We start from the raw sequence: 112,990 nt of genomic DNA, 5'->3' as shown, positions 1-112,990 counted from the left end.
GTTCTCGCTGATGCGGGTGACCGCCCAGCCGCACTCCTCCGGGACTGTCGAGGTGTCGAGGTGAGCCTGGATCCACGCCTGCTTGAGACCTTCACGCGCGCGCAACGCCAGGACCGATACCGCTGCGGGGCTGATCTGCATGATCTCCCCGATCTGGGACGCGGGAAGGTCCTCTACCTCTTGGAGCCACAGGACTTCACGCCAACGAGCACCGATCGTCCGGAACGCTCGGATCAGGAGATCGGCGTCCCCCACTCGGTCAGTCTCGTCGTCCACCGCGACTGCTGCCAAGAGGTCTTCGGAGTCAGTGGGCGGGTTCTGGCGGCTGCGCCGGTAGGTCGCAGACCGGATGGCTTGGTAGATATAGGGACGGAAGGCGTCGCGGGGACCGTGCCCGCGGACGATCGCCTGGTACGTCTGGGTAAAGGCCTCCTGGACGACGTCGTCCGCGTCGGAAGGCGGGGCGAGCCGTCGAGCATACCGTCGAGCCTCTGCCTCGTACCTGTGCCAGAGCACTGTGAAGCCCGACTGAGCACCAGCCCGCGTCACGTCGAGGAGCTCGACGTCTGAGAGGGAGTCGATGGAGATGTCTTCGGTCATTCCGGGAACCTCGGGTAGTTCGACGACGGGCCCGCCCCCTGATGCCACAGAGTGCAGGTCGTGCATGTGGGAGACGGCATGGCTGCAGGCGGGAGTGCTCCGATAGATGGAGCACACCCGCCTGCAGCCACTGGACGTCAGTCAGCGTTGCTGACTGAGTCCTTGCCTGCGTCGCCTGAACAGGTGGATTCCTGTCCCAACCAACCCGAGCGCGACAGCGATCGAGACGAGAGCAAGAGCATCAGCTCCAGTGGTCGGCAAGAATCCACCAGGCGCTGAGGGGCTCGTCGGAACCGGTGTCGGTGTGGGCGTCGGTGCCGGTGTCGGAGCAGCAGGGATAGGCCCAGTGGGTGTCACGACGGTGTCGGTCGGCGGGACGATCGGGTCGACACCGGGCGGCGTGGCGCCACCCCCTGTTGCGGTGTTGGTGATCTTGCCCGCCAAGACATCGGCTGCGGTCACCGTGTAGGACGTATCCGCTGCACATTCCACCGACTGACCTGGAACCAGGATCGTCATAGTGCACGTGACGGAGCCAACCATGGGATCGTCCACCCCGACGTCGGTCAAGGTGAGATTGCCGGTGTTGGTCAAGATGAAGGTGTAGTCGATCGTCTCGCCGGCATCTGCCAGACCGTTGCCGTTGGTGTCGTTGAGGTGATCAACCTTCACCAAGCTCAAACCGCCCAGAGCCGGCGGTGTGGGCGTGGTCTCGGTGTCGGTGGGGGGCACGATCGGATCCACCCCTGGCGGCGTCGTGGCGCTGCTTGTAGCGACGTTGACCACGCCACCGTCGATGACGTCCTGCTCAGTGACCGTGTACGCGTTATCGGCCGTGCACGTCACCGACTCACCCGGAGCCAACGTCGTCGGGTCACACGTGACCGGACCAGCCTTCGGGTCATCCACCGACACATCCGACAGAGACACGTTGCCCGTGTTGGTCAGCACGAAGCTGTAGTCGATCGTCTCCCCCGCATCAGCCAGGCCGTTGGAGTTCGCGTCATTGAGCGAGGCGACCTTGTCCAGGGAGAGACCAGCACCAACAACCGGCGTCGGCGTGGTCTCGGTGTCGGTCGGCGGGACGATCGGGTCCACATCAGGAGGCGTCGTCGCGTTGCCAGTAGCGACGTTGACCACGCCACCGTCGATCACGTCCTGCTCGGTCACCGTGTAAGGAGAATCGGCCGTGCACGTCACCGACTCACCCGGAGCCAAAGTGGTCGGGCCACACGTGACCGGACCAGCCTTCGGATCCTCGACGGAAACGTCAGCGAGGGTGACGTTGCCGGTGTTGGTCAGCACGAACGAGTAGTCGATCGTCTCACCAGCATCAGCCACACCGTTGGAGTTCGCGTCATTGAGCGAAGCGACCTTGTCGATCGAGAGACCAGCACCAGCAACAGGGGTCGGCGTCGTCTCGGTGTCGGTCGGCGGCACGATCGGGTCCACATCAGGAGGCGTCGTAGCGTTGCCAGTAGCCACGTTCACCACGCCACCGTCGATGACATCCTGCTCAGTGACCGTGTACGGAGCATCGGCCGTGCAAGTCACCGACTGACCAGGCTCGAGGGTGGTCGGGGCGCACGTGACCGGACCAGCCTTCGGGTCATCCACAGAAACATCGGTGAGATCGATGTTGCCGTTGTTGAGCAGCACGAAGCTGTAGTCAATCGTCTCACCGACATCAGCCAGGCCGTTGGAGTTGGTGTCGTTGAGCGAGGCGACCTTGTCCAGAGCCATGCTCGGTCCGGCCACGGGTGTGGGGGTCGTCTCGGTGTCCGTCGGCGGGTCGATCGGGTCCACACCGGCAGGGGTGATCGCAGATGCAGTGGCCACGTTCACCACACCACCATCGATGACGTCCTGCTCAGTGACCGTGTAAGGAGCATCGGCCGTGCACGTCACCGACTCACCCGGAGCCAAAGTGGTCGGGGCACACGTGACCGGACCGGCCTTCGGGTCATCCACCGAGACACCCGTCAGGGTGACGTTGCCCGTGTTGGTCAGCACGAAGCTGTAGTCGATCGTCTCGCCCTCGTCTGCGAGTCCGTTGCTGTTGGTGTCGTTGAGCGAGGCGATCTTGTCCAGAGCCAGGCCAGCGGCGACTGCCGGTGTTGGTGTCGTCTCGGTGTCCGTGGGCGGGATGATCGGGTCGACATCAGGAGGCGTCGTCGCATTACCGGTAGCCACGTTCACCACACCACCATCGATGACATCCTGCTCGGTCACCGTGTACGGAGTATCGGCCGTGCACGTCACCGACTCACCCGGTGCCAACGTGGTCGGGTCACACGTGACCGGACCGGCCTTCGGGTCATCCACCGAGACACCCGTGAGGGTGACGTTGCCGGTGTTGGTCAGCACGAAGCTGTAGTCGATCGTCTCACCAGCATCAGCCAGGCCGTTGGAGTTCGTGTCATTGAGCGAAGCGACCTTGTCCAGGGAAAGACCAGCACCAGCAACAGGCGTCGGCGTGGTCTCGGTGTCGGTCGGCGGGACGATCGGGTCGACCCCGGGCGGGGTCGTGGCGTTGCCAGTGGCGACGTTGACCACACCGCCGTCGATGACATCCTGCTCGGTCACCGTGTACGGAGTATCGGCCGTGCACGTCACCGACTCACCAGGCGCCAACGCGGTCGGGTCACACGTGACCGGACCAGCCTTCGGGTCATCCACCGACACATCCGACAGAGACACGTTGCCCGTGTTGGTCAGCACGAACGAGTAGTCGATCGTCTCACCAGCATCAGCCACACCGTTGGAGTTCGCGTCATTGAGCGAAGCGACCTTGTCGATCGAGAGACCAGCACCAGCAACAGGGGTCGGCGTCGTCTCGGTGTCGGTCGGCGGCACGATCGGGTCCACATCAGGAGGCGTCGTAGCGTTGCCAGTAGCCACGTTCACCACGCCACCGTCGATGACATCCTGCTCAGTGACCGTGTACGGAGCATCGGCCGTGCAAGTCACCGACTGACCAGGCTCGAGGGTGGTCGGGGCGCACGTGACCGGACCAGCCTTCGGGTCATCCACCGACACATCCGTGAGGGTGACGTTGCCGGTGTTGGTCAGCACGAACGAGTAGTCGATCGTCTCACCAGCATCAGCCACACCGTTGGAGTTCGCGTCATTGAGCGAAGCGACCTTGTCCAGGCTCATCGCCGGTGCAGGAGCCTCGAGTGGAACGGTGACCTCTGAGCTGTCAGTGAGTGTGGTCCCTACGGAGTCGAGGGCGGTCACAGTCGCGGTGTTGAGCAACGTGGCGTTCTGAGCCTGCAAGCCGGTGACAACGAGCGAGCCGTCGCAGACCATCGAGGCGTCTGGGCCACCAGCGGCACCGAGGATGGCTGCAGGGCAAACGATGTTCGAGATGAGCGGGTCAGTCACCTCGATATCGGTGATCGCCTCGTCGCCGGTGTTCGTCACGACGAACTGGTAAGGAACTGTGTCGCCTACCCGGTAGGCAGCCGGCTGGGGAGTGGTGTTGTCCACCTGCTTGATGAGCGAGATCTCCCCCAAGGAATCGACGCTTGTCACCGCAACGGTGCGCACGAGGTGCACATCTCGGTCGCCTCCCGTTGAGGCGGAGAATCCGAACTTGTAGGTAGCAGGCGCCTGATCAGTCATCACGTAGGACAGGACGGTCTGGTAAGCGGTCTTGGTCCCCGTGAAATCGATCTCGACAGTCACTGTCGGGAAGTCCCCCGGGCTCACGGTCACGCGGACGTTCCGCGCAGCGGCGTCAGCATCGGCAGGGTTTGCCACCCGCAATGAGCCAGGAAGGGTTGACGGTCCTGACGGGTTGACGCGTGTCGTTGCCAAGAAGCAGTACCCCTCAAACCCGTCGCCGGGGCCTCGCAGCGTGACGGTGTTGGGGACTCGGGAGGACGGTGACGGTGTGGTGCACCCGCTGCCCAGACCGCCCGGAAAGTCGACTGCGAAGTTCCCCCAGCTGTCGAGGCCGAGCCCGAGATATCCGCCGCTGACCCCTGGGGGCCCGCCAAGCGCCTGCTCGCCCTGTCCGTAACCAAGAGCGCCGCCATCCGATCCAGTCTCGGTGAGCTCACGGGAGCCGTCTGAGAGGAAGAAGCCGATGCCGTCGGCGCCGCTGCCTCCGTACTGGGCTTGGTCGAACTCGACGATGAGTCCTGCGCTCGAGGGGAGAGCGCGGTTGAACACCATGCCGCCAGTGCGGTTGTTGGCGGCGTCCGTCAGCTGCAGCCAGCCTGGGGCCACACCGGGGGTGGGTGATCCTGTCGTGTGGCCAGCGCAGTCGCTGAGGTTCGACGCACCGGCAGGCGGCGTCGAACCCAGCACGGACGCGGTCAGGCAAGCATCGTTGAGCCCGATCGCCCGAGAGTCGAGCACTTCAGCGCCTGAGAACGTCTCGTTGAGCAGGAGGGTTCCGTCGGCGGCCTGGGCCGAGGGAGCAACAAGCGCAGCGCCGAGGCCGAACAGGGCTGTGGTAACTGCCATGAGAGATGCGCCGAAGCGCTGCCCCCTGAGTCTTCGTGCGCGGACGCGTGCCGTCATCTGAGTGCCCTTCATGAGTGCGATCCAAGTTTCGTAAGACAGAGGTCTTCCTCTTGCTAGAAGACCGGACGCGAGGCAGCACAACGACGTTCGTGCATCAGTATGGCGTGATCCGCATCACACGTCTATCATCTGCGGCGCGTAGCGGGCACTCCGCCGCCCCGCCTGCTAAATGGCTTGGACCTCCCGACGCCCAGTCGACGAGGTCGCCCTCGGCGACATCCGGGACACATCCGGCCTTAGCGCCGCTCGGTTCCTCGAGCGATCCTTGCCGACGTCAGCAGCCAGGCCCTTGCGACATCCCTCATCCCGGGGAAGACGGCCACGCCGCAAGAGTGGACCACCTGGCCGCGAGCATGACTTCGATCAGCCGCGCGCTCGCCTGAGGTGACACCTCACCGCATCAACTCGAAGCGGCTGCCTCCAGCAGGGCGCCCGCACCCTGCCCCAGGGAAAACACAGCATCACCACCGCGTCTCACGAGGGGGACGTCGACCGTCACCCATCTCACGTGCGCGGTCACGTTGTCGCCGGGCGGTTCTGGTCTTCTACCAGGTGAAGAGCACAGTCGACCTTCCGAGCTGCGCCCACGCCTCCGACCTCGGAGGACCCGTGGATGCAGCAAGCCGCCAACCAAGCGCGAGGGCGCCACCATGAAAGCGAAGTCAGTGAGCCGTGAACCCATCTCGGACGACGCGCTCACCACGCAGGCTCGGCACGGGCACCGAGCGTCGTTCACCATCCTCATGAACCGCCATCGCCTTGCTGCGACGGCGTTTGCGCGAGAGGTGATGCAGAGTCGTGTCCCGAGCGAGCTGGTCGAAACCGCGTACGACATCCTGTGGCACTCGATCGTCTCGACCTCAAGACACTCGTGGATCTTCCGTCGCCAGCTCTTCCAGACGATCCGGACCCTGGCGATCTCCCAGAACGATGCCTCCACATCGGCAAGGCAGCCTCACCGGACGAGTCCCACTGCACAACGGCTACAAGAGACGACATCAGCCGTGCGCGCCTTCCGCAGGCTCCCCCTCCCCTGGCAGGAAGCGCTCTGGTACCTCGACGTCGAGCGCATCAGCGCCACCGATGCCGCCACGTACCTCGGACTAGCCCGCAGCACCACCCGCGCGCTGCGGACCATCGCCCTCGACCAACTCAAGCAGGAATGGATCGAGATCTACTGCACGACGCCGCTGCCACTGTCGTGCGACAAGGCTGTGCAAATCATGAGAACAGAGATATTCGCATCAAGAAGATCGACGGCCCGGAGCAGTGCATTCACTCACATCAACGGCTGCCTGCGGTGCACGATCGTCCACACCCAGATCGACAACCTGATGGCCGTCATCCGCCCAGCCCTACGAAGACCGCTGTTCATACCCCTACGACACGACTAGAACCTGGCCGGCATCGGGCAAAGATCGCACGACTCTGACCGCCCCGGCCTGGCACCGAGATCTGCGAAGTCGAGGCCAGCCGCCGCGAGCAGAGGGTCGACCGGGGTGCACAGTACGGATAACAGCCCAAGCGAGTTTCCACAACCTGCACCAGCCGTCACGGTGGATTACTCAGGGAGTCGCCGTGCCCCGGCCGCCCAAGTCGACTCGTCACCGAAAATCCAACTGCAATTCTCTGAAGCTTGACGCAAGAACTTGGCAAACACTCATGCAACAAGATGCCGGCGAAGGACAGATTGATCATGCTAGAGATGCACTCCGATGAGGTCTTGGTCGAAGAAGTAAGAGTCGGCACGCGAGACGCGGCACTCGTACTGTGGCGACGCCACGCCAGAAGGAGCCGCGACGTGATATCCGAGATTTTCAAAGAAGCTCCCTCCGACCAGATCGTGCACCAAGGATTCACCAGGGTCCTTCATGAGATTGTCGAGGGGGTCGATCCGCTCGCTCCGTTCGACCTGTACCTGCGTACGACCTTGCTCTTGGATGCACACCTCGCCAGCTCGGGCACCGCACCCGTCATTCCTATCGTCCGCGCATTCTGGCTACTAGACCGACACGACCAGGCTGTACTTTGGCGATCGCTTGTCAACCCATGCTCGATGGACGGCGTCGCCATGGAGTGGGCCGAGCTCGCTCCTCGAGGTAGAGACCGCGCCGACCTCGCCGAAGGTCGCCTCTTAGAGTGTTGGCTGGGCATCCTCGGCCGCCGGTCATGGGAGGCCCTCAACTACAGAGAGGCGAACTTGGGCCTCACGCCGACCTGCCTGCAGAAATTCGATCGCCGACGGGTCGCGCGCCTCGGAGAGAATTCCCTGACGGACCCCGATCAACCCTCTCTCATGACAGATTACCGACGCTTCCCGATGAACCTGACCGAGGCGCTTTCCTCACGGACCGGAAGACCCATCGACAGATCCCCTGGAACATCTGTGGCGGACAACAGTCCTCGAGCGGGTTCGGATAGGATAGCGCCCCCTGCGTAGCGGCGCCCGGACCATGGCCTCCACGTGCTGGCCGGGCACGTCGCGCCCACACGACCGGAATGGTACGTAAACGCCGTCCTCGCTGCGTCGAGACCTGCGAACCCAAGTCACGCGATGCCCGGGGCACCTTCGCGCGATCTCCAAAATGGCCGCAAGAGCACGGCTCATCTCGTCGCCCAGGTGGTCTAGGTCTGCATGAATATGTTTCCGAGAGGGCTCGAGGCAGATCGCAGTGAACCATACTGGCTGCCCCCGTCACCGGCGGACCTGCTCATCAGTGGATCGGAACGATGAGGCTCGGGCAGGCTGGCCTTCCATCGAGTCAAACCTGTGGTCAACGCAGACCGTGGTGGTCGTGGGCGATTCTCAGTGGTCGATGGCGCGACGCTGCTCAGCGCACACATCACCCCAGCGACAGCGTCGAGCCCTTCCACGTCCTGCGGAACCATCGGTCGTGCGACGCCACGACGATCGTCCCCAACGCCGTCTTCACGGCCTCCCCGAGCTCTTCGGCGAGGCCGAGAGAGATGTGGTTGGTCGGCTCGTCGAGCAGCAGCACCTCGGGCGCCTGGGCCACGAGCATCCCGAGGACCACCCGGCGCCGCTGGCCTGTGCTGAGCTCGCGCAGCGGCCTGTCGAGGTCGTGGCGTCCGACGAGGCCGAAGTCTGCGAGGGCCTCAGACGCGCCGAGCAGCGTGAAGAGCTCCCGCGGCGACCTGACGTCGTCCTGCAGGTAGATGTCCTGCTCGAGCAGGCCCACCCCGACACCAGGCGCCTGGGTGACGGTGCCGCTCGCGGGCACGACGTCCCCCGCGAGCACGGAGAGCAGCGTCGACTTGCCGGAGCCGTTCGGCCCGGTGACCAGCAGCTTTGTTCCCGCTGTGAGGTCGAGCGACGCGATCTCGAGCCGTCCGGGAACCACTACATCGCGCAGCGACATCACGACGCCACGCCCTCCCTCGGCCGCCATGCCGTAGCTGCTGGGGCTGAAGACGAGCGGGCGGGGCGGGCGGCGGACCTGGGCGGCGCTCAGCGTGTCGATGCGCTGCTGGACGTTCCGCACGCGCCGTGACACCTGCGACTGCACACGGTCACCGCGTCGGCCGTAGGCCATCTTGTTGTTGTCGGTCGCGTCGCGTGAGTGCGAGACCTTCCGGGCCGTCGTCCCGATCGACTCGCGCAGGTCGGCGAGCTCCTCCTGCTCCTGCGCGTACTGGCGCTCCCACGCGGCACGCTCGTCACGCTTGGCCTTGCGGTACTCGCTGTACGCACCGCCGTAGAGCGTGCCGCTCGTGCCCTCTGCGGTCGGGTCGAGGTCGAAGATCTCCGTGCAGACCTCGTCGAGGAAGTCGCGGTCGTGGCTCGCGAGCACCACGGCACCCGGGATCGCCGCGACGGCCGAGGCGAGGAACCTGGCTGCGTCGTCGTCGAGGTGGTTGGTCGGCTCGTCGAGCAGCAGCGCGGCGGGCTGACGGATGAGCAGGGCCGCGAGGCCGAGCCGTGTCCGCTCGCCACCGGACATCTGTGCGACGGTCCGCCCGCGGACGTGCTCGATGCCCAGGCCGGCGAGGGTGATCTCGGCGCGGCGGTCGGCGTCCCAGACCTCGGCGGCGTCGCTGCGCGCGAGAGCCGTCGCGTAGGCGGCCTCGGCCTGCTCGCGCGCCTCCCGGGCGAGGGTGCGGGCCTCGGCGTCGGTGGTGCTGGCAGTGCCGTCGGTGCTCTCGGTGCTGGCCGTGTCACCGGCGCCGTCGATGCCGGCTGCGCTGTCCGAGTCACCAGTGTCGTCAGTGCTGATCTCCGCATCGACAGATGGCAGGGCCGCGAGCGCAGCGGCGGCCGACGCGAGGTCCGCCTCGACCGCTCGGACCTCGGCGAGGGCGTCGGCGACGACCTGCTCGACCGTCGCGGTCAGCGGGTACGGGGTCTCCTGGTGGAGGAAGCCGAGGTCGTCGGGGCGCACGACCGAGCCACGGTCGGGCTCCTGCTGCCCGGCGAGGAGGCGGAGCAGCGTCGACTTGCCGACGCCGTTCTCGCCGACGAGCCCGACCCTGTGGCCGGGTGGGACGTCGAGGTCGACGCCGTCGAGGACCGTGCGGTCGCCGTAGGCGAAGGTCACGTCGAGGGCGCGCAGCGCGACGGCGCCGGGCTCACCCTCGGAGAGGGCTGCCGCGTCGGCTGCGGCGATGAGGTCGTGCTGAGGACTCGGGGTGCTGTGCTGGTGGGTCATGGAGCTCCTACCCGCTGCGCGGTGCTCGTCCGTGCTCGTCTGTCCTCGTCGGGCGCTCGTCGACCAAGGTCGGGAGGCTCAGCAGGGGTCGGCACGTGTCGGCACTGCGGTCGGGTGCGTCGGTCGGACTGGTCCGGGGCGGCTCACATCCACATGCGACCAGTCTGCCCTGCCGGGCGGGCGGTCCGCGACGTGATTGATCGCCGGTGCGCGGTCCCCGACCGGTCTCGCGAGCGCGCGCACGGGTCGTCAGCAGAGCAGGACCGAAGGCGGAGCGGGGACCGAGCAGAACGGGAGGGGACCCGGTGTGGTCGGTCGCAGAGACACAGATCACCCGAGATTCAATCGGATTCAACTAACGCTCGGCCTCGCGCGTCCCGATGAACCTCGTGGACGGGCGCCCGGACCGCGGCCCCTGCTCTCCCCCAACACCTCGCAAGGACGTTCATCGTGACCACAGTTGACCAGACCCTCCAGGCCGCCCTCGGGATCGACGGCGCGCTCGCCACAGCACTCGTCGACTACGAGAGCGGCATGTCCCTCGGCCAGGCCGGCTCGGGCATCGACCTCGACATCGCCGCGGCCGGCAACACCGACGTCGTGCGCGCCAAGATCCGCACCATGCAGCACCTCGGGCTCAGCGGGAAGATCGAGGACATCCTCATCACCCTCGACACCCAGATCCACCTCATCCGCCTGCTGCAGAGCCAGTCGGGCAGCGGCCTGTTCCTCTACCTGGTGCTCGACAAGTCGCGCTCCAACCTGGCGATGGCCCGCCGCCAGCTGCTCAACCTCGAGCGCGACCTCGACATCTGACGCGTCGTCGACCCACGCCCCACCCCGGGACGGGCCGGCCCACGGCCGGCAACCTCCCGCTCCCCCGACGGACCGAGGACCTGACGTGACCGCGAGCGCCCCGACCAAGATCGTCGTCACCGGACCCTTCGGTGCCGGCAAGACGACCTTCGTGTCGACCCTGTCCCAGGACCCGGTGGTCTCGACCGAGCGGGCCGTGAGCGACGCGACGGTCGCGGTCAAGACGTCGACGACTGTCGCGATGGACCACGGTGGTCTGCACGTGACGCCGCCGCCGGGGGCCTCGTGGGGCGCGCACCGCGTGGGGCTCTTCGGCACGCCTGGTCAGCAGCGCTTCTCCTTCATGTGGACGATGCTGGCCCGCGACATGGACGGGTACGTCGTCCTCGTCGACGCGAGCCGCAGCGAGAGCGTCGCCCAGGCACGGGACATCGTCGCGGCCTTCGCGGACCTCGCCCCCTACGTCCCGCGCCTCGTGCTGGTGAGCCGCTGGGCCGACCCCGCGGGGACGCGAGCCGAGCTGGCCGCAGCGCTCGGCACGCCGGTCCAGTCCCTCATGCCCTGCGACCCACGCGACCTCGCCGACGCGACAGCCGCACTCCACGTGCTCCTCGACGGGGTGCAGACCCTCTCCGGACGAAAGAAGCAGCAGACCCCATGATCGTCAGACAGCACGCGCTCGGCGTCGCCGCCACGCTCCGCAGCGAGATCCCCGGCATCCGCCGTGTCCTCGTGGCGCGGACCGACGGCCTGCCCTTCTACGACGACGGTGATCCCGCGCTGCACGACAGCTCGGCCGCCGTGGTCGCGACGGTCCTCGGCATCGCCCAGCAGTCCGGCATGGCCTTCGGGCTCGAGGGGCTGGAGATGACCACGGTGCGCGGGCCTGCGGGGTCGATGGTCGTGTACGCGGTCGACGACCACCACCTGCTCGCCGTCGTGACCGAGCCGAAGGTCAACCTCGTGCTGCTCGACAGGGTGGTGCTCCGGCTCATCGCGGGGATGGTCGGCGCGGGGCCGCAGGGGGCTGGGTCTGTGGGTGCTGGGACTCAGAGGGCTGAGACTCAGGGTGCCGTCCTCCCGCGGCAGGCGGCGCACGCGCTCTGACACTGCCGTCCGGTCTCTGAGCCCCAGGCACTGCACCCGGCGCACCGAGCGTGCGGTGACCGGCAGGTCTGGAGCGCTCGCCCTACCCTCCGAGCGGGACGTTCGCCGAACCCTCACCGACTGCCGACCGGTCGTCCCCCGACCGGGGTCACGTGTCGGTCACACTTGAGCCATGCTCCGATTCAAGCGCCCCACCCGTGCAGCCGTCGCAGCCCTCGGGCTGACCACAGCGCTGACCCTGTCTGCGTGCTCCGACCTCCCCGAGGTCAACATCACGACGGAGCAGCTCACGCAGTTCGTCCAGGATGCCAAGGCGCAGGTGCAGACCATCGCGGCCGACGCGCAGACCATCGGCGCCAGCATCGGCGACCTGCCCGAGTCGGTCCGATCGACCGCCCAGGACGCCATCACCTCCGCGCAGTCTGCCGCCGGGAAGGCCACGGGCGCCCTCGAAGACGCCCAGGCCGAGGGCAGCGACGCGCGCCAGAAGCTCGACGAGGCGAAGACAGCCCTCGACGACGCGACCACCAAGCTCACCGAGCTCAAGGACGCCGCGGGCGAGAACATCACGCCCGAGGTCCAGTCGGCGATCGACGGTCTGCAGACCGAGGTCGACAGCCTCAAGGAGAAGGTCGCCGACGCGACGAGCTGACCCGAGAGCGGTCAGGCGGGGTCGGTGACGTCGGCGACCTGGGCGCCGAGGGCCTCGGCGGCGGCGCGGCCGTCGACGGTGATGCCGACGCCGTGCGTCCCTGACCCGAGCGACACCGGGCCGACGACGCGCTCGTCGGCGACGACGGGCCAGGGGTGCGTCGACCCGAAAGGTGTGATGGTCCCGCGCTCGTAGCCGGTGACGGCCTTGGCGACCGAGGCGTCGGGCATGGACATCCGCTGGACGCCGAGCAGCGCACGGAGCTTGGGCCACGAGATGGTGCGGTCGCCGGGGACCAGCACGAAGAGGTAGTCGTCCTCGGCCCGTCGGACCACGAGGGTCTTGACGATCCCGGCCGGTTCGACGCCGAGCGCCGCGGCGGCCTCGACGAGCGAGGACACCTTCCCGATCGTGCGGACGGTGTGCTCCAGCCCAGCAGCCTCGAGGGCCGCGACAGCGCGCTCAGCAGTCATCTCTCCACCCTACGACCCCGGGCACGACCCGGTGCGTCGTCCTAGCATCAGAGGACCAGCCCGACCCGTGGCTGGTCCCTCGACCCCTCGGACCGCCGTGCTCACCCTCGTCTCGTCCACGCCGGACGCACCGTGAACCGTCACAACTCCCCCGTGCCGCCCCTGCCAGCCCGCACCGAGGCCCACCTGCGTGCCGCGCAGATCACCGCACCACCCGAGCTCGCCGTCGACGCCATCCCTCCGGCCGGGTTCCGGCGCTTCTCGCACGTGGTCACCCTCGACCGCCGCGACCTCGATGCCGCCGCAGCCGAGCTGTTCTCCTGGCAGGTGCAGCGCCGTGCGGGGCTGCGCGTGCAGTCGTCCGACGCCGTGCTCGTCGTCGGGGCCGTCGTCCTCCTGCACCTGGGGGTCGGCAGGGCTGCGGTCCGGATCCCGTGCCGCGTGGTCGAGGTCGTCGACGAGCCAGGTCTGAAGAGCTTCACCTACGCGACGCTGCCCGGGCACCCGGAACGCGGTCTGGAGAAGTTCGCGCTGTCGACCGCCGACGACGGTCGGGTCAGGTTCGCGGTCTCAGCCGTCTCGCAGCCCGCGACCCGCCTGGCGAAGATCGGCGGTCCGCTCACCCGAGCCGCTCAAGACCTCATGACCCGCCGCTACCTCGCAGCGCTCAGCACCTGACCTTCGTCGGGGTCGCTCTGATCCCTCAGAACGGCACGCCGCAGCGCAGCGCGACGTTGGCCCAGGGTGTCGCCTCACCCGTGCGGACGACGAGCGCGGCGCCGGGCAAGAGAGCCTTGAGGTCCTCGTGCGGGACGAGCTGCGGGTTCAGGCCGCGCTCCTCCAACCAGTCGGTCACGACAGTCCCGGTCGACTCGCTCGCCGCGACGGACCCCTCGACGACGATCTCGTCGAGCACGGCGTCGAGCACCTGCACGAAGCTCGGCACCCCGGCGACGACAGTGACGTCGACGACCCGCGCACCCGGCGGGATCGGCGTCCCGCAGTCGACGACGAGCACGAGGTGCCCGTGGCCGAGGCGCGCGACACCAGCGGCGAGGTCGGGGTTCAGCAGCCCGGTGCGCTTCACCGTCGGTCGTCCTTCGGCTCGTGGTGGTCGGCTCCCGCGCGGGTCGCACCCACGGCTGCCTGCGCCGCGGAGGTCGCGGCGGACGCTGCACGGGCTGCGCACTGCGCGATGGTCTCGGGCAACGGGTCGCCGGCCCAGGGGTAGGACGGCTGCGCACCGCTCCCCCGGACGGCGTACGCGCCGACGCGGGCAGCGAGCCGGGCAGCCTCGACGAGGCCGTCGCCCTCGGAGAGCCTGTAGGCGAGCGCACCGACAAAGGCGTCTCCTGCGCCGGTCGTGTCGACTGCCTCGACGCGCGGAGACGGGACGAGGGTGGTCCCCGACCCGTCCGCGACGAGCGCGCCACGAGCCCCGACAGTCAGGACGACCGACGGCACGCCATGGGCGAGCAGCGCGTCGACGACACGCTGCTCGTCGTCCGCCGTGCCACGGTCGGTCTCGACCGCGGTGTCCTCAGGCTCGGTCTCCTCGGGCGCGCTGCCCGTGGTCGCGTCGTCTGTGGTCGCGTCACCTCTGGCCACGCTGTCCGGGACCTCTGCCCCAGACGACGTCACCCCCGAGGAAGCCGCCTCACCCCGACCGGAGGACGCGTCGAGCATCGCGAGCACCAGAGCCGCCTCGTGCTCGTTGACGACGAGCGGGTCGGCTGCCAGGAGCACCTCGCGGTCCACGTCGACGACGGGGGCGAGGTTCACGACGAGACGCCCCTGGGTGTGCCGGGCTGCGGCCTCGATGCCCGTCCGCGGGATCTCCCCCTGGACGACCACGACGGCCGCCCCGCCGACGAGCTCGGCGTAGGCGTCGACGACCACGTCGTCCACGGACGCGTTGGCACCCGGGATCACGACGATGGCGTTCTCCCCGTCTGCCGAGACTGTCACCTGCGCGACGCCTGTGGACCCCTCGACCGCTGTCACGGCCCCGAGGTCGACCCCGGCGGCCTGCAGGCCGGCCAGCGCCGGCTCGGCGAACTGGTCGGAGCCGACGGCCCCGACGAGGGCGGTCTGGGCTCCCAGCTGAGCGGCTGCGACAGCCTGGTTGGCGCCCTTGCCGCCGGGCAGCACGTCGAGGGTGCGCCCGAGGACGGTCTCGCCGGGGCGCGGGTGCTGGTCGACCGTGGTGAGCAGGTCGGCGTTGACCGACCCGACGACCACCACACCGGTCCGGCCGTGCGCTGCGGGTGGTCCCCCGGCCACCTCGGGCCGGGGGACGGTGCGGGTGTGCTGGTTCACGACTGGTAGTCCCCCACGTTGTCCTTCGTCACGGTCTCGACGGCCACGGGGACCTCGCTGTCGACAGTCTCCCCTGCGAGGACGTCGGCCATGAGCTCGACGGACTGGCGACCGAGCTCGCGGGGCTGCTGCGCGATCGTCGCCTCGAGGGTCCCGGACTCGACGGCTGCGAGGCCGTCGTCGGTGCCGTCGAAGCCGACCACGTGGACGTCGTCGCCGGCGCGTGCGCCGAGCGCCTGGATGGCACCGAGGGCCATCTCGTCGTTCTCGGCGAAGATGCCGACCACGTCGGGGTTGGCCTGGAGCAGGTTGGTCGCGACGTCGAGGGCCTGCGCCCTGTCGAAGTTCGCGGTCTGCATGGCGACGACCTCGATGCCCGGGTAGGCAGCGATGCCCTCGGTGAAGCCGGCGCCGCGGTCGCGGCTGGCGGAGGTGCCCGGCTGGCCCTGGAGCACGATGACCTTGCCCTGCTCGCCGATGGCCTTGGCCAGGGCGTCGGCGGCCTGGCTACCGCCGGCGACGTTGTCGCTCGAGACGAGCGAGGTGATCTCGGCACCGTTGACCGTCCTGTCGACACCGATCACGGGCAGGTCGCCCGACAGTGCCGGGGCGACGGCAGCTGCCGCGGCGTCGGAGTCGACGGCGTTGATGAGCAGCCCCTCGGTGCCTGAGGACACCGCCGAGGCGATCTGGTCGGTCTGCGCTGTCGAGTCGTTCTGGGCGTCGACGACAGTGAGGTCGATGCCGAGCTCGTCGGCCGCCTCCTGGGCGCCGTCGCGGACGTCGACGAAGAACGGGTTGTTGAGGGTCGACAGCGACAGGGTCACGGACTTCCCGGACCCTTCGTCAGAGCCGCCGCCGTCGGTGTCGCCGCGGCCGCAGGCAGCGGTGCCGGCGAGGACGAGGGAGGTGGTCAGGACTACGGCGGCGAGGCGGCCGCGGGTGGTGAACGTCATCGTTCGCTCCTTGAGGTGGGGGTGGGGAACTGCGGAGGGATGTGGGAACTGGAGAGATGGGTGGCGGCAGAGGGCGCGGAGGCGCCCCGGCCCGAGGCCCGGACGGTCAGCTGCGGGTGCCGCGGCGGCGCAGCACGTCGACGAAGACGGCGAGCGCGATGACCAGTCCGATGACGACCTGCTGCCAGAAGGACGAGACGCCCAGGACGTTGAGGCCGTTGCGGATGACGGCGAGGATCAGGGCCCCGACGAGGGTCCCTGAGGCCCGCCCGACACCGCCGGAGAGCGACGCCCCGCCGATGACGACAGCGGCGATCGCGTCGAGCTCGTAGCCCGAGGCGGCCTGCGGCTGCGCGGAGTCGAGGCGCCCGGCGATGAGCATCCCGGCGAGGGCCGCGAACAGCCCGGACAGGGCGAAGACGGTGACCAGGACGCGCTTGACCGGGATGCCGGACAGGCGCGCGGCCTCTTCGTTGCCGCCGACCGCGTACATCGAGCGACCGATGACGGTCCTGTTGAGGATCACGGCCGTGACGATGCCCGCGACGGCCAGCACGATGATCGGCACCGGGACGCCCAGGACGTCGCTGCCGAGCCAGGAGACGGCGGGCGAGGTGCGGATGGGGCGCCCGTCCGAGATCACGAGGGTGAGACCCCGGGCCACCGACAGCATGGCGAGGGTCGCGATGAAGGCCGGGAGCCTGCCGTAGGCGACGGCGAAGCCAGAGACCGCACCGGCCACCAGACCCGTGAGCAGCCCGCCGACGAGGGCGAGCCAGCCGGGGAGGTCGGCAGTGGCGAACATCCACGCCGACAGCATCCCGGAGAGCGCGGCGACCGAGCCGACCGACAGGTCGATGCCCCCGGCCACGATGACGAAGGTCATGCCGAAGGCCATCACCGCGATGGTCGAGGCCTGCACGCCGACGTTGAGGAGGTTGCCGTAGGTGAGGAAGTTCGGCGTGAGGATGAACAGGACGAGGCACAGGACGAGCAGCCCGATGAAGGGTAGGAGCGTCGTGGCCAGCTGGCCGGAGAGGCCGGGCAGCCGCAGCCGCCGCTCCTGGGTCGAGGGCTTGGTGGGGGCGATGGTGCTCGAGCCGCTCATGAGGGGCTCCCTTCGGGTCCGTGGGAGGGGGCGACGTGGTCGTCGTCGTCCGCGTGCTTGACGGCCAGGGCCATCACCTGGTCCTGGGTGGCGGTCGAGGCGGGCAGCTCGCCGGTGAGCCGGCCACCGCTCATCACCAGGACCCTGTCGCTGACGCCGAGCACCTCGGGGAGGTCGCTCGACACCAGCAGGACGGCGCCGCCCGCAGCGGCGACGGCGTTGATGAGCTCGTAGATCTCGACGCGGGCGCCGACGTCCACGCCGCGGGTGGGCTCGTCGAGCAGCAGCACGCGCGAGCCGGCGAGCACCCAGCGGCCGAAGACGATCTTCTGCTGGTTGCCGCCGGACAGGTCACGGGCGGCCTGGTCGACGTCCCGCATGCGGATCCGCAGTCGGGTGGCGACCTCCTGCGCGCGGCTGCGCTGGCCGCTGCGGTCGGCAAACCCTGCGCGGGAGGTCGCGGCGAGCGTCGCGTAGCCGAGGTTCTCGGCGACCGAGGCGTCGAGCACGAGGCCCTGGCCCTTGCGGTCTTCGGGGACGTGGCCGATGCCCGCCGCGACGGCGCTGCCGACGGAGCGCGGCGCGAGACGCTGGCCGTCGACGTGCACGGTCCCGGAGTCGTAGGGGTCTGCGCCGGCGATCGCGCGCAGCAGCTCGGTGCGGCCTGCGCCCACCAGCCCGGCGACGCCGACGACCTCGCCGGCACGGACCTGGACGTCGATGCCGTGGAGCACGCCCGTCCGGGTCAGGCCGCGGACGTCGAGCAGCACCTCCTCGCCCGGGGTGTGGGTGCGGCGCGGGTACTGCTCGGTGATGTCCCGGCCGACCATGAGGCGGACGAGCTCGTCCTCGGGCGTCGAGGCGGGGACCTCGGCGACGAGGGCGCCGTCGCGCAGCACGCTCACCTCGTCGCCGATCGCGGCGATCTCCTCGAGGTGGTGGCTGATGAACACCATCGCGACGTCGTCGCGCCGGAGCTCTTCGACGACGCCGAACAGCACCTCGGTCTCGCTCCCGGTGAGCGCGGCCGTCGGCTCGTCGAGGATGAGCACACGCGCGTTGAGGCTGAGCGCCTTGGCGATCTCGACGAGCTGCTGGCGGGCGATGCCGAGCTGGCCGACGGGGGTGTCGAGGTCGACGTCGAGGCGGACCCTGTCGAGGGCCTCGCGGGCGAGCCGCCGGGTGGTCCGCCGCGACACAAACCCACCGCGCGAGGGCAGACGGCCCATGAGCACGTTCTCGGCCACGGTCATGCTGGGGACGAGGTTGAGCTCTTGGTGGATGGTCGCGATGCCCAGACGCTCGGCGTCGCGGACGCTGCCCAGGTGCACGGCCTTGCCGTCGACGACCACGCGGCCACCGTCGGGCTGGTAGATCCCGGACATCATCTTGATGAGCGTGGACTTGCCGGCGCCGTTCTCACCGAGCAGCACCTGCACGCGCCCGGGGCGGACGTGGACGGTGATGTCCTTGAGGACGTCGACAGGCCCGAAGGACTTCGAGACGGAGTCCAGGGTGAGCACGGGTGCGGGGGCCGGGACGGAGGTGCGGCTGCGCGACGGCTCGCTCGCGGGGACGGGGGCTGCGGCGGTCATGCGCTCCTCCTGGCGGGTCCGGTCGAGGCGCGCTCGACGAGGTTCGAGGCCAGCACGGCCGAGGTGACGGGCTCACCGGCGAGCAGATCGCGGATCATGGCGACGGCGAGGGCCCCCATGCGTGCGGGGTCGTGCGCGATCACCGTGACCGGCGGGTTGACGAGTCTGAAGGAGTCGATGTCGTCGTAGCCGATCACCGAGACCTCGTCGCCGATGCGCACACCGCGGTCCTGGCACTCCTGGAGCACCCCGAAGGTCATGAGCGAGTCGGCCGCCACGAGGGCTGTCGGGGCGTCGTCGAGGTCGAGCAGGGCACGCGCCCCGGCGACGCCCGAGGCGACGCGGAAGTCACCCTGGTAGACGAGGGCCGGGTCCGTGTCGAGGCCCGCCGCGGCGATCGCCTCGCGGTAGGCGACGAGGCGCTCGCGCCCCGTCGAGGTCTCCTGCGGTCCGGCGACAAAACCGATCCTGCGGTGACCGAGGGCCGCGAGGTGCTCGACGGCGGCTGTCACGCCCGACCGGTTGTCGGAGGTGACGCTCGGGACGTCGACCCCGTCGATCACGCGGTCGACGAAGACCACCGGGAGACCGAGCTTGAGCACGTCGCGCAGCGACCCGGAGCCGTCGCCCTGCGGCGTGACGATGATGCCGTCCACGCGCTGGGACACGAGGAGGTCGAGGGCGTGGTCCTGCTGCTCGGTCGACTCGTCGGCGTTGCACAGCAGGGTCGCGATGTCCGAGGCCAGGGCGGTCTGGGCGACGGTGTGCGCGATCTCGGCGAAGAAGGGGTTGCGGACGTCGGAGAGCAGGACACCGATGGTGTCGGTGCGGGTGCGGCGCAGGGAGCGCGCCTGGGCGTTGGGGCGGAAGCCCATCTCGGCAGCGGCGGCGAAGACCTTCTCGCGGGACGAGGCGGAGGTGCGGGGATCCTCGGAGAGGACGCGCGAGACTGTGGCCACCGAGACCCCTGCTCGGGCGGCGACATCGCGGATCGTCGGCGTCGACATGCGGACTCCTCGGTGAGCTCGGTCGTCTGGCGCTGCGGTGCGCCAGCCGTGTAATCGTTTCCATGGAACCGATTACATGGAGAGTAGGGGCGATCGTCGGAGAGGTCAAGACCGTCGCGGAGCCCGGGGTGGCCCTCGACGACGCAGCCCGAGGTGAGAGACGATGAGACCTGCAGGTCAGCGCGGTGACGAGGCGTTCGGGGGCAGCGTGCGAGGACGTAGAGCGGTCAGCAGAGCGGTCCTGGGTGCCGTCGGCACGGTCGTCGTGATCCTCGGCCTCGTCGTGGTGGTGCCCCTCGTGCTCGTGGAGATCGACGAGTCTGCGGTCCCGTCGGCCGACCAGGTCGACCTTCCCGACGGGGTGGTCGTGGACGAGAGCAGCGTCTGGTGCGCGTCGGGCGGCTGCTGGCTCGAGGTCCACCTCGATACCTCCGACCAGCCTGAGGCCGTCCTCGACGAGCTGCGCGCGATGGATGGCACGTGCCCTGCCGTCGGTGGGCTCGACAGGCGTCGCGTGTGCATCGACAGCCTCGGCGGCGGCGTCACCTCCTTCGCGCTCTCGTACAAGAAGACGCTGGGCCTCTGACCAGACCCTGGCTCGCCAGCCGGCCTGGCCGGACCATGACCGCTGCTGTCAGACCATGACCCCTGACAGGACGTCACATCCTGCTACCGTTGCCAGCAGAATCTCAGTCTTGGAGGACCCCCATGCGTGGCATCACCTTCGTCGTCACCCTCGCCCTGTTCCTGCTGGGCATGTACCTGATGGCGCTCGCCTTCACGACGCCCGACCTCGAGTTCCTGCTCTTCGGCGGCGGCCTCCTCGCGGTGAGCCTGGCGTTCTTCGCGCCGCTCCAGCTCAGCCGGGACTGACCCCGACCCGCACCAGGTCGCACCCGCTGCACCCAGGTCGTACAGACACGCCAGAACACCGACCTCCGGGTCGAGTTCTGGCGTGTCTGTACGACCTCGCGGTCCGGCGGGGGTGGGTCGTGCCACATGGACGGGACCTCTCGGGGGCTGTCCACCGCTCCTGGACGAAAAGAGTTGGCGGCGCCTGGGAGGATGGTGGGTTGTGAGCACGGCACCGAACTCCCCAGACCCGCAGGACGCTCCCTCCGGTGCGCCCGCGCGCCGCGACGGCGGTCGACGCCGGCGTGGTGGACGCGGTCGAGGGACCTCGTCGACACCTCACGACGAGACGTCTGCCAGCCCGACCGGTCGCGGCGAACCGGCACAGGGCGCGATCGCACAGGGCACGAAGGCACAGGGCGCGCGGGCACAGAGCGCGAAGGAGGGTCGCGGCAAGGGCTCCGGTCGCCGCGGCAGCACGCCGCGCGTCGACCACGGCAAGCTCGCCCGCGCCGCCGCCGCCCGCACGGCTGTCGAGCTTCCCCCGATCACCTTCCCCGAGCAGCTGCCCGTCTCGGCGCGCCGGGAAGACATCGCCGCGGCGATCCGCGACAACCAGGTGGTCATCGTCGCGGGTGAGACCGGGTCGGGCAAGACCACCCAGCTGCCGAAGATCGCCCTCGAGCTCGGCCGCGGCCGCGCTGGGCAGATCGGCCACACCCAGCCTCGTCGTATCGCGGCGCGCACTGTCGCCGAGCGCATCGCCGAGGAGATCGGGACGCCCCTGGGCGAGATCGTCGGCTACCAGGTGCGGTTCACCGACACGTCGTCGGAGAACACCCTCGTCAAGGTCATGACCGACGGCATCCTGCTCGCGCAGATCCAGCGCGACCCGCAGCTGCTCGCCTACGACACGCTCATCATCGACGAGGCGCACGAGCGCTCCCTCAACATCGACTTCATCCTCGGGTACCTCACGCAGCTGCTGCCGCAGCGCCCGGACCTCAAGGTCATCATCACGTCGGCGACGATCGACTCCGACAGGTTCGCCCGGCACTTCGCGCCGCGCGACGCCGCGGGTGCGCCGGCTGCCGTCAGCGCCTCGGAGGCCTCTGGCTCGACGGCTCCGCCGGCCTCGCAGCAGTCAGCCGACGAGACCGCCGACGACGTCCCCATGGCCCCCGTCGTCTCGGTCACCGGCCGCACCTTCCCCGTCGAGATCCGCTACCGCCCGCTGACGCCCGAGGACTCCGCGGCCAAGAAGGGTGCGGAGCGCGACCTCATGACGGGCATCTGCGAGGCCGTCGACGAGCTGTGCGCGGCCGGCCCGGGCGACATCCTCGTGTTCCTCTCGGGCGAGCGAGAGATCCTCGACGCCCAGGACGCCCTGTCGAGCCACCTGGGTCCGCGCGTCAACGACGCCCGACGCCCCGACCACGTCGAGATCATGCCGCTCTACGCCCGCCTCTCGGCCGCCGAGCAGCACCGTGTGTTCCAGGCGCACCCGGGCCGGCGCGTCGTGCTCTCGACCAACGTCGCCGAGACCTCGCTGACGGTCCCGGGCATCCGGTACGTCGTCGACCCGGGCACAGCCCGCATCTCGCGCTACTCCAAGGCGACCAAGGTGCAGCGCCTGCCGATCGAGCCGATCGCGCAGGCCTCGGCCAACCAGCGATCGGGCCGCTGTGGCCGTGTCGCCGACGGCATCGCGATCCGCCTCTACTCCGAGGACGACTTCCTCTCGCGCCCGGAGTTCACCGAGCCCGAGATCCTGCGCACGTCCCTCGCCTCGGTGCTGCTGCAGATGATCTCCGTCGGCGTGGTCCGCACGCCCGACGACGTCGCGAAGTTCCCCTTCGTCGAGCCTCCCGACACCCGGGCCATCCGCGACGGCGTCCAGCTGCTCACCGAGCTCGGTGCGCTCGAGACCCGCAAGCCCGAGAGGCGTGGAACCCGGTCCGAGGCGGGCCAGACACAGACCGCCGACCCCTCCTCCGAGGGCACCGATACCCTCACCGGTGCTGACGGCTCGTCGAGCACGCCCTCGACCGAGCAGCCGTCACGATCAGACCGTGACGCCCTCGGTGCCGGTGGCGGCACGCGTCTCACGGAGACCGGCCGGGCCATCGCCCAGCTGCCGATGGACCCGCGCCTGGCCCGGATGATCGTCGAGGGTGGGCGCCGCGGCGCGGCCCGCGAGGTGATGATCATCGCGGCGGCGCTGTCGATCCAGGACCCCCGCGAGCGTCCGACCGAGCAGCGCGCTCAGGCCGACCAGCAGCACGCCCGCTTCACCGACCCGACGTCTGACTTCCTCACGTACCTCAACCTCTGGGAGTACGTGCGGGGTCAGCAGCGTGACCTGTCGTCGTCGGCCTTCCGCAGGCTGTGCCGGGCGGAGTTCCTCAACTTCCTGCGGATCCGGGAGTGGCAGGACGTCGTCGGTCAGCTGCGCGAGATGTCCAAGCCGCTCGGCATCGTCATGAATGCACCCGGCCGCCGCTCGGGCGGAGCCGGCGGGACCGTCGGACCCGATGCGCAGGGCAGCACCGTCGCGTCCCGGGTCGATGACGGGGTGTCCGAGCTCGACCTGCGCCAGACCTGGGACGGCGACACGATCCACCAGTCGTTGCTCGCCGGGCTGCTCTCGCAGATCGGCATGCAGGAGGCCACCGAGGTCAAGGCCTCGGCCGTCAAGGGCCGGGAGACCGCGGCCGACCGCCGGGCCAAGAAGTTCGCGCGGAACGAGTATCTCGGGGCGCGCGGTGCCCGCTTCGCGATCTTCCCCGGATCGGGCCTCGCCAAGAAGCCGCCGGTCTGGGTGATGGCAGGCGAGCTCGTCGAGACCTCGCGCCTGTGGGGCCGCGACGTCGCGAAGATCCAGCCCGAGTGGGCCGAAGAGCTCGCCGCGCACCTGGTCAAGCGCACGTACTCCGAGCCGCACTGGTCGAGCAAGCAGGGTGCTGCGCAGGCGATCGAGAAGGTGCTGCTCTACGGCGTGCCGATCGTCGCCGACCGCAAGGTGCTGTTCTCCAAGGTCGACCCCGAGCAGGCCCGCGAGCTGTTCATCCGCCACGCCCTCGTGCAAGGCGAGTGGACCACCCACCACACCTTCTACGCCGACAACCGCCGCCTGCTCGACGAGGCCGCCGAGCTCGAGGCCCGCTCGCGCCAGCGTGGTCTCGTGGTCGACGACGACGCGCTCTTCGCCTTCTACGACGAGCGCGTGCCCGCCTCGGTCGTCTCCGCACGGCACTTCGACCAGTGGTGGAAGTCCGCGCGCCGCGACGACCCCGAGCTGCTGACCTTCACCCTCGACCTGCTCGTCCCCGAGGGAGTCGAGGTCTCGGCCGAGGACTTCCCGCAGGAGTGGGTCCAGGGCGATTTGACCCTTCCGCTGACGTACCAGTTCCAGCCTGGGACAGATGCCGACGGCGTCACCGTGCACATCCCGATCTCGGTGCTCAACCGCGTGGTGCCCGACGGTTTCGACTGGATGGTCCCCGGTCTGCTCGACGAGCTGACGACCGCGACCATCCGTGCGCTGCCCAAGCCTGTCCGCGTCCAGCTGGTCCCTGCGCCCGACGTCGCCCGCGGTGTCGTCGCGTGGATCCGGGCGAACACCCCCTCGTGGGGAGACATCACGCGTGCCGGTGACATGGCCGAGTCCTACGAGCAGGCCTTCACCCGGGCGGTCAAGGCGCTGCGCGACGTCGACGTGCCCGACGACGCCTGGGACCGCGAGAAGCTCCCCGGCCATCTGCGGATGACCTTCCGGGTGTTCGAAGAGCGCGGCAGCGGCTCCGGACCGCGCGGGCAGGTGGTGCTCGACGAGTCCAAGGACCTCGTCGCGCTCCAGCGCCGGCTCGCCGCGCAGTCGCAGGCTGCTGTCCGCTCGGCGGTCAAGAGTGCCGTCGGCACAGCGCTGCGCGAGGCGCAGCAGGAGGCGGCTGCGGCCGCGAAGGGTGCGAGTGCCGGGGGCGTCCCCGGCGGGACAGGGACTCCCGCACCTGCGGCAGCGCCGCGGACCACGACGCCCGACGCCCCGACAGGTGTCACCGTCGCCGAGGTCGCCTCTCTCGCCACCTGGCCGTCGGCCCTGCCCGACGGGGTGCTCCCGTCCCAGGTCGACACACCGGGCCCGGGCGGCATGGTCGTGCGCGGGTACCCCGCCCTCGTCGAAGAGCGCTCGGGGGCGACCACCACCGTCGCCCTGCGGGTGCTCGCCGACGCGTCGCGCCAGCAGGCCGAGCACACGCGCGGCGTCCGCAGGCTGATCCTCGGCGAGACAGCCCTCCAGCAGTCGCGGGTGACGTCGCGGTGGTCGGGGACCCAGTCGCTGACCCTCGCCGCGAGCCCGTACAAGAACACGGGCGCGCTCGTCGCCGACCTCCAGCTCGCCGCTGTCCAGCACCTCACGCCAGAGGCTGGTCAGATCCGAGACCTCGCGACGTACACGGCGACCCGCGCAGCCGTGAAGAAGGCGCTCGAAGAGGAGATCTACACGGTCGTCGGGCACGTCGTCGCGGCGCTCACAGCGGCGCGGACCGTCGACGGCGAGATCAGGTCGTCGAGCTCGCTCGCGCTGCTCAACACCCTCGCCGACGTCCGCGACCACGTGGCCGGGCTCGTCTACGACGGTTTTGTGGCTGCGACCCCGCCGGACCGTCTGCCGCACCTCGCCAGGTATCTGCGGGCGGCGTCGTACAGGCTCGAGAAGGCGACGAGCAACCCGAACCGCGACGCCGAGCTCGCGTGGAAGGTGCACGACGTCGAAGAGGCCTACGACGCGGCCCGGGCCGCCTACGCAGCAGGGCGCCCGGACCCGGCCCGAGCTGCCGAGCTGAGCCAGGCTCGCTGGATGATCGAAGAGCTGCGCGTCTCGCTCTTCGCCCAGCAGCTCGGCACGGACGGACCCGTCAGCGAGAAGCGCATCCGGAAGCTGCTCGCCGGGTCGGCGTGAGGCGAGGCTGGGGCGAGAAGCGCATCAGGAAGCTGCTCGTCCGGTCGGCGTGACGCGGAGCCGGGCGGGATAGCCCACGCGGTGAGGCTCGTCCGCGCCTACGAGCGGGCGGTGTGCGGCGAGACGCGATCCGCGGAGGGCTCAGAGGCCGTCGGTCTCGCGGTCCTTCCGCGCCTTCCGGTTCTTGTAGAGCATCCGCATGCCGATGATGCGCCCGACCGACCCGACGATCAGCAGGACGAAGGCCGCCGCCGCCAACCAGGCATAGCCGCCAGACAGCTCGGCGCCGCCGTCAGAGGTCGAGGCGAGCGCCTCAGCAGCCTGGGCGTGCGGGGCCAGGAGGATGCTCGCGCACAGCACGAGGGCGACTGCTGCGGCGGAGAGCGTGGCGCGCCACGACACGGGGACGGTCGACGGGCGAGGGTCAGAAGTCACAGGACCAGCCTAGGCGGCTTGAGTCCTTCGCCCTGCGCAACGAGCGTGAAGGTGCTGATCAGCTGGTCGCCCGTGTCGTAGACGGCGAGGTTGCCGCTCTCCGTAAGCACCGATCCCCTAACCTTCTAGATCTCAGGCACCGATCCGGCGTCTCGCCGACATTCCGAGACTCAGCATGTGCTCGATCTTCACTCTCGCCAGAGTTCGAGCGTCTCCCACCCCTGCGGTACGCCGATCGACTGGATCGAGAGTGCGTGCGACGTCGGAAAGGTGCGGAGCAGCCCGGCCAGGCGTAGCGCCCAGGATCGCTCCGCTTCGATTGATCGCAGCATGTGGGCGATGATCGCCAAGGCGTTATAGGTGCCGAAATCCTCCTTGGGGGCACCTGGCGCACGGAGGTGGTCGAGGAGCGGAACGCTCCCCGCCGCTGGCCGCGAAGGTGCGTTCTGGAGCTTCCGGTTGAAGAGTCGAGCATGGTGCGCCGCGGCATTCCGCACGTAGTTCAGGCTGGCGAGCCAGCTGATCATCATCTTCTTCTTCGGGACGCCGAAGGCCAGAGCGACTTCCTCGGCATCCTTCTGGAGCATCCCTCGATAGAGGTTGGACAGGTGTCCCAGCTCGAGCAGTTCGGTCAGCGCCCACACCGGCATGTGATCGTCGTACTTCTCGCGGAAGTGGACGACGAACTGCTCGTCGGAGCTTTCCCGACGCGCCTTGACCCGCTCGAGCCACGCCACCTGCTTGCTGGGCTGCGGATCGCGACTGTCAGTGTTCGCCCTGGTGAACGAGTCGTCAAAGCAAGCGGGGTCCTCGTGCGCGAACGCCGAGGCTCGCCCCAGTACGTAACCGGTGCGCATCCGCACCGCCACCTCAATCCGCTCCACGCCGTCCATGACCAGCAAGCGCAGCTGCCGATCGAAGTCGATGATCGACTCAGCGTGGTGCAGCTCGGTGCCCGGCCGGTACTTGTCCAGCACGCGGGTCTTCGTGTGGCCCTCGTCGTCGACATACTCGTCGGACTCGAGGAACGGGTACAGGTAGCCGGTCACACGGTAGTAGCCGATCGACTGCAGCAGCCCGACCGCACGCGCCGGGTCATCAACTTCCAAGCCGCGCTGCGCCAACCGCTCCACCTGCGCTTCGAGGGGCAGCCACCTCTTCGTGTACTCCACGGTGCGCTTCTCCTGCAGAAAGAAAATCAGCCCGCGCCTTGCGGCAACGGGCTGATCGTGATGTCCGAGACGGTAGCACGGGTGGCCGACAGGCGTCTAGCCTCGACCTTTCACCCTGTTCCTGCGTCCGGCGGCTTGCCACGAAAGCCCGAGGCTAGCCCTGCGGGACGAGGGTGAAGGTGCTGCTCAGCTGGTCGCCGGTGTCGTAGACGGCGAGGTTGCCGCTCTCGGTGTCGACGCCGAGGTACCCGGCGGCGGTGGTCAGCGCCACCTGCTCGGGGCTGTCGAGCGGCGAGACCACGAAGACCTGGTCGGGGTCCTGCTCGTCACAGCTCGCGAGCGACGGGTCGGCGTCCATCGCGACAGCGAGGCAGCTGGGCTCACCGTCGGTCTCCGCGACAGTGACGATCTGGTAGCCCGTGCCGCCCGACGGGAGCGGCGTGACGACCCACTGCGCGGGCACCTCGTTGGCCGCGGGGTCCGGCACGAGGGCGACGCCGCCCTCGACCGTGGGCGCGAGATAGGTCCCGGCGTAGGACTGGATGTCCACGGGCTGGTTGCCGTCCATGAGTGCACCGTCGTCGGTGCTCTCGGCGGGGTCGGTGGTCGCCGTCTCCGAGGCGGCAGGCTCTGAGGTCTCGGCCGAGGTGGTGGCCGGCTCGGAGGCTGGCGAGGCCGTCGTCGCGGTGCCTCCGTCCGAGTCGGACGAGCACCCGGCGAGGACGAGGCCTGTGCCCAGGACGGCGATGGACAGGACAGTGCGTGGTGTCGTGTTCATCCTCTGAGTCCACCACACCCCTCCGGGCGGTGCAGGTCGGGGAGACTTGGTCCGTGCACAGAGACGACCTCCTCGACCAGTCCCTCCACCTGTGGTTGTCCGCCAACCGGCCCGACGGACCTCCCCACACGACCCCTGTCTGGTTCGTCCACGTCCAGGGCGACCTCTGGCTGTCCATCACGACGGGATCCCGCAAGGCGAGCCTGCTGCGCAGGGACCCGCGGGTCAGCGTCGCGATCGCCGGGACCGAGCCCGACGGCGGGCTGGTCGGACAGGGGACGGCCGAGCTCGTCGACGTCGGCGCCCGGCCAGACGTCGTGGCGTCGCTCGCCGCGAAGTACGGGTGGGACGCCGCCGACCCGGCGACCGACGGTGCCAGGGTGCTGGTCCGCGTGACCGTGGACAGGTGGCTGCTCGAGCCTCGCTGACATCGCCCTGGGCGCGTCGCGCCGAAGACGTCGGAGTTCTCCGCCCGCAGGTGGCACCCTCGCAGGCATGTCGTCTCGCACCCGCCTCGTCACCCCCGAAGATGCCACCGTGATCGCCGAGCTCCAGACGCGCAACCGTGCCTTCCTGGCACCCTGGGAACCTGTCCGCGAGGACACGTACTTCACGGTGGTCGGCCAGCGCGCAGACATCACGACGGCCCTCGAGCGGCACGAGCGCGGCGAGTCCCTCCCCTTGGTCGTGCTCGACCACGACGGTGAGGTCGCCGGTCGCCTGACCCTCAGCGGGATCGTCCGCGGGCCGTTCCTCTCGTGCAGCATGGGGTACTGGCTCTCCGAAGACAGAACAGGCCAGGGGCTCGCCACCGAGGCCGTCGAGGCCGCCGTCCACATCGCCTTCGACGAGATGGGCCTGCACAGGGTGGAGGCGGGCACGCTGCGCTCGAACTCCGCCTCGCAGGGGGTGCTCGGGCGGGCTGGCTTCAAGCAGTACGGCCTCGCGCCGGGCTACCTCAAGATCGCGGGGCGCTGGGAGGACCACGTGCTGTTCCAGCGGCTCAACCCGCTCGTCTGAGGGAGCCGCGCTCGGCCGGTCCGCTCGCGCACGTAGGCGCGAGGCCCGGTCAGCAGCGTGCGCCGCGCCCAGCCGCGCTGCGAGGATGGTCTGATGGACATCTCCTGGGACCAGCGGGTCGACGAGTACTGGGCAGCGGCGGACGACGAGCACCCCGAGCAGGCGCTCGACGCCATGCGCGAGCTGGTCGCCGAGCGCGGCGCAGAAGACCCCGACGCCCTCTACGAGTGGGCGTCCGTGCACGACTTCCTCGGTCTCGAGACCGAGGCCGTCCCGCTCTACAGGGCAGCGCTCGACCGTGGGCTGAGCGGCGACCGTGCCCCGCGCGCCGTGGTGCAGCTCGCAAGCTCGTTGCGCAACGTCGGCGAGCCCGAGGCCGCGGTCGACCTCTTGCGCACGGTCGACGAACCGAGCCTGGGCGCAGCACCGCAGGCCTTCCTCGCGCTCGCGCTGCGCGACGCCGGACGACCCGACGAGGCTCTCCGGGTGGCGCTGCTCGCCCTCGCACCGACGCTCCCCGAGTACGGGCGGTCGGTCACGGCCTACGCCGAAGAGCTCACCGCACCACCGCGCGACTGAGCCGCCCAGCGACGGCATCAGCCTCGTCTGCGAGAGCAGCCGGTCCGACGACACGGAAGGGCGCGTCGAAGCGAAGGAGGTCGGCGAGCAGCCCGTGCCACGACCACGACCCTGCGGTGACCCGGCACGCCTGCGCGGAGAGGGGCTCAACCTGCCAGTCCCGCGCCCACGGCAGCACCTCGGCTGCTGGCAGGTCGATCTCGACGTGCCCGACGCACGGCCACAGGTCAGCCTCAGTCGCACCCTTGGCGCGGGCGGCGAGGAAGGTGACAGGGTCGCCGGTCGGGATGGGGCGCGGGGTGAAGACCGCCCCGGCTGGGGTGCGGGGTGCCAGCCTGTCGAGGCGGAAGATCCGCCAGTCGTCGCGGTCGAGGTCGTAGGCCACGAGGTACCAGAGGCCGGTGCGGGCGACGAGGCCGTGGGGTTCTACGCGGCGCGCCGGGGCTGGGGTTGTCTGGCTCACCGCATCCGTCCCGGTCACGGCGCCGGCCCCGGTCACAGCGCCGGTCTGACTCACGGGACCGGGCTCGGTCCCGGCCCCTGGATCGCCCGCTGCACGGGTCTCGTAGTCGAAGCGCAGCACCCTGCGCAGCCGGACCGCCTCGCTCACGGCCTCGAGCACACCGGGGTCGACCAGCACGCGGCTCCCGGCCCCGGAGAACTGGACCCCGTCGACCCGGTGCCGCAGCCGTGAGGGCATGACCTGCCGGACCGTCGCGAGCGCCCGGGCCGCAGCCTCGTCGATGTCGACGCCGCTCGACGGCGAGTGCTGGAGCGCGACAGCCAGGGCGACAGCCTGCTCGTCGTCGAACAGCAACGGGGGCAGCTCGGAGCCCGCCGCGAGCCTGTAGCCACCGTCAGGGCCCTTCACGGCGCTGATCTGGTAGCCGAGCTCACGGAGCCTGTCGACGTCGCGCCGGACCGTGCGGGTGGTCACCCCGAGCCGCCCGGCCAGTGCGCCCCCAGGCCAGTCGCGGCGGGCCTGGAGCAGGGACAGCAGCGTGAGCATGCGGGAGGACGGTCCGGTCATAGGTCTCATCCTCCCGCAGGCAGCGGACACGATCTGTCCTCTACCCCGAGCAGGATCTCTCCCGTGCGGCGCTCCGCCCGCTCTCCAGGCTCGAACCAGAGGACACCCGATGACCTTCACGACCACGACCCACCTCAACTTCCCCGGCACGGCACGCGCGGCGCTGGACTTCTACCAGTCGGTGTTCGGGGGCCAGGTGCAGACGACCACCTACGGCGACCTCGGGATGCCCGCCGGTCTGCCCGACACCGGCAAGGTCGTCTTCGGCCAGCTCCGCTCGGACGACGGCTTCAGCGTGATGGCCTACGACGTCCCGGGCCAGACCGAGGCCGTCGCGAGCACGACCCGGCGTGAGAATGGCACGACCGTGACCGACAGCCCCTTCTTCCTGTCCGTGCGCGGCACATCCTTCGACGAGACCGCCCGCCGCTGGGAGGCCCTCTCCGACGGCGCCAAGGTCGTCGAGCCCTTCGCGGCGTCGGCCTGGAGCGCGGGATTCGGCATGCTAACCGACAGGTTCGGCGTGACCTGGGTCGTGGACGTCGAGAGCACCGACGCCGCCTGACCGGTCTCAGCGCTCCCGGGAGTCGCGGGAGCCCTGGGCCGTCGTCCGGCGCCCTGCCCCGCCCCCCACGAGGCCGGGGCGGGGCAGGGCGGGGAGCGATGTCATCGCGCGAGGGGTTGACGCCTTCGGCTAACGCCATTAGCCTCAGGCTAGGAGCATTAGCCACTGTCCGGAGGACGTCATGACCCAGCACCTGAGCATCGGCACCAGCACCCTCGCCTACGACCTCGTGGGCGAGGGACCGCTCGTCGTCCTCGCCCACGGGATGGGCGACACCCGGCGGTCCTACAGGTTCCTCGTCCCCGGGCTGGTCGCCGCCGGCTACAGGGTCGCGAACGTCGACATCCGCGGCTGCGGCGAGTCGAGCGTCGAGTGGGACGGCTTCAGCCGCACCGACATCGCCGGCGACCTCGTCGCGCTGGTCCGCCACCTCGGCAGGCCCGCCGTGGTCGTCGGCCAGTCGATCAGCGGCGGGGCGGCGACCATCGCCGCCGCGACAGCACCCGAGCTCGTCGTCGGCGTGGTCGAGCTCGCGCCCTTCACGCGCAAGCAGCCGATGCTCGACGTCTCCGGCCTCCTGCGCTCCCCCCGCTACCGCAAGGGCTTCACCCGGCTCGCCCAGGTGCTCGCGACAGGCAGCCTGCCCGCCTGGACCCGGTACCTCGACCTCGCCGTGCCGACCAAGCCCGCCGACTGGGACGCCGAGCTGGCGCGGACCGTCGCGACGATGAGCGAGGCTGGTCGCATGAAGGTGCTCCAGAAGATGTGCCAGACCTCCCCCGCCGACGCCGGCGCACAGCTCGCAGACGTCCGCTGCCCGGTGCTCGTGGTCGAGGGCAGCGCCGACCCCGACTGGACCGACCCGCGCGCCGAGGGCGAGCGCATCCTCGCCGACCTGCCCGAGGGCCTCGGCGAGCTCGCCGTGATCGAGGGCGCCGGCCACTACCCCCACACCGAGACCCCCGACGAGGTCCTCGCGCTCACCCTCCCGTTCCTCGCCAAGACGCTGACCCGTGGCTAGGGCGCCCCTGACCCCGGCCTCGGTGACCGAGGCTGGCGCCGTGCTCGCCGACGAGGTGGGCCTCGCCGGGCTCAGCATGGGTCTGCTCGCCGAGCGGCTCGGCGTCAAGACGCCGTCGCTCTACAAGCACGTGAGCGGCCAGGCCGACCTGCTCCACAGGATCGCCGTCCTCGGCGCAGACGAGGTGGCCGACGCCGTCCGTGACGCGACCCAGGGCCGCTCGGGTACCGAGGCCCTCGCCGCGGCAGCGAACGCCATGAGGACCTTCGCCCGCGAGCATCCCGGGCGCTACGACGCCGCCAACAGCGCCCGGTCGACCGACCCCGAGGACCCCTTCGTGGCGGCCAGCACCCGGTTGCTCGCCTCCCTCGCCGCCGTGCTCCACGGCTACGAGATCGACCCCGCGCAGGAGATCCACGCGCTGCGCCTGCTGCGCAGCGTCCTGCACGGCTTCGCGGACATCGAGGGCTCGGGCGGCTTCCAGCTGGACACCGACGTCGACGAGAGCTTCGCGTGGATGGTCTCCCTCGTCGACCGCGGGCTCGCGAGCCTGGCACGGCAGACGACCTGAGGACGCCGTCCGCTCGTCAGGACGGACGACGAGAGGGCAGGTGCGCACGGCACCTGCCCTCTCGTGATCCTGCGTCAGCGACGTCAGCGACGTCAGCGCTGTCAGTGCCCCGTCGGGACCATGACCTTCTCCTCGGCGGCCACGGCTGCGCGGTCGTGCTGGGGCAGCGCGACGAGCGCGATGATCCCGCCCACGAGCATGAGCAGCGCGCTGCCGAGGAACACCGCGCCGTAGCCGTCGACCATCGCGTCGATGGTCATGGCGCTGCCGGTCGCACCGGCGGCGACGGTCGTCCAGACGGCCAGGCCGACAGACCCGCCGATCTGCATCGACGCCGTCGAGAGCGCACCGGCGACACCTGCGTCCTGCGGGCTGACGCCGCGCAGCGCGACGTTCTGCAGCGGCAGGAACACCATGCCCATGCCGATACCCGTGAGGGCCAGACCCGGCAGGACGTGCGTGGCGTAGCTGCCGCCCGCGGTGATGAAGGACAGCCAGAACAGACCAGCCGCGGTGAGGACCGGGCCGAGCACGAGGAAGGGCTTGGGACCGATGGCCTCGAGGTACCGCGAGCCGACTCCGGCGACGACCATGATGAGCACGGTCTGCGGCAGGGTCGCCAGACCCGCCTCGAAGGGCTTCATGCCCAGCACGATCTGCAGGTGCAGCGTGAGGTAGAGCATCGAGCCGATCATCACGGCACCGGCGATCGCCTGGATCGCGAAGGCCGTGCCGCGCACGCGGTGCGTGACGACGCGCAGCGGCAGCAGCGGGTGGGCACGACGGGCCTGGGTGACGACGAAGGCCGCGACGAGGAGCACGCCGAGGACCAGCGAGACGATCACCTGGGGCGAGGTCCAGCTCTTCTCGGCCTCGGTCAGACCGAAGACGACAGCCCCGAGGCCCAGGACGACGAGCAGCGCACCCCAGCCGTCGATGGGGTTCTCGCGGTCCGGCGGGGAGTGGCGCAGCGAGGTCGAGCCGGCCACGACGATCACCACGGCGATCGGCACGTTGATGAGCAGGCACCAGCGCCACGTCGCGTACTCGGTCAGCAGGCCGCCGAGCAGCAGGCCGACTGCGGCACCGACACCCGCGACGGTCCCGAAGACCGCGAAGGCGATGTTGCGCTCACGTCCCGAGGTGAAGGTGATCGTGAGGATCGCGAGGGCAGCCGGTGCGAGGAGCGCCGCGAAGACACCCTGGAGACCACGGGCGATGATCAGCTCGGTGCCGTTCTGCACGACGCCGCCGAAGCCGGAGGCGATCGCGAAGCCGACGATCCCGATCATGAAGGCCTTCTTGAGGCCGAGGTAGTTGACCAGGCGCCCGCCGAGCAGCAGCAGACCGCCGAAGGCGAGGGCGTAGGCCGTCACGACCCACGAGCGCTCGCCGTCCGAGAGGCCGAGGTCCGTCTGGGCCTGGGGCAGGGCGATGGTGACGATGGTGCCGTCGAGGACGACGACGAGCTGGACGAGCGCCACGATGGCGAGCACGATCCAGTCTCTGCGAGGGGTGTGCGAAGACATGTGTTCCGTTCGGGTGGGCGCACGGCACGCAGCGCTCGGCTGCGGTCGCGACGTCGCGGAGGGTGGAGACGAAGGGCCGTCGACGTCAGAGCGACGGATGAGCAGAGGGTGCGCCGTAGTCCGGCTCGCGGTGCGAGCGGTGGCACAGTCCGAAGGACCGGCACAGGGCAGCCCTGAGAACTTATCCGCTCCCGCGCCCCGGAGCACCCCCACGAGGGCGTGGGGATGATCATGCTCGCGACCGCTGGACTTTCAGGCGCGCGTCCTACCTCTCAGTAGGTGCGTGAGCCAGGTCACGAAAGGCCCGCCGCGCGGCTCCCCGTTACGGTGAGGTGATGGCGCAGATCCGGGTCTTCACCGTCGGGCACTCGACGCACCCCCTCGACGAGCTGGTCGAGATCCTGCGGTCGCACGGCGTCGACCAGGTGGTCGACATCCGCAAGATGGCGGGCTCTCGGAAGAACCCGCAGTTCGGCGAAGACGCCCTCACGGCCAGCCTCCCAGAGCACGGGATCGCCTACAGGCGCCTCGAGGCGCTCGGCGGGCTCCGCCGGACGAGGACGTCGGAGGCGACGGTGAACGGCGCGTGGCGCAACGCCAGCTTCCGCAGCTACGCCGACTACATGCAGACCGACGACTTCACACGAGGCGTGGACGAGCTGCTCGAGCTCGCGAGACGTCGCCAGGTCGCGATCATGTGCGCCGAGGCAGTGCCGTGGCGCTGCCACAGGTCGCTGGTCGGCGACGCGCTCGTGGCCCGCGGTGTGGGGGTCCTCGACATCATGAGCCAGACCTCGGCGAAGCCGCACACTCTCACGAGCTTCGCGGAGGTCGACGGAGCCCGTGTCTGGTACCCGGCGACGGCGGAGAACCCCGGCCCAGGCGCACTCGGGTGAGTCGTAGCCCCTCCGTCCCTGACAGGGCCAGAGGGGTCTCGACCACGGAGCGCCTGGAGCACGGCCGGTCTGACGCACGGTGAGGCAGTGACGCGGCGGCCGCCCGGCGATACAGTCGGCAGACCGACGCCCAGCCCGCGCGGGCACGCAGGGCACCTGCGCACCTGCGCCCGCCTGCGGACGTCTGACCGTCGACCTGGAGGCAGCATGTCCCTCGTCCGAGTCCACAACTTCACGGTGTCCCTCGACGGCTTCGGCACGGGCGAGGGGCAGTCGCTCGACACGCCGTTCGGGCACGCCGGCTCGAGGTTGATGGGGTGGGCCTTCCCCACCCGGACCTTCCGGCGGATGGGCCTGCACGGCGACGGCGCGGGGTCGGTCGGGGTCGACGAGGCCTTCGCGAGCCGGTGGGCCGACGGGATCGGCGTCGAGATCATGGGCCGCAACAAGTTCGAGCCCCTCGAGGGCGCACCGAGCGACGAGGAGTGGCGGGGCTGGTGGGGCGAGAACCCGCCCTTCCACACCCCTGTCCTCGTCCTGACCCACCGACCGCGCCCGCCGCTCGAGATGGAGGGCGGGACGACGTTCTACTTCGTCGACGCCGAGCCCGCCGAGGCCCTCGCGCAGGCCCGGGACCTCGCGGGGGACCTCGACGTCAGGCTCGGCGGCGGTGCCACGACGATCCGGCAGTTCCTCGCGGCCGACCTGGTCGACGAGATGCACGTGGTCGTCGCACCTGTCGTCCTCGGCCGGGGCGAACGGCTCTGGGACGGGCTCGAAGGGCTCGAGGAGCGCTTCGACATCGAGGCGACGCCGTCCCAGAGCGGCGTGGTGCACCTGACCTTCGTCCGGAGGAGCACCGCGGACTAGGGGCGGAAGGCGCGGGACCGCTCAGATCTCGCGGACCACCCGGGCCGGGTTGCCGGCGACGACCACGTTCGCCGGGACGTCCTTGGTCACCACAGACCCGGCGCCGACGACGGAGTTCTCGCCGATCGTCACGCCCGGGCAGACGATGACGCCGCCGCCGAGCCACACGTTGTCGTGGATCGTGATGGGCTTGGCGGCCTCCCACTTGTCACGGCGCAGGCCGGGCTCGACGGGGTGCGTCGGCGTGAGGAGCTGGACGTTCGGGCCGATGAGCACGTCGTCCCCGATGGTGATCGGGGCGACGTCGAGGGCTGTGAGGTTGAAGTTGGTGAAGCACCGAGCGCCGACGGTGATGTTCTTTCCGAGGTCGACGTAGATCGGCGGACGGAACTCGGTGTCCGCGCCGACGGAGCCGAGCAGGTCGTCGAGGATCAGCGTGCGCAGCGGCCCCTGACGAGCCGTCGTCGCGTTGTAGGCCTGCTGGAGGTCCTGCGTCTTCGCGACGCTCTCGCCGATCTGCGGGTCGTCCGCGATGTAGAGGTCGCCGTCCAGCATGCGCTGGTACATGGTGCGGTCGTCGCCGGGTTCGATGATGCTCATAGGTACGATCGTACGCTCCGCTGCGGAGCGGTTCGCCGCTGGACCGCGACCCAGGTCAGCGCAGGAGCCGCTCGACATACTCGTCGACGACGGCCTCGATCGACAGGCTCTCGTCCATGGGAGCCGTCAGACGGTCGAGCATGAGCCCGTCGATGGCGTAGTGGAACAGCGCGAGCTCGACCCGTCCTGCGGGCAGTCCCGCACTCGCACTGAAGGCGACGTCGGCCTCGAAGTCGCGCCGCCTCCACGCGCCGAGCGATGCGGCCACGCTCGGCCGCCTCGCCGCCTCGAGCCGGAGCTCGAACAGGGCGAGGGCGAGGTGCGGCGTCGCGCTGAGCCGCCGGACGAGGTCACGCAGGTGCTCGGCGAAGGCCGCTCGGTCGATCGTGCCCTCCTTGAGGCGAGCGACGGCGTCGGGGTCGGGGGCGAGCCGTTCTTCGATGCGGTCGACCAGAGCCGCGACGAGGTCGTCGCGCGTCGGGAAGAAGTTGGAGGCCGTCCCCCGCGGGACCCCGGCCGCCGCGTCGACAGCGCGGTGGGTGAGCCCACGGCCCCCCTCGTCTGCCAGGACACGGATCCCCGCGTCGGCAAGGGCAGAGCGTCGTCCGTCGTTGCGTGCCATGCAGACGATGGTAGACGAACCACGGCACCTGTCGTAGATTGACCACGACACCTGTCGTTGTTCGACAACCCGCGAGACGAGGACGCCTGATGAGCACGATCCTGCACGGCTGCTTGCCCGACACCACCTACTTCGAGATCACGGCACGGTCCGGCAACCAGTACGGCGTCTGGGTGACCACCCCGCCCGGCTACGCCGAGTCCGCAGAGCCGCTGCCGCTGGTCTACGTGGTGGACGGCAACTGGAGCGTCGGGCTCACGGCGCCTCTGATCGTCACGCAGGCGGACCCGTTCTTGACGGTCGAGCCGTACGTCCAGGTGACCGTGGGTTTTGCCGGCGACGAGGCGGCGGACTGGGCGCAGCTCCGCAACCGCGACCTGGTGCCGCCCGGAGAGCCCGTGAGCGAGGAGATGGTTGCCGCCGTCACTTCGGCCCGGGAGACGGGGGCGATGACTGCCGAGCACGCGGACGCCTATCTGGCGATGCTGGCAGACACCCACGCAGACGTCTTCCTCGACTTCCTGACCGAGGAGCTCCACCCTCGGCTGCAGTCGGAGCTCCGGGTGAGCGAGTCGGGGCACGGGCTCTTCGGCTACTCCTACGGCGGCCTCTTCGCGCTGTACGCCTGGTTGCGGGGCGGGACCCCCTTCGCGACCTTCGGGGCGGGGACCCCCGGTGTCGCGAGCACGGACAGCGAGGTGTTCACGATGCTGGACGCCCTCCCCGACCGCAGCCCGGGCTCCACGGTCCCCCGGCTGCACGTCACGCTCAACGAGGTCGAGATCTTCGGGCACCTGCCGATCTACCGACGGCTCGCGCGCACGGTCCTCTCGGTCCTCGACCAGCTGCACGGCAAGGGTCTGGCTGACGCCGTCTCGAGCGAGGTGCTGCGCGAGACGCACGTGACAGGCCTGCAGGCGTCGTTCCTGAGCTACCTCAAGGCCTGCCGCTCCAGCTGACGACCGACACCTGAGAGCCCTGAGCGGCCGCGGACGACGGCTGCGGTGCCAGCTCCCGATCAGCCCCGGCTGGGAGCCAGGGCTCCGTGCGGTCGGTTCGGACGGACCGATCGGCGGCGCAGACGCGCGTCAGAGCTCTTCCGGAGCCTCGACGACGCGCGCGACCTGCACGGGCATCCCTGTCGCTCGGATCCGCTCGGCGTACTCCTCGAGCCAGACGTCCGCGGCGGGCACAGGGTCGCCGTCGTGCTCGACGAGCGCCCAGAGCGCCATCCCCTCCGACGTCGGCGTGTACACGGCCTCGCCGACCGCGACGTCGCGCCACTGCTCGGCGAGCACCTCGGCTCCGGGGAGGACGTCCAGCTCGGCCTGGACGAGCGCGTGCGCCTCGTCGTAGGACAGGTCCGCCGGGCCGACCTCGGCGCGGATGAGGGAGTCGTCGGCGACCAGCCGCACCCGCAGGCTCGTCCAGCGCGCGCCTCCAGACGCCCGGCCGTCCGCCTGGGTGTCCTGCGTGCTGTCGTCGGGCTGAGTGCTGTGCGTCATCGAACCGTCCTCGCTCTCGTCCTGGCCGCGCGTCGGTCACCGCGACGGCCAGCATCAGTCTTGCAGCGCCGGGCGGCGCGCGGCCAGCGCTCGGGCGTCAGGAGGGCCGGTGTTCGCCGCGGGCCGAGGAACCGGCGGTCAGCTGCGCGTACATGTACATGTCTCGCGGCTCGCCGCCGACCCGCTCCCAGGCGCGGAGCAGCCCCTCGCGCTCGTAGCCCGCGGACTCGGCGGCACGCCACGACCCCTCGTTCCACGGCTCGACGTACAGCTCGAGCCTGTCGAGGTCGGGAAGGTCCCGCGCCCACGCCGTGAGGACCTCGACGGCCTCGGCCGCGTACCCGCGCCGCCGCTGCGACGGGCAGGTCCAGTAGCCGATGCTGCCGCGCGCACCCTCCGCGCCCCGGAGCTGCAGGATGATGAAGCCGACGGCGCGGTCGTCCGCGTCGGCGACGGCGAAGGGATAGCCCACCCGCTCGCGGAGACGGCCCTGCTGCCGCTCGACGAAGGCGAGCGCCTCCTCCTCGCTGTCGACCGTGGGCACCGAGGTGATGACCGGGATGAGCGGGTCGTAGGACGCCTCGCGGACCGCGTGGGCATCCGTCGACCGCCAGCCGCGGAGCCTCACACGCGCCCCGACGAGCTCGGGGAGGCTCAGTGGTCCAGGAGTCGGCGGGGCGTCGGCAGTCATCGTTCCATCCTGCCCGACGCGCACGTCGTCACGTGGTGCGCGCCCGCTCGGTCGCTGGGGGCGCGTCCCGGACCGCGAGCCACCCCCAGACGGCAGGACCTGAGACGAGGTCGCGAGACGGCGCCTACGCGTGCGCGACGAGCCAGCGCATCGCCGCGGGCGTGAGGTCACGGTCCGCGTAGATCCTCCGGGTGGGTGGAGCAGCGCCGTCGGGCGCTGGTGCTGCATCCGGTCGCTGACCCTCCCAGACGAGGGTGAGACCGATCTTCTCGAGCACCGCGACAGATGCCGGGTTGTTCGAGAGCACGCGGGCGGTCACGGGGACCTGCGGTGTCACGTCGGCGGCGGCAGCGACGGCAGCCCGGGCGATCTCCGAGGCGAAGCCTCGACCCCACGCCGCCGGGTCCAGCCTGTAGCCGAGGTTCCAGACCTCAGCCTCCGCCGCGTACCCCACGCCTCCAGAACCGATGAAGGTCCCGGCCTGGAGCGTGGCGTCCGCACCCTCGGCGCTGACCCGGACCGCCCACATACCCAGCCCGTGCCGCTCCACGTCCCGGGCAGACCGTTCGACCCGCTCCTGCGCCTGCTCGACCCGCGTGAGCCGGCCCGACGGCAGGTGCACCCAGGTGCGCGGGTCGCTGTAGACGCGGAAGAGGTCGCCTGAGTCAGACGGCGCGAGCGGCTCGAGTCGCAGCCGCGCCGTCTGAGCGGACGGCAGGTGTGCTTCCATGCCAACCAGTCTCCGACGACCCTCCGACAGTCTCAGCCCGCGCGGCGGCCGAGGCGCTCGACAGCACGACCGACGCCTGCCTCGGCGTCCCAGGTGTAGACCTCTCGGCCGTCGATGAACACGCGCTCCGCCCGCGACATGGAGTCGAGCGGGTCGCCCGACCACACGACGACGTCGGCGTCGAGCCCCTCGGCGAGGGCGCCGATGCGGCCACCCAGCCCGAGGAAGGACGCAGGGTTGGTGGTGAGTGCCTCGAGGGCGGTCTCGCGCGGGAGCCCGTCGCGCACCGCGAGCGTCGCCTGGGTGACGAGCAGGTTGATGGGGATCACCGGGTGGTCGGTCGTGATCGCGACGCGGACACCGGCCTTGGCGAGGGCGACGAGGTTGGTGATCGCGCGGTCGCGGAGCTCGACCTTGCTGCGGTTGGTGAGCATCGGCCCGTAGATCACCGGGATGTCGCGCTCAGCCAGGACGTCGGCGAGCTTGTGCCCCTCGGTCCCGTGGTTGATGACCAGGCGGTAGCCGAACTCGTCGGCGAGGCGGATCGCGGTCGCGATGTCGTCGTGACGGTGCACGTGCTGGTCCCAGGCGAGCTCGCCGTCGAGGACGCGGGCGAGGACCTCGAGGTCGAGGTCCCGGGCGAAGGGCTCACCCTTCTTCTCTGCGGCGACCCGCGATGCCGCGTAGTGCTGCGCCTTGGCGAAGGCCTCGCGGAGGATGAACGCGACACCGAGACGGGTCGACGGCATCTGCTTCTTCTCGCCGTAGACACGCTTGGGGTTCTCGCCGAGAGCGGACTTCACGCTCACGGACTCGCTGATGACCTGCTCGTCGATCGTGCGCCCGCCCCACGTCTTGATCGCGACGGTCTGCCCACCGATGACGTTGCCGGAGCCCGGCTTGACGACGACCGAGGTGATACCGCCGGACAACGCGTCCCGGAAGCCCTCGTCGTCGATGTTCACCGCGTCGATCGCGCGGACACCGGGCGTGGTCGGGCGGGTCATCTCGTTGACGTCGTTGCCGATCGGGCCGTTGCCCTCTTCGTCGATCCCGACGTGCCCGTGGGACTCGACAAAACCGGGCAGCACCCACTTGCCCTCGACGTCGACGACGGTCGCGTCGGCCGGGATCTCGACGTCGGCGCCCACGGCGACGATCGTGCCGCCGCGCAGCAGGACGGTCCCGCGCTCGACGGGGGCAGAGGCGACGGGGACGACGTAGCCGTTGACGAGGGCGGTCAGGGGGGAGGTTCCACGTGGATCAGTCATGCATCCAACCTATCGCCGGTGGGAGCGGGAGCCGCGATCGTGACCGGTCCGCCGTCCCGTGCGAAGGGACCTCAGCTACATCCCGAACCGCTCGACCACGAGCTCGACCATCTCGTGCGGGGCCGGGTCGGCGGCGCTCAGCAGCGGTTCGGTGACCACGTCGGCGCCCGCGCGGCCCGCGAGGTCGGCGAAATAGCCCGGGGCCAGCAGATAGGTCGCGACGACGACCCGGCGGCCGCCGCCGCTCCGCGAGCGCGCGGTCTCGACGGCGTCGGGCAGGGCTGGCTTCACGGCGGAGATGTAGCCGACGAGCACCTCGCGGCCGATCGCGTGGCCGAGCATGCGGCCCATGACCTCGCAGTCGTCGACGGCACGGGCGTCGGAGGATCCGGCGACGGCGAGCACGACGGCGTCTTCGGGCCGCAGACCGGCCTCGTCGAGACGCGTCACGAGCTGGCGCACGAGCCGCGGGTCCGGCCCGAGCGCGGGCCGCACCACGGCGTCGGGCGCCTCGGCTGCAGCCTCTGCGAGATCGACGTACACGTGGAAGCCCGCCGAGAGCAGCAGCGGGACGATGTGGACGGGTTCGTCACCGATCTCTGCGAGGGTGGTCGGGACGTCGGGCTGCTGGACGTCGACGCAGCAGCCGAGCACGTCGAGGTCCGGGCGGCGGAGCGCGACGGCATCGACGAGGTCCCTGACAGCACGCTGCCCGACGATCGAGGACGTGCCGTGCGAGCAGGCGACGAGGACGGGCGCGCGGTCGACCGCACCCCGGGCACGCTCGTGCAGGACGCCCGGTCCGAGCACCGTCACGCCGCGACCCGCACCTCGGCCTCGGCCGCCACAGCGGTCGCCACCTCGAGGGCGACCTCGACGTACCCGTCGACCACCTGCACCGGGTAGGTCTGCAGGTGCAGCGCGGGGTGGGTGAAGCACTCCCCCGTGACGATGTCGTACACCTGCTTGTGCAACGGCGACGCGATGGTCACCCGCTCCCCCGCAGCGACGGTCTTCGACCCGGTGATGCCACGTGCCATGACGTGCGAGCCCGTCGCGGGGTCGCGGTGGCTCACCGCGTAGACCCCGGCGTCGGCGAGGCGGAACAGCGCGACCTGCGCGCCGTCGACCATGGCGGCCTCTCCCCACCCGGTCTCGAGGTCGTCGATCCTGCAGACCCGGCGCCACTGCTGGGCGCGGGTGGTCCGGGGGCGGGCGATGAGCGTCTCGGTCATGTCGGGCTCCTGACGTGGAGTGGCGTCGTGCGGTGGGTGGGTAGGTAGGTGAGGGTCGCGGTGACCGTCGGTGAGCCCGACGCTATCGACGAGGTGTTTCCCGGAGGTCGGCGCAGGGTTTCCCTCTCGTGACCTTCTTCTCACTGCTGCCCTGGACGGCGGTGACAACCTGGTGACCCCCGGGACACCCGAGGGCAACGGGAGGGAAACGGCACGCCCGTACGGTCGAGGAACTCGCCGCAGCCCCCTGGAGGTACTCGCATGACCGGAACCGACGGCACGCCCCCAGCCCGCCACGTCGTGGTCGTCGGCGGTGGGCCCGCTGCCCACCGCTTCGTCGAGGCCATGGCCTCGCGCGACACCTCGGACCTGCGGGTCACCGTGATCGCGGAGGAGGTGCACCAGCCCTACGACCGCGTCGCGCTGAGCAAGGCCTTCGTCGGCGACGTCGATCTCACCCTCGGCGGCGGAGAGCTCTGGGAGCACCCGGCGGTCACGCTGCGGACCGGCGAGCGGGCCGTCGCGGTCGACGCGGCGGCCAGGACCGTCCAGACGACGAGCGGCACCGTCACCTACGACGAGCTCGTGCTCGCCACAGGCTCCGACGCGGCACGCCTCACCTTCCCGAACGGCGACCGTACCCACGTGTACAGGACTGTCGACGACGTCTGGGGTCTCGCCGCCGAGGTGACGCGCCTGGCCGGGGAGCTCGGCCGGGCACCCCGGGCTGTCGTGGTCGGCGGCGGTCTGCTCGGCCTCGAGGCCGCGGGCGGCCTGCAAGAGCTCGGCGCCGAAGCCGCCGTGGTCAACGGTGCCGGCTGGCTGATGAACGCCCAGCTCGACGAGGGCGGCGGGCAGGCCCTCGGTCGGCTCATCGCGTCGACGGGCATCGAGGTGCACTGCGGGGTGCGCCCCGTCGGCGTCCTCGTCGAGGACGACAGGGTGGTCGCCCTCGAGCTCGGAGACGGCGCCGAGCTCGCCGCCGACCTCGTGGTCGCGGCGATCGGCATCCGCCCCCGCGACGAGCTCGCCGCGTCGGCAGGTCTGGTGACCGGGCCGCGCGGGGGTGTGAAGATCTCCGACGACTGCTCGACCTCGGTCCCGGGCATCTGGGCGATCGGCGAGGTCGCGAGCTTCGAGGGGCGGTGCGTGGGTCTCGTGGCCCCCGCGAACACGATGGCCGAGGTCGTCGCCGACCGCCTGCACGGCGGGGCCGCGACCTTCCCGGGATTCGACACCGCGACCCGGCTCAAGCTGTCGGGCGTGGACGTCGCGAGCTTCGGTGACGCCTTCGGGACGACCGAGCACTGCCTCGAGATCGTCTACGCCGACCCGGCCCGCGGGATGTACCAGAAGATCGTCGTCACCGGCGACGCCAAGACCCTCCTCGGCGGCATCTTCGTCGGGGACGCCACGCCCTACACGTCCTTGCGCCCCCTGCTGGGCCGCGAGCTCGGCGCCGAGCCGGGGGCCTTCATCGCCGCGGCCGGCGGCGGCGAGGCGCCGCAGACCGAGCTGCCCGACGACGCGATCCTCTGCTCCTGCAACAACGTGGCCGTCGGCACGGCCCGCGCCGCGGTCCACGGCGACGGCAAGACCGCCCCGTGCCACGACCTGGGAAAGCTCAAGACCTGCACCCGGGCGGGCACCCAGTGCGGCTCGTGCGTGCCGATGCTCAAGAAGCTCCTCGAGGGTGAGCTCACCAAGGCCGGCGTCGCCGTGTCGAAGGCCATGTGCGAGCACGTGCCCATGTCGCGCGCGGAGCTCTTCGAGGGTGTCCGCGCCCTCGGGCTGACCTCCTTCGAGGAGATCCTCGCGCGATTCGGCACCGGGCGCGGCTGCGACATCTGCAAGCCGGCCATCGGGTCGATCCTCGCCTCGCAGCACACCGACTACGTGCTCGACCCGGGCCGCGGCGCCCTCCAGGACACCAACGACCGCGCCCTGGCGAACATGCAGAAGGACGGCTCGTACTCGGTCGTCCCGCGCATCCCCGGCGGCGAGATCACCCCGGAGAAGCTCGCGGTCATCGCGCAGGTCGCGATCGAGTTCGGGCTGTACACGAAGATCACCGGTGGGCAGCGCATCGACCTCTTCGGTGCCCGGCTCGACCAGCTGCCGGAGATCTGGGCGCAACTGGTCGAGGCCGGCTTCGAGTCCGGCCAGGCCTATGGCAAGGCGCTGCGCAACGTGAAGTCCTGCGTGGGCTCCACCTGGTGCCGCTTCGGCGTGCAGGACTCGGTCGCCATGGCCATCCAGCTCGAGCTCCGCTACCGAGGCCTGCGTGCCCCGCACAAGTTCAAGATGGGGGTGTCCGGCTGCGCCCGCGAGTGCGCCGAGGCCCGCGGCAAGGACGTCGGCGTGATCGCGACAGACACCGGCTGGAACCTCTACGTCGGTGGCAACGGCGGGTTCCAGCCCGTCCACGGCCAGCTGCTCGCGAAGGACCTCGACGACGAGACCCTCATCCGCTACGTCGACCGCTACCTCATGTACTACATCCGCACGGCCGACCGCCTGCAGCGCACGGCCCGCTGGATGGAGGACCTCGACGGCGGTGTCGACCACGTGCACCAGGTGGTCGTCGAAGACTCCCTGGGCATCGGCGCGGACCTCGAGGCCGCGATGGCCCTGCACGTGGAGCACTACGAGGACGAGTGGGCGGCGACCCTCAAGGACCCTGACAGGCTGCGCAGGTTCAGGTCCTTCGTCAACGCCCCGACCGAGGCCGACGACTCGACCGCCTACGTCCGCGAGCGCGGGCAGCGCCGTCCGGCGACGGCCGCCGAGCGGGCCGGCGACCTCGGTCCGGGGATCGAGAGCTTCGACGAGCCCGTGCGCCGACCCGTCATGCTGGCCGGGCTGAGCATCCCCGTGCGTACCGAGAACCAGGAGGGCTGACCCGTGAACCTCGACCTCGACCTCACCGGCACCACTGTGCTGATCCTCGGCACCGCGCACAGCGCCCGACGCGCCCTGCGGCGCTGCACGCACGCCGGGGCGGTGGTCCGCACGGCCCACACCCCGGCCGACGTCGACCTCGCCTCCCTCGACGACGTGCGCCTGGTCGTGGCCGTCGACGACTACCAGAGCGGGTGGGACGAGGTCCTCGTCCGGCTGCGGCAGACGCACCTGGTGGTCCGCGAGGACGCCGCGGCCCCCGGGGGTCAGGTGATCCTCGTGGGTGGTGGCCCCGGGCAGGACGAGCTGCTGACCGTCGCGGGCCGCCAGGCTCTCGCCGACGCGGACGTGGTGCTCTACGACCGTCTCGCCCCGCACGAGAACCTCGCCGAGCTGACGCACGGTGCGGAGCTGGTCGACGTGGGCAAGCGCCCGGGCCATCACGCGATCACGCAGCGCGGGATCGAAGCCCTCATGGTTGACCGCGCTCGCGCCGGGGAGACTGTCGTCAGGCTCAAGGGCGGGGACCCCTACGTGTTCGGGCGCGGCTCGGAAGAGGCCGCCGCCGCGCGCGAGGCCGGGATCCCCGTGCGGGTCATCCCGGGCATCACCTCGGCAGTCTCCGTCCCGGCTGCCGCGGGCATCCCCGTGACGCACCGTGAGGTCTCCCGCCTGTTCACGGTGGTCTCAGGCCACGTGCCGCTCACGGCGTCGGAGTGCGAGCACCTCGCCGGGCTCGGCGGCACGATCGTCGTGCTCATGGGGATCGGGACCATGCACCAGACCCTCGCGGGTCTGCGCCGCGCCGGCATGACGACCGAGATGCCCGTGGCCGTGGTCGAGCGCGGGTACAGCATGAACCAGCGCACGACCTGCTCGACTCTCGGCGAGGCGACCTCAGCGGCTACGCTCGCGGCATGTTCCAACCCGGCCGTCCTCGTCATCGGCGAGGTCGTCCGCCTCGGCCACGACTGGCCCCGTGAGCTCACCGAGCTGGCGGGCGCCTCGCTAGGAGTATCTGGATGAACGCTGCCGACGACACGTCCGCTGTCACCGAGTTCAGCAACGACCAGCTCTCGGGGTTCCGGATCGGCGTGACGTCGGACCGGCGGTCGGACGACCTCATCGCGGCCCTCGAACGACGCGGGGCGCAGGTGATGCACGCCCCGGCGCTGCGCATCGCCCCCGTCGAGGAAGACGTCGACCTGCTCGCCGACACCCGGGCGATCCTCGAGACCCCGCCCGACGTCCTGGTCGTCACGACCGCCTACGGCATGCGCCGCTGGAGCGAGGCGGCGGACGCCGCCGGTCTCGGTGACGCGCTGACCGACGTACTGCAGGCTGCCCGGATCTTCGTCCGGGGGCCCAAGGCCCGCGGGGCCGTGCGGGCCGCCGGGCTCGACGACGTGGGCATCGCGCACGACGAGCGCACGGCGTCGGTGATCGACATGCTGCTCGACGAGGGCGTCGAGGGCCGGACCGTCGCCGTCCAGCTGCACGGGTACACCGACGGGCAGCAGCTCGAGAGGCTGCGGGCGGGCGGTGCCCGGGTGCTCACCGTCGAGCCCTACCGCTGGGTCAAGCCCGACGGCGCGGAGAGGTTGCCCAGGCTGATCGACGCGGTCTGCGCCCGGAACCTCGACGTCGTGACCTTCACGAGCGCCCCGGCGGTCGACGCCTTCCTCACCTCGGCGATCGAGCAGGGTGTCCTCGACCAGCTGCTCGACGCGCTGCGCACCGACGTGGTCGCGGCGGCTGTCGGTCCGGTGACCGCGGGGCCGCTCGAGGTGGCCGGCGTGACGCCGATCATCCCCGAGAGGTTCCGTATGGGGGCGCTCATCAGGCTGGTGTGCGAGCACCTCGCGCTGCACCAGGTGACCGAGCTCTCGACAGCCCTCGGCCCTGTCCAGATCCGTGGGCGGTCCGTGGTCTTCGAGGGCCGGGCCGGTCAGCTGGCGCCGGCTCCGCTCGCGCTGTTCCGCGCCCTCGCCGCCAGCACGGGTGCTGTGCTGACCCGCAAGGACCTCATGGCGCACCTGCCGGAGGCGCAGAACGAGCACGCCCTCGACATGGCGATGAGCCGGCTGCGCGCGTCCCTGCCCGAGCCGCGGCTCGTGGCGACAGTGGTCAAGCGGGGGTACAGGCTCAACGTGTGAGCGAGATCGTCCTCATGCCCAGCTCAGTGCTTCCAGCACGGGCCACGCGCCGTTCGAGGTGTTGGCGAGGACCGATCCCGTGACCCCCGACGCCGGGTCGTGCCAGGTCCGGCCCGAGACCCCTGCGTCGTAGCCCTCGAGCAGGACGGTCTCGGAGGACCAGCCCCGCCAGAAGCCGCGGGCGTACCTCATGTGGTCTCCCTCGACATGGCTGACGGGCTCGGTCAGCGCCTGGAACGTCGGGAGCGTCACGATCCGCCCGGCGAAGAGCGCCGACCAGAAGGCCGCGAGGTCGGCCACGGTGCCGACAGCACCGCCGTCACCGTTGCCCCGGACGGGCAGGTGCAGCGCGTTGGTCCTGTCCCCCGTCTCCTCCAGGTACCCCAGAGCCGTGTCACCGGAGATCTCGTCGGTCCGCGGGTACCCGGTCGAGACCATCCCGGCAGGTCCGAGCACCCGCTGCTCGACCAGGTCGTGGAAGGTCAGCGACGAGACCCTCTCGGCCACCAGTGCCAGGACCACGAACCCGCTGTTGCAGTACGCGAAGGTCGACCCGGGTGGGCTCACCTGCGGTCGCCCGTCGAGCATCGGGACGAAGGCCTCGGTCGTGCCCAGCAGGTGCAGCGGCCTGTCGACCACGTAGTCGTTGATGTCACCGCCGGCCGACTCGTCGATGTAGTCGCCGATGCCCGCCGTGTGCGAGAGCAGCTGCCCGACGGTGACGGCGTCGTCGACGAGCGGGAGGTCGTCGCCGAGGACCGGGCGGACCGGGCTGTCGAGGCTCAGCAGACCGTCGTCGACGAGCGCCCCCACGGCCAGGGCCGTGAAGCCCTTCGAGATGCTCGCGAGCCCGCACCTGTGGTCGACGGTCATCGCCTGGCCCCGGGCGCGGTCGGCCCAGCCGTAGGCCCGCGACTCGCTCTCGCCGTCGGGGCGGTCGATGCGGACGACGCCGCTGAAGCCTGTGGACCGGGCGGCGGCATCCAGCTGGGACATGAGGTCGTGTGGCATGACGACGACGCTATCGAGCGGGTGCAGCCCGGGGCAACGGATTTGTCAGCGACCGGCGAGCGGGTGAAGTGCCTGGTCAGACCCTCATGACCTTCCGGCACCGGTCGATCATGAGGGTCTGAGGTACGAGCTGGGAGGCAACCGATGTCCGGGATCCGGATCGAAGCAGGCACGACGAGCGTAGGCACGACAGGCGGCAGCGCGACAGCCACGAGCGGGTCACCCGCGCAGCAGGCGTACGACAGGGCGGTCAAGCAGCTTTCCGCCGCGCAGAAGAAGCTGTCGCAGGACGTCTTCGACAAGGCGCCCCAGGCGACGATCGAGGTGGACCAGGCGGCCGTGGAGGCGGCCGCGCTCTCCCTCGCAGCAGCGACCACTGCCCTCGCCCGAGAGCAGGAGAAGGCTCACGAGGGCCAGACGAGCCGGGCCGCGACGCCCACACCTGCCCAGCAGACCGAGGCCCCGTCGCGGGACCGCAGCCGCACGGGAGACATCGACCTCTACGCCTGACGTCGCCAGGGTCCGACCCGCCGGGGCGCGGTCCCGGCGGTGACCACGCACCCCGCCTCAGCACCTACGGTTAGCCGGTGACCTCACCCCGCGTCCTCCAGGACCTCACCCCCCTCGAGCAGCTGCGCGCCGGTCGCATGCCTCGTCGTCTCGTCCAGCTCGTGCTCGGGCTGGTGCTCTTCGGGGTGTCGCTCGCCATGGTGCTGCGCAGCGGTCTGGGGCTGAGCCCCTGGGACGTGCTGCACCTGGGCATCTCCCGCAGCACCCCGTTGTCCATCGGTACCGTGGTGGTCCTCATGTCCCTCGCGGTCCTGGCGCTGTGGATCCCGCTGCGCCAGGCCCCTGGGCTCGGCACGCTCGCCAACGCCCTGCTCGTCGGGGTGGTCATCGACGCGTCGCTGCGCCTGGTCCCCGAGGTCGACGGCCTAGCGCTCCAGGTGCCGATCCTGGTGGCGGGCGTGGTGCTCAACGCCCTGGGCGGAGCGCTGTACATCGGGGCCCAGCTCGGCACCGGGCCGCGCGACGGGCTCATGACAGGGCTGTCGCGCCAGACCGGGCTGTCGCTCCGGCTCGTCCGCACAGGCATCGAGGTCACCGCGCTCGTCGCCGGGTGGTTGCTCGGCGGGACGGTCGGTCTCGGGACGGTCCTCTACGCGATCGCCGTCGGGCCTCTCGTGCAGCGCTTCCTGCCGTGGTGCGTCGTCACGGTCACCCCGCCGACGCGACGCAGCGAGGGATAGAGAAGGCTCCAGAGAGGCCACAATCTCCATCACCCGCTACGCCATCTCTCTGCTTTAGTAACACCCTGCGTGTTACTATTGCAGCATGAAGACCGAAGTCGTGGTCCGCGCGAATGACCTGGCTGCGAGCCAGTGGGGTCTTCTCACGTCCGCCCAGGCCCAGGCAGAGGGCGTGACCCGGATGCAGCTGACCCGCCTGGTCGAGTCTGGCATCCTGGACCGCCTAGAGCACGGTGTGTACGCCACCCCCTCGGTCCAGGGGGACCCGCTGCTCTCACTCCGATCCTCCTGGCTGACGCTCCGGCCTTCGGCACGAGCCGAGGAGAGACTCGCCGACCTGACATCTGCGGGCGTCGTGTCGCACGCCTCAGCAGCGCAGCTGCACGGCATCGGCGACCTCTTGGCTGACGAGCACGAGTTCCTCCTGCCGGAGCGGTTCCAGTCACGCCGGACAGGTGTCCGTGTCCGCAGGACCCTGCTCGGCAGGTCCGAGGTGACTCTCTCGTCTGGACTTCCCGTCACGACCGCAGCTCGGACCATCTCCGACCTGCTGGACGACGGTCACGACCTCGACCACATGGCCTCGCTGACCGCCGAAGCGCTCCGCAGAGGACTTGTCGACCGACAGTCGCTCGCGCCAGCCCTGGACCACGTCGCGCCCAGGCGAGGCAGCCGTGACGGTCAGGAGCTGACGGCTCGCCTCATCGACCTCTCCGACATGCCCCCTGCCGAGCTCACCTCAGCCGAGACGACCCGTCGTCCCTCAGGACATGCGATCCCCGACGACATCTTGACGATCCTCAGGACACTCTCGGACCCCGAGCTTCAGCGGATGGCGAAGGAGGTCCAGCAGTCGACTGCGAAGATCACGGCGGGAGTCTTCACGGCCTCGGACGGGCTCTCGGTTGCGCTTGAACCTTCTCGCCAGGCCGTCCAGAGACTTAGCGAACGCGTGTCCAGATGGGCTGAGGTCCCGTCCAACCGCGATGCCATCGCACGACTCCGAGATGTCCTCGGCACCTTCGTGGTGGCGTCCGGCGGGCGCGCCGGAGGCGTCTCGGAGGGCACCTCGGCCGACGGCTCGAGTGTGGAAGCCGCAGCTCGACCGACTGGATCTCGATGAGCTCCTCGGGGTACGAGACCGGGTCCGCTCTCTGGAGGGCGGTCTCCGACAAGGCTCGTCATCGGTCGAAGACCACCTCGAAGCCCGCTTCCGAGTACATCAGGCTCTTCACCTTCTCTCGCTTCGTCGCGCGGGTCTTCGCGGCAGCAGGCTCACCGTGGGTCCTCAAGGGTGGGACGGCGATGCTCCTCCGGGTGGACGATGCTCGGCACAGCAAAGACGTCGATCTCCTCCGGAGCCTGGGGAACCTCGACGACGCGGTCTCCGCACTGAGGACTGCTCTCGACACCCCGATGGACGACCACTTCCGGTTCGTCGTCGAGGCGGTCAGGAACGCGGAGCGAGACAACGTCCAGCCTCAGGTCGACGGTTGCCGGGTCATGATCGTCGCCTACTGCGGGATCAAGATGGTCGACAGGTTCGGCGTCGACCTGGTCACGGGGTCTCTCATGACGAGCGATCCCGAGATCGAGCGCGCCCGCTCGCCGCTGGACATCCCAGGGGTCGAGGCACCCGTCGTCCGGCTGTACCCGGTGGTCGACCACATCGCCGACAAGGTCTGCGCGACCGAGACTGTGTACAGCAGGGGACGGGGGTCGAGCCGACCACGCGACCTGGTCGACCTGGTGGTGTTCGCACGGACCCAACGGATCGACGGTACCGCTCTGCGCGACGCGATCCGCGGAGAGCGAGTGATGCGATCGCTTCCGGCACGCAGCGCCTTCGCGGTACCCGAAGAGTGGAGACGGGACTACCCGCCTCTGGCCACCTCGACGAGGTACACCTCAGACCTCCCGACGGTCGAGCTCGCGACAGCACTGGTCGCCCGACTGCTCGACCCAGCGTTCGGCTCCACGAGCGTCGGTCGTACCTGGGACCCGGACCGCCTCGAGTGGACCTAGGCCGTTCCCAGCGCTCAGCTGCGATCAGCCCTCGTCGCGCGCCGGGAAGGTCGCCCAGATGTGCTTCTCGTCGTGGCTCACATACCAGCCGCACTCGTCCGAGACGCGGGCGACGAGCACGAGACCGAATCCACCCTCGCCCGGCTTGCGGCCCGCCGCACGCGTGGGGACGGAGTCCTTGGCGCGGTCGACGACGTCGAGCAGGAACGTCTGCCCGTCGGTGCTGAGGACCACCCGGGCCGACGACCGCGCGTGCTTGAGGGCGTTGGTCGCGAGCTCGCTGCTGGCCAGGAGCATGTTCCGCAGGGTCGAGCGACCACGCCGGGGCTGCTCGGTCGTCGTCGCCGAGACCGCGTCGGTCAGACCGGCGCGCATCGTCCCGAGCGCGTCGTAGGAGCTGAGGGTCCACGTCGAGACCACGTCCGGCAGCCGGGGTGGCAGCGCGAAGGGGATCGGGCTCATGCTCACCTCGAGTCCTGCGAGAACGGGATGCGTGCCCCGTCGCTCCGGGATCGCCTGCTGACCATTATGGTCGCACGACCCACGGGGCCACGCGCGACGGCCTCGCAGATCATCCGCGGCCCGTGAGCCGGTCCCAGAACCCGCGTCTGCGCGGCGTCCAGCCCGCCTGCTCGAGCACCTGCCGCACGGGGGTCTTCATCTCGTCGGCGTCGAAGCGCCACCCGAAGGAGTGCCCGGCCTGACCGTGGTCTGTCGCGAGCGGCGCGAAGCTCTTGTTGAAGCTCTTCGACCTGACGGTCCCGCGGAACCTCGACGTGCTGACGCTCGCCCCACCGGCGCCGACCCGGGCCTGGGTCGCCGAGGTGTGGTCGACGAGGGTGTACGTCGAGTCCTCGTGCAGGCTGACCTCGAGCCTGTAGTCACGGTCGATCGTGCCTGCCGACACGAAGCCCACCCACCGCGCGTCGGCGTAGTCCCACACCCCTGTCACCCCGTCGGCCGACGGCGTGAAGGTGAAGGGGACCTCGTCGGTGCTGAGGGCGAGGATCTGTCCGACGACATGCTCTCGAGGTGCGCTCATCGCTCCATGGTGGACGGGAGCGCGTCATGGGGCCACCCGTGAGCGGTGCGCGCGGTCCGCAGGTCGGCCCCAGGTCCGCAGTCGCCGGTCCTACGGATCCGTCCCTCCCAGGTCCACCCCTCCCAGATCTGGTGCGGTCAGGCGCCGGTCACGCGTCCTGGAGCGCCGGTGCGCTCGGAGCGGCAGCCACCTGCGCCCCCGCGCCCGCCACGTCCCCCGTCAGCCCAGCCCGCGCACCCGACGCCGTCAGCGCCTCCAGCCCGCGCCGGTGCGCCCAGTACAGCCCGAGGCCGGTGAGCAGCACGCCCCCGACGAGGTTCCCGGCGAGGACCGGAAGCTGGTTCCACAGCCACCAGTCGCCGACGGTGACGTCGGCGCCGAGCATCATGCCCGCGGGGATGACGAAGAGGTTCACGACAGCGTGCTCGAAGCCCTGCGCGAAGAACGTCGTCACCGGCAGCCACATGGCGACGATCTTGCCGCCCGTCGACCTCGAGGTCATCGCCATGACGACCCCGAGGGTCACCATCCAGTTGCACAGGACAGCCTTGACGAGCACCAGCGCGAGGCCGCTCGCACCGAGGGCCTCGTAGCCGAGGGTCTTGGTCTCGGCGATCTGCACGAGGTTCGCCACGAGAGGGTTCTCGGTGTCCGTCCCCATCCGGCTGATGACCGCGACGTACATCGCCGCGTAGCCGGCAGCCCCCACGACGTGCCCGGCGAGGACCAGACCGAAGCTGCGGAGCATCGCCCCGACGCTCGCCCGGCCCTTGACGACCGCGAGCGGGATGAGTGCAAAGCTCCCTGTCACCAGCTCGAGGCCCAGCAGCACGATCATGACGAAGCCGACCGGGAAGACGAGCGCCCCGACGATCGGCTGACCGGTCTGGACCGTCGCCTGGTAGGCGAGGGTCGTGGCGCAGGCGAGGATCGCACCGCCGAGCACCCCCCGCACGAGCATCTCGGTCGTGGACAGCGACGCCTTGGTCGCGCCGGCGTCGACGGCGGTCGCGAGGACCTCGTCAGGCTTCACGTAGGTCATGGGTGACTCCCTCTCGGAACGGACGGCAGCCACCGTCGTGCTCTGAGCCTGGGCCCGGTGCCGACGCGCGTCGTTGCGCGGCGGTGACCGGCGCGTAAAGGTCTCCTCATCGCCGTCTGGGACCGCTGTGAGGTCGGCCGTCCCCTGCGGGCCCTGCGGGCCCTGCGGAGTATGAAACCCGGGATGAAGTCCGGCCCTCGCGCGCCCCGAGGGCCCAGCCGGTCACGAGCATAGGTGGGCGCCGAGACCTGGACGAGCCGCGAGACGGCCTTCTCAGAGTGCGACGCGCGTCGATCTCGGCCGGACCGAGACGTGACCCCACTCTGGAGGAGCAGCACCCGTGAAGCCACCATCCACGACCGAGACGTCGCGCACCGCGCGCCGGTCCGTCCGACCTGCCGCCGTCGCGGCGACAGCCCTCAGCCTCGCGCTCGGCGGCCTGACGCTGCCCGCCACGGCCTGGGCCGCCCCGGCACCCGAGGCATCGACCTCGAGCTTCGGGCTCGGGGCGCAGGTCGCCGGGACCGTCCCCGACGGCATCTGCGCGGTCCGCGCGACAGTCGTCGGCGGTGCCGGCGGACGCTCGGCCGCGGGGGCCAACGGCACCGGGTCGAACGGCGCCGGGGCCGCAATCACCGCGACCTTCGCGGTGACACCCGGGACCACCTTCAGCGGGACCGTCGGCGGAGGCGGGCGTGAGAACGTCGACGCGGCTGGCGGCGCAGGCGGCGTCAACGGCGGCGGGACCGGCGGCACGGCTGTCTCCCAGCACGGTGGTGCCGGCGGAGGCGGCTCGACAGTCCTGTTCCTCGGCGGGACCACCCCCGACGACGTCGCCGTGCTGGCGGGCGGCGGCGGCGGCAGCGGTGGCGGGCACTCCGTGACCACCGACGGCTTCGGCGGAGACGCTGGCCTCCCGGCCGGTGCCGGTGAGGTCGCGGCAGGTGCCGACGGCACCGACGGCTTCGAGGGCGGACCTCAGGTCGGCGGCGGTCAGGGCGGTCGCGACGGCCAGCCCGGCGCGGGCGGCGTGCACAGCACCGACCCGAGCCTGAACGGCCAGGCTGGAGCCGGCAGCGCCGGTGGTGCCGGTGCAGCCGACCCGAACTACGACGCCGGAGGCGGCGGCGGTGCCGGTCTCACCGGCGGTGGCGGCGGCGCGTCGACCATCATCAAGAACAGCGACAACGGGATCAACACCGTGGCCGGCGGCGGCGGTGGCGGTGGCTCGTCCTTCGTGGCGGGCACAGCCTCCGACGTCACCTCGGCGGCCTCGGGCCGTCAGACGGGGACCGGCAAGGGCGCCGACGGCTCGATCGAGCTCGACTGGGTCGAGTGCGGCTACGACCTCGCCGTGACCAAGACCGCCTCGGTCGACGGCGCTCCGACAGGCTCGCCCGACCGTGCACCTGTCGGCTCGACGGTCACCTGGGCCGTCACCGTCGTCAACAACGGCCCTGAGGCCATGACGCGCGGCGACATCCTCACCCTCACGGACACGCTCCCGGGCGACGGCGCCACGTCGGTCACCTCGGTGGTCGTCGCGGGCGGCACCAACGACACCTTCGAGCGCGGGCCGATCACGTGCGACGCCGTGGTCGGTTCACCCCTGCCGAGCACCGTGACGTGCTCGCGCGAGCACGCACTCCTCGGTGGCGCGGCTGACGGTCGCCGTGGGCTCGACGTCGGCGAGAGCGTCACGATCACCTACACCCAGGCCGTCACGGACACCCCCGGGACGACGCTCGAGAACACCGCGACGGTCCAGGACCGCGGCGACCAGGACGACAACAGCGACACCTCCGTCGTGACCGTCGTCGGACCGCCCACGGCTACCGACGACTCGGACCTCGGCAACACCATCGGCGAGACCGTCCGCGTCCCGGTGCTGGGCAACGACACCGCGACGACCAGCCCGCTCGACCCCACCACGCTCGTCCTGTGGGACCCGGCCACCAGCACGTCGACCGGTCTGCAGCTCGTGGTCCCCGGCGAGGGCACCTGGACCGTCGAGGGCGGCGACGTCGTCTTCACCCCCGTCGCCGGCTTCCTCACCGACCCGACCCCGGTGTCGTACAGGATCTCTGACGAGGACGGCCTCACGGCGACGGCCGTCGTCACGGTCGACTACGTCCCGGCCGCGGCCGACGACGCCGACCTCGGACACGCCATCGGCGACGTCGTCACGGTCGACGTGCTGACCAACGACACCGGCGACCTCGACCCGAGCACCGTCGTGCTCGTCGACGGCAGCGCCCGCACCGACCGTCTGGTCGTGCCCGGCGAGGGCACCTGGACCGTCGTCCCGACGACGGGCGCCGTGGTCTTCACCCCCGAGGCCGGCTTCCTCACCGACCCGACCCCCATCACCTACGAGGTCACCGACACGACGGGCGACACCACGAGCGCCCGGGTGACCGTCGGCTACGTCCCCGACGCGACCGACGACGTCGACCACGGCAACACCATCGGCGAGGTCGTCACGGTCGACGTGCTGACCAACGACGCTGGCGACCTCGACCCGACGACCGTCGTGCTGGTCGACGGCGAAGAGCGCGTCTCCGAGCTGGTCGTCCCCGGCGAGGGCACCTGGACGGTCGACCCCACGACCGGAGCGGTCACCTTCACCCCGGCGGACGGTTTCACGGGGAACCCGACCCCGGTGACCTACGAGGTCACCGACTCGACGGGCGACCTCGTCTCGGCGACGGTCACCGTCACGTACCTCCCCGTCGCGACCGACGACGCGAAGCACGGCAACACCGTGGGCTCGCCCGTCGTCGTCGACGTCCTCCCGAACGACACGGGCTCGGTCGACCGCAGCTCGCTGCGGCTCGTCGACCCGGTGACGGGTGAGCGTGTCCTCACGGTCACGGTCCCCGGCGAGGGCACCTGGACCGTCCAGCTCGAGACGGGCACGGTCACCTTCGTGCCCGAGGACGGGTTCACCAAGAACCCGACACCCGTCACCTACGAGGTGCTCGGGACCGCGGGAGACCCCGTCTCCGCGCTCGTGGTGGTCACGTACCTGCCGCAGGCGCAGGACGACGTCGACGTGGACAACGTCCGCGGCACGCCCGTGACGGTCGACGTGGTCGGCAACGACACGGGCACCCTCGACCCGAGCAGCGTCAGGCTCGTGGACCCCGCGACGGGTGAGCTCGTCACGACGCTCACGGTCCCCGGCGAGGGGACCTGGACCGTCGACCCCGAGACGGGTGCTGTGACCTTCGTGCCGCTCGACGGCTTCGAGGGCGACCCGACGCCGGTGACCTACCAGGTGACCGACGTCGAGGGGAACCTCACGTCGGCGACCATCACGGTGACGTACCTGGCCGAGGCGCCCACCCCGACCCCGGCGCCCAGCACCCCGGCAGCACCCGCGGCGCCCGCCGCGCCGGCAGCACCGGCATCACCGGCCCGTCCCGGAGCCGCTCTCGCCACGACCGGTACCGAGGTGCTGGTCGCCTCGGGCACGGCCCTGGCGCTCGTGCTGGCAGGCGCAGCCGGCCTGGTCCTGCGTCGTCGTCGGACGACGCGCTCCTAGTCCCTCACCAGGACGCAGCCCAGCACGACGAAGACTGGCAGGCCTGAGCTTGCCGACGACGACCCTGGTGCACCGGTTCCCCCCGGCGCACCAGGGTCGTCGTGCGTGCCGGGGTCGTCACGCGTGTCGGGCCCGTCATACCTCTGGCGGTCGCCGTGCCTCCAGGAGCACGAGCCCTCCCGCCGGTCTCGGCTCAGGCCCGGCTCTCGTCGTCGAGCCTGGCGAGGCGGCTCTCGTCGTCGAGCAGCCCCAGCCGGCGCGCGACGGCCAGCGCCGACGAGCGCGACCCGACCCCGAGCTTGCGGTAGAGCGTGCGCAGCTGCGACTTCACCGTGTGGTTGCTCACCACGAGACGCTCGGCGATCTCCGTCGTCGACCCGGTCCGCGCGAGCTCGCGCAGGATCACCGTCTCCCGCGGGGTCAGGACCGGCACGTCACCGCTCGACGGGACGACCTCGGGCCACGGCTCGCCGAGGATCCTCTCGGCCTCGACGAGCCCGTGCCGACCGGCGAGCGCGCGCAGCCTCTCGCGGTCGTCGGCGCTCAGGACGATCACCGGCAGCCGGAGTCCGTGGACCGCGAGCAGCGCCGAGGCGCGGGACAGCGCCGCGACGGCCTCGGTCTCGTGCCCGGTGGCGAGCGCGGCGACAGACTCGAGCAGGGCCCGGTCGGTCTGCGTGCGGATCGAGGAGAAGGGCGCCCCGGTGCTCTGCGCGAGGGTCGCGAGGGTCTTCTCCGGCAGCCCGGCGGCGAGCTGGGCCCTGGCGAGGGCGACAGCCGCGGCGGCATCCTTGGCAGCGTCGGGTGGCGACACGAGGACCGTGTGCGCGCGGCCTGCGGCGACGAGCAGGAGCGCCCGGGTCGCCACGAGCGTGGACTCCGTGGCCGGGTGCGCCGACCGCCGCGCCTGGTGGGTGGCACGGGTGGCCTCGAGCCTCTCGAGCGCAGCGTCGGCGCCACGACCGAGGAGGTCGACCAGCGCCTGCACGTGGGCGATCAGCGGCCAGTGCTCGATGGTCTCCAGGTGCCGCTCGAGCAGGTCCAGGTGGTGCTGGGCCGTCTCGACGTCGAGGTCCTCGACCGCGAGCAGCGCCTCGGCGACCTGCAGCAGCGAGCCCGTGTACCCGTCGACCCAGCCCTCCGGCCACGAGCGTCCGCGGGCGTCCTCGACGAGGGCCCGCGCCCGTGACATCGAGCCCTCGAGCGCGTGGGTGCCAGCCAGCAGCGCGAGGTTCGGCAGCGCCGCCAGCGCGGTCGTCGCCTCCCCGAGCCCGCGCTCGAAGGCGGCGACGGCGTCGGTCGAGCGGCGGGCGTGCAGGAGCGCGACGCCGCAGTGCGCGTAGACCTGCGGCAGGAGGTCGAGGATCTGCGCGTGCTGCTCGGGCGTGAGGTCGTCGATGCGGCGGACCACGTCGTCGGCGGCACCTGCCGCGGCGCCGCCCCGCCCGGTGAGGCGCAGGGCGATCATCTCGACGGCTCGCAGGACCAGCCGCTCCTCGGGCGGGACCGTCGACCTCGCGACGCGCGCCGAGGCGACGGCCAGCCCGAAGAGGGCGATCGCGCGTGCCCGGCCCCGCCTGTCGGCGTTGAAGCCGAGCGCCACGAAGAACACGAGCAAGGGGCGGCGGCGGAGCCTCACGAGCCCGAGCGGCGAGACGGTCCGGCGCACGGTCCCGGCGTACTCGGTCAAGAACCCACGCCAGTGGTTGCGGACGATCGTGTTGGCCAGCGGGACGTCGCCCGCGTCGACGGCCGCCTCGAGGGCCTCGACGGGCCGGTCGTGCGTGTCGGCCCACAGCGCGACCCGGCCGCGCAGCTCCGCGAACAGCTCGGGCGAGGACCGCCGGAGGTCGGCCCTCAGGGCGGCCCTGACGACGGTCGTGTACGTGAAGACCCGCTCGTGCCCCGGCCGGTTCCACGTCCCGAGCCCGAGCGCCTCCGCCTGGTCGAGGAGCACCGCGGCATCGGCCCTCCCGGTGAGGCCCTCCGCGAGGTCGACCGAGACGGCGTCCGCGACGACGGTCCTGCGGAGCAGACCGACCACGTCGGGCTCGAGGCTCGTGACGGCCGAGAGCACGAGCGACTCGACAGCCTGCGCAGGGTCCAGGTGGCCGGTGTGCTCGTGCTCGAGGGCGAGAGCCCGCGTGACGAGGGGCGAGCCGCCGGTCGCCTGCCGCGCCGTCGCCGCCGTCTGGTCGTCGACGCCGAGGAGCCGCGCGGTCTCCGCGGTCGACAGCGCGAGCGCGTCGGCGTCCACCACGCGCACGTCCAGGCGCAGGCGCAGCTCGGGTGCGGCGAGACGCGACGCGGACCGTCCGGCGACGATCGCACGGACCGTCGGGACTGCCCCGAGGACGTGGAGCAGGTCGGCGGTGGTCTCGTCGTCGAGCCTGTCGACGGTGTCGAGCACGAGGGTCACGGGCCCGACCTGCTCGAGAGCCCGGACGAGGAAGGCCCTGACGTCACCGACCTCGCGCATGGAGGCCGATGCTGTCGCGAGGAGGTCGCCGGGCCCGACGAGCCCGGCGTCGACGAGACGTCCGGCGACGCCGGCCCAGAAGCCCCGGCGGGTGACGTCACGGTCGCCGAGGTCGTACCAGGCACCGCGCAGGTCCGGGTCTGCCGAGGTCTGGGCCCACTCCGCGAGGAGGACAGTCTTGCCACCGCCCCCGGGACCACGCACGACGACGAGCGCCGAGGCGTCGTCGAGCAGACCGACGAGGTGCGGGCGCGGGACGACCCACGACGGCAGCCGGGGTGCCCCGTAGACGCGGCGGGTGCCGGTCATGCGTCCACCGGGTCCGTGCGGCCGGGCGCCTCGGCCTCACCTGCTGCAGCGGTGCCGTGCCGCGCGTCGTGGTCGAGGCCAGCAGCTGGGCTGGGATCTCCGGACCCGCGGGCCTGCCGGACCAGGAGCGCCCCGACGAGGGCGACCACGGCAGCGACCGAGGCCGTGACGAAGAGCGCCGGGTAGCCGCCGAGCCGCGCGATAACCACGGCGGCGACGGCAGGCGCGACGGCCTGCGGGATGTTGGTCGCCATGTTGTAGAGGCCCAGGTCTTTGCCGGCCGACGCGCCGCCGTCGGGGAGCACCTCGGTCACCAGGGCGCTGGACGCCGCGAGGTGCGCGCCGAAGGCCAGCCCGCGCAGGGCCGCGAAGACCGCCATCCCGGCGACTGTGGGCGAGCCGAGCGGGACGAAGAACGAGACCGCGAGGAGCCCGCACGCTCCGACGAGGTAGGGGATGCGGTCGCCGGTCCTGTCGCTGAGCCAGCCTGTCACCGTGATGCCGACCAGCACGGACAGCAGGCCGACGACGGTGAGGGCCCCGATCGCACGGTTCGCCTCGTCCGTGCCGAGCCCGACGTGGTCGGTGAGGATGAACAGCTGGTACGCGAAGACGAGGTGGTAGGCGAAGACGAAGAAGAAGCGCGCGACGAAGGTCCGGGTGAAGGCCTGGGTGCGCCACGGCGCGACGACGAGCCGCACGACGGCAGGGATCGCGCGACCGCCCCGGAGCGCCAGCTTGCCACCCTGTGCAGGACCGTCCGGCGCAGGCCTGCCCGACGCGGGTGCTCTCGATGCAGGGACGGACACCGGGCGGGCGCGGGCACCGACGGCGAAGACCGCCGTCGCGACCAGGACGCAGAGCCCGAGACCGAGGTAGACCGTCCCCGGCTGGTCCGCGCGCGGCCCGGCGAGCACGACCGCCGCACCGCCACCGAGCACCCCTCCGGCGCCGACGACGGCGAGGACCCGGCCCCGCCTGGACGGTGGGACCTCGTCCGGGACGACCGCCGAGGACGCGACGTCGACGGCGTTGAGCGCGAACTGCGCGACGACCCACAGCGCGCCCAGCAGCACGAGGGAGCCAGCCCCACCCATCGCGAAGAGCGCCGCGGCGGAGACGAGCGCGCCACCGACCATCCACGGGACCCGGCGACCGTACCGGCTGCGCGTGCGGTCGCTCAGCGCACCGACCAGAGGTTGGGACGCGATCGCGACCACGAAGGAGACCGTCGTGACGAGGGCGAGGTTCTCGACCTTGCGCGACGGGTCGATGCCGGCGACCTGGTTGGGCAGCAGCACGACGAGGACAGCCGCATAGCTGGCCGCGAGCGCGAGCGACACCACGGACAGAGAACCCGCGAGCGCTCTCGTCCGCCCCGTCGTCGTCGCCCCGGTCAGCACCGGTCCACCCTAGGCGTCAGATCCGTCCGCGTCGCGCGGCTGTCCGTCGTCCGGACGCGTCGTCGCATCACCCGGGCGGGGCCACGGGCGCCCCTCGAGGGCCTCGATGCCCCGGTTGAAGCGCTCGAGCATCCGCGCGAAGTCGGCGGCCTCGTCCTCGGTCCAGCCCGCCATGACCCTGCCGAGCGACTCGACGGTCCTGTCGCGCGCGTAGGCGAGCCTGGCGGCACCCTCGGAGGTCATCGCGAGCTTGCGCGCCATCCCGCCGTCAGGGTCGGGGATCCGTTCGATGAGGCCGGCCTTGAGCATCGCGGCGGTCTGCCGGTTGACGGTCGAGGTGTCGAGGCCGAGGGCTGCGCTCAGCTCGCCGATCGACAGCGGTCCGTCGAGGTCGATCCGGGTCAGCACGACGTAGGCGCTGCGGTCGACCTTCTTGTGCGCGTCAGCCTTCCGGGGTCCGTCGAAGATGCTGTGCCTGTTGAGCAGCACCATCTCGAGCTCGATCAGCCGCGCGGGCTCCACCATGGGACTCGGCCATCCTCTCCTCGGTCCGTGGCGCCGTGCGACGGACCCGCAATATGCATGTTACATGTCGTGTGTATAGTGCACATCGAGCACGGCGACACCCGCCGGGCGCACAGCACCACCCGACGACAGGACCTCACCCGATGAGCGAGACCACCCCGAGCCCGAGCGCACGCCCCGGCATCATCATCGCGACGCTGGCACTGGCTGGCATCGTAGCCGCGCTCATGCAGACGCTCGTCGTCCCGCTGATCGGCGACCTCCCCACCCTGCTCGGGGCGTCGGCCTCGAGCACCACGTGGGTCATCACCGTCACGCTGCTCACGGCGGCCATCGCGACCCCCGTCGCCGGGCGTCTCGGCGACATGTACGGCAAGAAGCGCCTCATCCTCGCCTGCACGGCGCCGCTCGTCCTGGGTTCCGTCGTGTGCGCGCTGTCGTCCTCCGTGGTGCCGATGGTCGCCGGTCGTGGGCTCCAGGGGCTCGGCATGGGGATCGTGCCGCTCGGCATCAGCCTGCTCCGCGACGTCCTGCCCGCCCAGCGCGTCGGCTCGGCCATCGCGCTGATGAGCGCCTCCATGGGTGTGGGCGGAGCGCTCGGCCTGCCGTTCTCCGCGGCGATCGCCGAGAACGGCAGCTGGCGCACGCTCTTCTGGGTGGCCGCAGGCCTCTCGCTCGTGGTGGCCGGCATGGTCGTCGCCTTCGTGCCGCAGGGTGTCGCCAGGGTCCGCCCCGGACGCTTCGACCTCGTCGGTGCCGTCGGCCTGGGCGCCGGTCTCGTCGCGCTCCTGCTCGCGATCTCGCGCGGATCCGACTGGGGCTGGGCGAGCGGCACCACGATCTCGCTGTTCGTCGGCGCGGTCGTCGTGCTCCTCGTGTGGGGCTGGTGGGAGCTGCGTACCCGCGACCCGCTCGTCGACCTCCGCGTGACCGCCCGCCCGCAGGTGCTCATGACCAACCTCGCGTCGGTCCTCGTCGGCTTCGCCATGTACGCGCAGTCCCTCGTGCTGCCCCAGCTGCTCCAGCTCCCCGTCGAGACGGGTTTCGGCCTCGGCCAGTCGATGATCGCGATGGGGCTCTGGATGGCCCCGGCCGGTCTCATGATGATGGCGATCGCCCCCGTGGGGGCGAAGCTCTCCGCCACCCGCGGCCCCAAGACCACGCTCGCCCTCGGCGCCCTGGTCATCGCCGTCGGGTACGCCTCGTCCATGCTGCTGCTCGGCTCGACGTGGGGCGTCCTGGTCGTCACCCTCGTGTGCAACAGCGGTGTCGGCCTCGCCTACGGCGCGATGCCCGCCCTCATCATGTCGGCCGTGCCGCAGGACGAGACCGCGGCGGCCAACAGCTTCAACGCCCTGATGCGCTCGATCGGCTCATCGGTCGCCGCCGCGATCATGGGCATGATCCTCGCCCACATGACGATGGACTTCGGCGGCACGGCCCTCCCGACCGAGACGGGCTTCCGGACAGCGCTGCTCATCGGAGCCGGTGTGGGCCTGGCAGCGTCGGTCGTCGCCTTCCTCATCCCCGTGCGCCGTGCGAGCGCCACCGGCGAGCCCGAGCCGGCCGTCGAGAAGGTCACCCAGGCGGCCTGAGGCAAAGCCTCAGCAGCGCCCTCCCGAGGTGCGACGTGCGGGTACCCTCGCACTCGTGGCAGGGGACACTTTCAGTACAAAGTTCAAGGAACGGGCAGGGGTGGTCACGTCTGACCCCTCGCTCGGCGCTCCCAGGAGGACGGCATTCCTCCCAGAGATCCAGGCGCTCAGGGCTCTGGCCGTCACCGCCGTCGTCGTCTATCACCTCTGGCCGCAGGTGCTGCCTGCCGGGTTCACCGGGGTCGACGTCTTCTTCGTCATCTCTGGCTTCCTCATCACCTCCCACATGATCGGCGAGCGAGAACGCACAGGTCGCTTCAGGCTCGTGGCGTTCTTCGCTCGCAGGGTCCGGAGGATCTTGCCTGCCGCGACCACGGTGATCCTCGTGACAGGTCTGGTGTCGGTGCTCGTGCTGCCGGAGCTCCGCTGGGCCGATCTGACGAGGCACGGGACCGCGTCGCTGGTCTACCTGCAGAACTGGGTCCTCGCCGGAGACGCGGTCGACTATCTGACCGAGGGGTCGGGCGCGAGCCCCTTCCGCCACTTCTGGTCGCTGTCTGTCGAGGAGCAGTTCTACATCGTGTGGCCGCTGCTCTTCCTGCTCGTCTCCGCGGGTGCGTGGTCTCACAGGCGCCGGCGGGCAGCGGTCGTGCTGATCTTGGGGGTCTTGTCGGCCGCGTCGCTCTGGGTGTCCGTCAGCATGACGTCGGCAGGAGACCCCACGGCGTACTTCGTCAGCCAGTCTCGGTTCTGGGAGCTCGGGATGGGCGGGCTCCTGGCTGCGGCCGCCCGGCCGACGCTGCGCCCGAGGGTCGCGGCCGTGGTCGGGACGACCGGGACGGCCGTGATCGTGGCCGGGATGTTCCTCGTCTCCGCCGGGTCGTTCCCGGGCGTCGCCGCGCTCGTCCCGACCACCGGTGCCGTGCTCGTGATCTGGTCGGCGCGCTCCACGCAGAGCACCTACCTCCGGACGATGGCATCCGCCGCACCGGTCCAGTGGTTGGGTGGCATCTCCTACTCGCTGTACCTCTGGCACTGGCCGCTCCTGGTCTGGGCCCCCTACGTCGTGCCCGGCGCACCGCGGCTCCTCCAGGACACCGGCGTCCTGGCCGCGTCGCTCGTGCTCGCAGCTCTCTCCCGGCGACTCGTCGAGACGCCGTTCCAGAGGACTGTCGCGCCGAAGGCACCTCCCGGTGCGGTTGTGGCCTTCGCCCTCGTGACGACCCTCGTCTCGGTCGCCGTCCTCCAGGTCCCGGCTGCCGCGGCAGGACGCAGGGCCGACGAGAGGGACGCAGCCACGGCGGCGATGATCGCAGACCCACCACCTGGGCTCGGTGCGGCGTCGGTCTCAGAAGGCTCGTACTCCGCCTTCGTCGCCGGCTACCCCATCGTGCTGCCAGCACCGCAAGATGCTCGGTCAGAGCTGCCTGAAGGGGCCGACGGGCGCTGCAAGTCAGCGATGGACTTCGCCACGACACCACGCTGCACCTTCGGGGACGACGACGCCGGGACGACGATCGCCCTCGTCGGCGACTCGCACATGGAGCAGTACCTCCCGGCCTTCCAGGTGATCGCCGACCAGCACGACGTCAGGGTGCTGACCTACTTCCACAGCAGCTGCCCCTTCTCGCAGGCTCAGCGCGTCTCCGACGCCGAGCGCGACGGGGCCTGCCTCCACGCCAACGAGGAGACCCTGGCGTCGCTCCTCGCAGAAGACGTCGACCTCGTCGTGACGTCCAACCGGACCCAGGTCGCCTTCGTCGACTCCGCCGAGGTCCCGGGCCCAGTCGAAGGGTTCGTCCGAGCCTGGGACTCCCTGAGATCCGCAGGCCTCCCGGTCGTGGTCCTCGCAGACAACCCGCTGATGCTCCCCGACGACGCCACGTCAGAGTGCGTCCTCGAGCACACCGACAGCCCTGAGGCCTGCGAGAGGCCTCGTGCCGAGGCCATGCCGACCGACCATCAGATCGCGGCCGCGCACCTGGCGGACGTGGACCTCGTCGACACGGCCTCGTGGTTCTGCACCTCCGACACCTGCCCCGCGGTCGTCGGGAGCGTGCTCGTCTACCGCGACGAGCAGCACCTGACCCCTGCGTACACCCGCACACTCGTGCCGCGGCTCTGGGACAGCGTCAGCCCGTACGTCACGCACTAGGCCCCCGCAGGGGAGGATCCCCCGCTCCCCCGCCCACGAGGACGCGCCCGCTCAGGACGTCGGCTCGACCAGCCCGCCGTCTCCGGCGACCAGGTCGCCGCACGAGACCTCCTGGGCTGTCGTGACGACGGGGTCCGTCGCCGCGGCACCCTGGGCCACGACCTCGACAGCCCCGTTGGTCGCAACCTCGCCCGCAGAGTCCAGGTCGACGAGGGTCCTGGTGACCGTCCAGCCGTCGCCCTCCTCGGTCGCGAGCAGACCGGCGAGGTGCAGCACGCCGTCGACGTCGGTGCACCCGACCCCTGTCCCCTGGTCGCCGAAGCCGCGGTCGAACACGTAGGGCTGGCCGCCCTGGTCGACGGTCTGCGTCACGGCGCACCCGTCGAGGGAGAACAGCTGCGCCTGCCGTCCGAGGTCCACGAGGGCGATCGGCGTGAGGTCGGCGCCCACGGTGTTCACCACGGCCGACGCACCGATCGGGCTCGCGGAGTCGATCGGTGCCGAGAAGGTCGCCCCCGAGGCTGTCGTGATGCCGAAGGTCCGCTCAGCCCCGGCGGTGATCCACGCGGTGTCGGCACGCCCGTCACCGTCCACGTCCACGACCTCGCTGCTCGCGGCACCGTCGGGGATCCCGCCGTCGGTCGCGGGGCATCCCTCGCCCACGCCGGTGCTCGGCGCGGGCTCTCCGGTCGCGCTGGCGGACGGCGCCGGGGTCGTCGCGGGGTCTGAGGCAGCGGCGCTCGTGGTCGCCGACGGAGCCGGCGCCGAGGACGTCGCGCCGCCCCCGCCGTCGTCGTCAGAGCTGCAGCCTGCGAGGAGCAGACCCGCCGCGGCGAGCGCGGCGGTGACGGCGACTGACCTGCGGTGCACCGCAGACCCAGGACGCTGACGGACAGGACGGACCGGGGTGATGGGAGAAGTACGCACGTCTTCGGTCTATCACCGCAGCCCAGACCCCGCACCCGCTGCCGGAGCGTCGGCTCAGCCGACCTCGACCTGCGCCGCCCGCGCAGACGCCTGCACCTTCCCGGCACCGTCGCCGTCCTGACCGCGACGCTCGAGCCCCGTCGCGACCAGGAGCGCAACAAGAGCCACGAGCGTGATCCCGGCCCCCGCCCACAGCGGTGACAGGTACCCCAGACCCGCACCGATCGTCAGACCGCCGACCCACGCACCGAGGGCGTTGCCGACGTTGAAGGCCGCGATGTTGGCCGCCGACGCCATGGTCGGCGCACCTGCGGCGTGGCCCATGATCCGCAGCTGGAGGCCGGGGACCGTCGCGAAGCCGAAGGCCCCCATGAGGAACAGCGACACGACAGTCACGACCTGGCTGGTCGCCGTGAGCGCGAAGACCGCGAGAACGACTGTGAGCACGGCGAGCAGGACCAGCAGGGTCCGCGTGATCGACCGGTCCGCGGCCTTGCCGCCGAGGTAGTTGCCGACGAACAGCCCGGAGCCGAAGACCACCAGCAACCACGGCACCGTGCTCGAGGCGAATCCGGAGACCTCGGTGAGCGTGTAGGCGATGTAGGTGAAGCCGCCGAACATGCCGCCGAAGCCGAGCACCGTCACGAGGATCGACCACCACACCTGCGGCTCGCGGAAGGCTCGGAGCTCGGCACGCAGCCGCGGCGGCACGGCGTCGTCGGCGGTCGCGGGGACGAGCGCGACGATCCCGACGAGGGCGACCACGCCGATCACGGTGATGGCCCAGAAGGTCGAGCGCCAGCCGAGCTGCTGCCCGAGGAAGGTCCCGAAGGGGACCCCCAGCACGTTGGCCGAGGTGAGCCCTGCGAACATCATCGCGATCGCCCCCGCACGGCGGTCCGGGGCGACCATGCTGGTCGCCACGACGGCCCCGATGCCGAAGAAGGCCCCGTGGCACAGCGCGGCGAGGATGCGCCCTGCGAGCAGCAGCTCGTAGGTGGGCGCGAGCGCCGAGAGCAGGTTCCCGGCGATGAACAACCCCATCAGCCCGACGAGGACCTTCTTGCGGTCGAGCCGGATCACGGCCGCGGTGAGACCGATCGCCCCCACGGCGACGGCGATCGCGTAGCCGGAGATGAGATACCCGGCGACGGTCTCGGTGACCGCGAAGTCCGCGGCGACCTCGGGCAGCAGCCCCATGATGACGAACTCGGTGAGCCCGATGCCGAACCCTCCGACGGCGAGCGCCAGCAGACCTAGAGGCACAGGGCCCCTCCTTCAGACGAGGACGAGAGGGACCACCCCGACGCTGCACGCGGCGATACCCCGCGTCCGCACTAGTTGCAGACGCGTTCTAGATAGTTGCACGCGCGCACATTCGACGCAAGCCTTACACTGGAGAGGTCGCCCACCCCCGACCGAGGAGACGCCATGGGAATCGCCGACGACGCCGTCGAGATCCGCGCCGAGGGCTGGCGCACGCTCGCCGCCCTGCACGGCATCATCGAGTCCAGGCTCGAGCGCGCCCTGGCTGAGGAGCACCGCATCTCGGTCGTCGAGTACACGGTCCTCGACGCGCTCTCCCGCCAGCACGGTTGGCACATGCGCATGCAGCAGCTCGCCCGCGCGGCGGCGCTCAGCGCGAGCGCGACCACGCGCCTGGTCAACAGGCTCGAGGAGCGCGGCCTGCTCACGCGCATCCTCTGCCAGGACGACCGTCGAGGCATCTACACCGAGCTCACCCCGGCAGGCGAGGCGCTCCTGCGCCAGGCGCGCCCGACCCACGACGCCGCCCTCGCCGAGGCTCTCGAGACGGCTCAGCAGACCCCCGAGGTCGCGCCGCTCGTCGAGGCCCTCGCCGGGCTCCCGGTCCTCAGCCGCACCTGAGCGCGCGCCACGGCAGGACGCTCCCCGCACGGCTGGGCACGGCCACGCACGCCGGGCGGACCGGGCAGGTCCCCGGAGGGACCCCGCCCCGTCCGCCCTCTCAGACCAGCTGTCGACGCTCGATCGCGTCGAAGGTCGCCAGCCCAGACCCCAGCACCCCGGCACGCTGACCGAGCGAGGCCGTGACGATCTCCGGCACAGCGGCGACGTGCGACAGGACGTCGAGCCGCGACCTCAGCGCGTCGACCAGCACGGCCCCCGACGCCGAGAGCCCCCCGCCGAGCACGACCCGAGCGGGCGAGAGCAGCGTGATCGGCCCGAGCAGCCCGTGCGCGAGCCAGTCCATCGCCTCAGCCCACACGCTGTCGGCCCGCGGGTCGGAGCCGAGCGCCGTGACGACGTCGAGCGACGTCGCGTCAGGGTCCCCGGTGAGCGCGCCGTAGGCCCGCCCGATCGCCCGTGCCGAGGCGTACATCTCGAGGCAGCCCGTCTGCCCGCAGGGGCAGGGACGACCGCCCTGCTGGACAGGGATGTGGCCGATCTCGCCGGCCTGGTGCAGACCGCCGGAGACGACCTCACCACCGGCCACGACGAGCGCGGCCATGCCCGTGCCGATGAAGACGGCGAGCAGGTCAGAGGCCCCGGCACCCGCACCGAGCCTGTGCTCGGCCACACCCGCGGCCGTGACGTCGTGGTGCAGGACCACGTCGAGCCCGAGCAGCGCGGAGAGCCTCGCGGCGACGGGCTCGTCGGCCCACCCGAGGTTGCTCGCCAGCCGCACGACACCCGTCGGGCCCTCGATGATCCCGGGGACCGCCAGCCCCACGGCGCACACCCGCGACCTGTCGACGTCCGACAGCCCGGCCAGCAGGAGCCTGCACAGCGAGGCGATGGTCGCGATCGTCGCCTCGCCGTCGCGCTCGGGCGTCGGGAGGTCGGCCCGCACGAGCGGCGCCCCCAGGCGCGCGTCGAGCACCTCACCCCGCGCGTTCGTCCCCCCGATGTCGAGCGCGAGGACGAGCCCCTGGTTCACAGACCCTGCCAGGCAGGCTTGTGCGCGTAGGCGTGACGGTAGTAGTCCGTCAGACGCAGCCCGGCGGCCGCGTCCTCGTCGAGCAGGACCGTGACGTGGGGGTGCATCTGGGTCACGGAACCCGGGCAGAGCTGGCTGACGGGACCCTCGACCATCGCGGCGACGGCCTCGGCCTTGCCCGCGCCGGTCGCGACGAGCACGAGGTGGCGGGCCTCCATGATCGTCCCGAGGCCCTGGGTCAGCACGTGGTACGGCACGTCGTCGACGTGGTCGAAGAACCGCGCGTTGTCCTGCCGGGTCTGCTCGGTGAGGGTCTTGAGACGGGTGCGCGAGGCGAGCGACGAGCCCGGCTCGTTGAAGGCGATGTGCCCGTCCGACCCGATCCCGAGCAGCTGGAGGTCGACGCCGCCGGCCGCGCGGATCGCCTCGTCGTAGCGCGGGCCGGCCGAGGCGATGTCGTCAGACCCGCCGTCCGGGCCCTGCACGCGGGACTCGTCGATGTCGACGAGCCCTGTGAGCTCGCGCCGGATCACCTCGCGGTAGGACTCGGGGTGGCCGTGCGGCAGACCCACGTACTCGTCGAGCAGGAACGCCCGGGCGTGCGCGAGGCTCAGCCCCTCCTCCGTGTGCCGCCGGACGAGCTCGCGGTACACGGGCAGGGGTGACGAGCCTGTCGCCAGGCCGAGGACGGGTGCCTCATGGGTGCGCAGCAGGTCCTCGATCGCGTCGCCCACCACCGTGGCGATCTCGTCTGCGCTCTTCAGGATGACGATCTCCATGAAGGGTCCTTCCGTCGTGCATCGGTGCGGCGCGTCGGCGTCGCGGTCGGTGGGGGGTGTCTGTGGGGGCTACGACAGCCCGAGCTCTCGGCCGAGCACGTGGGCCGCGGCGCCGGCGAGCACGCCGTCGTGCCCGAGGGCCGACATCCGCAGCCGCACGTGCTGGTCGCCGAAGGGCCGCGTCAGCGCGAGGACCGTGGACTCGGCGGCCTGGAGCAGCGGACCGTTGAGCAGCTCGTCCGGGCCGGAGAGCACGACGTCACGCAGCCCGAGGGCCTGGGTGACGGGCGCGAGGATCTTGCCGAGCTGACGACCGGCAGCCGCCAGGACCCCGGCGGCCTCGGCCTCGCTGAGCCCGTCGATGCGCGCCCGCAGCCGCGGCGCGGAGACGAGGGCCTCGAGGCAGCCGCGTCGTCCGCACGAGCACTCCGGGCCGTCGGCGAGCACGTTGACGTGGCCGATCTCGCCCGCCGTGCCGTCAGGTCCGCGCAGCAGCGCACCGTCGACGAGGATGCCCGCGCCGACACCGTGGCCGATCTCGACCAGCAGCAGCCCGTCGCCCGACCCCTCGCCGAAGGTGTCCTCCGCGAGCGCCGCGGTGTCGGCGTCGTTCGCGACGTAGGTGGGGTGGCCGAGCGCCTCTTCGATCTCGGTCCGCAGGTCGAGGTTGGTCCAGCCGAGGTTGGGCGCACGCCGGACGACCCCGTCGAGGTCGACGACCCCCGGTGTGCCGACGCCGATGCCGAGCACACGACCGGGCGCGGTCTCGACGAGGCGGCGGGCGAGCGCGATCGTCTTGTCGACGGCCGCCTGGCCCACGGCGCCGTCGAGGTCGACCTCGGTCGTCTTGACGCGGGTCCCGGCGAGGTCGACGAGGGCGCCGCGCAGGACGGTGTCGTCGGAGAGGTCCAGGCACACGGCGTAGCCCCCGGCGACGTTGACGCCGACGAGGGTCGCGGGCTTGCCCATGTGGGTCCCGGGGCGGACACCGAGCTCGAGCACGAGACCGGCCTCGAGGAGGTCGCTCACCACGTCGGAGACAGTCACGCGCGCGAGCCCGGTCATCCGTGCGAGGTCTGCCCGGCTGTAGGAGCCGTCCTCGAAGAGGTGCTGGAGGATCAGAGACCTGTGGTGCTTGCGGGCGTCAGACGGCAGGAGCTTGCCGGGCGCCGAGCCCGACCTCGCCGTCGGGCGGCGGGTCTCGGCGGATGCGGGGTTGCGTGCCATAATACTAAGTACACCTTACATACTTAGTCGCTGTCAATCGCTCTCCGGCGACTGGTCCACCAGCCCTCTCGACGTCCTGAGGTGACATCGTGACCCTTCCTCTCATCCCTGCTCCGCAGTCCTCCATCCTCCGGGTCGGGCCCGGCGAACCGCTCACAGCGTCGCACGTCGACGCCCTCGCCGACGCCCTCGCCCCCTGGGCCCCGCGCGCCGCAGCCGCCGCGCGGCGGACCCTCGCCGACCTCCCCCGCACGACAGGCAGCACAGCCGGCGTGACCGTCACCGCGACCCTGGACCCGTCCCTCGCCGACGAGGGCTACACGCTCGACCTCGCGGCAGGTTCCTGGACGCTCACCGCGGCCGACGAGGCCGGGGCCTTCTGGGCGGTCCAGTCGCTCGCCCAGCTGCTCCGGGACGGCGCCGTCCCCGACCTGCAGATCTCCGACGCCCCCGCCTACCCGGTCCGCGGCATGATGCTCGACATCGCCCGCTTCTACTTCGGCCCGGACGAGATCCGCCGGGTGATCGACCTCGCGGCCTCGTACAGGCTCAACCAGCTGCACCTGCACCTCAGCGACGACCAGGGCTGGCGCCTGGAGATCCCGAGCCGCCCGCTGCTGACGAAGATGTCCGCGGCCCAGGACGTCGCGGGCGGCCAGGGCGGCTACCTCACGCTCGAGGACTACGAGCAGCTCCAGCGCTACGCCCTGGACCGCCACGTGGTGATCGTGCCCGAGGTCGACCTGCCCGGGCACACCCACGCCGCGCAGGTGGCTTACCCCGAGATCTCACCCGACGGGGCCGAGCGCGAGCCCTACATCGGCACAGAGGTGGGCTTCAGCTCGCTGCACCTCACGTCCGACGAGGCGTGGGACTTCGTCGACGACATCGTCGCGACCCTCGCCGAGCACACCCTCGGCGAGTACGTCCACCTCGGCGGCGACGAGTCGCTGACCCTCACGCGCGAGCAGTACGTCACGTACATGGAGCGCCTCGGGGCCGTCGCCGAGAAGCACGGCACCAAGGCCGTCTTCTGGCAGGAGGCGGCCGGCGCTGCCCTCCCCCCGGGGACGCGCCTGCAGTACTGGACCTCGCAGATCGAGACCGACCACATCGCGCAGGTCGCCCGCGACCACGACGTCACCTTCATCGCCTCCCCCGCGACCCGGGCCTACCTGGACCAGAAGTACACGGCCGACTTCCCGCTCGGTCTCACCTGGGCGGCGATCGTCGACGTGCGCGAGGCCTACGACTGGGACCCTGTCGCCGAGCTCCCAGGTGTCCCCGCGGAGTCGGTCGTCGGCGTCGAGGCCTGCCTGTGGACCGAGACACCGCGGTCCTTCGACGACCTCACCATGCTGGTCCTGCCGCGCCTGCCGGCGGTCGCCTCGGTGGCCTGGGGCTCCCCGAAGGACTACCCGGCCTTCGCGTCGGCCCTCGCCCAGCACGGGCGCTGGTGGGACGCCGACGGTCTCGTCTTCTACCGCTCAGAGCAGGTCGACTGGACCTGACGCCTGGCCCGGCTCGCGCCGTCCGCCGTGCAGCACCGCCACCACGGTGAGTGACCCGTCGAGGACGACGGCGTCGGCGCGGGCCCCGGGCTCCAGGTGACCGACGTCGGTCCGGCCCAGGACCCGGGCCGGCGTCGTCGTCAGCGCCGCGAGCGCGTCGTCGAGGGGGACCCCCGCGGCGACCGCACCGCGGAGCGCGACGTCGAGGGTGAGGGTGCTGCCGGCGATCGACCCGCCCTCGCGCAGCCGGGCCACCCCCTCGACCACGTCGACGACGAGCGACCCGAGCAGGTACTCGCCGTCGGCCACCCCTGTCGCCGACATCGCGTCGGTGACCAGGACGGTCCGCCCCACCCCTGCTGAGCGTGCCGCGTGCTGGACCGTGAGCGGGTGCAGGTGCACGCCGTCGGCGATGAGCTCGACCGCCACGCGCGGGTCTTCGAGCAGCGCGAGGACAGGCCCGGGCACCCTGTGGTGCACGGGCAGCATCGCGTTGAACAGGTGCGTCGCGAGCGTGACCCCGGCGTCGACAGCAGCCGTCGCCGTCGCGGCGTCGGCGTCGGTGTGACCGATGGCCGCCACGGCCCCGGCCTCGACGATCCTGCGGACGGCGTCGAGACCGCCCGGCAGCTCGGGCGCGATCGTCACGACCTTGACGACCCCGGGCCGGGCGCCGAGCAGAGAGTCGACGTCCGCGAGCGCGGGCTCACGCAGGAGGGTCGGCTCGTGGGCGCCCTTGTGCAGGGGGCTCAGCCACGGGCCCTCGAGGTGGACCCCGGCGATCTCGCCGCTCTCGACGAGGGGGGCCAGTCCGACGATCGCGTCGCGGAGGGCCGGCAGGGGCGCTGTGACCAGGCTCGCGACGATCGTCGTGGTGCCGTGGGCCCTGTGCGTCGCGGCGACCTCCCGGGCGCTCGCGAGGAGGTCCGGGCCGTCGCCGAAGGACGCACCTCCGCCCCCGTGGCAGTGGACGTCGACGAAGCCGGGGACGAGCGTCGCGTCCCCGAGGTCGACGTGCTCGGCCGAGGCCCACGCGGCGTCCGGCTCGCCCGCGCCGACGGCGACCACGAGGCCCTGGTCGACCACCAGCCAGCCGGGGCTCAGGGTCCTGCGCCCGGTGCGCAGGGAGGCGGCCGAGTACACGGTCGGGGACTGTGCACCGGGGACGGCTGGGGCGGGGGCGCTCGACATGCCCTCACCCTAGCGACACCGCGCGTCCTCGCTGCCAGGACCGGGTGCCCGCCGAGGGCCCTCGACCCGTTCTCCTGAGCCGCTGAGAGCCGCTGGGGGCGTGGGATACCCTCGGTCCAGAGACTGTGTCGGCGGAGGGGGGACAACCGTGTCACCGGGACACGATCCACTGCCCTCACCCGACGGCGTCCCACCGCCAGCCGGTGTGCTCCCGACTCTCGACGGTCCCCCCGGGTCGACCTTCTCAGGGTCCGGCGTGGAGACCCTCACGGCGACCCAGACCATCCTCGACCTGCTCTCCGAGCTCATCGCGACCTCGACCACCAGCCTGTGGGGCGCGCACCCCGGGGCCGGCTTCGGCGCAGACCACATCGACACGTGGTGGGGGCCGGTGTCCGAGATGGCCGGCCGCGACGTCGAGGTCCGCACGATGCTCCAGCACAGCACCCGCACCCAGACCGCCACGCAGAGCTATGCCGCGCTCGCCCTCCCCGCCGGGGTGCTGATCCGCACGGTCCCGATGATCCCCGCGCGCACCCTGATCTTCGACGGCGTCGTCGCGATGGCGACACGCTTCGTCGAGGGCCGCTCGGCCGGTGCCCTCGTGATCCACGAACCGGGGCTCGTCGCGTACCTGGAGCGCGGGTACGACGCCGAGTGGGCGCTCGCTCAGGACTTCCCGGCGCTCGTCGACGCCGAGGGGCGTCCTGTCGAGATCGACCAGACCGCACGGACCGTGCTCGCGCTGCTCGCCGACGGCCACAAGGACGAGGTCGTCGCCCGCCGGCTCGGGTGCTCGGTCCGCACGGCGCGCCGGCACATCTCCTCGCTCATGGAGCTGCTCGAGTCGGGCAGCCGGTTCCAGGCCGGGGCTCGAGCCGCCCAGGCCGGCCTGCTCGACCGAGACGCCCCGCTCGACTGACACGCTCAGGCGGCTGGCACGCTCAGCCTGACTGACACGCTCAGCCCGACCGACCGCTCCGCTCCTCAGGCACGCGGACCGGGCGTCGTCGAGGCCTCCCGCCAGCAGCGTCCACACGTCTCACCCGGCGCAGGACGGTCTCGCTGCCTAGAGTCGTCCGCGTGACCCCAGCCGACGCGCCCCCGCGGACCTCCCCCGCCGTCATCGCGGGGGACGTGGTCCGTGCGCTCGTCGCTGCGAGCATCGTCGTCGGCACTGTCCTCTACGGCCCTGTCGGCGCGGCGCTGCTGTCCCTCGTCCTGCTGGGCTCGGTCGTCCCGCGCGCCCTCGGCCTGCACGGCTACGGCGACCCCGCCCTCGGCCTGGTGCTCTCGGCTGCTGCGTGGTCCGGGCTCCTCGACCTCTACGAGGCGGTGCCGTGGCTCGACCTCGTGATGCACCTGGTCGCCACAGCGGCCCTCGCGGCGCTCGTCTGGCTCGTCCTTCGCCGCACAGGCGCTGTCTCCGGTCCCGGCGAGGAGTCGCTGCGCCGCCCGAGGCTCGGCGTCGTCGTCTCGGTGACGGGGCTCGGCTCCCTGCTGGCGCTGCTGTGGGAGATCGGCGAGTGGGCCGGCGCGACCTACGTCGACGGCTCGATCAACGTCGGCTACACGGACACTGTCTCCGACCTCGCCGTCGGCACCCTCGGGGCCCTCGTCGCAGGCCTCGTCCTCGCGAGGCGCTCGTGACCCGCCGGCCCGGTGCTGCGGACATCACCGTCGTGGTCCCCGCGCGGGACGACGCGGCGCACCTCGCGCGGTGCCTCGACGCGCTCGCACGCCAGTCGCACCCGCCCTTCGAGGTGGTCGTCGTCGACAACGCCTCGACCGACGCGACGGCCGAGGTCGCGCGGGCGGCCGGCGCTCGGGTCGTCCACGAGGACCGCGTCGGCATCCCGGCTGCGGCGTCTCGGGGCTACGACGCCGTCGAGGGCGGGATCATCGCGCGGTGCGACGCCGACAGCCTTCCCCCGGGCGACTGGCTCGCACGGATCGCGTCGGTCTTCGACGCCGACCCGACGCTCAGCGCGGTGACGGGCGCAGGGACCTTCTACGACCTCCCGCCCGTGCGCGGCCACCTCGCGCGCGTCTTCTACATGCGCGGGTACTTCTGGGGGATGCGCGCGGCCGTCGCGAACGTGCCGCTGTGGGGCTCGAACATGGCGCTGCGCGTCTCGGCGTGGCACGGCGTGAGGCACCTGGTGCACAGGGACGACCCGCAGGTGCACGACGACACCGACCTGAGCTTCCAGCTCGGCAGCTCGGCACGCGTCAGGTACGACCGCGCGCTGACCGTCGGGGTCTCCGGCAGGACCTTCCAGTCACCGGCGAGCCTGGCCCGCAGGTTCCGCTGGGCCCGACGCACCCTCGAGGTGAACTGGGCCGTCAGCCCGCCGTGGGAACGCTGGACGCACAGGATGCTCGATCCCGCTCCCGACCGGGGATAGTGCGGGCGGGCGAGCGGTGCGAAGATTCCGGCATGGGAATCCAGAGCACTCTCGCCGAGGGCGAGCACGTCGTCCTCAACCTCCGCACCCACGTCAAGGCGCTGTTCGGGGCGATCGCGCTCTTCGTCGTGCTCCTCGCGGCCGCGGTCGCCCTCGTCGTGCTGCTCCCGGAGAGCTCCGCGCGCGGCTGGATCCTGCTCGCGGGTGGTGTCGTGCTGCTCGTGGTGCTCGTCGGCTGGGTGCTGCTGCCCTTCCTGCGGTGGGTGACCTCGCGCTACACGGTGACCAACCGTCGGCTCATCACCCGCAGCGGCATCCTCACGCGCACGGGTCGGGACATCCCGCTCTACCGCATCAACGACGTGTCCTACGAGAAGAGCCTCACCGACCGCCTGCTCGGCTGCGGCACCCTCGTCATCTCGGACGCGACGGACAAGGCGGGGGTCACGCTGCACGACGTCCCGCGGGTCGAGCAGGTCCAGGTGGTCCTCCACGACCTGCTCTTCTCGGCTGACGACGGCTCGGACGACGGCGAGTTCCCGCCCCGCGAGCCGCGTCGCCGTCTTCGCTGACGAGACGCCCGTCTCACTCCTCGGGCAGAGCCTGGACCGCCTGGTGGATGCCGTCTAGATTCAGGGACACCATCCAGAGCGGTTGAGAGTCCTGGCTCGACGACACCGCAGCAACCCCCCACTATGGAAGCCTCCTGATGGGTGCGGGTGCTAACGCCAGGTCCGATGGAGTGAACTCATGACGGCTTCCGACGTCCCACCGACCCCCGCCGGGGGCGGCTCCGCGACCGCCCCGCCGGGGCGGCCCGCAGCGCGCCCGTCCCGGCAGCGCCCGACGATCTCCTTCGAGCTCATGCCGCCCCGCAACCCTGCCGCGGCGCCGAAGTTCTGGAGCACCGTCGACCACCTGATCGCCGCCAGGCCCGACTTCGTGTCGGTCACCTACGGCGCAGCAGGCGGAGACCGGACCACCGCGCAGACCGTCGTGAGGCGCATCCTCGAGCACGCCCCGGTGCTGCCGATCGCGCACCTCACCTGCGTCGGCGCCTCCCGCGACAACGTCGCCGAGGTGATCGACGAGTTCCTCGCCGAAGGAGTTCGCAGCTTCCTCGCGCTCCGCGGCGACCCCCCGCGCGACCAGCCCGACTGGGAGCCGCACCCCGAGGGCATCAACTCGAGCGACGAGCTCGTCGCGCTGCTCCGCGAGGTCGAGGCCCAGCGCTGCGCCGACGACCCCTCGTCCGCCCTGCGCTCGGCCGCCCGTCCGCTGACCATCGCCGTCGCGACCTTCCTCGACGGCAACGCGGCAGCCGGCACCACACGGTCGCAGGAGGTGCAGCGGCTGCTCGAGAAGCAGCAGGCCGGCGCCGACTTCGCGATCACCCAGCTGTTCTACGAGGCCGACAGCTATGTCGGCTTCGTGGACGAGGCCCGGCGCGCGGGAGTCACCCTCCCGATCCTCGCCGGCCTGCTCCCCATGACCGACCCGGCGCGCCTCGCCCGGGTCGAGACCCTCACGGGCGTCCCCGCCCCGAGGGCCCTCGTCCGCGACCTCGAGTCCCTCGCCGACCCCGCCGCGCGGCACGCCCGCGGCATCCGGGCGTCGGTCGAGCTGGCCGAGGCCGTCCTCGCAGCCGGAGCCCCGGGCCTGCACGTCTACACCTTCAACAAGCACGAAGCCGCACTAGACCTGCTCGAGGGCGTACACCTCGGCGGCGGACCAGCGCACCCGGCACCTGCCGACGCTGGTCCCGACCTGGCCAGCGGGCCGTGGGTCGGCGCATCCCAACCAACCGCAGCACTGATCTAGAGGGATGACCCATGACGACACGTACTGAGCTCAGCTCTGTCCAGCAGAACCCGACCTTTGTCACATTCCCGGCGGCGACCATCCTCGGCTACCCCCGCATCGGACCGCGCCGCGAGCTCAAGAAGGCCGTCGAGTCCTTCTGGGCCGGCCGCATCGACGCCGACCAGCTCGAGGAGACCGCAGCCTCCCTGCGCAAGGCGACCCGCGACCGTCTCGTGGCGCTGGGCCTCTCCGCGACCGACGGCGCCGTGCCCGAGACCTTCTCGTACTACGACCAGGTGCTCGACACCGCTGTGACCGTCGGGGCCGTCCCGCCCCGTTTCGCGACGGCCGACGGCGACCTCGCCGGGTACTTCCGTGCGGCGCGCGGCGAGGGCGACGACGCCCCGCTCGAGATGACCAAGTGGTTCGACACCAACTACCACTACCTCGTCCCCGAGATCGGGCCGTCGACGACCTTCCACCTCGCCTCCGACCGCGTGGTCCGACAGCTCACCGAGGCGCTGGCCGACGGCGTGACGACCCGGCCCGTCCTCGTGGGACCGGTGACCTTCCTGCTGCTGAGCAAGGCCGCCGACGACGCCCCCGCGGGCTTCGAGCCGCTCTCGCGCCTCGCAGACCTGCTCCCCGTCTACGTCGAGCTGCTCCGCGCACTCGCCGCTGCCGGGGCCACGTGGGTCCAGCTCGACGAGCCGGGCCTCGTGACCGACACGATCGACGTGCCGTTCGGTGAGGTCCTGACCGCGGTCACCGAGGCGTACAGGGTGCTCTCGACCGACCTCGCCCGCCCCGAGCGCCCGGCGATCCTGCTCGCCGCACCCTTCGGCGACCTCCAGGAGGCGCTGCCCGTCGTCGCCGGGACCGACGTCGAGGCCCTCGCGATCGACCTCGTCAAGGGATCTGCGCCCACCTCGCCCGTCCGCGGCCTCGAGACCAAGACCCTCGTCGCCGGGGTCGTCGACGGCCACAACATCTGGCGCGCCGACCTCTCCGCGAGGCTCGAGGTGCTCGAGGCCCTCGAGGGCCTCGGCGCCGGGGCAGTCGCCGTCGGCACGTCGACGTCGCTCCAGCACGTCCCGCACGACGTGGCCGACGAGCCCACGCTCGACCCGACCCTCGCGACGTGGCTCGCCTTCGCCGACCAGAAGGTCACCGAGGTCGTCACCCTCGCCGAGGGCCTGCGCGAGGGCCGCGAGGCCGTGCACACCGAGCTGCTCGCCGCGAGCGAGGCCGTGGCCTCGCGGGCCACAGCCGCCGGCGTGGCCGTGGCCGCGGTCCGCGAGCGCACAGCCGCGCTGACCGAGGGCGACTTCCACCGCGGTCCGGCGCAGGAGCGTCGCGACGCCCAGCAGGAGCGCCTGAACCTGCCGCTGCTGCCGTCGACCACGATCGGCTCGTTCCCGCAGACCGTCGAGATCCGCAAGGCGCGGGCCGCGCACGCCAAGGGGGAGCTGTCCCTCGAGGCCTACGAAGACGCGATGCGCGCAGAGATCCAGCAGGTCGTCGAGCTGCAGGAGCGCATCGGCATCGACGTGCTGGTGCACGGCGAGGCCGAGCGCAACGACATGGTGCAGTACTTCGCCGAGCTGCTCGACGGCTTCGCCGTGACGCAGAACGGCTGGGTCCAGTCCTACGGATCCCGCTGCACACGCCCGTCGATCTTGTGGGGAGACGTGTCGCGCCCGGCGCCGATGACCGTCCGCTGGACCGAGTACACGCAGTCGCTGACGTCCAAGCCCGTCAAGGGCATGCTCACCGGGCCGGTGACGATCATGGCCTGGTCCTTCGTCCGTGACGACATCCCGCTCGGCGAGACCGCCAACCAGATCGGTCTGGCCCTGCGCGACGAGATCGCCGACCTCGAGGCTGCGGGCATCGCGATCATCCAGGTCGACGAGCCCGCGCTGCGCGAGCTGCTGCCGCTGCGCCGCGCCGACCAGCCGGCGTACCTCGACTGGTCGGTCGGGTCCTTCACGCTGTCGACCGCGGGAGTCCGCCCGGACACCCAGATCCACACGCACCTGTGCTACTCGGAGTTCGGCGAGGTCATCGGCGCGATCGACGCCCTCGACGCCGACGTCACGTCGATCGAGGCGGCCCGCTCGCGGATGGAGATCTTGCCCGACCTCGCGCGCTCTGGGTTCTCCCGCGGGGTCGGTCCGGGTGTCTACGACATCCACTCGCCGCGCGTCCCGTCGCAGGAGGAGGTCACCGAGCTCCTCGAGCTCGCCGTGAAGTCCGTCGACCCGGCGCTGCTCTGGGTCAACCCGGACTGCGGTCTCAAGACCCGCGGCTACGCCGAGACGACCCCGTCCCTCGAGCACCTCGTGGGCGCGGCTGTCGCGGTACGCAACCAGCTGGGCTGATGGCAGCAGCGGTCGGCCGGCTGACAGCAGGAGCGTCGGCTGGCCGACCGCAACAGCGGTCGGCTGGCTGGCCGCAGGATCGGCTGGCTGCAGGAAGGGATCCTCTTGCAGCCAGCCAGCGGAGGGCCCGTCGTCAGACGGGCCCTCCGCCAGAGCGGCACCTCGTCAGGACGGGACGACCGCCAGGCAGACCTCGGTCACCCAGGCGCTCGGGTCAGGGTCCTGCGCCGGACCGACCCTGTAGATGTTGAACATCTCCCCTGTCGTCAGCCCGTGCTCGGCCACGTACGCGCCGAGCGCTCCCATGACGCCTGTCATCTGCTCGTAGCCGCCCAGCAGCGTCGCGGTGACGACGTCGCGGGCCGGCTGGACCCTGCAGCCGAGCGGGGCCACGGGGTCGAAGGGGCCGGTGACCTCGACCCACACCTCGACGTCGACGTCGCTCTCACGGAAGCCCTCGTCGTAGAACGTCGCACCGGCAGCACCGCCGGGGGCGAAGGGTGCCCCCGAGCGGCCGACGAGCGGCATGATCTCCTGCCACAGCAGCCCTTCGTCGGCATAGGTGGGGAGCCGGCGTCGCAGCGTCGCGAGCGTCGTCTCGGGCAGGTGGGTCGTGCGTACCTCGATGTTCTCGGTCATGCTGACCATCTCCTCCAGTGCGGGACCTACACGGTCGAGGGCGAGGAACCGCGCGTCCACCTGGTCCCGGTCCGCCTGGAGCTCCAGGCGGCGGGCGGCGATCGCGGCCTCGACCCTCGAAGGATCGCCGGCGACGTCGAGCAGCCGCGCGGTCGCCTCGATCGAGAAGCCCGCATCGCGCAGCAGCACGACCCGTCGGGCCTCGTCGAGCTGGGCGGGTGCGTAGTAGCGGTAGCCGGAGAACGGCTCCACCACGACTGGCGCCAGGAGACCGTGCTCCTGGTAGTGCCGCAGCATGCGCACGCTGATCCTCGACAGCGTCGAGAACACCCCGATGCGCAGCAGCCCGTCGTCTGGTCGATCCATGTCCACACCACACACCCTGACACCGTGGCAGAGACAAGACCAGAGACCTGCGGGTCCGCAAACACGTGACCTGCGCTCCCCCTCGTCTCACGTCGCGCGCCGAGGATGTCGCACTACTGTGGACTCCATGTCCTCCCCCACGGCAGACGGCACGTCTGCCACGAACGACCGCACCTCCCCGATCAAGGTCACGCTGTCGAGCGCCTCGGTGTACCCCCGCAAGGTGGCCTACGCCTTCGAGCTCGCCGCCGAGCTCGGGTACGACGGCATCGAGATCATGGTGTGGGGCGACTCGGTCACGCAGGACGACAACGCCCTCGCGCACCTGTCGCAGCAGCACGGTGTCGAGATCCGCAGCATCCACGCCCCGACTCTGCTCGTCAGCCAGAACGTGTGGGGCGGGCGTCCCGCACCCAAGCTCGCGAAGGCCGTCGACATGGCGCAGTCCCTCGGAGCCGGCACAGTCGTGGTGCACCCGCCCTTCGCGTGGCAGCGCAGCTACGCGCGGCAGTTCGTCGAGCAGGTCCGCCAGCTCTCCGAGGAGTCCGGGCTGACCCTCGCCGTCGAGAACATGTACCCGTGGCGGTCGAAGAACCGCGAGTACGGCGCGTACCTGCCGGGCTGGGACCCCTCCGAGCACTCCTACGACGCGGTGACCCTCGACCTCTCTCACGCGGCGACAGCCCGTCAGGACAGCCTCGAGATGGCCAAGGTCTTCGGCGACAGGTTGCGCCACGTCCACCTGGCCGACGGCAGCGGCTCGGGCAAGGACGAGCACCTGGTCCCCGGACGCGGGACGCAGCCCTGCCAGGAGCTGCTCACCCACCTCGCACGGACAGGCTGGGAGGGCGACGTCGTCGTCGAGATCGGGACCCGCAAGGCACGCACAGCGACCGAGCGACGTGACGATGTCGCCGCGTCGCTCGCCTTCGCCCGCACGCACCTGGCCCACGACGTCACCACCCTCGTGGACAGGCCCCCGACGCACCACCGCCCCAGCGACGCCTGGTAGGAGTCCGTCTACGACGGGCTCAGGACGAGCACGGGGACTGGTGCATGGGTACTTCTTCCCTAGCATCCAGGCCGTTCCCGGGCTGTTCTCCCCCTAGGGTGGGACCACCGTCAGACGGCGGACCCCACCGAGCTCGTTGGAGACCTGATGCGACCGATCACGCGCCCCACCACCCTCGCGGCCCTGTCGCTCGCAGCCGTCCTCACCCTCTCCGCGTGCAGCGGTGGTGACGACGAGTCGACCAGTCCGTCCTTCTCCGCAGCCGACGCCACCACAGACGGCGGCGAGGCGACCACGGAGGACGAGGCGACCGAGGACGTCGTCGAGGAGGAGCCGACCGAGGACCCGACCCCGACCGAGCTGGCCGTCGACTACGACGTCGCCGCCGTCGACTTCGGTGCGCCCGGCGCGGTCACCGGCCCCGGGACCCCGTTGACCAAGGGGCAGCCTGCGTGGCTCAACCAGACGGCGACCTACGGCGAGCAGGAGCTCACCGGACCGACGGCCGTGAGCGTGCTGGACGTGCGTGCTCTCGAGCCGTCGATCTTCGACCAGTACAGCAACGCCGAAGACTTCGCGGGGTACACCCCGTACGCGATCACCTTCCAGCAGCAGTGGTTCTACGACGTCCCTGCCGAGTACGACCCGACCACGCTGGACCTCTTCCCGATCAAGGAAGACGGCTCCGACGCCGAGTACCTCACAGGTCAGTTCGGCTTCGGCGCAGCCACCAACTCCTGCGGCCTCCAGCTGCCCGAGTACAACGAGGAGACCAAGACGCTCGTCTCCTGCATCATCGGCCTCAGCAAGGACCTGCCCGTCACGACCGCCAAGTACAACGGCGAGACGTACACGTCGATCATCGCCTCAGCCGACAACGCGTACTTCAACCAGCCGCTGTCCTGGGGCTGACGATCTCCGGCGCGCGACCGGACCCCCGGGTCGGTCGCGCGCCGGTCGCTGCGCCTGCGCGTCCAGGCTGCCTGGTGCTCCAGGCAGCCTGGACGCGCCAGCCGGCACGGTCTCACCTGGTGCGGGCTCGGGCCGCACCCAGCAGAGCGAGTGCTCCTGCCCCGGCAGCCAGAGCCGCCGCCGTCCACAGCGTCACGTCTGCACCGCCCGCGTCGTAGATGCGTCCGCCCGAGAACGCCCCGACCGCGATGCTGGCGTTGAACACCCCGGCCCAGAGGGCGTTGACGCTCTCCGCCTGGTCGGGAGCAGCACGAGACATCCCGGTCTGCGTGGTGACCGACACCCCACCGTAGAAGAACCCCCAGAGCACCATGAGCACCGCTGCAGACAGCACGGTCGAGACGAAGAACGGTGCACCGCCGAAGGTCAGCGCCAGCCCGGTCGCGAGGACCACGGCGACAGCGGTGGGCCTGCGCCCGACCCTCGGCCCGATGACGAAGTTGCTGAGGATCCCGAGCACCCCGAAGACCAAGAGCATGGTCCCGACGACGGTCGGGTCGAGGTCGGCGAGAGACTCGAGGGTAGGCCGCATGTAGGTGTATGCCGTGAAGTGGGCGGTAACCAGGAGAGCGGTCACGCCCAGCCCGTACCTCACGGCGCGCCGGCCCAGTGCTGCGGTCAGAGAGGCGCGCGGGGCGGCTCTGTCAGCAGACATCGACGGGAGGACGACCGCCAGGGCCACGACGAGCAGCAAGGAGACTGCCGAGAGGACCCAGAACGAGGCTCTCCACCCTGCGAGCGCACCGATGTAGGCCCCCGCCGGCACGCCCACCGCCGAGGCCACCGCCACCCCGCCGAAGACGATGGTCATCGCGACCCCGACGGACCGCGGCGCCACGAGGCGAGGGGCGAGGCTAGGAGCCATCGCCCACACCCCACCCATCCCTACCGCCAGGAGGACACGCGCAGCCGACATGACGGCAAAGCTCGTGGAGACCGCCGTGAGCGCGTTGGCGATCGCGACGACGAGCATCAGGACGACCATCGCCGTCCGCCGGTCGGTCCCCCGGACGAGCATCGGAGTCAGCGGCGCCATGGCTGCCGCGACGAGCCCGGTGATGGCGAGCGACAGGCCCACCGTCCCCTCGCTGGCCCCCAGACCCGTGCTGATCGGGGTGAGGAGACCGACAGGGGTCATCTCTGCGGCGACCACCACGAAGGTCGTGAGCCCGAGGAGGACGACAGCCGCCCACCTGTCCCGCGAGCCGCCTGTGTCTCCCGCGGCGGGAGGTCTCGTCAGCACAGCGTGGTGCCCGTCTCGTTCAGAGGCCTCAGCGGCCGGGGTCTGGCTCATGTCGTCCTCCGGTCTGGTGGCCACGTCACGGACGGTCCACCGCAGGGACCTCGAGCGTGGTGTGCCCGAGCTGCCGCATGAGGTCGGCGATGTCGAACCAGGCCGACCGCTCGACGATCATGTCGTCGTCGCCGAACCTGTCGATCCCGATCGCTGTGAAGTCGGCGCGCTGGCCCGAGGGCGGCAGTCCACGGAACGCTCCGGTCTGAGTGCCCTCGCACCTGACCCGCGTGACGACAAGATCGCCCTGCTCGACCTGCTCGACGACGTGGTCCTCCATGTCGGGGAAGGCGGTCCTGAAGGCTCGGACCCAGGTGCGGACACCGTCGGGGCCGTGCAGGTCGAACTGGGGCCACGAGAAGTCGGCCGCGAAGACGTGGTCGGCCAGCTCGGGGCGATCATTCGTGATGATCTCCTCGAACAAGATCGCGGCGCGCTCAGAGCGGCTCATGGTGGTGATCTCGCGTGCGAGGTCGTGGGTCATCTCTCCTCCAGAGGGTTGTTCTCACCAGACCTGGACCGGCTGGTCCACGCCGTCTTCAGACGACCGCGACCGCCTCGATCTCGACGCGCAGCCCCGGCAGCGCGAGGGCGGCCACCCCGACGAAGGAGCTCGCCGGCAGGCAGTCCTCGACGACCCACGCGTCCCGTACCTCGCGGACCGCTAGATATCCCTGGAACCGCCAGGCTCGGATGACGTGTGAGGGCAGGGGAGACAGACGTGGGTTCATGGTCGAGAGGCATGCGTCAGAGAGTAGGACCGCAGCGTCCGGTTGGCAACCGAACAGTTGGTTGGGGTGGTGTCGACGCCCTGCCACGGGTCCAGGCACGGCATTCTCACCACCGGAGATCGCGAAATTCAACCCCTTCTAAAACCATTCCGCGCGAGACCTTGGTCCCGGTGCAGCAAGGACCAGAGACAAAGAGCTGACGACAGAGGAAGTAGCGCTTCAGGTGACAAGAAGTCGCCTGAATGAACTCCTGCGGAAGTTGTTGCACGGGTGTTTTATGAGGGTTATGGTCAACCCAACCAAACGGTTGCCAAGGGGATTGCCGTCGAGATCAGCAGCCCCCGTACCCAGAGGAGCCTGTGATGTCCCACATCTCTCACGTCGACACAGCACACCCGCCGTCGGTCTCTCAGAACTCCGGTGCCGATCGGCCGAAGGACCCAGCATGAGCACCGTGGTCGTCTTCGGAGCCGGGGGGCGTTCGGGGCGGGCCTGCACGCTCGAGCTGCTCGACGCGGGCCATCAAGTGGTGGCAGCCGTCCGAGACACCTCGCGGCTGAGCGACCCGCTCGACCCCAGGGCCAGCGTCGTGACGGCTGACGCCTTCGACGCAGAGTCGGTCGCCGAGGCTGCCGGCGGCTGCGACGCTGCGATCAACGCCGTCCGCCTGCCTGGCTCCATCCGTGCCGACAGGCTCGTCACGCTCGACTCGAGCATCCGTCGCGGCCTCGCAGACGCACAGGTGGCTCGGTTGGTCACCGTCGGTGGCGCCGGAGCCCTGCACCTCTCGTCGGGCGAGCGGTTCTGGCAGCACCCGCTGTTCCCCGTCACGACGCTTCCCCGGGGGATCGCCCACGCCCTCCTCCGGGACCACCTCGAGTCCGGGCAGCCGGACAACCTGTCGTGGTCGTACCTGGTCCCGCCACCGCTGTTCACCCCCGACGGAGCCCGCACAGGCAGCTATCTCTCGCACCCGCCCGGAGTGGCCGAAGAGGAGCACCTCGACCGCTCGGTCTCGTACGCCGACTTCGCGATCGCCCTGTCCGACAGCGCGGTCCGCCCGGGGCCCAGCGGTGTGGCCCTCGTCTCCGGTCCGTCAGGACGCTGACACGTCGACGCCGACCCCTCGCTCCGACCACCCGCCTCCGCCCGCACACGACAGCACCTCTCAGGGAGCCCCACATGATCACCGCACTTCTCGCCCGACTCGCCACCCACGGTGATCTCGAGGCGATCGTCCATGCGGAGTCGTCCACCACGTATGCCGAGCTCGCGGACCAGGTGGACACCTACGCCGACCAGCTCAGGCTCCACGGGATCATCGCCGGACGGGTCGTGGCCCTCGAGGCGGGCCACTCCTCCGAGGCGGCGGCAGCGCTCCTGGCACTGGTCTCGCTCGGCGCAGTCTGCGTCCCCATGACAGATCTCCCCGCCGCGAAGGCAGAGGAGTTCCGCGAGGTGGGCGAGGTCGAGAGTGTCGTCTCCCTGAGCCCGACTGACGGCAAGATCGTCCACAGGTCGACAGGCGTCACCGCCGCACATCCCCTGTACGCCAGGCTCGGCAGCCTCGGGCACCCCGGTCTGGTCCTCTTCAGCTCCGGGACCACCGGACGCGCCAAGGCCTCGGTCCTCGATCTCGACAAGGTCCTGGCCCGCTACCTCGACGTACGGCGCGGGTACCGGACGTTGTCGTTCCTCAACCTCGACCACATCGGGGGCATCAACACCCTGCTGCACACCCTCAGCCAGGGCGGCACGCTCGTCACGATCCCTCAGCGCACACCCGACCAGGTGTTCGCCACGATCGCGGAGCACCGGGTCGAGGTCCTCCCGACCACCCCGACCTTCCTCACCATGACGCTCATCGACGGTGCGCACCGCCGGCACGACACCTCGTCGCTGACACTCATCACCTACGGGACCGAGCCCATGCCGCCGCAGACGCTCGGCCGGATGGCGACCGACCTGCCCGACGTCCGCCTCAAGCAGACCTACGGTCTGTCCGAGCTCGGCATCATGGCGACGAGCTCTCGGGCGAACGACTCGCTCTGGGTCCGTCTCGGAGGCGCAGGCTTCGAGCACAAGGTCGTCGACGGCGTCTTGTGGATCAGGTCGGAGATGGCGATGCTCGGATACCTCAACGCCGAGGCCCCCTTCGACGACGACGGCTTCTTCAACACCCAGGACGCTGTCGAGGTCGACGGCGAGTACCTGCACATCCTCGGACGCACGTCTGAGCTGATCAACGTCGGCGGGGAGAAGGTCTACCCCAACGAGGTGGAGTCCGTCCTCCTCGAGATCGACAACATCGCCGACGTCACGGTCTCTGCGCTCGCGAACCCCGTGACGGGCCACGTGGTCCAGGCCGCGGTCTCGCTCGTCGAGCCCGAAGACCGCCGCGGGCTGCGTGCTCGGGTCGACGCGCACTGCCGGACCCGCCTCGACGCCTACAAGGTGCCCGCGAAGATCGTCGTCGTGGACAGCCCGCACCACTCCGACCGCTTCAAGAAGAGGCGAGCCTGATGACTCCCGCTGAGCCACCCGTCGCAGTCGTCACCGGTGGTAGCCGAGGACTCGGCCAGCACATCGTCGAGAGCTTCCTCGCCCGGGGGTACAGGGTGTCCACCTCGAGCAGGACGCAGACAGACTTCACGTCCCAGATGCTCCAGGACCACCCCGACAGGTTCCACTGGACCGAGGTCGACCTCGAGCAGGGCGACGCGGCCAAGAGCCTCGTCCGGTCGGTCGTCGCGCGCTTCGGGCGGATCGACGTCCTCGTCAACAACGCCGGCTACCTGCACCAAGAACTTCTCCTCACCACGCCCCGCCGCCAGGTGGACTCCCTGGTAGCGGTCAACCTCGTCGCCCCGATCCTCGTGGCACAGGCGTGCGCACGTGCCATGACCGCCTCGGGCGGCGGGCGCATCCTCAACGTCTCGTCCATCAACGCCGTCCGCGGTCACCGGGGCGTGTCGGTCTACTCCGCCGCCAAGGCAGGGCTCGACGGGTTCACCCGGAGCCTGGCGCGCGAGCTCGGACCGATGAACATCCTCGTCAACTCGGTCGTCCCGGGGTACTTCGACAGCGACATGACCTCCGGCGTCACCCCGGAGAACCGCACCCGGATCGAACGCCGCACACCGCTCCAGCGACTCGGGACCGTCGAGGAGGTCGTCGCTGTCGTCGACTTCCTCACCTCGCCCGCCGCCTCGTTCATCACCGGACAAACACTCGTCATCGACGGAGGACTGACATGCTGACCAACACCCCGACCGGACGCATCATCGAAGAGGAGATCCGCGTCCTCCTGGCTGACACCCTGGACGACGACCCCATCGGTCCCGACGACAGGTTCGGCGACCTCGGCCTCAACTCGTTGATGCTGGCACGCCTCGTCATCGCCCTGGAGGACGAGACAGGGCTCGACCCGTTCTCGGGCGACACGTCGATCGTCGACGTCCACACCGTCGGTGATCTCGTGGGGGCCTACGAGCGAGCGCTGGCATCGCGGGACGAGCAACCCGAGCCGACCGAGGACGCCTCATGAACGGCTCCGTCCTGACCTTCACCACCATCGAGGACTATCTCGGTCCTGCTGAGACCAGGTTCTTCGGGGCCGGCTACAGGCGGGCGCGGTACGACTACTCACCGTTGACCTTCGACGGCTCTTCTGTCACCGGGGTCCTCGGCGTCGAGTACCCGACCGACTGGTCCCGCAAGAAGGTGGGGAGCGACCTGCGGCCCCACCTGTCGACGGTCGACACGATGCTCGTCGGAGCTCAGCTGGCCGACGCGCTGCTCTGCCTGGCCCGGGGCCTCGACGACGACGCTCGGGCCCGGTCCCGCATCACCGGGCTCGTGCTCCAGGCCGGCACCCGCCCCGAGGAGGACCTCGATGCGATCCCGTTGTCGGCGTCGATCAAGCGTTCGGTGGCCGGCCCTGGGGACGGCGAGACGACGACGACCGTCATCGCCTCGGTCGGTGCCATGCGCGTGAGGTGCCAGGTGGTCCACCCGGACCGTCCGCAGACCGACGTGCGCCGGACCACCCTCCCCCTCGAGGACGTCCTGGGCGCAGGTCACTCCCGACTCTGGGGCGACGGGTACCGCCGCCGCCAGCAGAACATCACCGGCGTCACCGCCGACGTCGGCGCGCTCACCGCCCTGGCGGTCCTCGACGTCACAGGACGTGACGGCAGCACGCCGCACGGCATCGAGGCCGAGGAGAGCCCTTTCCCAGGGCTCGTCGACGTCTTCGTGAGCTCGCTCCAGCTCGCACAGGTGCTGCTCTACGAGATGGACGGGGTCTCCAGGGCCGAGTCAGCCACCTTGTGGATGCAGCAGACCACCCTCACCCGTGACGAGAGCCCGCCCGAGAGGTCCGAGCCTGCTCCGATCGGTGTGCACATGACGAGCGCCGAGCTCTTGACGGTGCACGGGGCCACGTGGCGCAACATCCAGTTCACGGCCCGCTCAGCAGGCATCACGCAGCGCAGCACCTTCGCCCACAGGCTCCCGTAGCCCACCCCGCGCTGGGTGCTCGACCCGGCCTCCACCATTCTGAGAAGGAACGACCATGAAGATCTCTGTCTCCGGGACGTACTCGTCGGGCAAGACCTCGACCGTCCTCGCCCTGTCCTACTACACGGGTATCCCCCGCACCCTCGCCAAGACCATCCGCGAGATCATGCCCGAGGCGGTCCCGGGCAAGAAGCTCTCGGAAGTCACCCCGGCCGAGTACCTCCAGCTGGCGATGCGCCGGCACACCGGCCGCGCCGTGGCCGAGGCAGTCCTGGGCGACACCTTCATCTCGGACGGTTCGTCGCTCCAGGAGTGGATCTACGGTGCGGCTCGGGTGCGGTACGGGATGAACCCGAGCGCGACCGCTCAGATGCTCGACGAGATCGACCCCGCCGACCTCACCGACGAGATGCGGTTCTTCGACCAGGTGATCTCTCAGTACGGTCACGCGTTCCGCCAGCACGTGAGGTCCACCTTCGACGCTGTCGTGCACCTCGAGAACGAGCACGCGATGACCGAGGACGGGCACCGGCCGATGAACGAGAAGTTCCGTGAGTACTGCGACCAGATGCTCGCGCAGACGATCGGCGACCTCAAGATCCCGCTCTGGACCATCCGGGGCACGATGGAGGAGCGCCTGGAGGAGATCGTCTCGACCTTCGCGTTCCCCGTGGTCGTGCCGATGGACGAGGCCCTCGCCCGCATGCGGGCGGACTATGCCGCGATCGACCTCCGGCTCGAGCACGACCGCGCCGGCGTCGCAGTCCCATGAGGACCCGGACCACACTCGTCTGCCTGTCCTACGCCGGGGGGACGGCGTCCCGTGTCTACGAGCGGTGGGCTGCGGCGATGCCTGAGGTCGAGGTGGTCCCCGTCGACTACCCCGGACGCGGCACGCGCTCCGGCGAGACTCCGGCGACATCCCGGCAGGAGCTCGTCGCCGACCTCGCCGAGAGAGTCGGGCGGCACGTCTCGGGCCGCCCGTGGGCGGTCTTCGGGCACAGCATGGGAGCGCGGGTCGCCCTGCGGGTCTCGCGCGTCCTCTCTGCCGAGGACCCGTCAGCCGGGCCCCGGGTGCTCTTCGCCTCAGGGAGCCGAGGGCCAGGGGCGAGGCCCCCTCGCGGGCTCGACGCCGAGGTCACCGACGACGAGCTCTTCGAGCAGGTCGTGGGCTGGGGCGGCATCCCGCCCGAGCTCGTCGACAGGCCGAGCCTGCGGCCGTTGGTCGTGCAGAACCTGCGAGCCGACCTGCGGCTCGCCGTCGACGTCCCGGGCCAGGGCGCTGACGACGTCCCGCTCACCGGAGACCTGCACGTGCTCTCGGGAGCCCAGGACCCTCTCGTGCCTGCGGGGCACCTGGCAGGGTGGCACCAGACGACATCGGGGCGCACTGTGGTCCACACCTTCCCGGGGGACCACTTCTTCATCGGCGAGCACGCCCAGGTCCCGATCCCGCTCGTCCGCGAGTCCCTGCGGTCCCTGTCCGGTGGGCCCGCGCCGAGGCCTCTCGTCCCCCTCGGAGGGGGCGCGCGGACGTGACAGGCCCTCCGCAGAGCCGTGACGCAGACCCTGAGGACGGTCTGACGGCTGGCCATGGCCGCGGAGGCGACGGCGTCCCGGGGATCCGCCGTGTCGCACCGCTGGGCTCCTCGGCCGTCGACACGACGCTCCCGGGGACACCAGCAGACCTTCTCGGCCCCGAGAGGGACGGGACCGAGCGGATGGTGCCCTCCCGGCTCGCCGAGTTCGCGGCAGCGCGTCGCTGCGGGCACCTGGCGCTCGAGGGCCTCGGGGTGCGCCCCGTCGGCATCCCGCGGGGTGTCCGCGGGCGCCCCTTCTGGCCGGACGGGGTGATCGGCTCCCTCACCCACTGCGGCGGGTACGCGGCGGCAGTCGTCGCAGACGCGCGGGATCTCGCAGGCCTGGGGATCGACGCTGAGCCCCACGCACCGTTGCCGCCCAAGGTCCTCGAGCACGTCAGCGGACCAGAGGAGATCGAAGCACTCGCGGCGCTGTCGGCCTCGTCCCCGGGGATCGCCTGGGACCGAATCCAGTTCTGCGCGAAGGAGGCGGCCTTCAAGACGCTGTCCGCGTCAGACCAGCGCTGCTCCAGGCTCGTGGACCTGCAGGTACGGATCGAGCTCACCGGGACCGTCACGGTCGTCCCGCGTCTGTCCGGGCCAGGACGCTCTCCAGGGGCCGGCAGAGGAGACCGCCGCCACGGATGGTGGGCCGTCGAGCTCGGCCGCATCGTGGTCTGCGTAGCCCTCGAGCACGACCAGCGCACCCTCACGAACCTGTAGCGCCTCCCGGACGGCGCGTGGCAGGGTCATCACGGTCCGGGTCCTCACGGGCAGGGTCCTGATGGTCCGGGTCCACGCCACCTCGACCGTCGCCCTGCACTCGGCCCGCCATGCGTGCCGGGTCGAGCACGAAGACCGCGAGCACGACGAGGGCGACGGCCCCTGCGACCGCCAGCCCACCACGGGTCTGCAAGAACAGTGCGACGTGCCCGAGGCCCGGCACGTGCCAGACCTGCCGTCCCGCCGACGAGACGACGTACGGCTCGGGGTCGTCGACGGTGTTCGCGTCGCCGCGGAGCACCAGCGCGGTCGAGCCGCCGGGACCCGCGGTGGTCGAGACGACCCGGTGAGTGACGAGCCCGAGGTCGCGCGGGCGCTCCACCGTGACGATGTCACCGACCTCGAGCTCTGCAGCGGGGGTGCTCCTCGAGAAGACCACGGACCCGACCGGGAGCGCCGGCTCCATCGACCCGGAGACCACCACCAGGGGCCGGACGCCGAAGATCATCGACCCGACGAAGACGACGAGGCTCGCGACCCCCAGGACCGCGGAGCCCGTGAGCACTGACGACCGGACCGCGCCGAAGACCCGCACAGCAGTCCACCGACGAGGCCGCGTGGGCCGACGGTGCCTGGCCGGCAGCCCTGCGCCGCCCGTCACGGGGTCACCGACGTCGCGTCGATCCTGAGCGAGAGCGCTGCCTGACCACCGTTGAGCGCCTCGACCCCGGGCTCGTCGAGGTAGTCGATCGTCAGGGTGATCTGCCGCTCGGAACCGGCGGGTCCGGCTGTGTAGGGCTCCCCTGCGGCGAGAGATCCAGATCCCCGTGCCACCAGGCGCCCGACCGAGCCTCGCGCCTGCTCCCACGGGACGTCGGAGAACAGCACGACCCCGTCCTGGTCCTGTGCGCTCAGCCGGAGATGGGGTGTGATGTTGGGGATGCCCTCGGCGACAGCCCCGTCGCCACCTCGTGCGACGACCTCGAGCACAGTGTCGGCGTCGAGGGTAGGCGTGTTGTTGAAGACCTGCACGACCGTGCTCACCGACCGACCGGGGACGAGGGTCCCCGCGCCCTCGACCAGCCACTCGACCCCCGCCTCGGCGTCCGCCGGCTCAGCCGTCCCGTCGGCAGCGACCACACCGATCGCGAAGGTGTGCGGGAACCCGATCCCGGCTCCGGCGAGGCCGAGAGTCGCCTCGTCCGAGTACGACGCGCTCGAGACGACCGTCCCGGCGACGAGGAGCACCCCGGTGGCCGCACCCAGGCGACGACGTCCCGTGCGGGGCCGGAGCCTCTCTCGCCCCGTCATCGGGCGACCGCCGTGAGATCGGTGGTGACCAGCCGACCTCCGCTGCTCCCGTTGGCGATGCCGATGCCCGAACCGACAGGGCTGCCGATCGCCCCTGCCACGTTGAAGCCTCGGCCCCAGAAGAACCCGGCGGTGTCCTGCCAGATGAAGAAGCTTGCGCCTGCCGCGAACTGCACGACCCCGCTGCTGATCACCTGGACCTCCAGGGGGAGGTATCCGTTGTCGAGCGGCGCCCCATAACCCCAGAGCCGGCCCTCCGAGTCCAGCATCGCGACACCTGTCTGGCCGAACTGCATCGAGGTGATCCCTGAGAGCCCAGGCACGATGCCCGGGTCGCGCGCCGCGAGGTCGTTCACCACCGGACGCCCGCCGACGAAGGCGGAGCCGAGTCCCCAGCTCAGGAACTGTCCGTCGGAGAGCAGCGCTCCGCCCATGTTGATCCCTCCGTCGACCGCGGTGATGTAGGGCTCACCCGCCCCGACCCGAGACTTCGTCCACGGGTCGAGCGCGACGATCCGCCGGGGGGTCACGTCGGCACTGCCGAGCCCGGCAGGAAGGCTGTTGGCGAGCCACCCTCCCCAGTACCAGACGTCCCCGTTCTCGAGCATCAGGTAGAAGTTCGTGTTCGCCCCCTTGAGGTAGACCGGACGGTTGCCTGGGACGGACGGGTCTGGCAGCCCGACGACCTGGCTCGCACCGGCACCGAGGTTCCCGCCAGAGCCTGTCGTCTCTCCCCAGTGCCACACGGTGCCGTCGTCGCGGATGCCGGCAGCGGCGCTCTCGGTCGAGGAGATCGTGACGATCCTGTCCAGCACAGGCCCGGTCCCGTTCGACGGAGTGTCGATCCGCACCCGCTCCGGGGTGTCGTTCGGCTTGAGCGCGTCGGTCCCGTCACGGCCAGGGAGGAAGCCCCACCCCCAGACCATCCCCTGGTTGTCGAGGGCGTTGGCGTTCTGGAAGGTTCCGGTCACCTGACGGATCGAACCTGCCGGCAGAGGGACCCGTTGCGCTCCGCGAGAGACTCCCGGGCTGGCCGCACCGCCGTTGATCCCGAGGTTCGTCCGGCCCCAGACATAGACGTCGCCTGACCCTCCGAGGCCCAGACCCGTGTCGAACATGCGTGAGTGGGCAGACAGGCCGACGTGGGACGGCGGGACCGTCGTGGCCGCCAGAGATGCCGTCTGCACGTGCACCTGGTCCCTGTAGGCGGCACTCGTGGTCGTGGACCAGACCAGGAGGAGGACGAGGAGGAGCGCCGAGGAGGCGAGGCCCCCAGCCCCCCAGCGCAGCCTGTGCTGCCGTCTCGTCTCAAGCATTCGGGCTTCTCCTTCGACGACGTGCAAGAACGGATCCGAGCAGGACGAGCACGAGGGCAGCACCAGCCGCTGACACCTGTGCACCCGTGCTCGCGAGGCCCAGCAGCGGACCGGGCTCCTGAGGGCGGACCGCAGCGGACCGCTCGACTCCGCGGGGACCGCTGTCGGCAGCACGGTCGGTCGGGACCTGGAAACGGAGGACGAGCTCTCCGCCCGCCCCCTGGTACTCGTCACCTGCGGCGCGCGGCAAGGTCAGCACGCCGGTGAGGTGATAGGTGGACCCGGGAGCGAGGTCGGGGAGGTCGAGAGTGGTGCCTGGCAGTGCCGCGGCACTCGTCGTCGGGAGGACCGACGCACCCTGGTCGTCTACCAGCTCGAGCTCCACGGGAGCCGCACCGCCGGTCAGGCGTCCCGACAGGTCCAGGACCGTGATCTCGAGAGGGACCGCGGTCTCTGTCACGCTCGTGACCGACAGGTCGAAGGACTGAGACTCCCCTGGCGCCGGCGCCTCGAGGGAGACCGTGGTCGTCCCCGGGTCGATGAGGTCGGCCGCCGATGCCGGGGCGGCAGCGACCGAGAGCAGGACGAGCCCGAGGGCGGCGCTGCGCAGGGCGGTGCTCATCGGCTCTGCCCGTCCACGAGCAGACCGATCTGGGTGGACTTCCCTGCCACATCCAGTCCAGAGCCTTCGGCGATCAGCACGGACACGGTGACGAGGCGCTCCTCACCAGGCGCGACGCCCTCGAAGGCCAGGCGTTCCTCGACCACCTGCGCAGGGGTCGCGTCGGCGAGGACCGGGGTAGGTGCCCCGTCGAGGTAGACCGTGAAGCGGAGCGCGTCGAAGAGGTCGGCGGCGACGGGATCTGGGTCGTAGACGGCGAGGATGAGGTCCCCCGAGACCCCCGGGGCCCTGTTCACCAGCACCACCTCGAAGTCCACAGGTGAGCTCTCGGACAGCTTGGAACCGTTCTCCAGCGTGAGAGCCACGGCCTCCTGAGGCGACGCCCCGTCGTGCAGCAGGCTGTCGGACCCACGGACAGCGATGTCGAACCTGGCGGGGTTGCCCAGACCTGAACCGGCCGCACCGGTCCCGAGGGTGAGCACCGCCCTGTCGGTGTAGGCCGCGGTGGTGATCGCGACGCCGACCAGGACAGGGACGAGTGCAGCACCAGCCAGGGCCAGACGCGTCCGACCGGAGCGAGGTGGCTGGTTCATGCGTTGACCGCGACGAAGGCGAACTGCACGTCGGTCGCCGCGAGCTGCCACTCGTTCCCGAGCGTGGCCGGCATCTCGATCGTCACGTCCAGGACGGTGCTCCCGCCCGCAGGCAGCGCAGTGCCCCAGGTGTAGGTGCTGAGGTCGCGTGCAGGAATCCGGTCGAGCAGGACGGTCTCACCGTGACGGACCGTGAACACGAGCTCGTCGAACAGCTCCGTCCGGTTCCCGGTCACCGGGTCGACGCCGTCGGACCGTGGATCGGGGTCGACGATCGTCAGCCTGAGCGAGGCGGCGACCCGAGGGCTGGCGTTGAGCGCCGCGACACGGACCGCGATCGCTCCCCCCGGAGCCAGGAGGGCCCCTCCACCATGACCGTCGAAGAGCGTGATCGTGAGCGCCTCGACGTTCCCCTGCTGCCAGTCGGTCGGCACGGGGGACCACTCCGGGGTCGCGCTCCCGGCGACGAGGATGTCGAAGGTGCTGCGAGAGCCGTCCATCGTGACGAGGGTGTCGGCGACGTCGGCGAGCGTGGCCGCCGAGAGCAGTACCCCCGCAGCCACGAGGACGCCACCGGCAGCCATGATCCGGACCCGCCCGCTGCGTGCAGGGGCGCAGGTCCCGTCCGTGCTGTGCATCGGGCTGGTCTCTCCTCTCCGTCGGGCGGACTGATGGCCGGGCAGCACCTGCCCTGGTGCTGCCCGGCCCGAGATCACTGCTGCGTCGAGGCTGCGTCGAGGTGCGCCTGCACGTAGAAGACCTGCCCCTGCAGCGTGTTGTTCGCGGCGTCTGAGCCCTGGTCAGGGAGGGTGACCGACAGGTCGAGGACAGAGCCTTCTCCGGCCAGCAGCTGACCCAGGGCGATGCCGGCCACGGCGGCCTGGGGCACATCCGTGACGAGCGCTGTGCCGTCGACGCTCAGCGTGTAGCGCAAGGCCTCGGCGATCCCCGTGTCGGAGGTCGAGCCAGGGCGGTCCTGGAGGGTGAAGGTCAGGTCAGCGCCCAGCACCGGACTCTCGTTGCGGAACGGGATCGAGACGGAGAGGGTGTCTCCGGGAGCGATCAGGTCGCTGCCTGGCAGGGTGATGTCCACGCCCTCCGTCGTGGCGGCCTCCTGCCACGATCCGGGGACCGGGGTGCCCTCGTCGTCAGTCCCCACCACCTGGATGTTGAAGCGGTTGTTCCCACCGATGCCGGAGTCGTCCGAGCCGCTGGTGAGGTTGAGGTTGGCGAAGTCGGTGAACGCGGCTGCCGTCACGAGCGCGGCGACGCCGACAAGAGATCCTGCGGCGAGGTACATGCGCTTGCGGCCGTGCGAGGTGTTCTGCGTGCTCATGGTGTCTGTCGTCCCTGCTCCACCGAGGTGGGGTTGTCGGCCGTGGCCGTCCTCCGCTGCCGCACCGGATGGTCTGCGGCTGCGCTTCTCTCGTGAGGTCGCGTGACCATGGGGCTCCTACCGAACTCCCCTGACGTCTCGGGCGAGCTGCTCATACAGGCTCGACCGCGGCGCAGGGATGGCGTCACGACCCCAGGAAGTCACCGACGACCTCCCACTCTGCTGACCCACGAGGGTTTGACGTGGAGCGCCGACCGGGGTGGGTGTCACAACTAGGTGGTTGGTTCGTGACAGCGAGTGCAAGAGCGGATGCCATGGGTACGAACGACGGCACCTCTTCGGCCGACCGCACCGTGACCTGCGCCCGTCCCACCCCGACCGGTGGCCGATCGGCGCGTCGGTGCGTCGGCGCGTCCGTGCTCACGCGATCTCCACATCAGCACTATTGTCAAAGATATATCGTCGATATATCTTTGACTCATCGGTCGAGCTGGCGATCCACCCCGGCTCCCCCTCCCGGTCCTCCTGCAGTCATCGCGACGCAGAGACCGCACCGAGCGCGGCACCGCGCTCCCCCACCTTCATCACGGCTGAACCCGAGGAGACCCTCCATGCGTCCCGACATCACTCGCACCTGGCGCGGACAGCGCCCCACGACCGACGACCGCGCCCCGCGGGGCCGCGACCGGACAGACCACCCCGACGGTCACGAGAGGCCCGACGAGGCCCACCACGACCACCACGGCCGCCCGAGCGGTCGCACCCGCCCTGACGGTCAGGGCACCCCCTTCCCGGGCCACCGCGGCGGGTTCGCCCGTGCCGGCGGCAGAGACCGGGGCGACACCCCGGGCGGGTCCGGCCCCGGCTTCGGCGGACCGCGCGGCGGCAGGGCCGACGACGACCACGACGGCCGTGGCGGCCGAGGCGGCTTCGGCGGTCGAGGCGGCCACGGCGGACCGCGCGGGCCGCGCCGCGGCCCCGGCTCCCGAGCCGGCCGAGGCGACATCCGCGGCGCCGTCCTCATGCTGCTCAGCGAGCAGCCGATGCACGGCTACCAGCTCATCCAGGAGATCACCGAGCGCTCCGGCGGCCGCTGGTCACCCAGCCCCGGCGCGATCTACCCCGCCCTCAACCTGCTCGAAGACGAAGGGCTCATCACCATCACCGCCGACTCGGGCCGCAAGCTCGCGAGCCTGACACCCGAGGGGACGGCGTACGTCGAAGAGCACCGCGAGCACCTCGTCGCCCCGTGGGATCGCGCCACAGGTCAGACCGCCCACCCCGCCCGCGCCCTCCGCGAGGCGATGGAGGCACTCGGCAGTGCCGCCCACCAGATCGCCCGTACCGGGACCGAGGACCAGGCCACCCAGGCCGTCCGCGCCCTCGATCGCGCCCGCCGCGAGCTCTACCTCCTGCTCGCCGGCGAGACCGTGCACGAGGAGCCGCGCGTCGAACCGAGGGTAACCCCTGAGGCAGACGCACACCTCGAGAAGTAACACACACGTTCCCGAAAGCGACAGATGTGTTACTTTGTGTCAACCAGACGATAAGGGGATCAACATGAAGATGTCGCTCAAGACTCGTGCCTGCGGGATTCTCGCCGCGGTCGCGCTCACCACAGGGGCGTTCTCCGGGGTGGGTTCGGTTGTCACCGCCGCTCCGGCAGAAGCAGCAGCTTCCTGCACTGTCACTAATCTCGGCTGGTGGTCGGTGAAGAACTCCACCTGCTCTTCAGCGCGCCATTTCAACGACATGACGAACAAGACGCGCACCTACGCGGGCTGGGTCGGAAAGGGCAAGACCTCTTCTCAGCTCTCATGCTGGTCCACTGCCGTCGGCTACGGATTCGGGTTCCAGATCTGATGCTCAGTCCATCTGGGTCACGACGCGACTGCCTCTTGGTGGCCGCGTCGTCCTGCGTGCTGGCGCTGGCTCTGTGCGCCTGTTCGCCCCAGAAGACTCCGGTCACCACATCCTTCGAAGGGGCACCGTCCTTCACGGGTCCGTGGGCCGCCGAGTTCACGGATGCGCTGGCCCGGTCGACCGACGACTTCGTCCGCTCTGTGCTCGCCGACGAGGTCGTGACCGATCAGGAGCTGTCGGAGACCCGTGACAGGTTCTCTGGGTGCTTGTCGAGCTTCGGAGTCACCGACATCTCGTTCGAGGCGGACGGAGGGTTCTCCATGCGATCCCCTGACAGCATGTCGTCCGACGCTGTGTCAGAGCGCGTCGACGCCTGCTCCGAAGAGTCCGGCGAGAACACTGTCAGTGCTCTGCACTCATGGGTGCGGAGGAATCCCGAGAACCTCGACGAAGCGACGATCCTGGCTGCGTGCCTGGTGCGAGAGGGCGTGGTCGACCCGTCGTTCTCGGCCGAGGACTACACGAACGCAGACGGAGACCTTCCCCTCCTCGAGAGCGTCTCAGCCGGCCTCGGGCAGGCGGCATTCATGCTGTGCAACAACGACCCTCTCGGGTTGTTCGCACCTGGTTCGACACCGGGCGCATGACCAGTGACCGACGAGTGAAGACGGGGCTGGCCGCGCTCGGCGGGATAGTGGTCGCCGCTCTGGGCGCGGGCGCGGGTGTCGCCTTCTCGGCATCCGCTACGCCTGCCTCGCTGGCGAGCGCCGCACCTGTCGGGTCTGTGCCGGTGACCGAGCGCCAGCTCACCGACCCCCGGACAGTCGAGATCGCGCTCACCGTCGGCGGCGACACGTCGGTGTCTTCTCCGGCCTCCGGACTAGTCACCACCTGGTCCTGCGCCGCAGGCTCGGAGCTGGTGTCCGGTCAGGGCTCTCTCTCCGTCGACGGGGTGCAGACGCTGAACCTGGCGACCACCGTCCCGCTGTGGCGCGACCTCGAGCTGGGCACCACAGGCCCAGACGTCACCGCTCTCCAGACGGAGCTGGCCCGGCTCGGTCAGTCAGTGCCTGTCGACGGGACCGTCGGGAGCGCGACCCTCGACGCCACCGTCGACCTCTTCGCGATCGCCGGTGACCCCGCCCCGGACCGCGACGTGATCCGCGCGGCCCGAGTGCTGTGGTTGCCCGGAGAGACCGTCACCGTGTCCACGTGCGACAGCAGCACAGGCGGCGTCGTCTCGGCTGGCGACCCTGTGGCCACACTGACCGGCGGGCTCACAGGGGCCGTCGTGGCTCGGCTCCCCGTCGGAGCCGTCCCCGGTGCACGGAACCTGGAGATCGACGACCTGACAGTGCCGGTCGGAGACGAGGGCCGGGTGACCTCGCCCGAGGCGCTAGCCACCATCTCTGGGTCGGACTCGTTCTTGCAGGCCGTGCGTGGGGCAGAGAGCTCCATCCAGGGTCGACTGGCCCTCGCCGAGCCGGTTACCGTCTCGTCAGTCCCACCGGGCTCCCTCTACGACCTCGACGGCCAGGCCGCGTGTGTCCTCGGGGACGGGATCCCTACAGCCGTCCAGGTGGTCGGATCCGAGCTCGGGCAGACCTTCGTGACCTTCGAGACCCCCACGTCGCCGAGCCTGGTCGCGCTCAGCCCGGAGACCGGCCCAGCATGCAGGTGACCCTCGACGCTGTCGGTCACCGCTTCGCCGAGGGTCCGTGGCTGTTCCGTGGCCTGAGTCAGACCCTGCTCCCGGCACGCGTGTACGCGTTGACCGGACCGTCCGGTTCCGGCAAGAGCACGCTGCTCAGCCTGCTCGCCGGCTGGGCCCAGCCGACCCAGGGACGCATCCGCCACGACGGTGTCGATCGCGTGGGCTGGGTCTTCCAGAACCCTCATGGCGTCCCAGGACGCACGGCTCGTGACCACGTCGCACTGCCGCTGCTGGCACGAGGGTCTGCGCCAGCCTCGGCCGACCTCGACGCGGCAAGCCTGCTCGACCGCTTCGGGCTGGGAGGCGTGGCCGACCAGCCGTTCCGGTCGTTGTCCGGGGGTGAGGCGCAACGCCTCATGCTCGCGCGGGGCGTCGCTGCAGGTCCCAGCCTGTTCCTGGTGGACGAGCCGACAGCCCAGCTCGACCTGGCGACAGGCAAGGAGGTGAACGTGGCGCTGGGGCAGATCGCCACCGAGGGGACGATCGTGGTCGTCGCCACGCACGACTCGCGGACCCGGGACGCGTGCACCGACCACATCGACCTGCACGACTACCAGGACGGTCGCCCATGACCCTGGCGGCGATCTGGCGGGAGGTGTGGCGCGACGTCGTCAGCGGGACGAGCCGGACCCTCACGTTCGCGCTGATCCTCGCAGCCGTGGTGCTCGGGCTCGGCGCGACGGACATCGTGACGGTGCGGGCACTCACCGCTGCCGCCGAGAGGTTCCAGGCCGCGGGAGCCTCGATCATCACGCTCGACGCACCTGGCCGGATCGATCCCGCGGCGTGCTCCGCCCTCGCCTCGGTCTCCGGGGTCCGAGCCGCAGGGGCCATCCGTGCCGGGGCCGAGTCGCTCACCCCGCTGGCACTCCCGTCATCCACGATCCCGGTCATCGAGGTCACGCCCAGTCTGCCCGAGGTGCTGAGGACGCAGATCGGCAGCGCTGGCGTGATCCTCTCGGAGCAAGCAGCACAGACCTTGACGGTGCGCCCCGGGAGCGAGCTCCAGACCTCCGAGACGACCGCGACGGTGGCGGGGGTCTACGGCTACCCCGAGGACGGACGCCGTCCGGGCCTCGGCTTCGCCGCTCTCGTCCCGACCACCGACGGTGAAGCCTTCGACGAGTGCTGGGTCGACATCTGGCCGACGTCTCCACAGACCCCTGCCCTGCTCCAGACCACGCTGCTGCCGGACGACGAGACCGGCGCTGGTCAGAGCCCGACGCTGACTCAGCTCAACAGCACGCTCGGCACGGCATTCGACGGCAGGTCACGCTTCGACGCCCGGGTCACGCGGCTCGCGCCCTGGGGCGTGCTCGGGATCGGGGTGGGGCTCGGGCACCTCTCGGTCCGGCTGCGTCGCGTTCCTCTGGCGTCGGCACTGCATGCCGGCACGACGCGGCAAGACCTCGGGGCGGTCGTCATGCTCGAGACGCTCTCGTGGGCGCTGCCAGCGACCCTGCTCGCTGCTGTGGCGATCGTGGTGGCGACCACGCTCGGCGGAGACCTCGACGCGAGGCACACCGTGGTCCTCGGTTCGCGCACCGCGGTCGCCGGGATGGCCGGGCCTCTCCTCGGATCGGTCCTCGGCTTCGTCCTGACGAGAGAGCGGCACCTCTTCCGCTACTTCAAGGACCGCTGACGACGCCGTCGCAGGACCGTGCGGACCACCCGACCACACTCAGCCGTGCCGTCGATGGCCGGCGCACCCTGGAGACACATCCACGGCGCGGGCCCTGGACCGCTGTGACCAGCGCGATGCCGCCGATCCCCGCCTGACGGGAGATAATCGTCCACATGCCTATCGATCCTGCCGAGCTCGCTGCTGCCATCCGGGTGCTCGAGGCCGCCGACGAGCTCGAGCCGGAGCACCCCGACAAGATCGCGCTCCAGCGCGCGACAGCCCGTCTGTACAAGACCGTCAAGAAGCAGCGCCGCGACACCGCGAAGAACGCGATCCGCTCGGCGGACAACGCCGTCATCTCTGCGACCGCGACAGGCGCCCCCACCCGCATCGACGACGAGACCCAGGGCCTCGAGCTGCTGCCCGTCGCGACAGGTCACTCCGCGGGACGCCTCATCAAGTCGCAGGCCTGCTACGTCTGCAAGCAGCAGTACCACGACGTCGACGTGTTCTACCACCAGCTCTGCCCCGAGTGCGCAGCCCTCAACAGGTCGCGCCGCGACGCGCGCACGGACCTCACCGGCAAGCGCGCGCTGCTCACCGGCGGTCGAGCCAAGATCGGCATGTACATCGCGCTGCGGCTGCTCCGCGACGGCGCCCACACGACCATCACCACACGGTTCCCCAACGACGCGATCCGCAGGTTCAAGGCCATGGAGGACTCCGCCGACTGGATCCACCGCCTGCGCATCATCGGGATCGACCTGCGCGACCCCGCACAGGTTGTCGCGCTGGCCGACGACGTCGCGTCGCAGGGACCTCTCGACATCCTCATCAACAACGCCGCGCAGACCGTGCGCCGCTCCCCCGGCGCCTACGCGCCGCTCGCCGCAGCCGAGGACTCCGAGCTCCCCTCGGGCTACCTCCCCGAGACCATCTCCTTCGGTCGCAGCCACGACACGCACCCTGCGTCCCTCGAGGGCAGCGTCCCGGCCGCGTCCACAGCCGTCGCTCACTCGTCGGTCACCTCGGCCGACCTGCTGACCAAGCTGGCGCTCACGGCAGGCTCAGCCTCGATGGAGCGCGTCGCCAACGCCACGGCGATCGACGCCGGCGGCCTGGTCCCCGACCTCGTCTCGACGAACTCGTGGGTGCAGAACGTCGAGGACGTCGACGCCCTCGAGCTGCTCGAGGTCCAGCTGTGCAACAGCACGGCCCCGTTCATCCTCATCAGCCGGCTGCGCGAGTCGATGCGCCAGGCCGAGGCTGACCGCACCTACATCGTCAACGTGTCGGCGATGGAGGGGCAGTTCTCCCGCGGCTACAAGGGTCCGGGCCACCCGCACACGAACATGGCGAAAGCCGCCGTCAACATGCTCACCCGCACCAGCGCGCGCGAGATGTTCGAGACCGACCAGATCCTCATGACGAGCGTCGACACGGGCTGGATCACCGACGAGCGTCCGCACACCACGAAGGTGCGCCTGGCTGAGGAGGGGTTCCACGCCCCCCTCGACCTCGTCGATGGTGCGGCGCGGGTCTACGACCCGATCGTGCGCGGCGAGCTCGGTGAAGACGTCTTCGGCTGCTTCCTCAAGGACTACAAGCCCTCCGCCTGGTAGCCCTCACGCACGGGGGGGCGACGGCCCGCGGAACCCCGCCCGTCCATGATGGTGGACAGCCGCGCTCCGGCTAGGCGGTCTCCTGCTGGGCGGCACCCCGCTCGAAGGACCCGGCGATGTGCTCGACGATGCGCACGTCGCCGTCGAGCCAGGGGACGTCGAAGAACTCGTCGGGACTCAACCACCGGAGCTCGTCGTGCTCGACCAGGGGTGCGGGGTCACCGTCGACGACCCGTGCGAACCACAGCCGCATGACGTGCCTGTCGGTGATGACCCAGCCGCCGGAGTCGGGTCCGACAACCTCGTCGCCCAGCTCGACGGTCACTCCCAGCTCTTCGCAGATCTCGCGGTGCAGCCCTTGCTCGGGGGTCTCGCCGGGGTCGACCTTGCCGCCGGGAAACTCCCAGCGGCCCACGAGGTGGGCGGGTCGGGACCGTCGCGCGCCGAGGAAAGCCGTCGGGCGTGCGAGGTCGTCGACGATCACTGCGGCGACGACGAGGACAGGTCTGTGCATGCAGACAAGTTTCTCAGGTCTGTGTGTCCGACAGATGACGCGTCCGCGCCGGGCGAACAGCCACCGCGCGGACGCCCGGTGCCCCGAGGCGCGGCCGGTCAGTCTTCGGTCGAGTACAGACCTGCGGCGCGAGCCCACTCGACGGCTTCGGCGCGCGTCGAGACTCCGAGCTTGCGGTAGACGCTGCGGACCTGCGACTTCACGGTGTTGCGCGTGACGTACAGCTTCGAGGCGATCTGCTCGAGGGTCACTTCTTCGGTGAGGTTGGAGAGCACCACACGCTCACGTCGCGTGAGCGAGCCGGTCGCTACCTTGGCGGATCCCGAGATCTCCGTCGTCGTCATTCTTCCTCCAACATTTCCCGGCGGTCCAGCGACTCTGGATCATGTGCCCGGGTACTTCGACTTCTGGTCGAGGCGTGAAGAACAGCTGGTGCCACGTGGTCGCCCCCTACCACTCGCCGGCTCGGACGAGCCGAGTCGACACCGACACGGCATGGTCCTGACCGACGGGCTGTTCGGTGCAGTGATCAACTACATCGAACGGAGATCGCCATTCAGTACCCATACCATGGAACCGCTGCTGTGACGAAGATCACTATGTCACCTCGGGAGCGTGTTTTCATCCGCTCCTGAGGTCATCCAACACATCATCCACCGAACCGACAAGGGGTGACATGTGGCAAGTTGCTGCCAAAGCCTACGAAGCGACCTGCGCAGTGTACTCCTCAGCGGTGAGGACCGGCCCGGTTGCTGTGATGTCGACCTTCACGAGCCATCCTGCCCCATACGGGTCAGAGTTCACGATCTCCGGGTTCGCGACAGCCTCGTCGTTGACCTCGACGACGGTCCCGCTCACGGGGGAGAACAGCTCGGAGACCGACTTGGTCGACTCGACCTCGCCGATCACAGACCCGGCCTCGATCTGCGTGCCGACGGCCGGGAGCTCGAGGTAGACGATGTCGCCGAGGGCGTCCTGGGCGTTCCACGTGATACCGACGGTCGCCGGGCTGTCGGCCGTGAGCCACTCGTGCTCGGCGGTGTAGGTGAGGTCTGCGGGGATGTTCGACACGGGGTTCTCCTGGGGGTGGTCTGGCGCGAGAAGGCTGGGGACGAGCAGGTCAGGACTGAGGGTCAGGCGCGCGGGCGCCTGTAGAACGGGGTCTCGACGACCTCGACGGCCTCGCCCCGGCCACGGACGTCGACAGCCAGGACGGTGCCGACGGCCGAGAACTCCGGCGTGACGTAGGCGAGGGCCACGGGGTACCCGAGGGTGGGCGACGGCGCACCCGAGGTCACGGTACCGACGACGACGTCGAGCTTCGAGGCGTCGACCACGACCGGGTACCCGGCACGGGCCGGCCTGCGGCCGAGCACCTTGAGACCGACGAGCACGCGTGCGGGCTGCGAGCCCTTGCGGGACTCGAGCGCCGCACGCCCGACGAAGTCGACGGGCGCGCCGTCGGCGTCAGTCTTGTCGAGGCGGACGACCCGCCCCAGACCAGCCTCGAAGGGGGTCGTCGTGAGGTCGAGCTCGTGGCCGTAGAGCGGCATGCCCGCCTCGAGACGCAGGCTGTCCCGAGCGGAGAGACCCGCCGGGACGAGCCCGAGCGGCTCCCCCGCGGCGAGCAGCGCCCGCCAGAGCGCGACGGCCGCGCCGTTCTCGACGAAGAGCTCGAAGCCGTCTTCACCGGTGTAGCCGGTCCGGGCCACCAGCAGCGGTGTCCCGGCGACGGTCGCCGGGGTGATCGCGTAGTACCGCAGGCCCGAGACCGCGTCGGCGTCACCGGCCTCGGTCAGCGAGAGCAAGATCTCGGCAGCCCGCGGTCCCTGGACCGCGACGAGCGCGACCTCGGGGGACGTGAAGGTCACCTGGGCGTCGTAGCCGGCCACTCGCTCCTCGAGCGCGGCGAGGACGACCTCGGCGTTGCCGGCGTTGGCGACGACCAGGAAGGTCTCGTCAGCCGTGCGGTAGACGACGAGGTCGTCGATGACGGCGCCGTCGTGCTGGGCGATCATCGAGTACCGGGCTCGCCCGACCTCGAGGGTGCTGAGCCAGCCGACGAGGGCGTGGTCGAGCGCCGCACCGGCGCCGGGGCCCGACACCTCGATCTCGCCCATGTGGGAGAGGTCGAACAGGCCCGCGGCTGTCCGCACGGCTGTGTGCTCGGCGATGTCCGAGCCGTAGCGAAGCGGCATCATCCAGCCACCGAACTCGGTCATCGAGGCGCCGAGCGCCACGTGCTCGTCGTGCAGGGGGGTGGAGCGTGCGGTGCTCATGCGTCGTCCTCGTCTGCGGTGCGGGTGGTCGGGCGGTCGCTCAGGCCAGGCTGCGGGGTCATGCGCCCACCGCGGCGTGCGCGAGGGTGGTCTCGGTCGGCTCGGCGACGTCGTCGGCGTAGGCCTCGATCGGCGGGCAGGAGCACACGAGGTTGCGGTCGCCCTTCGCACCGTCGATGCGGCGGACCGGCGGCCAGTACTTCGCGGCGCGCAGCGCGGCCACAGGGTAGGCGGCGGTCTCGCGGGAGTACGGCTTGTCCCACGCGTCGGAGACCACGGAGGCCGCGCTGTGCGGGGCGTTGCGCAGCGGAGACTCGGCGAGCGCCCAGGTGCCGTCGGCGACCTGGTCGATCTCCGCGCGGATCGCGAGCATCGCGTCGACGAAACGGTCGATCTCGGTGAGGTCTTCGCTCTCGGTCGGCTCGACCATGAGGGTCCCGGGCACCGGGAACGACAGGGTCGGGGCGTGGAAGCCGTAGTCCATGAGGCGCTTGGCCACGTCTTCGGCCGTCACCCCGGTCTGGGCCGTGAGGGGACGCAGGTCGAGGATGCACTCGTGGGCCACGAGACCGCCCGGTCCCGTGAACAGCACGGGGAAGGCGTCCCGCAGCCGGACAGCGAGGTAGTTCGCCGACACGACCGCGATCTCGGTCGCCCGGCGCAGCCCGTCCGGCCCCATGAGCGCCACGTAGGCGTAGGGGATCGGGAGGATCCCGGCCGAGCCGGCCGGTGCTGCCGAGACGGGAGCCGAGCCTGCTCCCGGCAGGAAGGGCACGAGGTGCTCTGCGACACCGACAGGGCCGACACCCGGGCCGCCGCCGCCGTGCGGGATGCAGAAGGTCTTGTGCAGGTTGAGGTGCGAGACGTCACCGCCGAACTGGCCGGGCTTCGCGAGACCGACGAGGGCGTTGAGGTTCGCGCCGTCGATGTACACCTGACCGCCCGCAGCGTGCACGAGGTCGCACACCTCGCGGACGGTGTCTTCGTAGACGCCGTGGGTCGAGGGGTAGGTGATCATGATCGCTGCGACCTGCGAGCCGTGCTGCTCGAGCTTGCCGCGCAGGTCCTCGAGCAGGATCTCGCCGTCGTCGGCGGTCGCCACGACGACCACGCGCATGCCCGCCATCGCGGCCGAGGCCGCGTTGGTGCCGTGCGCGGAGGCCGGGATGAGGCAGATGTCGCGGCCGGCCTCGTCGCGGGAGCGGTGGTAGTTGCGGATCGCGAGGAGCCCCGCGAACTCGCCCTGCGAGCCCGCGTTCGGCTGCACGGAGACCGCCGCGTACCCGGTGATCTCGGCGAGGTTCGCCTCGAGGGTGCTGATGAGCTCGGCGTAGCCGCCGGTCTGCACGGCCGGCGCGAAGGGGTGGATCCCCGCGTACTCGGGCCAGGAGATCGGCTCCATCTGGATCGCGGCGTTGAGCTTCATGGTGCACGAGCCGAGCGGGATCATCGTGCGGTCGAGCGCGAGGTCCTTGTCGGCGAGGGTGCGCAGGTAGCGCATCATCTGCGTCTCGGAGCGGTGCGTGTGGAACACCGGGTGCGTGAGGTAGTCCGAGCTGCGGCGGTGCTCGGCGGGCAGGTCGCCGACGGAGACGAAGTATCCCGAGGCGCTCGAACCGGGGACGAAGGCCTCGACGACGGCGTCGAGGTGCGCCTCGGTCGTGGTCTCGTCGCACGCGACCTGGACGTGGTCGGCGTCAGGTGCCCAGAGGTTGATCCCTGCGGCGTCGGCGCGGGCCACGACCTCGGCGGCGGCACCCGGGACGGCGACGCGGACGGTGTCGAAGAAGACCGCGTGCTCGACGTCGAGCTCGGCACCGCGCAGGCGGTCTGCGAGCGCGAGCGCGTGGGAGTGCACGCGCTCCGCGATCGCCCGGAGCCCAGAGGGGCCGTGGTAGACGGCGTACATGGACGCGACGATCGCGAGCAGCGCCTGGGCCGTGCAGATGTTGCTCGTGGCCTTCTCGCGGCGGATGTGCTGCTCGCGGGTCTGGAGCGCGAGGCGGTAGGCGACGTCTCCGTCGGCGTCGACGCTCACGCCGACGAGGCGCCCGGGCAGCATGCGCTCGATCCCCTTGCGCACGGCCATGAAGGCGGCGTGCGGGCCGCCGAAGAACAGCGGGACGCCGAGTCGCTGCGCGGAGCCGACGGCGATGTCCGCGCCGACGTCTCCGGGGGCTGTGAAGAGCGTCAGGGCGAGCAGGTCGGTCGCGACGGTGACGAGTGCGCCGGCTTCCTTGGCTGCGGCGACGAGGGGCTCGAGCGCGCGGGCCTGGCCGCTCGCGCCGAGCTGCTGGACGACGAGGCCGACGACAGCGGAGTCCATGAGGCCGGCGGCTGCGAGCGCGGCGTCGACGCCGGTCTGGTAGCCGGCGTCGAGGTCGGCGACGACCACGGGGAGCCCGATCGCCTCGGCGCGACCGCGGGTCACCGCGAGGGTCTGCGGGAAGAGGTCTGCGTCGAGCACGACGACACCCGGACCGGCGGTCGCGGGCCTCTTGGCGGCGCGCCACATGAGGGCGACGGCCTCGGCGACGGCTGTCGCCTCGTCGAGGAGCGACGCGTTGGCGACCTCGAGCCCCGTGAGGTCGGAGACGACGGTCTGGAAGTTGAGGAGGGCTTCGAGGCGGCCCTGGGAGATCTCCGGCTGGTAGGGCGTGTAGGCGGTGTACCAGGCGGGGTTCTCGAGGACGCCGCGGCGGATCACGGCGGGGGTCACGGTGTCCCAGTACCCCTGGCCGATCATCTGGACACGGGTCTCGTTCTGGCTCGCGAGGCGCCGCAGGTCGGCGAGGACCTCGGGCTCGGTGCGCGCGGCGGGGAGGTCGAGGGGGCCGTCCAGACGGATCGAGGCGGGGACGGCGGCGTCGATGAGCGCGTCGACCGAGTCGTAGCCGAGGTGGCCGAGCATGTGGGCGACGTCGTCGCGGCCGTCGGTGCCTGTGCGGGGTCCGACGTGCCTGTCGACGAAGACGTCACCGGGGCCGGTCTGGGGGCGGTGCTGTGCGGGAGTGGTCACGACGAGCTCCTGGAGGTCGAGGGCGCACGTGGTGGCGCACCACGTGCGTGGACCCTCCCCGCTCTGTCATCTGACCGTGGGGACGCACGGGGCGTCCGGTCGACCTGAGAGTTTGGCCCGCGCAGGAGTGCGGGCTTGCCCCTTCGGTGAGGCGCGCGCCAGCCGGCGTCGTCCGCTCGGTCTCGAGCGTCCGGGTGCTTGACACGCGCGCCTGCTGTCCAGAGTTGCCTCACCTCGGCGGTACGGGTGCCTGAGAGTTTCCCGGGGAGGGTTTGCTCCTTCGGCGCCTGACAGGAGTGGTCGGTGGTGTGCCCGTCAGGGCTCTCCCACCGAGGTTCGAGCGGCGCTGCATTCGGTTGTGGGGCAAGACTACCGGGCTGCCCCCCTGTCGACGCCAGGGGCACCGGGAGGAGGTGCAGCCCGGGGCGTGCGTGACGGGGCCATGAGGCGCCGACGGTGCCGTGCGCGAGGCTGCGCCATGGAGCTGCGCTCAGGGCGCTGCGCGCGAGCACGGTCGGCTGCTCAGCCGATCAACGGTCGCCCCTCGGGACGACGGAACAGCCGGTTCTGCTCGCGGAGCACCAGGGCCGAGGCGAGCGTGACGGGTCCCAGCCGGCCCGCGAACATCAGCACCACGAGGATCAGCTGGTGGCCAGGTGAGAGGTCGGCGGTGATGCCCGTCGAGAGCCCGACGGTCGCGAAGGCGGAGACCACCTCGTAGAGGATCTGGTCCAGGGTGTAGGTGCTCGTCATGGCGATCGTGATGGTCGAGGCGACGACGGCCGCGACGCTCAGCAGGGCGACCGCGAGCGCCTGACGGACGGCCGTCGGCGAGAGGCGCCGGTCGAAGATCTCGGCGTCGGGGGCCGCACGGAGCTCGGCGACGATCGCGACGAGGAGCACCGCGAAGGTCCCGACCTTGATCCCACCCGCGGTGCCGGCGCTGCCCCCGCCGATGAACATCAGCACGTCGGTCCCGAGCAGGGTCCCGGTGTTCATCGACCCGATGTCCACGCTGTTGAAGCCTGCGGTGCGGGGCATCACCGCCTGGAAGAACCCCGCGAGCAGGCGCCCGGCGGGGTCGAGAGCCCCGAGGGTCCCGGGGTTGCCCCACTCCGCGACGGTCATGAAGACGGTCCCGCCCACCAGCAGCACGGCGGTCATGAGGAGCGTGAGCCGCGTGTGCACGCTCCAGCGCCGCGGGCGCGTGCGCCGTCGCAGCAGCTCCATGATGACGGGGAAGCCGAGGCCGCCGAGGATCACGGCGACGGCGATCGGCAGGCAGATCCACGGGTCAGCGGCGAAGCCGACGAGGTTGTCGCTGAACAGCGCGAACCCGGCGTTGTTGAAGGCGGAGACGGCGTGAAACACCCCGAGCCACAGGCTCGTGCCGACAGGGTGGTCGTAGGCCGTGGCGAAGCGCACCGTGAGGACGAGAGCCGTGACGGCCTCGACGGTCAGGCTGATCTTCGCCACCCCGAGCAGCACCGTGCGGACGTCGCCCAGGCCCACGCTCTTGGTCTCGGCTGCGGCGACGATCCTCGAGCCGAGCCCGAGGCGCCTGGAGATCAGCAGCCCGAGCAGCGAGGCGAGGGTCATGATGCCGAAGCCGCCGACCTGGATCAGCGCGAGGATGGTCACCTGCCCGAAGGGTGTCCAGTAGGTGGCCGTGTCGACCACGGCGAGCCCCGTCACGCACAGGGCCGAGGTCGCGGTGAAGAGCGCCTCGAGCGGGGTGGCTCCGCCAGGCCCGGTCCGGGCGACGGGGAGCATGAGCAGGACCGTGCCGACCACGAGTCCGGCGGCGAACCCGGCCACGACGGTGCGCCCGGGGTTGCCGAGGCCGAGCCTCCACCGGCTGTCGTCACCGGGCCGACGGCTCGTGAGGTGGGCGACGATCCTCGCGAGCTGTGCTGGCATGGGCCTGGAGCCACCTTCGCCGCGTAGAGGGAGACCGTGCAGGTCCACCGCACCGACG

At 70.8% G+C, this 112,990-nt stretch carries 106 protein-coding genes and 2 riboswitches (1 of these 108 only partly in view); of the genes, 53 read left to right on the top strand and 53 right to left on the bottom strand.

Annotated elements, in window-relative coordinates; all coding sequences use genetic code 11:
• Both HZZ10_RS00805 and HZZ10_RS00800 read right to left on the bottom strand, forming a co-directional pair.
• A protein-coding gene (locus HZZ10_RS00805) for a sigma-70 family RNA polymerase sigma factor (protein ID WP_179912062.1) crosses the window boundary here: on the bottom strand, positions 1 to 600 show its start. It extends 1,203 nt beyond the left edge of the window; only the first 600 of its 1,803 coding nucleotides appear in the window; the start codon lies at positions 598 to 600; its stop codon lies beyond the left edge, outside the window.
• A gap of 141 nt (positions 601 to 741) precedes the next feature.
• Positions 742 to 5,148, bottom strand: a complete 4,407-nt coding sequence (locus tag HZZ10_RS00800) for a CLIPPER-2 domain-containing protein (RefSeq protein WP_179912061.1) — start codon at positions 5,146 to 5,148, stop codon at positions 742 to 744.
• A gap of 638 nt (positions 5,149 to 5,786) precedes the next feature.
• On the opposite strand from HZZ10_RS00800, the gene HZZ10_RS00795 reads away from it, so the two are divergent.
• The gene (locus HZZ10_RS00795; RefSeq protein ID WP_179912060.1) at positions 5,787 to 6,530 is read left to right on the top strand and encodes an RNA polymerase sigma factor; all 744 of its coding nucleotides are present in this window, start codon (positions 5,787 to 5,789) and stop codon (positions 6,528 to 6,530) included.
• Positions 6,531 to 7,979: 1,449 nt separating this feature from the next.
• On the opposite strand, the gene HZZ10_RS00790 is transcribed toward HZZ10_RS00795, so the two are convergent.
• Entirely contained in the window at positions 7,980 to 9,803 is a 1,824-nt protein-coding gene (locus tag HZZ10_RS00790; protein WP_179912059.1) for an ABC-F family ATP-binding cassette domain-containing protein, read from the bottom strand.
• A 450-nt stretch (positions 9,804 to 10,253) separates the two neighbouring features.
• On the opposite strand from HZZ10_RS00790, the gene HZZ10_RS00785 reads away from it, so the two are divergent.
• The 4 genes from HZZ10_RS00785 to HZZ10_RS00770 all read left to right on the top strand — a co-directional run bounded on the left by HZZ10_RS00785 (position 10,254) and on the right by HZZ10_RS00770 (position 12,378).
• Positions 10,254 to 10,619, top strand: coding sequence for a hypothetical protein (locus HZZ10_RS00785; RefSeq protein ID WP_056134996.1), 366 nt, complete (start codon positions 10,254 to 10,256; stop codon positions 10,617 to 10,619).
• An 85-nt stretch (positions 10,620 to 10,704) separates the two neighbouring features.
• Positions 10,705 to 11,280 carry a GTP-binding protein gene (locus HZZ10_RS00780; RefSeq protein WP_179912058.1) on the top strand — a complete coding sequence of 192 codons (576 nt, stop codon included), beginning with the start codon at positions 10,705 to 10,707 and terminating at the stop codon, positions 11,278 to 11,280.
• On the top strand, positions 11,277 to 11,726 hold the full coding sequence (locus HZZ10_RS00775) for a roadblock/LC7 domain-containing protein (RefSeq protein ID WP_228086722.1): 450 nt from the start codon (positions 11,277 to 11,279) through the stop codon (positions 11,724 to 11,726). The genes HZZ10_RS00780 and HZZ10_RS00775 overlap by 4 nt, the downstream gene beginning before the upstream one ends.
• A gap of 172 nt (positions 11,727 to 11,898) precedes the next feature.
• Positions 11,899 to 12,378 carry a hypothetical protein gene (locus tag HZZ10_RS00770; RefSeq protein ID WP_056134991.1) on the top strand — a complete coding sequence of 160 codons (480 nt, stop codon included), beginning with the start codon at positions 11,899 to 11,901 and terminating at the stop codon, positions 12,376 to 12,378.
• 11 nt (positions 12,379 to 12,389) lie between these two features.
• On the opposite strand, the gene HZZ10_RS00765 is transcribed toward HZZ10_RS00770, so the two are convergent.
• A complete protein-coding gene (locus tag HZZ10_RS00765) occupies positions 12,390 to 12,851 on the bottom strand; it encodes an aminoacyl-tRNA deacylase (RefSeq protein ID WP_179912057.1) in 462 nt (153 codons plus the stop codon).
• 132 nt (positions 12,852 to 12,983) lie between these two features.
• Here HZZ10_RS00765 and HZZ10_RS00760 point away from each other — a divergent pair, with 132 nt between their 5' ends.
• Entirely contained in the window at positions 12,984 to 13,529 is a 546-nt protein-coding gene (locus HZZ10_RS00760; RefSeq protein ID WP_179912056.1) for a DUF1990 domain-containing protein, read from the top strand.
• Positions 13,530 to 13,554: 25 nt separating this feature from the next.
• Here the strand turns inward: HZZ10_RS00760 and rbsD are convergent, their stop codons facing one another.
• The 6 genes from rbsD to HZZ10_RS00730 all read right to left on the bottom strand — a co-directional run bounded on the left by rbsD (position 13,555) and on the right by HZZ10_RS00730 (position 19,836).
• Positions 13,555 to 13,938 (bottom strand): D-ribose pyranase, encoded by a 384-nt coding sequence (gene rbsD, locus HZZ10_RS00755; RefSeq protein WP_179912055.1) that lies wholly within the window; start codon positions 13,936 to 13,938, stop codon positions 13,555 to 13,557.
• Complete coding sequence (locus HZZ10_RS19975) at positions 13,935 to 15,170, bottom strand: ribokinase (protein ID WP_308507447.1); 1,236 nt, start codon at positions 15,168 to 15,170, stop codon at positions 13,935 to 13,937. Before HZZ10_RS19975 ends, rbsD begins: the two co-directional genes overlap by 4 nt.
• Positions 15,167 to 16,126: a substrate-binding domain-containing protein gene (locus tag HZZ10_RS00745; protein WP_179912054.1), complete on the bottom strand. Its 960-nt coding sequence runs from the start codon at positions 16,124 to 16,126 to the stop codon at positions 15,167 to 15,169. Before HZZ10_RS00745 ends, HZZ10_RS19975 begins: the two co-directional genes overlap by 4 nt.
• Positions 16,127 to 16,232: 106 nt before the next feature.
• Positions 16,233 to 17,234: an ABC transporter permease gene (locus HZZ10_RS00740; RefSeq protein ID WP_179912053.1), complete on the bottom strand. Its 1,002-nt coding sequence runs from the start codon at positions 17,232 to 17,234 to the stop codon at positions 16,233 to 16,235.
• Positions 17,231 to 18,829, bottom strand: a complete 1,599-nt coding sequence (locus HZZ10_RS00735) for a sugar ABC transporter ATP-binding protein (RefSeq protein ID WP_179912052.1) — start codon at positions 18,827 to 18,829, stop codon at positions 17,231 to 17,233. Before HZZ10_RS00735 ends, HZZ10_RS00740 begins: the two co-directional genes overlap by 4 nt.
• Entirely contained in the window at positions 18,826 to 19,836 is a 1,011-nt protein-coding gene (locus HZZ10_RS00730; protein ID WP_179912051.1) for a LacI family DNA-binding transcriptional regulator, read from the bottom strand. The genes HZZ10_RS00735 and HZZ10_RS00730 overlap by 4 nt, the downstream gene beginning before the upstream one ends.
• Positions 19,837 to 19,999: 163 nt before the next feature.
• Here HZZ10_RS00730 and HZZ10_RS00725 point away from each other — a divergent pair, with 163 nt between their 5' ends.
• The 3 genes from HZZ10_RS00725 (at position 20,000) to HZZ10_RS00715 (ending at position 25,651) form a co-directional block, all read left to right on the top strand.
• Positions 20,000 to 20,422, top strand: coding sequence for a hypothetical protein (locus HZZ10_RS00725; protein ID WP_056134972.1), 423 nt, complete (start codon positions 20,000 to 20,002; stop codon positions 20,420 to 20,422).
• A 122-nt stretch (positions 20,423 to 20,544) separates the two neighbouring features.
• Complete coding sequence (locus tag HZZ10_RS00720; protein WP_179912050.1) at positions 20,545 to 20,709, top strand: hypothetical protein; 165 nt, start codon at positions 20,545 to 20,547, stop codon at positions 20,707 to 20,709.
• 202 nt (positions 20,710 to 20,911) lie between these two features.
• Positions 20,912 to 25,651 carry a DUF3418 domain-containing protein gene (locus tag HZZ10_RS00715; RefSeq protein WP_179912049.1) on the top strand — a complete coding sequence of 1,580 codons (4,740 nt, stop codon included), beginning with the start codon at positions 20,912 to 20,914 and terminating at the stop codon, positions 25,649 to 25,651.
• 141 nt (positions 25,652 to 25,792) lie between these two features.
• On the opposite strand, the gene HZZ10_RS00710 is transcribed toward HZZ10_RS00715, so the two are convergent.
• The 3 genes from HZZ10_RS00710 to HZZ10_RS00700 all read right to left on the bottom strand — a co-directional run bounded on the left by HZZ10_RS00710 (position 25,793) and on the right by HZZ10_RS00700 (position 28,036).
• Complete coding sequence (locus tag HZZ10_RS00710) at positions 25,793 to 26,086, bottom strand: hypothetical protein (RefSeq protein ID WP_179912048.1); 294 nt, start codon at positions 26,084 to 26,086, stop codon at positions 25,793 to 25,795.
• Positions 26,087 to 26,274: 188 nt separating this feature from the next.
• Positions 26,275 to 27,258: an Abi family protein gene (locus HZZ10_RS00705; RefSeq protein WP_179912047.1), complete on the bottom strand. Its 984-nt coding sequence runs from the start codon at positions 27,256 to 27,258 to the stop codon at positions 26,275 to 26,277.
• A 154-nt stretch (positions 27,259 to 27,412) separates the two neighbouring features.
• A complete protein-coding gene (locus tag HZZ10_RS00700; protein ID WP_179912046.1) occupies positions 27,413 to 28,036 on the bottom strand; it encodes a hypothetical protein in 624 nt (207 codons plus the stop codon).
• A gap of 53 nt (positions 28,037 to 28,089) precedes the next feature.
• Here HZZ10_RS00700 and HZZ10_RS00695 point away from each other — a divergent pair, with 53 nt between their 5' ends.
• From HZZ10_RS00695 to HZZ10_RS00685, 3 genes are all read left to right on the top strand, one after another.
• Positions 28,090 to 28,464: a pyridoxamine 5'-phosphate oxidase family protein gene (locus HZZ10_RS00695; RefSeq protein ID WP_162246154.1), complete on the top strand. Its 375-nt coding sequence runs from the start codon at positions 28,090 to 28,092 to the stop codon at positions 28,462 to 28,464.
• 67 nt (positions 28,465 to 28,531) lie between these two features.
• Positions 28,532 to 29,056 (top strand): GNAT family N-acetyltransferase, encoded by a 525-nt coding sequence (locus HZZ10_RS00690; protein ID WP_056134957.1) that lies wholly within the window; start codon positions 28,532 to 28,534, stop codon positions 29,054 to 29,056.
• Between the two features lie 93 nt (positions 29,057 to 29,149).
• Positions 29,150 to 29,635, top strand: a complete 486-nt coding sequence (locus HZZ10_RS00685) for a tetratricopeptide repeat protein (protein WP_056134954.1) — start codon at positions 29,150 to 29,152, stop codon at positions 29,633 to 29,635.
• Here HZZ10_RS00685 and HZZ10_RS00680 read toward each other — a convergent pair.
• Positions 29,613 to 30,665, bottom strand: a complete 1,053-nt coding sequence (locus HZZ10_RS00680; protein ID WP_179912045.1) for a helix-turn-helix transcriptional regulator — start codon at positions 30,663 to 30,665, stop codon at positions 29,613 to 29,615. The genes HZZ10_RS00685 and HZZ10_RS00680 overlap by 23 nt on opposite strands.
• Positions 30,666 to 30,774: 109 nt before the next feature.
• Between HZZ10_RS00680 and HZZ10_RS00675 the strand changes: the two genes are divergently transcribed.
• From HZZ10_RS00675 to HZZ10_RS00665, 3 genes are all read left to right on the top strand, one after another.
• Positions 30,775 to 31,230, top strand: a complete 456-nt coding sequence (locus tag HZZ10_RS00675) for a VOC family protein (RefSeq protein ID WP_179912044.1) — start codon at positions 30,775 to 30,777, stop codon at positions 31,228 to 31,230.
• A 181-nt stretch (positions 31,231 to 31,411) separates the two neighbouring features.
• Entirely contained in the window at positions 31,412 to 32,251 is an 840-nt protein-coding gene (locus HZZ10_RS00670) for an alpha/beta fold hydrolase (RefSeq protein ID WP_179912043.1), read from the top strand.
• Positions 32,244 to 32,822 carry a TetR/AcrR family transcriptional regulator gene (locus HZZ10_RS00665; RefSeq protein WP_179912042.1) on the top strand — a complete coding sequence of 193 codons (579 nt, stop codon included), beginning with the start codon at positions 32,244 to 32,246 and terminating at the stop codon, positions 32,820 to 32,822. Before HZZ10_RS00670 ends, HZZ10_RS00665 begins: the two co-directional genes overlap by 8 nt.
• 101 nt (positions 32,823 to 32,923) lie before the next feature.
• Here the strand turns inward: HZZ10_RS00665 and HZZ10_RS00660 are convergent, their stop codons facing one another.
• Positions 32,924 to 34,318: a DHA2 family efflux MFS transporter permease subunit gene (locus tag HZZ10_RS00660; RefSeq protein WP_308507446.1), complete on the bottom strand. Its 1,395-nt coding sequence runs from the start codon at positions 34,316 to 34,318 to the stop codon at positions 32,924 to 32,926.
• 368 nt (positions 34,319 to 34,686) lie between these two features.
• Between HZZ10_RS00660 and HZZ10_RS00655 the strand changes: the two genes are divergently transcribed.
• Both HZZ10_RS00655 and HZZ10_RS00650 read left to right on the top strand, forming a co-directional pair.
• Positions 34,687 to 35,247 carry a DUF488 domain-containing protein gene (locus HZZ10_RS00655; protein WP_179912040.1) on the top strand — a complete coding sequence of 187 codons (561 nt, stop codon included), beginning with the start codon at positions 34,687 to 34,689 and terminating at the stop codon, positions 35,245 to 35,247.
• A 207-nt stretch (positions 35,248 to 35,454) separates the two neighbouring features.
• Complete coding sequence (locus tag HZZ10_RS00650) at positions 35,455 to 36,117, top strand: dihydrofolate reductase family protein (RefSeq protein WP_179912039.1); 663 nt, start codon at positions 35,455 to 35,457, stop codon at positions 36,115 to 36,117.
• Between the two features lie 21 nt (positions 36,118 to 36,138).
• Here HZZ10_RS00650 and HZZ10_RS00645 read toward each other — a convergent pair whose 3' ends face one another.
• A complete protein-coding gene (locus HZZ10_RS00645; protein ID WP_179912038.1) occupies positions 36,139 to 36,717 on the bottom strand; it encodes a sugar O-acetyltransferase in 579 nt (192 codons plus the stop codon).
• 55 nt (positions 36,718 to 36,772) lie between these two features.
• Positions 36,773 to 37,339, bottom strand: a complete 567-nt coding sequence (locus tag HZZ10_RS00640; protein WP_179912037.1) for a TetR/AcrR family transcriptional regulator — start codon at positions 37,337 to 37,339, stop codon at positions 36,773 to 36,775.
• A gap of 89 nt (positions 37,340 to 37,428) precedes the next feature.
• On the opposite strand from HZZ10_RS00640, the gene HZZ10_RS00635 reads away from it, so the two are divergent.
• Positions 37,429 to 38,298, top strand: coding sequence for an alpha/beta hydrolase (locus HZZ10_RS00635; RefSeq protein WP_179912036.1), 870 nt, complete (start codon positions 37,429 to 37,431; stop codon positions 38,296 to 38,298).
• A 129-nt stretch (positions 38,299 to 38,427) separates the two neighbouring features.
• On the opposite strand, the gene HZZ10_RS00630 is transcribed toward HZZ10_RS00635, so the two are convergent.
• From HZZ10_RS00630 to nirD, 6 genes are all read right to left on the bottom strand, one after another.
• Complete coding sequence (locus HZZ10_RS00630) at positions 38,428 to 38,844, bottom strand: hypothetical protein (protein ID WP_179912035.1); 417 nt, start codon at positions 38,842 to 38,844, stop codon at positions 38,428 to 38,430.
• A 97-nt stretch (positions 38,845 to 38,941) separates the two neighbouring features.
• Positions 38,942 to 39,535: a GNAT family N-acetyltransferase gene (locus HZZ10_RS00625; RefSeq protein ID WP_179912034.1), complete on the bottom strand. Its 594-nt coding sequence runs from the start codon at positions 39,533 to 39,535 to the stop codon at positions 38,942 to 38,944.
• 124 nt (positions 39,536 to 39,659) lie between these two features.
• The gene (locus HZZ10_RS00620; RefSeq protein WP_179912033.1) at positions 39,660 to 40,265 is read right to left on the bottom strand and encodes a GNAT family N-acetyltransferase; all 606 of its coding nucleotides are present in this window, start codon (positions 40,263 to 40,265) and stop codon (positions 39,660 to 39,662) included.
• A 32-nt stretch (positions 40,266 to 40,297) separates the two neighbouring features.
• Complete coding sequence (locus HZZ10_RS00615; protein WP_179912032.1) at positions 40,298 to 41,536, bottom strand: amidohydrolase; 1,239 nt, start codon at positions 41,534 to 41,536, stop codon at positions 40,298 to 40,300.
• 75 nt (positions 41,537 to 41,611) lie between these two features.
• Complete coding sequence (locus HZZ10_RS00610) at positions 41,612 to 42,352, bottom strand: sirohydrochlorin chelatase (RefSeq protein WP_308507445.1); 741 nt, start codon at positions 42,350 to 42,352, stop codon at positions 41,612 to 41,614.
• Complete coding sequence (nirD, locus tag HZZ10_RS00605; RefSeq protein ID WP_179912031.1) at positions 42,349 to 42,771, bottom strand: nitrite reductase small subunit NirD; 423 nt, start codon at positions 42,769 to 42,771, stop codon at positions 42,349 to 42,351. Before nirD ends, HZZ10_RS00610 begins: the two co-directional genes overlap by 4 nt.
• Positions 42,772 to 43,032: 261 nt before the next feature.
• Between nirD and nirB the strand changes: the two genes are divergently transcribed.
• Genes nirB through HZZ10_RS00590 form a run of 3 tightly spaced genes read left to right on the top strand, consistent with a single transcriptional unit; the run spans position 43,033 to position 47,828 of the window.
• Positions 43,033 to 45,672: a nitrite reductase large subunit NirB gene (nirB, locus tag HZZ10_RS00600; protein ID WP_179912030.1), complete on the top strand. Its 2,640-nt coding sequence runs from the start codon at positions 43,033 to 43,035 to the stop codon at positions 45,670 to 45,672.
• 3 nt (positions 45,673 to 45,675) lie between these two features.
• On the top strand, positions 45,676 to 46,698 hold the full coding sequence (gene cobA, locus HZZ10_RS00595; RefSeq protein ID WP_179912029.1) for a uroporphyrinogen-III C-methyltransferase: 1,023 nt from the start codon (positions 45,676 to 45,678) through the stop codon (positions 46,696 to 46,698).
• A complete protein-coding gene (locus tag HZZ10_RS00590) occupies positions 46,695 to 47,828 on the top strand; it encodes a uroporphyrinogen-III synthase (protein ID WP_179912028.1) in 1,134 nt (377 codons plus the stop codon). Before cobA ends, HZZ10_RS00590 begins: the two co-directional genes overlap by 4 nt.
• A gap of 12 nt (positions 47,829 to 47,840) precedes the next feature.
• Here the strand turns inward: HZZ10_RS00590 and HZZ10_RS00585 are convergent, their stop codons facing one another.
• Complete coding sequence (locus HZZ10_RS00585) at positions 47,841 to 48,839, bottom strand: serine hydrolase domain-containing protein (RefSeq protein WP_218928287.1); 999 nt, start codon at positions 48,837 to 48,839, stop codon at positions 47,841 to 47,843.
• Between the two features lie 144 nt (positions 48,840 to 48,983).
• On the opposite strand from HZZ10_RS00585, the gene HZZ10_RS00580 reads away from it, so the two are divergent.
• The 4 genes from HZZ10_RS00580 to HZZ10_RS00565 all read left to right on the top strand — a co-directional run bounded on the left by HZZ10_RS00580 (position 48,984) and on the right by HZZ10_RS00565 (position 52,114).
• The gene (locus HZZ10_RS00580; protein WP_056134863.1) at positions 48,984 to 49,349 is read left to right on the top strand and encodes a hypothetical protein; all 366 of its coding nucleotides are present in this window, start codon (positions 48,984 to 48,986) and stop codon (positions 49,347 to 49,349) included.
• 77 nt (positions 49,350 to 49,426) lie between these two features.
• Positions 49,427 to 50,089 (top strand): membrane protein YczE, encoded by a 663-nt coding sequence (gene yczE / locus HZZ10_RS00575; protein ID WP_056134860.1) that lies wholly within the window; start codon positions 49,427 to 49,429, stop codon positions 50,087 to 50,089.
• A gap of 85 nt (positions 50,090 to 50,174) precedes the next feature.
• Positions 50,175 to 51,212, top strand: a complete 1,038-nt coding sequence (locus HZZ10_RS00570) for a type IV toxin-antitoxin system AbiEi family antitoxin domain-containing protein (protein ID WP_056134858.1) — start codon at positions 50,175 to 50,177, stop codon at positions 51,210 to 51,212.
• Positions 51,209 to 52,114 (top strand): nucleotidyl transferase AbiEii/AbiGii toxin family protein, encoded by a 906-nt coding sequence (locus HZZ10_RS00565; protein WP_179912027.1) that lies wholly within the window; start codon positions 51,209 to 51,211, stop codon positions 52,112 to 52,114. Before HZZ10_RS00570 ends, HZZ10_RS00565 begins: the two co-directional genes overlap by 4 nt.
• 24 nt (positions 52,115 to 52,138) lie before the next feature.
• Here HZZ10_RS00565 and HZZ10_RS00560 read toward each other — a convergent pair whose 3' ends face one another.
• The 3 genes from HZZ10_RS00560 to HZZ10_RS00550 form a co-directional block, all read right to left on the bottom strand.
• Positions 52,139 to 52,576, bottom strand: a complete 438-nt coding sequence (locus HZZ10_RS00560; protein WP_179912026.1) for an ATP-binding protein — start codon at positions 52,574 to 52,576, stop codon at positions 52,139 to 52,141.
• Between the two features lie 109 nt (positions 52,577 to 52,685).
• On the bottom strand, positions 52,686 to 53,156 hold the full coding sequence (locus HZZ10_RS00555) for a hypothetical protein (protein ID WP_179912025.1): 471 nt from the start codon (positions 53,154 to 53,156) through the stop codon (positions 52,686 to 52,688).
• A 148-nt stretch (positions 53,157 to 53,304) separates the two neighbouring features.
• Positions 53,305 to 54,198, bottom strand: coding sequence for a formate/nitrite transporter family protein (locus HZZ10_RS00550; RefSeq protein WP_179912024.1), 894 nt, complete (start codon positions 54,196 to 54,198; stop codon positions 53,305 to 53,307).
• A gap of 340 nt (positions 54,199 to 54,538) precedes the next feature.
• On the opposite strand from HZZ10_RS00550, the gene HZZ10_RS19970 reads away from it, so the two are divergent.
• Positions 54,539 to 57,745: an Ig-like domain-containing protein gene (locus HZZ10_RS19970; RefSeq protein WP_179912023.1), complete on the top strand. Its 3,207-nt coding sequence runs from the start codon at positions 54,539 to 54,541 to the stop codon at positions 57,743 to 57,745.
• A gap of 193 nt (positions 57,746 to 57,938) precedes the next feature.
• On the opposite strand, the gene HZZ10_RS00540 is transcribed toward HZZ10_RS19970, so the two are convergent.
• The 3 genes from HZZ10_RS00540 to HZZ10_RS00530 are packed head-to-tail and all read right to left on the bottom strand — an operon-like array spanning position 57,939 to position 62,461.
• Entirely contained in the window at positions 57,939 to 60,533 is a 2,595-nt protein-coding gene (locus HZZ10_RS00540) for a LuxR C-terminal-related transcriptional regulator (protein WP_179912022.1), read from the bottom strand.
• Positions 60,530 to 61,936, bottom strand: a complete 1,407-nt coding sequence (locus tag HZZ10_RS00535) for an MFS transporter (protein WP_179912021.1) — start codon at positions 61,934 to 61,936, stop codon at positions 60,530 to 60,532. Before HZZ10_RS00535 ends, HZZ10_RS00540 begins: the two co-directional genes overlap by 4 nt.
• A 9-nt stretch (positions 61,937 to 61,945) precedes the next feature.
• On the bottom strand, positions 61,946 to 62,461 hold the full coding sequence (locus tag HZZ10_RS00530; protein WP_056134838.1) for a MarR family winged helix-turn-helix transcriptional regulator: 516 nt from the start codon (positions 62,459 to 62,461) through the stop codon (positions 61,946 to 61,948).
• 143 nt (positions 62,462 to 62,604) lie between these two features.
• On the opposite strand from HZZ10_RS00530, the gene HZZ10_RS00525 reads away from it, so the two are divergent.
• Positions 62,605 to 64,056 carry an MFS transporter gene (locus tag HZZ10_RS00525; RefSeq protein WP_179912020.1) on the top strand — a complete coding sequence of 484 codons (1,452 nt, stop codon included), beginning with the start codon at positions 62,605 to 62,607 and terminating at the stop codon, positions 64,054 to 64,056.
• A gap of 55 nt (positions 64,057 to 64,111) precedes the next feature.
• Positions 64,112 to 66,211 carry an acyltransferase family protein gene (locus HZZ10_RS19965; RefSeq protein ID WP_179912019.1) on the top strand — a complete coding sequence of 700 codons (2,100 nt, stop codon included), beginning with the start codon at positions 64,112 to 64,114 and terminating at the stop codon, positions 66,209 to 66,211.
• Positions 66,212 to 66,262: 51 nt separating this feature from the next.
• Here HZZ10_RS19965 and HZZ10_RS00515 read toward each other — a convergent pair whose 3' ends face one another.
• Both HZZ10_RS00515 and HZZ10_RS00510 read right to left on the bottom strand, forming a co-directional pair.
• Positions 66,263 to 67,138, bottom strand: a complete 876-nt coding sequence (locus tag HZZ10_RS00515; RefSeq protein WP_179912018.1) for a hypothetical protein — start codon at positions 67,136 to 67,138, stop codon at positions 66,263 to 66,265.
• A gap of 54 nt (positions 67,139 to 67,192) precedes the next feature.
• Positions 67,193 to 68,404, bottom strand: a complete 1,212-nt coding sequence (locus HZZ10_RS00510; protein WP_179912017.1) for an MFS transporter — start codon at positions 68,402 to 68,404, stop codon at positions 67,193 to 67,195.
• 165 nt (positions 68,405 to 68,569) lie between these two features.
• On the opposite strand from HZZ10_RS00510, the gene HZZ10_RS00505 reads away from it, so the two are divergent.
• Positions 68,570 to 69,025, top strand: coding sequence for a MarR family winged helix-turn-helix transcriptional regulator (locus HZZ10_RS00505; RefSeq protein WP_056134827.1), 456 nt, complete (start codon positions 68,570 to 68,572; stop codon positions 69,023 to 69,025).
• Between the two features lie 100 nt (positions 69,026 to 69,125).
• Here HZZ10_RS00505 and HZZ10_RS00500 read toward each other — a convergent pair whose 3' ends face one another.
• The 3 genes from HZZ10_RS00500 to HZZ10_RS00490 form a co-directional block, all read right to left on the bottom strand.
• Positions 69,126 to 70,058, bottom strand: coding sequence for an ROK family protein (locus HZZ10_RS00500; protein WP_179912016.1), 933 nt, complete (start codon positions 70,056 to 70,058; stop codon positions 69,126 to 69,128).
• Positions 70,055 to 70,837: a glucosamine-6-phosphate deaminase gene (gene nagB, locus HZZ10_RS00495; protein WP_179912015.1), complete on the bottom strand. Its 783-nt coding sequence runs from the start codon at positions 70,835 to 70,837 to the stop codon at positions 70,055 to 70,057. Before nagB ends, HZZ10_RS00500 begins: the two co-directional genes overlap by 4 nt.
• 69 nt (positions 70,838 to 70,906) lie before the next feature.
• Positions 70,907 to 72,064 carry an ROK family transcriptional regulator gene (locus HZZ10_RS00490; protein ID WP_056134819.1) on the bottom strand — a complete coding sequence of 386 codons (1,158 nt, stop codon included), beginning with the start codon at positions 72,062 to 72,064 and terminating at the stop codon, positions 70,907 to 70,909.
• Positions 72,065 to 72,153: 89 nt separating this feature from the next.
• On the opposite strand from HZZ10_RS00490, the gene HZZ10_RS00485 reads away from it, so the two are divergent.
• Positions 72,154 to 73,575: a family 20 glycosylhydrolase gene (locus HZZ10_RS00485; protein WP_179912014.1), complete on the top strand. Its 1,422-nt coding sequence runs from the start codon at positions 72,154 to 72,156 to the stop codon at positions 73,573 to 73,575.
• Here HZZ10_RS00485 and nagA read toward each other — a convergent pair.
• Positions 73,552 to 74,766, bottom strand: a complete 1,215-nt coding sequence (gene nagA, locus HZZ10_RS00480) for an N-acetylglucosamine-6-phosphate deacetylase (RefSeq protein WP_179912013.1) — start codon at positions 74,764 to 74,766, stop codon at positions 73,552 to 73,554. The genes HZZ10_RS00485 and nagA overlap by 24 nt on opposite strands.
• 256 nt (positions 74,767 to 75,022) lie before the next feature.
• Here nagA and HZZ10_RS19225 point away from each other — a divergent pair, with 256 nt between their 5' ends.
• The 6 genes from HZZ10_RS19225 to metE all read left to right on the top strand — a co-directional run bounded on the left by HZZ10_RS19225 (position 75,023) and on the right by metE (position 81,361).
• Positions 75,023 to 75,688 (top strand): helix-turn-helix transcriptional regulator, encoded by a 666-nt coding sequence (locus HZZ10_RS19225; RefSeq protein WP_179912012.1) that lies wholly within the window; start codon positions 75,023 to 75,025, stop codon positions 75,686 to 75,688.
• A gap of 161 nt (positions 75,689 to 75,849) precedes the next feature.
• Positions 75,850 to 76,416 carry a DUF2238 domain-containing protein gene (locus HZZ10_RS19960; protein ID WP_228086719.1) on the top strand — a complete coding sequence of 189 codons (567 nt, stop codon included), beginning with the start codon at positions 75,850 to 75,852 and terminating at the stop codon, positions 76,414 to 76,416.
• Positions 76,413 to 77,174, top strand: coding sequence for a glycosyltransferase family 2 protein (locus HZZ10_RS00465; protein WP_308507444.1), 762 nt, complete (start codon positions 76,413 to 76,415; stop codon positions 77,172 to 77,174). Before HZZ10_RS19960 ends, HZZ10_RS00465 begins: the two co-directional genes overlap by 4 nt.
• 32 nt (positions 77,175 to 77,206) lie before the next feature.
• Complete coding sequence (locus HZZ10_RS00460; protein WP_056134809.1) at positions 77,207 to 77,746, top strand: PH domain-containing protein; 540 nt, start codon at positions 77,207 to 77,209, stop codon at positions 77,744 to 77,746.
• A gap of 66 nt (positions 77,747 to 77,812) precedes the next feature.
• Positions 77,813 to 77,918: riboswitch (SAM riboswitch) on the top strand.
• Between the two features lie 6 nt (positions 77,919 to 77,924).
• Complete coding sequence (locus HZZ10_RS00455; RefSeq protein WP_179912011.1) at positions 77,925 to 78,995, top strand: methylenetetrahydrofolate reductase; 1,071 nt, start codon at positions 77,925 to 77,927, stop codon at positions 78,993 to 78,995.
• 11 nt (positions 78,996 to 79,006) lie between these two features.
• On the top strand, positions 79,007 to 81,361 hold the full coding sequence (metE, locus tag HZZ10_RS00450) for a 5-methyltetrahydropteroyltriglutamate--homocysteine S-methyltransferase (protein ID WP_179912010.1): 2,355 nt from the start codon (positions 79,007 to 79,009) through the stop codon (positions 81,359 to 81,361).
• A 165-nt stretch (positions 81,362 to 81,526) separates the two neighbouring features.
• Here the strand turns inward: metE and HZZ10_RS00445 are convergent, their stop codons facing one another.
• Entirely contained in the window at positions 81,527 to 82,366 is an 840-nt protein-coding gene (locus tag HZZ10_RS00445; protein ID WP_179912009.1) for a MerR family transcriptional regulator, read from the bottom strand.
• 127 nt (positions 82,367 to 82,493) lie between these two features.
• Between HZZ10_RS00445 and HZZ10_RS00440 the strand changes: the two genes are divergently transcribed.
• Positions 82,494 to 83,378 carry a sugar phosphate isomerase/epimerase family protein gene (locus HZZ10_RS00440; protein WP_056134799.1) on the top strand — a complete coding sequence of 295 codons (885 nt, stop codon included), beginning with the start codon at positions 82,494 to 82,496 and terminating at the stop codon, positions 83,376 to 83,378.
• Positions 83,379 to 83,525: 147 nt separating this feature from the next.
• Positions 83,526 to 84,290 carry a hypothetical protein gene (locus HZZ10_RS00435; RefSeq protein WP_179912008.1) on the top strand — a complete coding sequence of 255 codons (765 nt, stop codon included), beginning with the start codon at positions 83,526 to 83,528 and terminating at the stop codon, positions 84,288 to 84,290.
• Between the two features lie 112 nt (positions 84,291 to 84,402).
• On the opposite strand, the gene HZZ10_RS00430 is transcribed toward HZZ10_RS00435, so the two are convergent.
• The 3 genes from HZZ10_RS00430 to HZZ10_RS00420 are packed head-to-tail and all read right to left on the bottom strand — an operon-like array spanning position 84,403 to position 86,375.
• Entirely contained in the window at positions 84,403 to 85,668 is a 1,266-nt protein-coding gene (locus HZZ10_RS00430; RefSeq protein ID WP_218928286.1) for an MFS transporter, read from the bottom strand.
• A 1-nt stretch (position 85,669) separates the two neighbouring features.
• Entirely contained in the window at positions 85,670 to 86,128 is a 459-nt protein-coding gene (locus HZZ10_RS00425) for an ester cyclase (RefSeq protein ID WP_228086717.1), read from the bottom strand.
• A 55-nt stretch (positions 86,129 to 86,183) separates the two neighbouring features.
• Positions 86,184 to 86,375, bottom strand: a complete 192-nt coding sequence (locus HZZ10_RS00420; protein ID WP_056134794.1) for a Rid family hydrolase — start codon at positions 86,373 to 86,375, stop codon at positions 86,184 to 86,186.
• Between the two features lie 445 nt (positions 86,376 to 86,820).
• Between HZZ10_RS00420 and HZZ10_RS00415 the strand changes: the two genes are divergently transcribed.
• The 8 genes from HZZ10_RS00415 to HZZ10_RS00380 all read left to right on the top strand — a co-directional run bounded on the left by HZZ10_RS00415 (position 86,821) and on the right by HZZ10_RS00380 (position 93,199).
• Positions 86,821 to 87,483, top strand: a complete 663-nt coding sequence (locus HZZ10_RS00415) for an NAD(P)-dependent oxidoreductase (RefSeq protein ID WP_179912007.1) — start codon at positions 86,821 to 86,823, stop codon at positions 87,481 to 87,483.
• A gap of 74 nt (positions 87,484 to 87,557) precedes the next feature.
• Complete coding sequence (locus HZZ10_RS00410; protein WP_179912006.1) at positions 87,558 to 88,898, top strand: class I adenylate-forming enzyme family protein; 1,341 nt, start codon at positions 87,558 to 87,560, stop codon at positions 88,896 to 88,898.
• Positions 88,898 to 89,635: an SDR family NAD(P)-dependent oxidoreductase gene (locus tag HZZ10_RS00405; RefSeq protein ID WP_179912005.1), complete on the top strand. Its 738-nt coding sequence runs from the start codon at positions 88,898 to 88,900 to the stop codon at positions 89,633 to 89,635. The genes HZZ10_RS00410 and HZZ10_RS00405 overlap by 1 nt, the downstream gene beginning before the upstream one ends.
• Positions 89,629 to 89,922 (top strand): acyl carrier protein, encoded by a 294-nt coding sequence (locus HZZ10_RS00400; protein ID WP_179912004.1) that lies wholly within the window; start codon positions 89,629 to 89,631, stop codon positions 89,920 to 89,922. Before HZZ10_RS00405 ends, HZZ10_RS00400 begins: the two co-directional genes overlap by 7 nt.
• Positions 89,919 to 90,896, top strand: a complete 978-nt coding sequence (locus tag HZZ10_RS00395; RefSeq protein WP_179912003.1) for an AvrD family protein — start codon at positions 89,919 to 89,921, stop codon at positions 90,894 to 90,896. The genes HZZ10_RS00400 and HZZ10_RS00395 overlap by 4 nt, the downstream gene beginning before the upstream one ends.
• A 55-nt stretch (positions 90,897 to 90,951) precedes the next feature.
• Positions 90,952 to 91,668, top strand: a complete 717-nt coding sequence (locus HZZ10_RS00390; protein ID WP_179912002.1) for an AAA family ATPase — start codon at positions 90,952 to 90,954, stop codon at positions 91,666 to 91,668.
• A complete protein-coding gene (locus HZZ10_RS00385; RefSeq protein ID WP_179912001.1) occupies positions 91,665 to 92,435 on the top strand; it encodes a thioesterase II family protein in 771 nt (256 codons plus the stop codon). The genes HZZ10_RS00390 and HZZ10_RS00385 overlap by 4 nt, the downstream gene beginning before the upstream one ends.
• Positions 92,432 to 93,199, top strand: a complete 768-nt coding sequence (locus HZZ10_RS00380; RefSeq protein WP_179912000.1) for a 4'-phosphopantetheinyl transferase family protein — start codon at positions 92,432 to 92,434, stop codon at positions 93,197 to 93,199. The genes HZZ10_RS00385 and HZZ10_RS00380 overlap by 4 nt, the downstream gene beginning before the upstream one ends.
• Here HZZ10_RS00380 and HZZ10_RS00375 read toward each other — a convergent pair.
• The 7 genes from HZZ10_RS00375 to HZZ10_RS00345 form a co-directional block, all read right to left on the bottom strand.
• Positions 93,186 to 93,794 (bottom strand): signal peptidase I, encoded by a 609-nt coding sequence (locus HZZ10_RS00375; protein ID WP_179911999.1) that lies wholly within the window; start codon positions 93,792 to 93,794, stop codon positions 93,186 to 93,188. The two genes, HZZ10_RS00380 and HZZ10_RS00375, sit on opposite strands and share 14 nt — an antisense overlap.
• Before the next feature lie 62 nt (positions 93,795 to 93,856).
• A complete protein-coding gene (locus HZZ10_RS00370) occupies positions 93,857 to 94,510 on the bottom strand; it encodes a hypothetical protein (RefSeq protein ID WP_179911998.1) in 654 nt (217 codons plus the stop codon).
• Entirely contained in the window at positions 94,507 to 95,826 is a 1,320-nt protein-coding gene (locus tag HZZ10_RS00365) for an RCC1 domain-containing protein (RefSeq protein ID WP_179911997.1), read from the bottom strand. Before HZZ10_RS00365 ends, HZZ10_RS00370 begins: the two co-directional genes overlap by 4 nt.
• Positions 95,819 to 96,448: a hypothetical protein gene (locus HZZ10_RS00360; protein ID WP_179911996.1), complete on the bottom strand. Its 630-nt coding sequence runs from the start codon at positions 96,446 to 96,448 to the stop codon at positions 95,819 to 95,821. Before HZZ10_RS00360 ends, HZZ10_RS00365 begins: the two co-directional genes overlap by 8 nt.
• On the bottom strand, positions 96,445 to 97,041 hold the full coding sequence (locus tag HZZ10_RS00355) for a hypothetical protein (protein WP_179911995.1): 597 nt from the start codon (positions 97,039 to 97,041) through the stop codon (positions 96,445 to 96,447). The genes HZZ10_RS00360 and HZZ10_RS00355 overlap by 4 nt, the downstream gene beginning before the upstream one ends.
• On the bottom strand, positions 97,038 to 97,679 hold the full coding sequence (locus tag HZZ10_RS00350) for a hypothetical protein (RefSeq protein ID WP_179911994.1): 642 nt from the start codon (positions 97,677 to 97,679) through the stop codon (positions 97,038 to 97,040). Before HZZ10_RS00350 ends, HZZ10_RS00355 begins: the two co-directional genes overlap by 4 nt.
• 74 nt (positions 97,680 to 97,753) lie before the next feature.
• On the bottom strand, positions 97,754 to 98,377 hold the full coding sequence (locus tag HZZ10_RS00345; RefSeq protein WP_179911993.1) for a hypothetical protein: 624 nt from the start codon (positions 98,375 to 98,377) through the stop codon (positions 97,754 to 97,756).
• A gap of 611 nt (positions 98,378 to 98,988) precedes the next feature.
• On the opposite strand from HZZ10_RS00345, the gene HZZ10_RS00340 reads away from it, so the two are divergent.
• From HZZ10_RS00340 to HZZ10_RS00310, 7 genes are all read left to right on the top strand, one after another.
• Positions 98,989 to 99,873 (top strand): PadR family transcriptional regulator, encoded by an 885-nt coding sequence (locus tag HZZ10_RS00340; protein WP_179911992.1) that lies wholly within the window; start codon positions 98,989 to 98,991, stop codon positions 99,871 to 99,873.
• A gap of 64 nt (positions 99,874 to 99,937) precedes the next feature.
• Entirely contained in the window at positions 99,938 to 100,240 is a 303-nt protein-coding gene (locus tag HZZ10_RS00335; RefSeq protein WP_179911991.1) for a hypothetical protein, read from the top strand.
• Between the two features lie 38 nt (positions 100,241 to 100,278).
• On the top strand, positions 100,279 to 100,887 hold the full coding sequence (locus HZZ10_RS19105) for a hypothetical protein (RefSeq protein WP_218928285.1): 609 nt from the start codon (positions 100,279 to 100,281) through the stop codon (positions 100,885 to 100,887).
• On the top strand, positions 100,884 to 101,921 hold the full coding sequence (locus HZZ10_RS00325; protein WP_179911989.1) for a peptidoglycan-binding domain-containing protein: 1,038 nt from the start codon (positions 100,884 to 100,886) through the stop codon (positions 101,919 to 101,921). Before HZZ10_RS19105 ends, HZZ10_RS00325 begins: the two co-directional genes overlap by 4 nt.
• The gene (locus HZZ10_RS00320) at positions 101,912 to 102,526 is read left to right on the top strand and encodes an ABC transporter ATP-binding protein (RefSeq protein ID WP_179911988.1); all 615 of its coding nucleotides are present in this window, start codon (positions 101,912 to 101,914) and stop codon (positions 102,524 to 102,526) included. Before HZZ10_RS00325 ends, HZZ10_RS00320 begins: the two co-directional genes overlap by 10 nt.
• Positions 102,523 to 103,596: a hypothetical protein gene (locus HZZ10_RS00315; RefSeq protein WP_179911987.1), complete on the top strand. Its 1,074-nt coding sequence runs from the start codon at positions 102,523 to 102,525 to the stop codon at positions 103,594 to 103,596. Before HZZ10_RS00320 ends, HZZ10_RS00315 begins: the two co-directional genes overlap by 4 nt.
• 155 nt (positions 103,597 to 103,751) lie before the next feature.
• The gene (locus HZZ10_RS00310; RefSeq protein WP_179911986.1) at positions 103,752 to 105,200 is read left to right on the top strand and encodes an SDR family NAD(P)-dependent oxidoreductase; all 1,449 of its coding nucleotides are present in this window, start codon (positions 103,752 to 103,754) and stop codon (positions 105,198 to 105,200) included.
• A gap of 70 nt (positions 105,201 to 105,270) precedes the next feature.
• Here HZZ10_RS00310 and HZZ10_RS00305 read toward each other — a convergent pair whose 3' ends face one another.
• The 6 genes from HZZ10_RS00305 to HZZ10_RS00280 form a co-directional block, all read right to left on the bottom strand.
• Positions 105,271 to 105,714: a (deoxy)nucleoside triphosphate pyrophosphohydrolase gene (locus HZZ10_RS00305; protein WP_179911985.1), complete on the bottom strand. Its 444-nt coding sequence runs from the start codon at positions 105,712 to 105,714 to the stop codon at positions 105,271 to 105,273.
• Between the two features lie 98 nt (positions 105,715 to 105,812).
• Positions 105,813 to 106,058 carry a LuxR C-terminal-related transcriptional regulator gene (locus tag HZZ10_RS00300; RefSeq protein ID WP_056134721.1) on the bottom strand — a complete coding sequence of 82 codons (246 nt, stop codon included), beginning with the start codon at positions 106,056 to 106,058 and terminating at the stop codon, positions 105,813 to 105,815.
• A 355-nt stretch (positions 106,059 to 106,413) separates the two neighbouring features.
• Positions 106,414 to 106,785, bottom strand: coding sequence for a glycine cleavage system protein GcvH (gene gcvH / locus HZZ10_RS00295; protein WP_056134718.1), 372 nt, complete (start codon positions 106,783 to 106,785; stop codon positions 106,414 to 106,416).
• A gap of 62 nt (positions 106,786 to 106,847) precedes the next feature.
• The gene (gene gcvT, locus HZZ10_RS00290) at positions 106,848 to 107,993 is read right to left on the bottom strand and encodes a glycine cleavage system aminomethyltransferase GcvT (protein WP_179911984.1); all 1,146 of its coding nucleotides are present in this window, start codon (positions 107,991 to 107,993) and stop codon (positions 106,848 to 106,850) included.
• A gap of 58 nt (positions 107,994 to 108,051) precedes the next feature.
• The gene (gene gcvP / locus HZZ10_RS00285; protein ID WP_179911983.1) at positions 108,052 to 111,012 is read right to left on the bottom strand and encodes an aminomethyl-transferring glycine dehydrogenase; all 2,961 of its coding nucleotides are present in this window, start codon (positions 111,010 to 111,012) and stop codon (positions 108,052 to 108,054) included.
• Positions 111,013 to 111,240: 228 nt separating this feature from the next.
• Positions 111,241 to 111,351: riboswitch (glycine riboswitch) on the bottom strand.
• Positions 111,352 to 111,534: 183 nt separating this feature from the next.
• Positions 111,535 to 112,932: a TrkH family potassium uptake protein gene (locus tag HZZ10_RS00280; RefSeq protein ID WP_179911982.1), complete on the bottom strand. Its 1,398-nt coding sequence runs from the start codon at positions 112,930 to 112,932 to the stop codon at positions 111,535 to 111,537.
• Positions 112,933 to 112,990 lie beyond the last annotated feature (58 nt).

Origin of the sequence: Sanguibacter inulinus (genome assembly GCF_013415325.1) — a bacterium.
Lineage (GTDB): Bacteria > Actinomycetota > Actinomycetes > Actinomycetales > Cellulomonadaceae > Sanguibacter > Sanguibacter inulinus.
This window is presented reverse-complemented; position numbering and strand designations above follow the sequence as displayed.

Coding starts and splice junctions, on each gene's coding strand:
- HZZ10_RS00800 (WP_179912061.1), bottom strand. CDS start 5,148: ATGAAGGGCACTCAGATGACGGCACGCGTCCGCGCACGAAGACTCAGG.
- HZZ10_RS00795 (WP_179912060.1), top strand. CDS start 5,787: ATGAAAGCGAAGTCAGTGAGCCGTGAACCCATCTCGGACGACGCGCTC.
- HZZ10_RS00790 (WP_179912059.1), bottom strand. CDS start 9,803: ATGACCCACCAGCACAGCACCCCGAGTCCTCAGCACGACCTCATCGCC.
- HZZ10_RS00775 (WP_228086722.1), top strand. CDS start 11,277: ATGATCGTCAGACAGCACGCGCTCGGCGTCGCCGCCACGCTCCGCAGC.
- HZZ10_RS00770 (WP_056134991.1), top strand. CDS start 11,899: ATGCTCCGATTCAAGCGCCCCACCCGTGCAGCCGTCGCAGCCCTCGGG.
- HZZ10_RS00765 (WP_179912057.1), bottom strand. CDS start 12,851: ATGACTGCTGAGCGCGCTGTCGCGGCCCTCGAGGCTGCTGGGCTGGAG.
- HZZ10_RS00745 (WP_179912054.1), bottom strand. CDS start 16,126: ATGACGTTCACCACCCGCGGCCGCCTCGCCGCCGTAGTCCTGACCACC.
- HZZ10_RS00740 (WP_179912053.1), bottom strand. CDS start 17,234: ATGAGCGGCTCGAGCACCATCGCCCCCACCAAGCCCTCGACCCAGGAG.
- HZZ10_RS00735 (WP_179912052.1), bottom strand. CDS start 18,829: ATGACCGCCGCAGCCCCCGTCCCCGCGAGCGAGCCGTCGCGCAGCCGC.
- HZZ10_RS00730 (WP_179912051.1), bottom strand. CDS start 19,836: ATGTCGACGCCGACGATCCGCGATGTCGCCGCCCGAGCAGGGGTCTCG.
- HZZ10_RS00725 (WP_056134972.1), top strand. CDS start 20,000: ATGAGACCTGCAGGTCAGCGCGGTGACGAGGCGTTCGGGGGCAGCGTG.
- HZZ10_RS00720 (WP_179912050.1), top strand. CDS start 20,545: ATGCGTGGCATCACCTTCGTCGTCACCCTCGCCCTGTTCCTGCTGGGC.
- HZZ10_RS00700 (WP_179912046.1), bottom strand. CDS start 28,036: ATGAACACGACACCACGCACTGTCCTGTCCATCGCCGTCCTGGGCACA.
- HZZ10_RS00690 (WP_056134957.1), top strand. CDS start 28,532: ATGTCGTCTCGCACCCGCCTCGTCACCCCCGAAGATGCCACCGTGATC.
- HZZ10_RS00685 (WP_056134954.1), top strand. CDS start 29,150: ATGGACATCTCCTGGGACCAGCGGGTCGACGAGTACTGGGCAGCGGCG.
- HZZ10_RS00680 (WP_179912045.1), bottom strand. CDS start 30,665: ATGACCGGACCGTCCTCCCGCATGCTCACGCTGCTGTCCCTGCTCCAG.
- HZZ10_RS00675 (WP_179912044.1), top strand. CDS start 30,775: ATGACCTTCACGACCACGACCCACCTCAACTTCCCCGGCACGGCACGC.
- HZZ10_RS00670 (WP_179912043.1), top strand. CDS start 31,412: ATGACCCAGCACCTGAGCATCGGCACCAGCACCCTCGCCTACGACCTC.
- HZZ10_RS00655 (WP_179912040.1), top strand. CDS start 34,687: ATGGCGCAGATCCGGGTCTTCACCGTCGGGCACTCGACGCACCCCCTC.
- HZZ10_RS00650 (WP_179912039.1), top strand. CDS start 35,455: ATGTCCCTCGTCCGAGTCCACAACTTCACGGTGTCCCTCGACGGCTTC.
- HZZ10_RS00645 (WP_179912038.1), bottom strand. CDS start 36,717: ATGAGCATCATCGAACCCGGCGACGACCGCACCATGTACCAGCGCATG.
- HZZ10_RS00640 (WP_179912037.1), bottom strand. CDS start 37,339: ATGGCACGCAACGACGGACGACGCTCTGCCCTTGCCGACGCGGGGATC.
- HZZ10_RS00635 (WP_179912036.1), top strand. CDS start 37,429: ATGAGCACGATCCTGCACGGCTGCTTGCCCGACACCACCTACTTCGAG.
- HZZ10_RS00630 (WP_179912035.1), bottom strand. CDS start 38,844: ATGACGCACAGCACTCAGCCCGACGACAGCACGCAGGACACCCAGGCG.
- HZZ10_RS00625 (WP_179912034.1), bottom strand. CDS start 39,535: ATGACTGCCGACGCCCCGCCGACTCCTGGACCACTGAGCCTCCCCGAG.
- HZZ10_RS00620 (WP_179912033.1), bottom strand. CDS start 40,265: ATGGAAGCACACCTGCCGTCCGCTCAGACGGCGCGGCTGCGACTCGAG.
- HZZ10_RS00615 (WP_179912032.1), bottom strand. CDS start 41,536: ATGACTGATCCACGTGGAACCTCCCCCCTGACCGCCCTCGTCAACGGC.
- nirD (WP_179912031.1), bottom strand. CDS start 42,771: ATGACCGAGACGCTCATCGCCCGCCCCCGGACCACCCGCGCCCAGCAG.
- nirB (WP_179912030.1), top strand. CDS start 43,033: ATGACCGGAACCGACGGCACGCCCCCAGCCCGCCACGTCGTGGTCGTC.
- HZZ10_RS00590 (WP_179912028.1), top strand. CDS start 46,695: ATGAACGCTGCCGACGACACGTCCGCTGTCACCGAGTTCAGCAACGAC.
- HZZ10_RS00585 (WP_218928287.1), bottom strand. CDS start 48,839: ATGCCACACGACCTCATGTCCCAGCTGGATGCCGCCGCCCGGTCCACA.
- HZZ10_RS00580 (WP_056134863.1), top strand. CDS start 48,984: ATGTCCGGGATCCGGATCGAAGCAGGCACGACGAGCGTAGGCACGACA.
- HZZ10_RS00570 (WP_056134858.1), top strand. CDS start 50,175: ATGAAGACCGAAGTCGTGGTCCGCGCGAATGACCTGGCTGCGAGCCAG.
- HZZ10_RS00565 (WP_179912027.1), top strand. CDS start 51,209: ATGAGCTCCTCGGGGTACGAGACCGGGTCCGCTCTCTGGAGGGCGGTC.
- HZZ10_RS00560 (WP_179912026.1), bottom strand. CDS start 52,576: ATGAGCCCGATCCCCTTCGCGCTGCCACCCCGGCTGCCGGACGTGGTC.
- HZZ10_RS00555 (WP_179912025.1), bottom strand. CDS start 53,156: ATGAGCGCACCTCGAGAGCATGTCGTCGGACAGATCCTCGCCCTCAGC.
- HZZ10_RS00550 (WP_179912024.1), bottom strand. CDS start 54,198: ATGACCTACGTGAAGCCTGACGAGGTCCTCGCGACCGCCGTCGACGCC.
- HZZ10_RS00540 (WP_179912022.1), bottom strand. CDS start 60,533: ATGACCGGCACCCGCCGCGTCTACGGGGCACCCCGGCTGCCGTCGTGG.
- HZZ10_RS00530 (WP_056134838.1), bottom strand. CDS start 62,461: ATGGTGGAGCCCGCGCGGCTGATCGAGCTCGAGATGGTGCTGCTCAAC.
- HZZ10_RS00525 (WP_179912020.1), top strand. CDS start 62,605: ATGAGCGAGACCACCCCGAGCCCGAGCGCACGCCCCGGCATCATCATC.
- HZZ10_RS00505 (WP_056134827.1), top strand. CDS start 68,570: ATGGGAATCGCCGACGACGCCGTCGAGATCCGCGCCGAGGGCTGGCGC.
- nagB (WP_179912015.1), bottom strand. CDS start 70,837: ATGGAGATCGTCATCCTGAAGAGCGCAGACGAGATCGCCACGGTGGTG.
- HZZ10_RS00490 (WP_056134819.1), bottom strand. CDS start 72,064: ATGGCACGCAACCCCGCATCCGCCGAGACCCGCCGCCCGACGGCGAGG.
- nagA (WP_179912013.1), bottom strand. CDS start 74,766: ATGTCGAGCGCCCCCGCCCCAGCCGTCCCCGGTGCACAGTCCCCGACC.
- HZZ10_RS00460 (WP_056134809.1), top strand. CDS start 77,207: ATGGGAATCCAGAGCACTCTCGCCGAGGGCGAGCACGTCGTCCTCAAC.
- HZZ10_RS00455 (WP_179912011.1), top strand. CDS start 77,925: ATGACGGCTTCCGACGTCCCACCGACCCCCGCCGGGGGCGGCTCCGCG.
- metE (WP_179912010.1), top strand. CDS start 79,007: ATGACGACACGTACTGAGCTCAGCTCTGTCCAGCAGAACCCGACCTTT.
- HZZ10_RS00445 (WP_179912009.1), bottom strand. CDS start 82,366: ATGGATCGACCAGACGACGGGCTGCTGCGCATCGGGGTGTTCTCGACG.
- HZZ10_RS00440 (WP_056134799.1), top strand. CDS start 82,494: ATGTCCTCCCCCACGGCAGACGGCACGTCTGCCACGAACGACCGCACC.
- HZZ10_RS00435 (WP_179912008.1), top strand. CDS start 83,526: ATGCGACCGATCACGCGCCCCACCACCCTCGCGGCCCTGTCGCTCGCA.
- HZZ10_RS00425 (WP_228086717.1), bottom strand. CDS start 86,128: ATGACCCACGACCTCGCACGCGAGATCACCACCATGAGCCGCTCTGAG.
- HZZ10_RS00420 (WP_056134794.1), bottom strand. CDS start 86,375: ATGAACCCACGTCTGTCTCCCCTGCCCTCACACGTCATCCGAGCCTGG.
- HZZ10_RS00415 (WP_179912007.1), top strand. CDS start 86,821: ATGAGCACCGTGGTCGTCTTCGGAGCCGGGGGGCGTTCGGGGCGGGCC.
- HZZ10_RS00410 (WP_179912006.1), top strand. CDS start 87,558: ATGATCACCGCACTTCTCGCCCGACTCGCCACCCACGGTGATCTCGAG.
- HZZ10_RS00405 (WP_179912005.1), top strand. CDS start 88,898: ATGACTCCCGCTGAGCCACCCGTCGCAGTCGTCACCGGTGGTAGCCGA.
- HZZ10_RS00400 (WP_179912004.1), top strand. CDS start 89,629: ATGCTGACCAACACCCCGACCGGACGCATCATCGAAGAGGAGATCCGC.
- HZZ10_RS00395 (WP_179912003.1), top strand. CDS start 89,919: ATGAACGGCTCCGTCCTGACCTTCACCACCATCGAGGACTATCTCGGT.
- HZZ10_RS00390 (WP_179912002.1), top strand. CDS start 90,952: ATGAAGATCTCTGTCTCCGGGACGTACTCGTCGGGCAAGACCTCGACC.
- HZZ10_RS00385 (WP_179912001.1), top strand. CDS start 91,665: ATGAGGACCCGGACCACACTCGTCTGCCTGTCCTACGCCGGGGGGACG.
- HZZ10_RS00370 (WP_179911998.1), bottom strand. CDS start 94,510: ATGACGGGGCGAGAGAGGCTCCGGCCCCGCACGGGACGTCGTCGCCTG.
- HZZ10_RS00365 (WP_179911997.1), bottom strand. CDS start 95,826: ATGCTTGAGACGAGACGGCAGCACAGGCTGCGCTGGGGGGCTGGGGGC.
- HZZ10_RS00360 (WP_179911996.1), bottom strand. CDS start 96,448: ATGAGCACCGCCCTGCGCAGCGCCGCCCTCGGGCTCGTCCTGCTCTCG.
- HZZ10_RS00355 (WP_179911995.1), bottom strand. CDS start 97,041: ATGAACCAGCCACCTCGCTCCGGTCGGACGCGTCTGGCCCTGGCTGGT.
- HZZ10_RS00350 (WP_179911994.1), bottom strand. CDS start 97,679: ATGCACAGCACGGACGGGACCTGCGCCCCTGCACGCAGCGGGCGGGTC.
- HZZ10_RS00345 (WP_179911993.1), bottom strand. CDS start 98,377: ATGAGCACGCAGAACACCTCGCACGGCCGCAAGCGCATGTACCTCGCC.
- HZZ10_RS00340 (WP_179911992.1), top strand. CDS start 98,989: ATGCGTCCCGACATCACTCGCACCTGGCGCGGACAGCGCCCCACGACC.
- HZZ10_RS00335 (WP_179911991.1), top strand. CDS start 99,938: ATGAAGATGTCGCTCAAGACTCGTGCCTGCGGGATTCTCGCCGCGGTC.
- HZZ10_RS00325 (WP_179911989.1), top strand. CDS start 100,884: ATGACCAGTGACCGACGAGTGAAGACGGGGCTGGCCGCGCTCGGCGGG.
- HZZ10_RS00320 (WP_179911988.1), top strand. CDS start 101,912: ATGCAGGTGACCCTCGACGCTGTCGGTCACCGCTTCGCCGAGGGTCCG.
- HZZ10_RS00315 (WP_179911987.1), top strand. CDS start 102,523: ATGACCCTGGCGGCGATCTGGCGGGAGGTGTGGCGCGACGTCGTCAGC.
- HZZ10_RS00310 (WP_179911986.1), top strand. CDS start 103,752: ATGCCTATCGATCCTGCCGAGCTCGCTGCTGCCATCCGGGTGCTCGAG.
- HZZ10_RS00305 (WP_179911985.1), bottom strand. CDS start 105,714: ATGCACAGACCTGTCCTCGTCGTCGCCGCAGTGATCGTCGACGACCTC.
- HZZ10_RS00300 (WP_056134721.1), bottom strand. CDS start 106,058: ATGACGACGACGGAGATCTCGGGATCCGCCAAGGTAGCGACCGGCTCG.
- gcvT (WP_179911984.1), bottom strand. CDS start 107,993: ATGAGCACCGCACGCTCCACCCCCCTGCACGACGAGCACGTGGCGCTC.
- HZZ10_RS00280 (WP_179911982.1), bottom strand. CDS start 112,932: ATGCCAGCACAGCTCGCGAGGATCGTCGCCCACCTCACGAGCCGTCGG.